Raw genomic sequence first — 112,866 nt, forward strand, 5'->3', positions numbered from 1 at the left:
TGAGGGCTTGAGGGCTTGAGGGCTTGAGGGCTGGAGCGGGTGCGAGCCGGTGCTTCGCCGGATGGCCTCGATGCCCACGATGCCCGGTACGTGAATCAGGGGTGGGGAATGTTCCGGTCGCGCAAGTGGCCGGGGCGGTAACCCGGCAGAGGATGCCGGCATGCGCGCTCCCGGTGCACGCTCGCGCTCACCGGCTTAGGGCACAAGCTCTGTGCTCGCCTTCCACCGACGCGCCTTCCGCACTGCACGGCGCCGCGAATGGCACCTCCGCACGCACACCGGCATCCTCCGCCTCGACGCTGCGCGCGAATCCATCCAGTTCGATGCTGCGCACGAATCCTCCCCTTTGCGGCAAAGGGGTCAAGGGACCTCTTGGGCAACACGAGCCAATCAACCCAGACCGTTCGGGCTGAGCCTGTCGAAGCCCCCACGCGAGAGCGTTGCATTGCGGTGCAGCGGCAGGTCGGGGCGGGCCCTTGCGTTGCGCGCCGTCATGCCCTTGGACAAGCTCAGGGCGAACGGAATGAGAGACCCGGGGCGGCAGACCCGGCGGTTCACGCCGGACGTCGAGGCGGGGGATGCCGGTGTGCGTGCGGAGGTGCCATTCGCGGCGCCGTGCAGTGCCCCAAGCACGTCGGTGGACAGCGAGCACGTATCTGGTGAGGCAAGCCGGTCAGCGCGAGCGTGCACCGGGAGCGCGCATGCCGGCGTCCCCCGCCGGGTTAGCGGCACAGTGTGAGCACCCCCTGTGTCCTTCACAAGCGCGGCTTGAACAGCAACCCCAGCCCCACCCGAGCGCAACCGCAACCGCAACCGCAACCGCAACCGCAACTGCAACTGCAACTGCAACTGCAACTGCAACTGCAACTGCAACTGCAACTGCAACCGTACCGATCTTTACGCCGTTTTGATACCGCCCCCGCCAGTCTCTACACCGTCTTGACGCCCCCATTCCGACACTGCCAGGCATCGTCTTTCCGATCACTGGAGTGAGAAATGGACCTCGTCTGGCTCGCCGCCATCGCCGCCCTGTGGGCCGGCATGGTGGCGCTGGTGTATGCGCTGGCCGCCATGGAGCGGCCGAACGGGGGCCGGCCATGATGTCGCTCGCCGCCCTCTATGGCCTGGCCGGGACGCTCGCGGCCCTGCTGCTGGCGTACCTGGTGTACGCCCTGATCCGCGCGGAGGACTTCTGATGAACGCCTCCGCCTGGACCCTCCTGGTCGTCTTCCTCGGTCTGCTGCTGATCCTCGCCTGGCCACTGGGGCGCTGGCTGGCTGCGCTGTGCGAAGGCCGCATGCCGCGCTGGATCGCCCGCATCGAGGCGCCGCTCTACCGCCTGGCCGGCGTCGAGCCCAATGCCTCGATGGGCTGGATGACCTACGCCCTCGCCCTGCTCGCCTTCAATGCCCTCGGCGCGCTGGCCGTCTACGGCCTGCAGCGTCTTCAAGCCCTGCTGCCGCTCAACCCCGCGGGCCTGCCGGCCGTGTCAGGCGACTCGGCCTTCAACACCGCGCTCAGCTTCGCCACCAACACCAACTGGCAGGGCTATGCGGGCGAAAGCACCATGAGTTACCTCACGCAGATGCTGGCGCTGACAGTGCAGAACTTCCTCTCCGCCGCCACCGGCATCGCGGTGGCCTTCGCGCTGATCCGCGGCTTCGCGGCACGCGGCGAGGCGGGCCGGCGCAGCGCCCGCTTCGGCGCCATCGGCAATGCCTGGGCCGACCTCACACGCTTGACGCTGTGGCTGCTGCTACCACTGTCCTTCGTGCTGGCCATCGTCTTCGTGAGCCAGGGCACGATCCAGAACTTCGACGGCTACAAGACCGTCACCACGGTCGAGGCCACCGTCTACCAGGAGCCGCAGAACGGCCCCGACGGCCAGCCGCTGAAGGACGCCGCCGGCAACCCCGTCACCCAGGAAGCCACCACGCAGACGCAGACCCTGCCCATGGGCCCGGTCGCCTCGCAGGAGGCGATCAAGATTCTGGGCACCAACGGCGGCGGCTACTTCAATGCCAACTCGGCCCACCCCTTCGAGAACCCGACGGCGCTGACCAACCTGCTGCAGATGCTGGCGATCTTCAGCATCCCGGCCGCGCTCTGCCTCGCATTCGGCCAGGTGGTGGGCGACCGGCGCCAGGGCTGGGCCATCCTGGGCGCGATGACGGCGATCTTCGTCGTGGGCGTCGTCGTCGCCACCGGCGCCGAGCAGGCCGGCAACCCGCTGCTGGCCGCGCTGGGCGTGGACCCGACGGCCGGCAACTGGGAGGGCAAGGACCTGCGCTTCGGCATCGCCGCCTCGGCCCTGTTCGCGGTGGTGACCACGGCCGCCTCCTGCGGCGCGGTGATCGCCATGCACGACTCGCTCACGCCGATGGGCGGGCTGGTCACGCTGGTCATGATGCAACTGGGCGAGGTGGTGTTCGGCGGCGTGGGCTCGGGCCTGTACGGCATGCTGGTCTTCGCCATCCTGGCGGTGTTCATCGCCGGGCTCATGATCGGCCGCACGCCGGAGTACCTCGGCAAGAAGATCGAGGTCTACGAGATGAAGCTGATCGCCATCGCCATCCTGGTGACGCCCATCCTGGTGCTGCTGGGCACGGCCGTGGCGGTGAGCGTGGAGGCCGGCCGCGCCGGCATCGCCAACCCGGGGGCGCATGGCTTCTCGGAGATCCTCTACGCCTTCACGTCGGCCGCCAACAACAACGGCAGCGCCTTCGCCGGCCTGTCGGCCAACACGCCCTTCTACAACACGATGCTGGGCGTGGCCACCTGGCTGGGCCGCTTCGCGGTGATGGTGCCGGTGCTGGCCATTGCCGGCGCGCTGGCCGCCAAGCAGCGCCTGCCGGTGACGGCCGGCACGCTGCCCACCCACGGGCCGCTGTTCGTCGTGCTGCTGATCGGCACGGTGCTGCTGGTCGGCCTGCTCAACTACGTGCCGGCGCTGGCCCTGGGCCCCATCGTCGAGCACCTGATGCTCTGGAAGTGAGGCGCGCGCCATGAACAACAACAACACGCTTTCCCTGCTCGACGGTGCGCTGGTGCGCCCCGCCCTCGTCGCGTCCTTCACCAAGCTGAGCCCCCGCGTGCAGTGGCGCAACCCGGTGATGTTCGTCGTCTACGTCGGCAGCATCCTGACCACGCTGCTTTGGGTGCACAGCCTCAACTACCCCGGCGACACCGGCATGCGGCCGGGCTTCGTGCTCGCGGTGTCACTGTGGCTGTGGTTCACCGTGCTCTTCGCCAACTTCGCCGAGGCGCTGGCCGAAGGCCGCAGCAAGGCGCAGGCCGCCTCGCTGCGCAGCCTGCGCAAGGACAGCTGGGCCAAGAAGCTCGAAGGCGCGCCGCGCGAGATGGCGCGGCTGGCCGAGCAACTGGCCCGCGTGCGCGCCGAAGGCGCGGCGCCCGAGCCGGCCACGGCCGATTCCACCAGCGCCATCTGGCGCCCTGAACGCGCGACCAACCTCCGCCGTGGCGACGTGGTGCTGGTCGAGGTCGGCGACATGATTCCGCTGGACGGCGAGGTCATCGAAGGCGTGGCCTCGGTGGACGAATCGGCCATCACCGGTGAATCGGCACCGGTGGTGCGCGAGTCGGGCGGCGACTTCTCGTCGGTGACCGGCGGCACCCGCGTGCTGTCGGACTGGCTGGTGGTGCGCATCGGCGTGAATCCGGGCGAATCCTTCCTGGACCGCATGATCGGCATGGTCGAAGGCGCCAAGCGAGCGCGCACGCCCAACGAGATCGCGCTGACCATCCTGCTCGTGGCGCTGACGCTGGTCTTTTTGATGGTGACGGTGACGCTGCTGCCCTACTCGCTGTTCAGCGTGCAGGCGGCAGGCACGGGCACGGTGGTGTCGATCACCGCGCTGGTGGCGCTGCTGGTGTGCCTGATCCCGACCACCATCGGCGGCCTGCTGTCGGCCGTGGGCGTGGCGGGCATGAGCCGCATGATGCAGGCCAATGTGATCGCCACCTCGGGCCGCGCCGTCGAGGCCGCGGGCGACGTGGATGTGCTGCTGCTCGACAAGACCGGCACCATCACCCACGGCAATCGCCAGGCCTCGGCCTTCCTGCCCGCGCCCGGCGTGAACAAGGCCCGCCTGGCCCATGCGGCGCAGCTGGCCTCGCTGGCCGACGAGACGCCCGAGGGCCGCAGCATCGTCGAGCTGGCCCGGCGCGAGGGCGTGGACGTGCCGCCGGTCGAGGGCGCCGTGTTCGTGCCCTTCACCGCCCAGACGCGCATGAGCGGCGCCGACCTGCCCGCCGCCGCGCTGGACCTCAGCGGCGACGCCGTGCCGCTGCGCAAGGGTGCCGTCGAGGCGGTGCGCCGCCATGTCGAAGCCCTGCGCGGCACGATGCCTGCCGAACTGCTGCGCGCCGCCGACGAGGTGGCCCGCCGCGGGAGCACGCCGCTGGCCGTGGCCGAGGGCGCCCGCGTGCTGGGCATCGTCGAACTCAAGGACATCGTCAAGACCGGCATCCGCGAGCGCTTCGCGCAACTGCGCCGCATGGGCATCCGCACGGTGATGATCACCGGCGACAACAAGCTCACGGCCGCCGCCATCGCGGCCGAGGCGGGCGTGGACGACTTCCTGGCCGAGGCCACGCCCGAGGACAAGCTCAAGCTGATCCGCCAGTACCAGTCCGACGGCCGGCTGGTGGCCATGACGGGCGACGGCACCAACGACGCGCCCGCCCTGGCCCAGGCCGACGTGGCGGTGGCCATGGGCAGCGGCACGCAGGCCGCCAAGGAGGCCGGCAACATGGTCGACCTGGACTCGAACCCCACCAAGCTGCTGGAGGTGGTGGAGACCGGCAAGGCCCTGCTGATGACGCGCGGCGCGCTCACCACCTTCAGCATCGCCAACGACGTGGCGAAGTACTTCGCCATCATCCCGGCAATCTTCGTGAGCACCTATCCGCAGCTCGCGGCGCTGAACGTGATGCGGCTGGAGAGCCCGTCCTCGGCCATCCTGAGCGCGGTGATCTTCAACGCGCTGATCATCGTCTTCCTCATCCCGCTGGCGCTCAAGGGCGTGCGCTACCGGCCCATCGGCGCGGCCGCGCTGCTGCGCCGCAACCTGGCCATCTACGGCCTGGGCGGGCTGCTGGTGCCCTTCGTCGGCATCAAGCTCATCGACCTGCTGCTGGCGGCAGTGGGCCTGGTCTGACCCCATGGAGACGATTCCCATGACGAAGCAAAACCTCGTGCGTCCCTGCCTGGTGCTGTTCACCGCCCTGAGCGTGATCACCGGCGTGGTCTACCCTGTGGCCGTGACCGGCGTGGCCGGCACGCTGTTCCCGAAGCAGGCCGCCGGCAGCCTGGTGGAACGCGACGGCAATGCCGTGGGCTCCGCGCTCATCGGCCAGAACTTCAGCGACCCCGGCCACTTCTGGGGTCGGCCCTCGGCCACCGCGCCGCAGCCCTACAACGGCAGCGGCTCCTCGGGCTCCAACCAGGGGCCGCTCAACCCGGCGTTGACCGATGCCGTGAAGGCCCGGGTCGAAGCCCTGCGCGCCGCCGACCCGGGCAACACGGCGCCGGTGCCGACCGACCTGGCGACGGCCTCGGCCAGCGGGCTCGATCCGCACATCAGCCCCGAGGCGGCGCGCTACCAGGCGGCACGGGTGGCGCGCGTGCGCGGCCTGAGCACCACCCAGGTTCAGCAGCTGATCGACGCGCAGGTACAGCGGCCGGCGCTGCCCTTCCTGGGCGAGCCGGTGGTCAACGTGCTGGCCCTCAACCTGGCGCTGGATGCCATGGCCCCTCGCTGACGCTTGCGCTGCTAACCTGCCGCCCCGATGACCGAGCGCGAACGCCCCGACCCCGATGCCTTGCTGGCGCAGATGCAGGCCGAGGATGGGCGCGCCCGACGGGGCCGGCTGCGCATCTACTTCGGCGCCAACGCCGGTGTGGGCAAGACCTGGTCCATGCTCAGCGCCGCCCAGCGCGAGCGCGCCGCGGGCCGCGACGTCGTGGTGGGCGTGGTCGAGACCCACGGCCGCGCCGAGACTGCCGCCCTGGTCCACGGCCTGGAGCAGTTGCCGCTGCGCGAGACACCCCATCGCGGCCATGTGCTGCGCGAGTTCGACCTCGACGCCGCCCTGGCCCGCCAACCGCAACTGCTGCTGGTGGACGAGCTGGCCCACAGCAACGCGCCGGGCTCGCGCCACGGCAAGCGCTGGCAGGACGTGCAGGAGCTGCTGGAGGCCGGCATCGAAGTCTGGACGGCCCTCAACGTGCAGCACCTGGAAAGCCTCAACGGCACCGTCGGCGCCATCACCGGCATCCGCGTGCACGAGACCGTGCCCGACGGCGTGCTGGACGAGGCCGACGAGGTGGTGCTGGTCGATGCCACGCCCGACGAGCTGCTGGCCCGGCTGGCCGCCGGCAAGGTGTATGTGCCGCAGCAGGCGCGGCAGGCGCAGCAGAACTTCTTCCGCAAGGGCAACCTCATCGCGCTGCGCGAGATCGCCCTGCGCCGCACGGCCGAGCATGTGGAGGACGACGTGCGCGGCTGGCGGGTGGAGCAGTCCGGCGCCCGCGCCGACGGCCAGACGCCGCCGGCCTGGAACACATCGGGCGCATTGCTGGCGGCCATCGGCCCCGGCGAGGCGGCGGCCCACACGGTGCGGGTGGCGGCGCGCATGGCCGGGCAGCTCAACGTGCGCTGGCATGCGGCCTATGTGGAGACGGCGCGGCTCGCCCGCCTGCCCGCCGCCCGGCGCGACCAGGTGCTGGCCGCCCTGCACCTGGCCGAGGAACTGGGCGCCGAGACCGCCGTGCTCACCGACGAGGACGTGGCCGGCGCGCTGGCGGCGCAGGCGCGCCGGCTGAACTGCGCCACGCTGATCCTCGGCCCCGCCGCCGGCAGCACCGATGCGCCCGCCTGGGACCGCTGGCTGGCCCGCATCCGCCGCCCGCTGGCCGAGCGCCTGGGCCGCCGCGCGCCCGACCTGGACCTGGTCTGCGTGGGCCGCGCCGACAGCGCGCGCCGCCTGGCTCGCTCGCCCGCCGGCCTGCGCCATGCGAGCACCGAGGACGAGCCCGCCCGTGCGGCAGGGCCGTGGAAAGGCCTGGCCTGCGCCGCCGCCGTCTGCGTGGGCGTGACGCTGCTGGCCACCCCGCTGTCGGGCGTGCTGGAGCTGTCGAACATCGTCATGCTCTACCTGCTGGGCGTGGTGGGCGTGGCCTGGCGCTTCGGCCGCACGCCGGCGGCCTTCGGCGCGCTGCTCAACGTGCTGGCCTTCGACTTCTTCTTCGTGCAGCCCACCTTCTCCTTCGCGGTGAGCGACGTGCAGTACGTGCTGACCTTCGCCGTCATGCTGGGCGTGGGCCTGCTGGTGGGCCAGCTCACGGCGGGGCTGCGCTTCCAGGCCGCCGTGTCGGCCAGCCGGGCGCTGCGCACGCAGTCGCTGTTCGAGCTCACGCGCGACCTGTCGGCCGCGCTGGAGCGCACGCAGGTCGCGGACATCGGCGCCGCCGCCGTGCAGCGCCACTTCGGCGGCGAGGCGATGGTGCTGACGGCCGACGCGCAGGACCGGCTGCAACCGCCCGCCGCCGCCCCCGCCGGCTTCGACTTCAGCGTGGCCGACTGGGCCTGGCAGCACGGCCAGAGCGCGGGCCTGGGCACCGGCACCCTGTCGGCCCAGCCCTGGCACTACGTGGCGCTCAAGGCGCCGATGCGCGTGCGCGGCGTGCTGGCCCTGCGGCCGGCCGAGCCACGCTGGCTGCTCGTGCCCGAGCAGGCCCAGCAGCTGGAGACGCTGGCCCGCCAGATCGCCATCGCCGTGGAGCGGGTGCACTACGTGGAGGTGGCGCAGCAGGCGGTCGTCGACATCGAATCCGAACGCCTGCGCAATGCACTCCTGGGTGCCCTGTCGCACGACGTGCGCACGCCGCTCACGGCGCTGATCGCGCTGGCGGAATCGCTGCAGCGCCTGCCCGGCGCCGATGCCTCGCCCGCCATCGGCGAGGCCACGCAGGCCATCGTGGCGCAGGCCCGGGCGCTAAGCGCGCTGGTCAACAACCTGCTGGACATGGCCCGCCTCGAAAGCGGCGCGGCCGGCGGGGCGGTGAGCTTGCGGCGCGACTGGCAGTCGGTGGAGGAAGTGGTGGGCAGCGCCATCCGCGCCACGCGCTCCGTGTTGCCCGCGGGCAGCGTGCGCACGGTGCTGCCCGCCGACCTGCCGCTGGTCGAGTTCGACGCCGTGCTGCTCGAGCGCGTACTGGTCAACCTGCTGGAGAACGCGGCCCGCTATGGCGCGCCGCCGGTGGTGATCTCGGCCCGCGCGCTGCCGCAGACGCTGCAGCTCACGGTGCGCGACCATGGCCCGGGGCTGCCGGCCTCGCTGCAGGGCCAGCCGGACGCGCTCTTCGAGAAGTTCACCCGGGGCCATGCCGAATCGGCCACGCCCGGCGTGGGCCTGGGCCTGGCCATCTGCAAGGCCATCGTGCAGGCCCACGGCGGACAGATCCATGCGGCCGATGCGGTGCCGGACGAGGTGGGCGGGGGCGCAGAATTCACCGTCGTGCTGCCGCGGCGCGACCCACCCGCCGCGCCCGCCTGAACCCTTGCGCCATGCCAGTCGCCGCCCCACTGCCTTCCACCCCAAGCCCCACTGCCGTCGTCATTGAGGACGAGCCGCAGATCCGCCGCTTCGTGCGCGGCGCGCTGGAGGCCGAAGGCTGGCAGGTGCACGAGGCCGGCGACCTGCGCGAGGGCCTGGCCATGGCCGGCACCCGCCAGCCCGACCTGCTGGTGCTGGACCTGGGCCTGCCCGACGGCGACGGCGTCACGCTGATCCGCGACGTGCGCGGCTGGTCGGGCGTGCCGATCATCGTGCTATCGGCCCGCAGCGACGAGGCCGACAAGATCGCCGCGTTGGACGCCGGCGCCGACGACTACCTCACCAAACCCTTCGGCACCGGCGAGCTGCTGGCGCGCGTGCGGGCCAACCTGCGCCGGCCCCGCGCAGTGGGCGAGGCGCAGGCCGACCCGGTGTTCCGCTTCGGCGAGGGCGAAGGTGCGGTCGAGGTCGACCGCCTGGCCCGCCAGGTGCGCCGCGACGGGCAATTGCTGCACCTGACGCCCACCGAATACCGCCTGCTGTGCACGCTGATCGCCAATGCCGGCCGCGTACTGACCCACCGTCAGCTGCTGCGTGAGGTCTGGGGCCCATCGCACGCCGAGCAGAGCCACTACCTGCGTGTCTACATGGGCCATCTGCGGCAGAAGCTGGAGCTGGACCCGGCCCAGCCGCGGCACCTGTTGACGGAGACCGGCGTGGGCTACCGGCTGGTGCTGCAGCCGGGCTGAACCCACCGCCGCCCGGGCGGTCGTGGGACAGGCCGCACGTGGGATATCGGCGGGTGCGGTCAAGAGCGCAGCGGCGCGCGGGCTATCATGGCGGGCTTGGGTGCGAGGCGCAGACGGGCGCCACGCAGGAGTCGCGAAGGTCGGGCCGCCTCGCGGATTGCTCCTGGAGATCCGTCCCATGCATCGGACCGTCGCCCCCCACGCCCTTCCGCGCGCGCAGCGCATCGCCCAACGCGCCTTCGCGGCCTTCGAACGTTTCCTCCACATCGAAGCCGTCAGCGGCATCGTGCTGCTGGCCGCCGCCGCCTTCGCCCTGCTGTGGGCCAACTCGGCATGGCGGGACAGCTACGACGCGCTGTGGCACCTGCCCGTAGGCCTGACCGTCGGCGCCTGGTCCGCGGCGCCCTCGCTGCACTTCTGGATCAACGACGGCCTGATGACGCTGTTCTTCCTGGTCGTCGGCATGGAGATCCGCCGCGAGATCCACGAAGGCGCGCTCTCCAACCTGCGACAGGCGCTGCTGCCCATCGGCGCCGCGCTCGGCGGCGTGGCCGTTCCGGCGCTGCTGTATCTGGCGCTCAACCACGACCCCGTGCGGCAATCCGGCTGGGCCGTGCCCACGGCCACCGACATCGCCTTCGCCGTCGGCGTGCTCGCGCTGCTGGGGCGCGGCATCCCAGGCAACGTGCGCGTCTTCCTGCTGGCCCTGGCCATCATCGACGACGTGATCGCGGTGCTGATCATCGCCCTCTTCTACTCGGGCGGTCTGGCGCCGGCCGGCTTCGCGGTGGCGGCCGTCGGCGTGCTGATGGTGCTGGGCCTGCAGCGCATCGGTGCCGGCTCGGCCTGGGCCTATGTGCTGCCGGGCGCAGTGCTCTGGGGCGGCATCCTGATGACGGGCGCGCACCCGACCCTGGCCGGCGTGGTGCTGGGCCTGATGACGCCGGTGCGCCCCGGCCGTCTGGGCCTGCCGGCCCAGGAGTTGATCGACGAGGCGGCCACGCACCTGCGCAGCGCGGCACAGGACGCACGCGTGGGCGCTGCACCGGCAGCCCTGCTGCATCCGCGGCGCCAGCTGCTGTTGGCCCAGCGCGAGCTGGTGCCGCCGGTCTCGCGTGTGCAGATGGCGCTGCATCCCTGGGTCGCCTTCGGCGTGATGCCCATCTTCGCGCTGGCCAACGCCGGCGTGCACCTGGGCGGTGGCGGCGGCGATGCCGGCGCGGCGGTCTGGGTGATGACGGGCGTGATGGTGGCCCTGGTGGCCGGCAAGCCGCTGGGCATCGTCGGCGCGAGCTGGCTCATGGTGCGCAGCGGTCTGTGCCGGCTGCCGCCGGGCGTGGACTGGGGCGGCATCTGGCTGGTGGGCCTGCTGGCCGGCATCGGCTTCACCATGTCCATCTTCATCGCCATGCTGGCCTTCGCCGACCCCGACCTGCTGGCGGCGGCCAAGCTGGGCGTCCTGGGCGCTTCGGTGGTGGCGGCCGTGCTGGGGTTGGGCTGGGGCGCGGTGTATCGTCGCCGCGCAGCGCGGACGGACGCCGTGCCGCACGACCTTTCCCACCCCTCCCTGGCCGACGACCGCCCATGATGACCACCCTGCCCGGCCCCGACGGCCACGAACGCTGCCGCTGGTGCGCCGCCACACCGCAGTACGGCGCCTACCACGACGACGAATGGGGCTACCCCGTGGCCGACGACCGGCGCCTCTTCGAGAAGCTGTGCCTCGAAGGCTTCCAGTCCGGCCTGAGCTGGCTGACCATCCTGAACAAGCGCGAGAACTTCCGCGCCGCCTTCCACGGCTTCGACATCGCGCGCGTGGCCGCCTTCGGCGAGTCGGATGTCGAGCGGCTGCTGCAGGACGCAGGCATCGTGCGCCACCGCGGCAAGATCGAAGCGGCCATCCACAACGCCCGCTGCGCGCAGGAACTCATCGCCCGCGAAGGCTCGCTGGCCGCCTATGTGTGGCGACACGAGGTGCCGGCCGACCGCGGCGACGGCGTGACGGTGCGCGCCACTTCGCCCGCCTCCATCGCCATGTCCAAGGACCTCAAGAAGCGCGGCTGGAAGTTCGTCGGCCCCACCACGGTGTATGCCTTCATGCAGGCGATGGGACTGGTCAACGACCATGCGACGGGCTGCGCCTTCCGCGAGAAGGCGGTGCAGGCACGGGCGCGCTTCCAGCCGCCAACGGGCGGCGGCTGAACGGCCACAGCTGAACGGCTGCGGCTGCGCGCCGTAGCGACGTTGCGTCGCCCTGCCCCGCCTGCCGGCGCGTGGTTCGATGAGGCGCTCAGTCGGCGGGCGGCGCGACCCCCAGGGCCTTGAGCCGCCGATAGAGGGTGCGTTCGCTCAGGCCCAGCTGCTGGGCCAGGGCCTTGCGGCTGAGGCCGCGGTCGGCGGCCAGGCGCTGCAGTTCGGCGTCGCTCGGGCCGGAGGTCCAGGGCGCGGCCGTGACGGCGGCTGTCGTCGATGCCGCACCGGTCTGGGTGGCGGCGAGGAGCGCATCCGGCAGGTGCTCCTCGCGCACCTCGCCGCCATCGGCCAGCAGCTTGGCGCGTTCGATCACGTTGCGCAATTCGCGCACGTTGCCGGGCCAAGCGTAGCGCGCCAGCCGCGTCATGGCGGCCGCGTCGATGCGCCAGACGTTCGGGGCCGACTCCTGCTGCAGCAGGGTCTGCACCAGCACCGGCAGGTCCTCCACCCGCTCGCGCAGCGGCGGCAGGTGGATGGGAAAGGCGCTCAGACGGAAGTACAGGTCCTTGCGGAAGCGGCCGGCCTGCATCATGGCCTCCAACGGCAGATGGGTCGCGGCCACCAGGCGCACGTCCGCCCGCTGCATCTGCACGGCGCCCACGCGGCGGAAGGTGCCGCTTTCCAGCAGGCGGAGCAACTTGACCTGCAGCGCCAGCGGCACGTCGCCGATCTCGTCGAGGAAGAGCGTGCCGCCCTCGGCCGTCTCGACCAGTCCGGCCTTGCGCGCATGGGCGCCCGTGAAGGCGCCCTTCTCGTAGCCGAAGAGTTCGCTTTCGAACAGCGTCTCGGTCAGGCCCGAGCAGTCCACGATGACGAACGGTCCCTGCGCGCGGTCGCTCGTCTCGTGCACGGCCCGGGCGAAGAGTTCCTTGCCCGTGCCCGATTCGCCCTGCAGCAGCACGGGTAGCCGCGAGGGCGCCACCCGCTGAACGGCCGAAAGGGCCTTGTTGAAGGCGACCGAATGGCCGATGAGCCGCGCACGGCTGGCCTGCGGCGAGGCATGGCGCAGCGTGGTCAGCCGCTCCACATAGGCGGCGATGGTGCCGTCGGCGGCCAGGATGGGCCGAAGCTCCACATCCACATGCTCCGGGCCGCGCGGCGTGTGATGCACATGGAGCACGCGGTCGGGCGCGCGGGTGTCGCGGGCATGCTTCATGGGGCAGTGCTCGCCGGACTGGTCGCAGGGGGCGTCGTAGCCGTGCGAGACGCGGTAGCACTTCTGCCCGAGGAAGGGGCGCGCCTTGACGCCGAACTGCCGGCGATAGGCCGCGTTGCCCGCCAGGATGGTGTAGTCCGGGTCCATCACGATGGTCGGCACGGCGTCGTGCTCCAGGTAGTTGACCAGGCTGTCGATGGCGGGAGCGGCAATCGGGGACGACGGGGGCATGGGGCACTCCTTGCGCAAGACTGCCATTCTGGCAGTGCCAGGATGGCAGCTCAACTGCCATGACAGGCGCAGCCGCGCCATCGCGCCGTGTCACCCCGCGCCAGAAATTCTTTTATCTCAACCACTTGCGCGTTTTCCTCGACGGGCGGCCGCCGCGGCATGGATATTGGATTGATCCATGGCAAACCATCTGCCAAGGAGACGCCATGCCATCCGCTGCCACCCTGCACATCGAACACTTCTTCGACCCGGACACCTGGACGCTGAGCTATCTGGTGCTCGATCCCGCCACGCACCAATGTGCCCTGGTGGACAGCGTGCTCGACTACGACCCCAAGTCGGGCCGCACCTCCCACGCGCCCGCCGACCGCCTCATCGCCAGGGTGCGCGAGCTGGGCGCCACGGTGGCCTGGATCCTGGAAACGCATGTGCATGCCGACCACCTCACGGCCGCGCCCTACCTGCAGCAGCAGCTGGGTGGGCGCATCGGCATCGGCAACCGCATCACGCGCGTGCAGCAGGTCTTCGGCGCGCTGTTCAACGCGGGCGAAGGCTTCGCCAGCGACGGGCGGCAGTTCGACCACCTGTTCGAGGATGGCGAGGCCTTCCAGGTGGGCAAGCTGCAGGTGGAGGCGATGCACACGCCGGGCCACACGCCCGCCTGCATGACCTACGTCGTGCGCTCCGGCCCCGGCGAGGACGCCGACTTCGCGGCGTTCGTGGGCGACACGCTGTTCATGCCCGACTACGGCACGGCCCGCTGCGACTTTCCGGGCGGGGATGCGCACACGCTGTTCCGCTCCATCCGCCGCGTGCTGGCCCTGCCGCCGCGCACACGGCTGTACATGTGCCACGACTACCAGCCCGGCGGCCGCCCGCTGCAGTGGGTGAGCACGGTGGCCGAGCAGCGCGCGCACAACGTCCATGTGCACGACGGCATCGACGAGGACCACTTCGTCGCCATGCGCCAGGCGCGGGACGCGACGCTGGCCATGCCGGTGCTGATCCTGCCGTCGGTGCAGGTCAACATGCGCGCCGGCCACCTGCCCGAGCCGGAGACCGATGGCCGGCGTTACCTGAAGATCCCGGTCGATGCCCTCTGAGCACCGCCCCCCGGACGCCCCCACCAGGAGACACGCCATGGACATCAGGACCCTGAACGCCGACATCGCCGTCGGCCCGCAGATCACGCCCGCCGACGTCGCTGCGCTGGCCGCCGCGGGCTATCGCGCGATCCTCTGCAACCGCCCGGACGGCGAAGGTGCCGACCAGCCCGGCTTTGCCGAGGTCGCCCAGGCCGCGCAGGCCTGCGGCCTGCCGGTGCATCACCTGCCGGTCGAATCGGGCAAGGTGCGCGACGAGGACGCCCAGGCCTTCGGCGTGCTGCTGGCCAGCCTGCCCAAGCCGGTGTTCGCCTACTGCCGCACAGGCACGCGCTCGGCCACGCTGTGGGCGCTGTCGCAGGCCACGAAGCTGCCGCTGCCCGAGATCCTGCAGCGCGCCCGCTCGGCCGGCTACGACCTGCAGGCCGTGGTCCGCCGCGTGGCCAACGGCGGCCAGACGCCCGGCGATGCGGTCGATGCCACGCACGACATCGTCATCGTGGGCGGCGGCGCCGCCGGCGTGGCCGTGGCGGCCAGCCTGCTCGCCCGTCACCGCGACCTGGACATCGCCATCATCGACCCGGCCGAGGTGCACTACTACCAGCCCGGCTGGACCATGGTGGGCGCCGGCGTGTTCAAGCCCGAGGTGACGGCGCGCACCATGGCCTCGGTGCTGCCGCGGGGCGTGCGCTGGCTCAAGGGTGCCGTGGCGGCCTTCGAGCCCGAGCGCGACGCCGTGGTGCTCGACGGCTGCCGCGTCGTGCGCTACCGCCAACTGGTGGTCTGCCCGGGGCTCAAGCTCGACTGGCAGGCCATCCCCGGCCTGGCCGAGACGCTGGGCCGCCATGGCGTGACCTCCAACTACCGCTACGACCTGGCGCCCTACACCTGGGAGCTGGTGCAGCGGCTGCGCGGCGGCAAGGCCGTCTTCACCCAGCCGCCCATGCCCATCAAGTGCGCGGGCGCGCCGCAGAAGGCGATGTACCTGTCGGCCGACCACTGGCGGCGGCAGGGCGTGCTGGACCAGATCGACATCGAGTTCTGCAATGCGGGCGCCGTGCTCTTCGGCGTGGCCGACTATGTGCCCGCGCTCATGGAATACATCGCGGCCTATGGCGTGCACCTGAACTTCGGCCACCAGCTGGTGGCGGTGGACGGGCCGGCCCGGCGGGCCACCTTCATCCACACGCATGCGGACGGTCGCAAGGAAGCCGTGCTGAAGGACTTCGACCTGCTGCACGTGGTGCCGCCACAGACCGCCCCCGACTTCGTGCGCGTGAGCCCGCTGGCCGATGCGGCCGGCTGGGTGGACGTGGACCCGGCCACGCTGCGCCACAAGCGCCATGCCAACGTCTTCGCGCTGGGCGACTGCGCCAACACCACCAACGCCAAGACCGCTGCCGCGGCGCGCAAGCAGGCGCCGGTCGTGGCGCACAACCTGCTGGCCGCGCTGGGCCACGCCAGGGGCGAGGCGCGCTACGACGGCTACGGCTCATGTCCGCTCACCGTGGAGCGCGGCAAGATCGTGCTGGCCGAATTCGTCTACGGCGGCAAGGTGGCGCCGACCTTTCCCAAGTGGCTGATCGACGGCACGCGGCCGTCGACGCTGGCCTGGTACCTCAAGGACCGGGTGCTGCCGCCGATGTACTGGTCCGGCATGCTCAAGGGCCGCGAATGGCTGGCCGAGCCGGCCCTGACCGAATGAGGGTGGCGCCATGACCGCACTGCTCATCAGCCTGTCGATGGGCGCCGCCGTCGGCCTGGTGCTGGCCCTCAGCGGCGCAGGCGGCGGCATCCTGGCGGTGCCGCTGCTGGTCTTCGGCCTGCACCTGAGCATGGTGCAGGCGGCGCCGGTCGGCCTGATCGCGGTGGGGTTGGCCTCGGCCCTGGGCGCGGTGCTGGCGCTGCGCGAGGGCAAGGTGCGCTACCGCGCCGCGGCCATCATCGGCGTGACGGGCATGGCCTTCGCCCCGCTGGGCGTGATGCTGGCACACCGACTGCCCAATGCGCCGCTGATGGTGGGTTTCTCGCTGGTGCTGGCCTGGGTGGCGGTGCGCAGCATCCGGCAGTCGCTGGCGACCGTGCCGGCCGGGCCTTCCGTGCCGTCTGCGCTGCAGGTGTGCCGGCTCGATCCGGTGCGTGGGCGGCTGCGGCTGGTGTCACCCTGCGTGCTGGCGCTGGGCGCCACCGGCGCGCTCTCGGGCCTGCTCAGCGGCCTGCTCGGCGTGGGCGGCGGCTTCGTCATCGTGCCGATGCTGGGCGCCTTCTCCAATGTGCCGATCCGCGGCATCGTCGCCACCTCGCTGGCCGTGATCGCCCTGGTGTCGGTGGGCGGCGTGGCCGGCGCCGCCTCGCAGGGTGCCGTCGCCTGGGACGTGGCCCTGCCCTTCGCCGCTGGCGCCGTGCTCGCCTTGCTGGCCGGCCGCCGCCTGGGTGCGCGGCTGGCGGGCGCGCGGCTGCAGCAGGCCTTCGGCGCAACGGCCGGCGCAGTGGCGGTGCTGGTGCTGCTGCGCGGGCTGGGAGTGCTGGCGCTGTAGGGCGAGCCTGGCGTCGCACACGGCGAGCAGGTGGTCGACTACTTCGAATTCGCCTTCTTCGCAGGGCTTCGGCCCAGCGAACAGAGCGCGCTGCAGTGAGTGGACGTGAACCTGCGCGCTGGCACCATGCGCGTGCACCGTGCGCGCGTGCTGACCGAGGACAAGCCCCGCACCAAGACGCACCGCGAGCGACTGGTGGGACTCAACCACCGCGCCCTGGGCGTGCTGCTGCGACAGCAGGCCAGGACGCTCGCCGTGGGCGCGGAGTTGTTCCACAACCCATGCACTGGCTGCACTGGCTGCACGCCCTGCAGGCGGCGGGCGTGCGCTATTGCCCGCCCAAGGAATGCCGCGACACCAGTGTGACGCTGGCGCTGATGGCCGGCGCCAATCCGGTGTGGGTGGCCATGCAGCATGGCCACTCGGTGCAGGTGATGATGCGCGATTACGCGAAGTGGATTCCATCCGCCGACCGAGGCGCGAACCTGGCCGCGGTGAACGCCACGCTGGGCGCGGCGAACGAGGGCGCGAACGGCCTCGAATGAGCGATTTAGGGATGGTTTAGGGATGGTTTAGGGATGGCAGCCCATGAGGCCAACCCCGGAAATGAAAAAAGCCGTTGAAGATCAACGGCTTTTTATGCAAAGGACTTGGCGGAAACGGAGGGATTCGAACCCTCGATGAGGCTCTACACCCCATACTCCCTTAGCAGGGGAGCACCTTCGGCCACTCGGTCACGTTTCCAGTGCGCTAGGCAGACCATGATTATGCCATCAAATCTGCCCCGTTCGGCCCCGAACGGCGCGCGTTGCGCATTAATTTGCAGGCTGGTCCAGATCGAAGGCCTTGTGCAGCGCGCGCACGGCCAGTTCCATGTACTTCTCGTCGATCACGACCGAGGTCTTGATCTCGCTGGTGGAGATCATCTGGATGTTGATGCCCTCCTCGCTCAGCACGCGGAACATCTTGCTGGCCACGCCCACGTGGCTGCGCATGCCGATGCCGACGATGCTGACCTTGCAGATCTTGGTGTCGCCCACGATGTCGGCCGCGCCCAGCGTGGGCAGCACCTTGGTCTTGAGCAGGTCCACCGTGCGCGCGAACTCGGCGCGGTTCACGGTGAAGCTGAAGTCGGTCTTGCCGTCCTTCGAGAGGTTCTGGATGATCACATCCACCTCGATATTGGCGTCGGCCACGGCGCCCAGGATGTGGTACGCAATGCCCGGCTTGTCGGGCACGCCCAGGACGGAGATCTTGGCTTCGTCGCGGCTGAAAGCGATGCCGGACACGACGGCTTGTTCCATGGTTTCGTCTTCCTCGAAGGTGATCAGAGTGCCCGACACGGCCTCTTCATTGATGTCGATGTCCCAGGGCGTGAAGCTGGAGAGCACACGCAGCGGCACGCGGTACTTGCCGGCGAATTCCACCGAGCGGATCTGCAGCACCTTGGAGCCCAGGCTGGCCATCTCCAGCATCTCCTCGAAGCTGATCTTGGCCAGGCGGCGCGCATCGGGCTCGACCCGCGGGTCGGTGGTGTACACACCATCGACGTCGGTGTAGATCAGGCACTCGTCGGCCTTCATCGCAGCGGCGATGGCCACGGCCGAGGTGTCGCTGCCGCCGCGCCCCAGCGTGGTGATGTTGCCCAGCTCGTCCACGCCCTGGAAACCGGTGATGACCACCACGCGTCCAGCGTCGAGGTCGGCGCGCACACGCTCGTCGTCGATGCGCTCGATGCGGGCCTTGGTGTAGCTGCTGTCGGTCTGCACGCCCACCTGCCAGCCGGTGTAGCTCACGGCCTCCACGCCTTCGCTCTGCAACGCAATGGCCAGCAAGGCCGACGAGGCCTGCTCGCCGGTCGCGGCCAGCATGTCCAGCTCGCGGTTGTAGGGCGTGGTGGGCTTGGCCGGGGCCAGCTCCTTGGCCAGGCCCAGCAGGCGGTTGGTCTCGCCGCTCATGGCGCTGGGGACCACCACCATGCGATGGCCCGCGCGCGCCCATTTGGCGACGCGCTTGGCGACATTGCGGATGCGCTCGGTCGAGCCCATCGACGTGCCGCCGTACTTGTGAACGATCAATGCCATGGGTGAGATGTCGGAAGAAAAGTGAGTCGCCTGGTCGGCGTCGCCCGGGATGGCGGGCCTTCAGAGCGGCCTGCGCGGTGGCGGCCCGGATGCCATTCAGCGCGGGGGCTTCGGCAAGGGCGCGCCATTGTACCAACGCAGGGTGTCGCCTTCGCGCACCACCTGGCCGCTGCCGGCCTTGAGATGGATACGGTGGCCACGCGTGGTGCAGTCGGCGATCTGGTCCAACAGCTCGTCGATCTGCCGCGCCGCCGGCGCCCGGCCTGCGGCCTGCGCCAGCCAGGCCCGCAGTGCATTGGCCTGGCGGCTTCGCGGCAGCGCCTGCAGCGCGCGGATGCGGGGCGGCGTGCCCGTCTGGTCCAGGTCGGCACGGGCGATGTCGGCCAGCAGTTCCTGCGCCTGGGCCGCGTGGCGCGCACTGCGGGCAAAGGTTTCACGGAACTGCGGGAAGACGGCGGCCAGCGCGGGCAGCACCTGCTGGCGGATGCGGTTGCGCGTGTAGCGCGCATCGGCATTGGTGGGATCGTCGACCCACGCTTCGCCGTGGGCGCGCAACCAGGCGCGCAAGGTGTCGGCCGGCAGGTCCAGAAAGGGCCGGTGCCAACGCAGGCCCGCACGCTCGGCCGTCCGAGGCATGGCGGCCAGGCCCGGCAGACCGGCACCGCGCGACAGGGCCAGGATCAGCGTCTCAACCTGATCGTCGGCATGGTGACCCAGCACGATGTCCTGCACAGCGCGGGGCCGGTCGCCGGTCGTGGCAGGTTCCACGGCCTTGGCCTCGCCCGACGCGCTCCGGACGAAGTCACCGTCCGCGCCGGCCAGCTCGGCCAGCGCCCGGTAGCGACCCAGCCGCGCCGCCTCTTCCGGGCTCTCGCCGGCCTGCGCTCGCGCGTCGATCCGGCCCACCCGCAGCGGCACCTGCCAACGTTCGCAAAGCGCGGCGCAGTGGCGCTCGAAAGTATCGGCCGCCGCCTGCAGCCCGTGATTGACATGCAGCGCCACCACCTGGCCTGGCCAACGACGCGCACAGGCGACCAGCAACGCCGTCGAGTCGGCACCGCCGCTCAAGGCGACGCCCAGCGGCAGGCGCGGCGTGAGCGCGGCGATGGCTGCCTCGACGTCACCCGGGGGAACCCCTGCCACCTCTGGCGCTCCAACCGCGCTCATGGCCGCCGCATTCCCGCGCCGGCCGCACCCGGACCGAGGAGTTGCCGAATGTGGAAGTTGGGACGACTGTGGTGGGCGATGCGCAAGGAGCTGCTGCTGGCCTGGGCCGTCCTGCGCGACGTGCGCTCGCCGTGGGGCGCCAAGCTGGCCGTGCTCGCTGCGGCGGCGTACCTGATCAGCCCCCTGGACCTGATCACGGATGCCGTGCCGTTGCTGGGCTGGCTGGACGACGGCATCGTGGTGTTCCTGCTGTTGCGGCTGTCGCAGAAGCTGCTGCCGCCCGGCCTGGGCGAAGCGCTCAAAGCGCGCGGTGCAGCACGTCGGCGGTGAAACGCGCCCCCGCGTGCATGCGAAGCGGAGCCACACTGCTCCGCGCGGACTCGGAACTCAGCGCCCGGCGTCAACCTTCGTGTCGGCGAAGCGCCCGTAGCTCTGAATGCGCTCATAGCGACGGTCCAGCAGTTCGCGCGGCTTGAGGTCCACCACCTGGCGCACCGCCTCGGTCAGGGCGCGCTTGAGGAAGGACGCCATCTGCCGATGGTCGCGATGCGCCCCGCCCACCGGTTCGTTGACGATCTTGTCGACCAGGCCCAGCGCCTTGAGACGGTGCGCCGTGATACCCAGCGCGTCCGCCGCGTCCTGCGCCCGGTCGGCGGTCTTCCAGAGGATGGAGGCGCAACCTTCTGGGCTGATCACCGAATACACCGAGTACTGCAGCATCAGCACCTGGTCCGCCACCGAGATGGCCAGGGCGCCGCCGGAGCCGCCCTCGCCGATGATGGTGGTGAAGATCGGCACTTCGAGCTGCGCCATTTCGAAGATGTTGCGGCCGATGGCCTCGGACTGGCCGCGCTCCTCGGCATCGATGCCGGGATACGCACCCGGCGTGTCGACGAAGGTGAAGACCGGCAGCTTGAACTTCTCGGCCGTCTTCATCAGGCGCAGCGCCTTGCGGTAGCCCTCGGGCTTGCTCATGCCGAAGTTGCGCGCGGTGCGCTCCTTGGTGTCGCGGCCCTTCTGGTGGCCGAGCACCATGCAGGGCATGCCGTTGAACCGCGCCAGGCCGCCGACGATGGACAGGTCGTCCGAGAAATGTCGGTCGCCGTGCAACTCCACGAAGTCGGTGAACAGCTCGTTCACGTAGTCCAGCGTGTAGGGCCGCTCGGGGTGGCGCGCGATCTTGGTGATCTGCCAGGGCGTGAGGCTGCTGTAGATCTCCTTGGTCAGCTGCTGGCTCTTCTTGCCGAGCTGGTCGATCTCTTCCGAGATGTCGACCGCCGATTCGCTCTGCACATAGCGCAGTTCTTCGATCTTGCTTTCGAGTTCGGCAATGGGTTGCTCGAAGTCGAGGAAGCTACGTTTTGCCAAGATCTACTCCTGTGAAGTCAATAGGCCACGGGCAGGGGCTCGAGCGAGCGCCAAATGTACCAAGTGGCCACACTGCAATAAGGGGCCCAGGCGACGGCCACTTCGCGCGCATCGCTGCGGCTGACGGGGTCGCCCGAGAAGTACTGCTGGCTGATGCCGGCGATGAGGCTGGCGTCGTCCAGCGGCAGGATGTTGGGGCGCAGCAGGTGGAAGATGAGGAACATCTCCGCCGTCCACCGGCCGATGCCGCGGATGGCCACGAGCTCCGCGATGATCATTTCGTCGGCCATGTCCTTCCAGGCGTCGACGTGCACCGTGCCGCCGTCGAAGTGCAGCGCCAGGTCGACCAGGTACTCCACCTTGCGCGCCGAGAGGCCCGCCGCACGCATGTCGTCCACCTTCAGCTTGAGCACGTTCGCGGGCGTCATGCGGCGCGGCAGCTTCTCGAAGCGCTCCCACACCGATTGCGCCGCCTTCACCGAGATCTGCTGGCCCACGATGCTGCGCGCCAGCGTGGTGAAGGCGTCGCCACGCGACTGAAGGCGTGCATCGCCGAATTGCGGGATCAGCCGGCGCATCACGCGGTCCTTCTTGACCAGGTGGCGGCAGGCCTCCTCCCAATAGTCGGGCGTGATGAATTCCGGATCCTGCGGGCGCGGTGCAGCCATGGCCAGCGTTGCCGTCGTGTCCACCGATTACTGGGCCGCAGCCCAGGTGGTGCCTGTAGGACCGTCCTTGAGCACGACGCCCTGGGCGAGCAGGTCGTTGCGGATGCGGTCGGCCTCGGCGAAGTTCTTCGCGGCCTTGGCCGCGGCGCGCTCTGCGATGCGCGCCTGGATGGCCGCGTCGTCGAGCCCCGCACCGGCCTGCAGGTAGGCCCGCGGCTCGGTCTGCAGCAGGCCCAGCGTGCCGGCCAGCGCCTTGAGCAGGCCGGCCGTCTGTGCGGAACGGGTGCGGTTGGCCTCGGCGGCGAGCTCAAAGAGCACGGCGACCGCCTCGGGCGTGCCGAAGTCCTCGTCCATGGCGGCCTTGAAGCGCGCGGCACGGGGGTCTTGCCAATCGATCTCTGCCACCTCCACCGGCGGAACGCCGTCGAGTGCCGTATAGAGGCGGCGCAGCGCGTTGCGCGCATCGTCCAGGTGCACGTCGCTGTAATTCAGGTCGCTTCGATAGTGCGCGCGCACGATGAAGAAACGCAGCGTCTCGGCGTCGTACTTCTTCAGCACGTCGCGGATCGTGAAGAAGTTGCCCAGGCTCTTGGACATCTTCTCGTTGTCGATGTTGATGAAGCCGTTGTGCATCCACTTCATCGCGAAGGTCTTGCCCGTGGCGCCTTCGCTCTGCGCGATCTCGTTTTCGTGGTGCGGGAACTGCAGGTCGGCACCGCCGCCATGGATGTCGAAGGTCTCGCCAAGCAGGTCGCAGGCCATGGCCGAGCATTCGATGTGCCACCCGGGACGGCCGGTGCCGAAGGGGCTCTCCCACTTGGCCTCGGCGGGCTCGGTCGGCTTGGCACTCTTCCAGAGCACGGGGTCGAGCGGGTCTTCCTTGCCCTCGGCCACGGCCACGCGGTTGCCGGCATGCAGCTCGTCGAGCGACTTGCCCGACAGCTTGCCGTAGCCCGGGAACTTGCGCACCGCGTAGTTCACGTCGCCATCGGCCGAGCGATAGGCCAGGCCCTTGCGCTCCAGTGTCTCGATCATCGACAGCATCTGGGGGATGTAGTCGGTGGCGCGCGGGTCGTGCGTGGGCCGCTCGACGCCCAGCGCGTCGGTGTCCTCGTACATGGCGTCGATCATGCGGCCAGTGAGCGCCTTGAGCGTCTCCCCGTTCTCCACCGCGCGGCGGATGATCTTGTCGTCGATGTCGGTGATGTTGCGCACGTAGGTCACGCGCCAGCCGCGGGCCTTGAACCAGCGCTGCACTACGTCGAAGGCGATCATCGAACGGGCATGACCCACGTGGCAGAAGTCGTAGACCGTGATGCCGCACACGTACATCCGTACATGGCCCGCCTCCAGCGGCGAAAACTCCTCCAGTGCACGCGTGAGCGTGTTGTAGATACGCAGGGTCATGGAAATCGGAATGGGCGCCGTTGAAAGGTGGCGCCGGCCTGGGGGGTCGATCATGCGCCGCCGCGGGCGCACTGCCAAGGGCTTCGGACAACCCGTGGCTACAATCCGGCAAGTATAAACGGCCCCTGCGCAGCGCCTTTTTCCGAGGGGGCTGCCGCATCCAACCACGCCGGGGCGCACTCGCGGTCCGGCCTCACTCGCTCCATGACGCACGCCGCATCCCCCGTCGCCCGTTCCCTGCTCCGCGCTGCCCTGGCCTGCCTGTTGGTCGCAGGGGCCGGCATGGCCTTGGCCGACGACTACGCCGACGTCAACGCGCTGCTGCGCGCGGGCAAGGCCGCAGAGGCGCTCGACAAGGCCGACCGCTACATCGCCGGCAATCCGCGCGACCCGCAGATGCGCTTCCTGCGCGGGGTGATCCTCAGCGAACAAGGCAAGCCGCAGGACGCGGCCGACACCTTCGTCAAGCTGACGCAGGACTATCCCGAACTGCCCGAGCCCTACAACAACTTGGCCGTCATCTACGCCGCCCAGGGCCAGCTCGACAAGGCGCGCGACGCGCTCGACAACGCCCTGCGCCTCAACCCCAACTACGCCGTCGCGCACGAAAACCTGGGCGACGTCTATGTGCGCCTGGCTGCGCGCCAGTACAACCGCGCGCAGTCCTTCGCATCGACCAGTTCCAGCGTCGCGCCCAAGCTGGCGCTGGTGCGCCAGCTGGTGGACAGCACCGGCAATGCCGCCAACGGCAAACTGCCCGCGGCCACGCCCGAGCAGCGGCGCATCGCCCGCTGATGCACCATCGGCGCCCGGCCGGAACCGCCGGGCCCACGGTCGCTCCTATCCCTTTCCGTGACCTCGCAGGGAGTTTTTGCGTGATGTTTTCCCGTTCCACCCTCTTCACCCGCCGCTGGCTGCTGGCCCTGGCTGCGGCCGCCACCGTGCCCACTGCTGCCTGGAGCCAGGCCGCTGCGCCGCGCGTCAAGCTGGCCACCAGCGCCGGCGATGTCGTGCTGCAGCTCGATGCGGCCAAGGCACCCAAGACCGTCGCCAACTTCCTGCAGTACGTGCAGGAGAAGCATTACGACGGCACCGTGTTCCACCGCGTCATCGACGGCTTCATGATCCAGGGCGGCGGCTTCACCCCCGACCTGCGCCAGAAGCCCACGCGTGCACCGATCGCGCTGGAGGCCGACAACGGCCTGAAGAACGACCGCGGCACCATCGCCATGGCCCGCACCAGCGACCCGAACTCGGCCACGGCCCAGTTCTTCATCAACGTGAAGAACAACGACATGCTCAACGCGCCCAATCCTGACGGCCATGGCTACGCCGTGTTCGGCAAGGTCGTGTCGGGCATGGACGTGGTCGACAAGATCCGCGCCGTACCCACCGGCGCCCAGGGCCCGATGCGCGACGTGCCGGTCGAGCCCGTCATCATCCGCAGCGCCACGGTGCTGAAGTAAGCCCGCCCCGCGAGCGCCCTCCCCTTTCTCCAGGAGCCCCCATGAGCAATCCCAAAGTCGAACTCTCCATCAAGGACCACGGTCCCATCGTCATCGAGCTGGACGCCGAGAAGGCGCCCAAGACGGTCGAGAACTTCCTGGCCTACGTCACCCAGGGCCACTACGACAACACCATCTTCCATCGCATCATCGACGGCTTCATGATCCAGGGCGGCGGCTTCGAGCCCGGCATGAAGCAGAAGCCCACCGGCGCCGAGATCACCAACGAGGCCAACAACGGCCTGAAGAACGACATGTACACCGTGGCCATGGCCCGCACCAGCGCGCCCCATTCGGCCACCGCGCAGTTCTTCATCAACGTCGCCAAGAACGACTTCCTCAACCACACCGCGCCGTCGCAGCAGGGCTGGGGCTATGCCGTGTTCGGCAAGGTCGTCTCGGGCACCGAGATCGTCGACAAGCTGCGCAAGGTGAAGACGGGCCGCCGCGGCTTCCATGACGACGTGCCCGCGGACGACGTGGTGATCGAAAAGGCCACCGTCCTGGCCGAGTGACCGCAAGGCGGCATGCACGCAACCGGCCTGTACGTGGAATCGCTCGCCTGCATGACGGCTGAGCGGCCACGCGCCTGATCGATGACCGCGCAGGCCGCCTTCACCGAATTCCTCGCGCCGCCCGAGTGGCGCACGGTCGACCTGCTGTCCGACCTGCACCTGCATCCTGCCGAGCCGGAGACCCTCCTGGCCTGGCGGCAGTACCTGCAGACCTCGCCGGCCGACGCCCTGTTCATCCTGGGCGACCTCTTCGAAGTCTGGGTGGGCGACGATGCCGCCTCCGAGCCCGGTTTCGAGGCCGACTGCGCCGCCTGGCTCAAGGAAGCGGCGGCGCGCCGGCCGATCTTCTTCATGGCCGGCAACCGAGACTTTCTGCTCGGCCAGGGCTTTGCCGCCCAGGCCGGCATCCAGCGTGTGCCCGATCCGCTGGTGCTGGTGCTGCATGGCCGGCGCTGGCTGCTCAGCCACGGCGACCTGCTCTGCCTGGAGGACCACGAATACCTGGCCTTCCGTGCGCAGGTGCGCAGCCCCGAGTGGCAACAGGACTTTCTCGCGCGGCCCCTGCAGGAGCGCCGCGCCCTTGCCCGCCACATGCGCACGCAGAGCGAATCGCGCAAGGCCGATCCGCGCGCCGTCTGGGCGGACGTCGATGCCGATGCGGCCGTCGCCTGGCTGCGCAGTGCACGCGCCCAGACCTTGGTCCACGGCCATACCCACAAGCCGGGACGACACGACCTGAGCGACGGCATGGAGCGCCTGGTCCTGAGTGACTGGGACGTGGCCGCCTCACCTCCTCGCGCCCAGGTGTTGTGCCTGACGGCGGCCGGCGCGCAGCGCGTCGATCTGCGCTGAGACCTCCATCGATGCTGGGACGCTGGCTGCGCGGACTGCGCCCCCCTCCCGAGATTCCCGAAGCCGACTGGCGGCGCGTCCTGGATGCCCTGCCCTTCCTCGCCAGCCGCCGCATGGACGAGCGCGAGCGGCTGCGCGAGCTCAGCGCCCGCTTCCTGCAGCAGAAGGAATTCCACGGGGCGCTGGGCTTCACGATCACCGACGAGGTCGCGCTGCTTATCGCCGCGCAGGCCGTGCTGCCGCTGCTTCATCTGCCGGGCGACCTGGGCTGGTACGACGATTTCGTCGGCATCGTCGTCGTGCCCTCCGAGGTGTCCACGCGTCGCACCCTGGTGGACGAGGCGGGCGTGGTGCACGAGTACGACGAGGCCATCATCGGCGAGGCGCGCGAGCACGGCCCCGTCATGCTGAGCTGGCCGCATGTGGCCGAAGGCGCCGCCGGCACGCAGGCCGGCCCCATCCTGAACGTGGTGATCCACGAGTTCGCCCACAAGATCGACATGCGCGACGGGCAGGTGGACGGCTGCCCGCCACTGCCGATCGGCTTCATGGGCAGTACGACGGCGCTGCAGGCCCGCGAACGCTGGCTGGCCGCGCTGCAACCGGCCTACGACCGCTTCCGAGAGCAGGCCATCGTGGCCGAGCGCTTCGGGGGAGAGCCGCCCTGGCTCGACGACTACGCAGCCTCGTCCCTGGCGGAGTTCTTCGCCGTCGCCTGCGAGGCCTACTTCGTGGACCGGGCGCGCTTCATCCAGGAGTTCAGCGGCCTGGCGTCCGCCTTCGACGCGTTCTTCCTCGCCAACGACCGTCAACGCTGAACGCGAGAGGTCCATGGGGGCCGCCCGCAGGTTGCCCCCGGTGTCGCGCCCATCTCGAAGGGCAGCGTCGCCGCGGCGCTGCAGCCCTAGGAAAAAAGCGGCGCACCGTCGCCGGCACGCCGCTCTCGATGAGGCACTGCCCCGCGATCAGCCCTTGCGCAACAGCGGCTTGAGCGCGCTTTGCAGGCGACGCGCGGTCGTCGGCTCATGCGCCGAAGCCAGCACGCGCGCGGCGTCCTGGGCCCAGGTCTCGGTCGGGCCAGGCTCGTTGCGCTTGGTCAGCAGCTTGAGCTGCAGCGCGCGGCGCGCGTCCAGTTGCTCCGGCGGCGTGGGCACTTCGGCGGCCATCTCCAGGCGAAGCAGGGCCTCGGCCGGCTCGCCCGAAGGCGCGGCCGACAGCGACTGCACCCACTGGTTGCGCACCGAAGGCGTGACACGGCCCAGCTCCTGCGCTGGCGGCACGGCGGCGCCGTCGCGCTTGCTCCAGGCGTCCAGCAGTTGCGTCACGGCCTCGCCGTGCGCCTGGCTCGCCAGCTTGCGCAGCGCCGCCTGGGCATGCTCCATGGCGTCGCGCTGGGCGCGGAAAGCGGTATCGCCCAGACGGGGACCGCGGTCCTCGCGCGGCGGACGATCACCGCGCATGTCGCCGGGACGTCCAGCGCGGTCCCGGCCGAAACGGTCGCCATTGCGGTCGCCGCCTCGCGGGCCGCCGCGGCTGTCGCGGGAATCACGGCGGTCGCCGAAGCGACCGGCGGGTGCGGCGGCCGGGCGTGCCGCGCCGGGACGGTCGTCGCCGCGCACGGCCACGACCGGGCGGGGTGCAGCCTTGGGTGCCGCAGCCGGTGCGGGTGCCGCACCCTCGCCGCCTTCGGCGGCGGGTGCGCCCTCCTGGGCGGCAGCGTCCGTCGGCGCGGCAGCGGATTCGGCAGGAGCCGAAGCGGCAGCGTCGGCGCCGGCCACAGGTGCTGCAGCGCCGCCCGGATCCCCGGCTTCACGACGGCCGCGCAAAGCATCTTCCAGCGCGGTCATGGCGGCGCGGATCTTCTGGGCATCGCCGGTGGCATTGGCTGCCTCCAGCGCCTTCGAAGCCTCGAGCACCGCACGGTCGTGTTCGCCCATGGCTTCGGTCTGGCGCTCGCGCTCGGCGCTCTTGCGCTGGAAGGCGTCGTCGATGGGCTTGCGGAAGGCATCCCAGAGCTTCTGCTCCTGGCGACGCTCCAGCGGCACGGCCTGCGCCTCGGCCTGCCAGCGCTGCTGCAACGCCTTGACGGCGTCGATGCGCAGCTGCGGCGCAGCGCCGAGTTCGGTGGCCTCGGCAATCATCTGTTGACGGCGCTCGATGCTCGCCTTCTGCGAAGCCTCGAGCGGGCCACGGGCCTCGGTCATGGCCGCGCCCCACAGCGGCTGCAGCTCGGCGAACACCTTCTCGCTGACATGGCCGCCATCGCGCCAACGGTCGGAGAACTGGTGCAAGGCGCGGTTGCGGGCCTTGAGGTCGGCATCGCTGGCGTGCTCGGCCGTCCAGGCGCGCAACTCTTCGATCAGCGCAAGACGCTGGGCGCGGTGTTCGGCAGCTTCGGCGCGCACCTTCTCCAGCCAGGCCTCGACCACCTTGTGGGCCTTGTTGCAGGCCTCGTCGAAACGACGCCACAGCCCGTGGTTGGGCACGCCGCCCTGGTCGGCCTGCTTCCATTGCTCGCGCAGGGCGCGCAGTTGCTCCTGCATCTTGCGACCGCCCAGCGCCTGACCCTCGGGACGATTGAGCAGGCCTTCGGCCTTTGCCACCAGTTCTTCGCGAACCTTGTCCGCGCCCCAGCGCTGCCAGCCTTCGAGTTCGCCGGCGGCGACGAGCGCGGCATGCACGCGTGCTTCCAGGGCATTGCCCACCAGCTTGCCGTGCTCCTTGAGCACGGCGCGCAGCGCATTGGCTGCGGCCTGGCTGCTCTTGCCCTGGCCCTGGGCCGTGGCCTCCTCCAGCTTGGCCAGCGAGGCTTCGACGGCAGCTTCGGCAGCCGCGCGCTGTGCCGGATCCACCTTGGGGGCAGGCGGTGCCGCGGCCGGGGCCGGCGCGTTCTCGGGCGGCAGGCCGCGCGCGGCGCGCAGTTCGTCGGCCCAGACGGGGACGGGAGGCAGCGGCGCCTGGGCATCGGCCGCAGCGGCCACGGCCTGGGCCAGCGCGCTGTGGAAGGCCTCGGACACGACCTGCAGTTGCGACCGCGATGCGTCGAGCTGCGGCGCGAAGCGCGCATCCAGGCTGGCCCAGTTCGGGTCCTGCGCAATCTCGTCGGCCTGGGTCGTCCAGTGGGCGACGTCGCCACGCAGGCCCTCCTCGGCGGCCTGGGCGTCCTGCCACCCCTTGGTGGAAAGCACCTCGAAGCGCTGCGCCAGCAACACGGCGGCTTCGCGATGGACCTGGGCGCGGTGCTGCAGGTCTTCCACGCCCTTCACGCGTTCGGCCAGGTTGGCCTTGAGGCCGGCGAGCGGTTCACGCGACAGCGGTGCGCCGGCCTTGGCGGCGTCGCGCTGCCAGGCCATGGCGTCGGCGATGTTCAGCCGGGGCTGGTCGAGCAGCGAGCGGGCCTTTTCGGCCCATTCGGCGGCAATCACCTCCTGGCCCTTGGCGCGCTTGATCTCGTCCAGGCGCTCGCGCAGGGCGCGGGCGGCGCCCTTGTCGCGGCCGCTGAGTTCCTTGAAGACTTCCTGCATCAACTCGGGCGAGGGATTGCCCGCGAGCCAGTCGCGCACGCGCTGCGCCCGTTCGCCGGAGGTGGCGGCGGTGAAGACGCCCCCGGTGAGCTGGTCGAGGGTGGGGAGATCGTGTTTGGTCGTGGCTTGAGTCACTGCGCCAGAGTCGTTGAAAGAGATCGGAGGGGGTGGGCCGGCGCGAAGCCGGTCATCCAAGCAAAGGCGCCGGCAAGGCCGGCGCATCCCGCATTGTCGCCCAGGAGCGCGTGCGTCTGGAATACCGCAGAAAGCGGTTGAGGAATCCTTCTCAGGGCATGTCCAGCGCCAAGGCCGTGCCGGGCCTCCAGTCGGCGCCGTCCGCACGCGTACGAACCGCCCCCAGGAAGATCCGGTCGCCGGGCAACTGCCGCTGGAGCAGGTAGTCGCGCACGGCCGCGGCCCGGGCGATGGCCAGCTCGCGGATGGACTGCTCGTCGACGGCGATGGTCGGCAGCAGCAGCTTCTCCATCTCGGCGACCGACTGCGACTTGGCCATGCCGATGAGATTGCGGGGCTTGGGAATGTCGGCCCGCTTGTAGACGGCCTCCAGCAGCGCCGGGTATTCGGCGTCGGTGACCGGGCCGACCTCGGCCGGGTCGGTGCCGCCGCGTACCGCTGCGCGGCGCTTCTCGGCCAGGGCCATGCGGCGCAGGCGCTCGCGCTGCAGCGCGTCGCGTTCACGCTCCAGGCTGGCCTGCCCGACGAGGGTGAGGCGCAGGCCGTCGCGCTGGCCGAGCGCCTTCTCGACCTTGTCCAGGCTCTGCTTCGCCGCGTCGGACAGCGCGTCGCTGCCCAAGGCGAAGGGCACGACGCTCGATTCGCTGCTGCCACCGCCCAGGCCGCCCGTGAGCAGGCTGAACGGAGAGGTCACCGCCTTGGCGATCAGATTGAGGATGCCCTTCCAGATCAGCGGCCCGATGCTGAATTGCGGATCGTTGAGCGAGCCCGACAGCGGCAGGTCGACGTCGATGACGCCGTTGCGATCGGCGAGCAAGGCGACGGCCAGGCGCACCGGCAGGCTGTTGGGCGCATCCTTGACCTCGTCGCCGAAGGCCAACTGGTTGAGCACCAGCTTGTTGGTGGCGGTGAGGCGCCCGTCCGGCGCCACCTGATAGTGCACGTCCACGCTCATCTTGCCGCGCTCGATGCCATGGCCGGCATAGCGGATCGAATAAGGGGACAGCGGCGCCAGCTCCAGGTCGCGCACCTTTGCCGCAATGTCCAGTTCCAGCGGCTTGGCCAGCGGATTGAGCTTGCCCAGGATCTCGAGCGAAGCGGTCTGCTGCGCCTTGCCGCGAAGCTCCAGATCGGCCAGGGCCGGCCGACCGCCGTCGGCCGGTTCGGAGGAGAAGGCACTGAGTCGGCCTGTCAGCTCCGTGAGGTCGGCCGAGTAATTCGGCTGCACGAACAGGTCGGAGAAGTCCACGCGCGCATTGACCACGCTGATCGGGCCGAAATGGATGATGGGCGCAAGTCCTGGCGCGGCCTCTTCCCGCGCAGTGGCCGGCGCTGGCGCCGGTGCGGGGGCCGTTTCGCCGGCATTGGTGGTGGCGCTGGCACCACCCCCCGCGGACGCGGTGCGCGGTGCCGGCCGCTCGGCCGCGGCCCGCTCGCTTTCCTGCTGGCCCTGACGGGTGATGGCCTGCAGGTTCAGGCGCCCCGAGGGCTGCACGATGATCCGTGCGAACGCGTCCGTGAGCGTGGTCTCGCGCACGTCGAGCCGCAGGGCCGCGCGGGGACGCAGATCGAGTTCGAAACCGCGCAGGGCCAGCGTCTTCCAGCGCAGCAGCCGCTCGCCCCGCGCCGCGCCCGTCGCAGGGCTGTCTGCGGCGGTCAGCGCCATGCTGTCCACCCGCAGGTCGTCGACCGACAGGTCGCCGCTGAGCTTTGCCTGCACGCCCGCTGGCTGGACGGCCACCGCCAGCGTTCCCCGGTAGGCGGCGAAGGCACGCCGCACGTCCACATTGAGCGACTGCCCGTAGTAGGGCTGGAAGGCATGCACCGGCAGGCCCGTGGCCTCCAGCCGGCCGGACAGCGCCACCGGGACCATCGCCAGGCTGCCCTTGAAGTCGAAGCGGCCCGGCTCCGACCGGGTGCCTGCCGAGATGCGGCCGGCCAGCTCCACGGGCGACGCCGCGGCAGACGGGGGATCGAGGTCGCGGGCCCGAAGGCGCAGGCTGGCAAGCTTCACCTCCACAGGCGCGCCGGCCTGGGCGCGGTCGGCGAATTCCACGTCACCGCCGTCGACGGACAGGGCGGCGATCCGGACCTTCCACGGGGGCGGCGGCTCGCCCTGCACCTGGCGGGGCTGCGCCACCGGCGCGGTCGATGCGTCGGGCGTGCGCAGCCAGCGCTGGTACATCCAGCGCTGCTCCGCGTCCCGCTCCACCCGGACGCGCGGCTCCGTGGCCGTCAGGCTGCCCACGCTGAGCGTGCGCGCCTTCAGATCGGCCTGCGCATCGCGCACCTCGAAGTGGCCGACCGCAGCCAGGGCCGTCTTGCCTTCGGTCAGCGACAGGCTGTCGAGCGTGGCGCGCTCGGCGGTGAGCAGCAGCGCCTGCGGCGACCACTGCAGTCCCAGCCGGCCGCCCAGGCGTCCGTCCACGGCCGGATTGAGCGTCGAGGCCAGGTAGGGTGCGGCCAGGGACAGCGGGACGTCGCTGGCCTCCAGTTGGGCCTTCACCGCACTCGGGCTGCCCTGCCCTTCGAAGCGCAGCCGACCTTGCGCCACGGCCATCTCGCCCGAGAAGCGGGCCGGCTGCGCCATGGGCCATGCCGCGTCGTCCACCGCGATGCCCAGGCCGGTCACATCGATGGCCGCCGCCGGCCGCACGGAATCGTCGCGCCAGGCCACGCGGCCTTCTCGCACCCCCACGTGATCGACCCGCACCTGCCAGGCACCGGGCGCGGCAGCGTCCTTCGATGGCGCAGAGGTCGGCGGCGAGGCCGTGCGAGCGGCCTGCGCGGTGGCGGGCGCCGGCGTCCGGCCGTCGGTGAGCAGCAGGTTGATGCGACCCTGCGCGTCGCGGCGTGCCGCCAGCGTGGGCGCATCGACCTCCACGGACGCCAGATGCACCTGCCGCTCCAGCGGACGCACATCCGCCAACTGGACCTTCAGCGCATCGAGCCTGAGCAGTTCGCCACCCTGCGCATCCACGGCCTTCACGTCCTTGACCTGGACCGTGCCGGACAGCTTGAGCGAGGCATGGTCGGCCCGCTCGAAGTCCGCACGCAGGTCCACGTCCACGACGCCCGACTGCAACGCGACCGGCAGGCCGGGCGGTGCATAGGCCAGGTAGGGCGCCAGATCGAGGCCGGCGATGTGCAACTGCGCGGCCGTCTTGTGCGTGGCGGCGAAGGGTTGGGACGATGCGGAAGAGTCGAAGCGGCTGCCATTGAGCGTGAATGCCAGCCGGGGCTCGACGTCCACCTCGCGTTTCGATGCCAGGCTGCTGAGGAAGGGCACCTGCACCTCCAGACCCTCGACCACGTGCTGGCGCTTCGCCATCTGGTCGTCCAGCGCAATGCGCCCGTCGTGGATCGCCAGGTTGTAGAGCACGAAGCGGGCGGGCTCGCCCGCGGGCTTGGGCTCGGCGGGGCCGCTCAGCCGGCGCAGGATGTCGTCGATGTCCAGCGTGCCGTCCGCGCGCCGCGTCAACCGCAGCGCGGGCTGCTCGATGCGCAGCGCATCGACCACCGGCGCGAGGCGCAGGAGCGACTGAAGTTCGGCATCGGCATACAGGCGCTTCGCCGTGAACAGCGGCGGCGCGGCATCGACACCAGCAATCGCCAGGTCCGACAGCGACAGCTCCAGCGTCCAGGGCCGGAACTGCACGGCTTCCACGGTGACGCTACGGCCCAGCGCTGCCGATGCCTGCTTCTGGATCTGCCATTTCAGGAGCGGCGGCACGGCGGCCCAGAGCAGCAGCCACAGGAGCAGCAGGCCGGCGACGGCGACGCCCAGCCGCCTCAACCAAAGGCCGTACTTCGTTCCGGAGAAATTCATGGGCGGAGTGTGCCGCAACGCGTACTCGCCCTGCGACGAGAGGCGGGGCGCCCGCCGCGTGGGGCACCCCTTGGGGGCCTCGGCGAACCCCACAACGAAAAAGCCCGGTGGCTGCTTGCACAGGCCACCGGGCTCGACGGAGGGCCCCAGGCCGCATCCGTCTTTTGGCGCGGGAAGAAGAAGGTTCCCGACGCACTGGCAGCAAGGGATTGCCGCCGAGGGGCCGGGCCACTCATCAGGACTGCGTCCTTCAGGAGAAGCGCCGGCGGAGCGTCTGCGATGCAGACGGCTGCAGATTAGGCCTGCCGACCGGGCGTGGCAAATGAAGTCGAGCGATGAGGCTGCGTGCGGCCATAGACAAACTTTTCAGCACCTATTTAGCATAAAGAATAGATTCGATATTCTTGACCGTGTATTTGACGGTTCCTAGAATGCGCGCTGCCCGGGCTCCCGCAGTCCTACTCCCCGGGCTCTCTTCCGGACTTCCCAGGTCCGGCCTCTCTGGCGAAGTCAGGACGCCCGTGCACCTTGTATCCCTGCACGGACCTGTTCTCCGCCGCATCACGCGATCGTTCGAGGCAGTCGGCACCCTGGTGCACGACTCGCAGCCTTGGAGCTCGCAGAGAAAGGAAAGTAGCGAATGAATCAGGTCTTGCGGGCTGGCATGCAGGGGTTGCGAACCTTTGCCAGCGACGTAGCCGATGGTTTCTTCGAGATCGTCCACAACGGCTTCGCGCTGATCGGGCTCGCGCTCGTGTTCGTCGTCGTCGCACTGGCCGCCCGCCCCGACCTGCAACAGGTCGGCGAGGAGCGTTTGGCTGCCTGGGTGGAATCTCGCAAGCCGGCACCGGCCCCCACCGATCCGGCACCCAACGCCGTGGAGCGAGCCACCGCGGCGCGCCCCGAAGAACTGCCCCGCCCCCAGGCGGCCGTGGCCTACTGGCTCAGCCGCAAATACAAGGTGGCGGCCGAGCCCCTGAGCGTGCTGGTGGCCGAGGCCTACGACATCGGCCGGCAGACCAAGCTCGATCCGACGCTGATCCTGGCCATCATGGCCGTCGAATCGAGCTTCAACCCCTTCGCCCAGAGCCCCGTCGGCGCACAGGGCCTGATGCAGGTGATGACCCGCGTCCATGGCGACAAGTACGAGCCGGCCGGTGGCACGCTCGCGGCCTTCGACCCCATCACCAACCTGCGCGTCGGCGTCAAGGTGCTGCAGGAATGCATCGCCCGCGCCGGCTCGCTGGAAGGCGGCCTGCGCTATTACGTCGGTGCCGCGAACCTGGGTGACGACGGCGGCTACACCGTGAAGGTGATGGCCGAGCACGACCGCCTGCGCCAGGTGGCCAACGGCCGCAACGTGCCGATCTTCACCCCCTCGGCACCGGCCGCCACCACGCCGCCGCCAGCCGCGATGCCGACGCAGCCCACGCAACGGACCCAGCCGATCCCGGTCATGGCCCCGGCGGGAGAGCCCAAGCCCGCGACGCGGCCGCCCGCCACGGTCGCCCTGCTGGAACAACCCGCCTCCTGACCGCTGCCGCCCGGCACCCCTCCCAGGCGCCTTTGATCAGGCGCCTTTTTCTTTCTTGGGCGCGGCGCGCTGCGGTTCCCCTGGGACGAGGGAGGGACGAAGGCCTCGGCTACACTCCGCCGGTGCGCGACTGGCGATAGGCGCGGCCCCTCCTCGCGAGGCGAGCCGGCTGACGTGGATGACCACTGGGAAGCGCACCGCCCGCGGCTGGCGCCGGGGCGATCAGCCGTTCGCCTGGGCAGCCCTTGCCGGATCCGACGCCGCAAGGTCCCTCTTCTTCGAAGGACTGCCATGTACCAACGCAATATCCTGGTCCAAGAGACCGATCCCGAGCTGTACGCCGCCATCGTCGCCGAGACGCAGCGCCAGGAAGACCACATCGAGCTGATCGCCAGCGAGAACTACGCCTCGCCGGCCGTGATGGCCGCGCAGGGCTCGCAGCTCACCAACAAGTACGCCGAAGGCTACCCGGGCAAGCGCTACTACGGCGGCTGCGAATATGTCGACGTGGCCGAGCAGCTGGCCATCGACCGCATCAAGCAACTCTTCGGCGCCGACGCCGCCAACGTACAGCCGCACTGCGGCGCCTCCGCCAATGAGGCCGTGTTCCTGGCCTTCCTCAAGCCTGGCGACACCATCATGGGCATGAGCCTGGCCGAAGGCGGCCACCTCACCCACGGCATGCCGCTGAACATGTCGGGCAAGTGGTTCAACGTCGTCTCGTACGGCCTGAACGACAAGGAAGAGATCGACTACGACGCGATGGAGCGCAAGGCCCACGAGTCCAAGCCCAAGCTGATCGTGGCCGGTGCCTCGGCCTACAGCCTGCGCATCGACTTCGAACGTTTCGCCAAGGTGGCCAAGGATGTCGGCGCCATCTTCATGGTCGACATGGCCCACTACGCCGGCCTGATCGCCGCGGGCGTGTACCCCAACCCGGTGCCCCATGCCGACGTGGTGACCTCCACCACCCACAAGAGCCTGCGCGGCCCGCGCGGCGGCTTCATCCTGATGAAGGCCGAGCACGAGAAGGCGATCAACAGCGCCATCTTCCCCGGCCTGCAGGGCGGCCCGCTGATGCATGTCATCGCCGCCAAGGCCGTCGCCTTCAAGGAAGCGCTGACCCCGGAGTTCAAGGCCTACCAGCAGCAGGTGGTGAAGAACGCGCAGATCGTGGCCGAGACGCTGACCTCGCGCGGCCTTCGCATCGTGAGCGGCCGTACCGAGAGCCACGTCATGCTGGTCGACCTGCGCGCCAAGGGCATCACCGGCAAGGAAGCCGAGGCCGTGCTGGGCAGCGCCCACATGACCATCAACAAGAACGCGATCCCCAACGATCCCGAGAAGCCCTTCGTGACCAGCGGCGTGCGTGTCGGCACCCCGGCCATGACTACCCGCGGCTTCAAGGACGAGGAGGCCCGCGCCACGGCCCACCTGATCGCCGACGTGCTGGACAACCCGCGCGACGCCGCCAACATCGAGGCCGTGCGCGCCAAGGTGGCCGCGCTGACCAGCCGCTTCCCGGTCTACCGCTGAGACAGGCCAGGCCGCATGAAATGCCCCTTCTGCGGCCACGCCGAGACGCAGGTCGTCGAGACCCGCATCTCGGAAGACGGTGACTTCGTCCGCCGCCGCCGCCAGTGCGGCGGCTGCGAGAAGCGCTTCACCACCTACGAGCGGCCGGACGTCAACTTCCCGGCGGTCGTCAAGAAGGACGGCAGCCGCGCCGACTACGACCCGGCCAAGGTGCGTGCCTCGATGATGCTCGCCCTGCGCAAGCGGCCCGTGGGCGTGCAGCAGATCGACGAGGCGCTCATGCGCATCGAGCAGACGTTGCTGTCGGGCGGGCTGCGCGAGATCGAGTCGAGCAAGCTCGGCGAACTGGTCATGCACGAGCTGCAGCGGCTGGACAAGGTCGCCTACGTGCGCTTCGCCTCGGTGTACCGCAGCTTCGAGGACGTCGAAGAGTTCCGCCGGCTTTTGCGGGACATCTGACCGGCGCCCGCCCCTGGGGCGACAGCATGCCGACGCATGTCCGCATGCGTCGGCTCACCTTCCTTTCCGGACTCTCCCTGCCCGTCCGCTGATCGCCCCAGGCGGCGCTCCCGTCGTGCATCGGTGCCTGGCGCATGGATGCGTCCCTAACATCCCGCGCTCGAACGGGAACGAGGGGGGCGCACCATGCGAGGAAGGAACGCGCGATCGGCGCGGATGCGGGGCTTTTCGCTGGTAGAGGGGCTGATCTGCCTGGCCGTCATGCTGACGGCCGCCACGGTGGCCATGCCCAACGTGGCGCGCTGGCTGCGCGACTGGCAGAGCAGCCGCGCCGGCCAGGCCCTGCGCGAGAGCCTCGACCTCGCGCGCATCCACGCCCTGCGTTCCTCCGGCCGGGCCACGGTCTGCGTCAGCGCCGACGGCAACGGCTGCCTCGCCTCCTCGGACTGGAGCGCCGGCTGGATCGTCTTCGGCGACCGTGACGGCGATGGCGTGCGCGGCACCGACGAGCCGCTGCTGCACGTCCAGCCGCGCCTGCCCGGGCTGCTGCGCATCGCGCCGGCCAGCGGCAGCATCCAGCGCCTCGTGTTCCTGCCCAACGGCCTGCTGAACAGCACGCCGACCAGCCTCGCGATCACCTCGGCCCATCCCGAAGTGCCGGTGCGCAAGCTGGTGCTCAACCGCATCGGCCGTGCGCGGGTGACGACCGGATCGTGAGGGTGGCCGCCATCGCGCCTCGCCGCCGCGCTCCGGGCTTTTCGCTGCTCGAAGTGCTCGTCGCGCTGATGCTGCTGGCCGGTGCGGCCCTGGGTGGGGCGCGGCTGGCCGCACGCACCTACCAGCAACTTCAGGCCACCCAGCAACGGGCGGCCGCCCTCCTCCTCGCGCAGGACCATGCCGAACGCGCCCGCATGAATCCCAGGGGGCTGCAGGAGGGGCGCTATGCGCTCGGCCTCGATCAGCCACCGCCTGCAGCCGCCGCACCCGCGGCCGACCTGGCCGACGCCGCCGAGGCCGCGCGGCGGGTCGCAGCCCTGGACCAGCGCAACCTGCTCACGGCGGCGGCCGCCCAACTGCCCCAGGCTCGTGCGCAGGTGAAGACCACCCTGGACAGCGGCGTCCAGGTGCTGCAGGTCTGGCTGGTCTGGTGGAACGCCGGCGCGGCAGCCGGGGACGGACTGGGTGCCGCCAACCAGGCCGACTGCCCGGCCGAACTTGGAAAGCCTGCCCCGGAGCAGGCCTGCCTCTTCCAGCGCTTCGCCCTCTGATGCCATCGCAACACCATCGGCACGCGCGACACCGGCAGGCGGGCACCAGCCTCGTCGAGTTGCTGCTGTCCTCGGCCATCGGCCTTGCCCTCGTGCTTCTGGCAGTCCAGGTCTACGTGAGCACCGGCCAGCCGGTACGCCGCGTCGCGGCGCAGGTGCAACTCCACAGCGACGGCGCGATGACCCTGCAACTGCTGGCACAGCAGGTGCGGCTGGCCGGGTTGTCGGAGCTCGACGACCAGGGCACGCCGCATTTCCAGGGCCTTGCCGTGCGAGGCTGCGCAGGCGCCTTTGCCGAGACGGGTGCCACCTTCGACGCACTGGCCTGCAAGGCGTCCACCGGGGACGCGCGGCCGCACGCCTTCGCGATCCGGCATCAGGCGGACGCCCATGTCACGGTGCCCGTGGGCACCGACCAGCCGTCCAACTGCGTGCTGGAGGGCATCGCCGCCTGGGCCACGTCCAGCGCGGACGGCGCCCTGCGCTACGCGCTGGCCGACCAGCGCTACTTCATCGAGCCCGACGAGGACGGCGTGCCCACGCTGTACTGTCGCGGCATGCGCGACGCGGGCGTGATGGGCAGCAAGCAGGCCCTCGCCAGCCAGGTCGAGGACATGCGCGTGCTCTACGCCGTGACCCGCCTTCCCGACGGCAGCGAACCGCAGCCGGCGCAGGTCACGGCCTATGTGCGAGCCGACGACGCTGCGCTGGGCGCCACCGCCGAGCGCTGGCGGCGCGTGATCGGCATGAGCCTGTGCATCGTCGTGCGCAGTGCCTTGCCGGTGGCAGGCGCCCAGCAGACGCCCGAGTCCTACCTCGATTGCGACGGCCAGCCGCAGCAGGCCCTGGACGGACGGCTGCGGCGCAGCTTTCGCACCACGGTCTTCTTCCATGCCCTGCGGCCGGCACTGGACGCGGGAACCTCCCCATGAAGCGCCGCAGTCGCCAGGCACCCCGCGCGCGACATCTGGCCGAGCGAGGGCAGGCTTTCGTCGTCCTGATGCTGCTCCTGCCTGCGCTGACAGCGGCCACCGCCCTGGCGGTGCGGAGCGCCATCACCGCCGCCCGGCAGTTGCAGGCCCAGCAGACCAGTGCGCAGGCCCAGGAGGCCGCCAGCCTCGCCCTGCGCCAATGCGAAGCGCTGGTCATGGCGGCACTCGCCCCCGATGCGGCCGATCCGCGAACCGTCGCCGTGACCGCCGCCCAGGCCGAGCAGACCTGGAACCGGCTGTCTGCCTGGCGCCCCGGCGCCTCGGGCCTGCGCACCGCCACCGTCGCCGGACCCGATGGCCGCAGCCTGGGCGCGGGGCAATGCCTGTTCCAGAGGCTCGCGGACGGCGCGCAGGGCCTGCGCTTCGTGGTCACGGCACGGGGTCTCTCGGCCGATGCGCAGGTCTCGGCGCAGACCGGCATGCTGCTCGACGGTGCCGAGGCCTGGCAGCAGGCGGTGCTGCGCAAGACCGCCGACCCTTGCCAGGGCGCGGGCGCGCCGTCCGCCCCGACCTGCGCACCCCCAGGCTGGACGCGCCGCTGGCGCACGTTGATCACCCCTCCCGCTGCCAACCCCGGATGAACCGTTCTTCCCCGCGCCGGCCGCCCACCGGCTTCTCGCTGATCGAACTGCTGGCGGCGCTGACCATCGCCACGCTGCTGGCCGCCATCGCGCTGCCGGCCTACCAGGAGCACGTGCGACGCACCCATCGCGCGGCGGCCCAATTGGCCCTCATGGAGGCCGAGCATCATCTGCATCGCTACCACGCCGCCCGCCTGAGCTTTGCGGGCGCGGCACTGCCGGACGCCCTGACCCGCGTGCCCGCCACCGGCGCTGCCGTCTATCGCCTGACGCTGGCGCTCGACGCCAGCCAGCCGCAGCGCTTCACGCTGGCCGCCACGCCCACGGGCGCCATGCAGGGCGACCGCTGCGGCACGCTGTCCGTCGACCAGACCGGCCGTCGCACGATCAGCAACAATGCCGCGGACATCCTGCCGAGCGACTGCTTCAAAGCCTCATGAGCGACCTCCCCGTCCTGCCGCCCCTGCCCGACCACGACCTCGCCTGGATGGCCAGGGCGCTGGAACTGGCCCGGGGCGCCATCGGCCTGTCCGATCCCAACCCCCGCGTCGGCTGCGTGATCGTGGCCGAGGACGGCACGGTGCTGGGACAGGGCCACACCCAGCAGGCCGGCGGCCCCCATGCCGAAGTGATGGCGCTGCGCGATGCCCAGGCGCGCGGCCATGCCGTGAAGGGTGCCACCGCCTATGTGACGCTCGAGCCCTGCAGCCACCACGGCCGCACGCCGCCCTGCTGCGATGCGCTGGTGGCGGCCGGCGTGGGCCGCGTCGTCGCGGCGCTGCAGGACCCGAACCCCCAGGTGGCCGGCCGCGGCATGGCGCGCCTGCGTGCGGCCGGCATCGACGCCCGCCTGCTCGACGGCGCCAGCGAGCCGGCCCAGGGCGCGCGCGCCCTCAACATCGGCTTCTTCAGCCGCATGGTGCGCGCCAGGCCCTGGGTCCGCCTCAAGATCGCCGCCTCGCTGGACGGCAAGACCGCCCTGCCCGACGGCACCAGCCAATGGATCACCGGCGAGGCCGCCCGCGCCGACGGCCACCGCTGGCGGGCCCGCGCCGCCGCCCTGCTCACCGGCGCTGGCACCGTGCTGGACGACGACCCCCGGCTGGATGTGCGCGGCCTGACCATCGCCCGCCAGCCCACGCTGGTGGTGGTGGACAGCCGTCTGCAGACCCCGCTGGACGCCCGGCTGTTCGCGGCCGAACGGCCGGTCTGGTTCTACGCGGCAGCGCCCGAGGACGCACGGGCCGATGCGCTGCAGGCGCGCGGCGCCCACCTGACGCGCATGGCCGACGCCCAGGGCAAGGTCGACCTCGCCGCGATGCTGGCCGACCTGGCGCGGCGCGAGATCAACGAGCTGCATGTGGAAGCCGGCCACAAGCTCGCCGGCTCGCTGCTGCGGGCCGGGCTGGTCGACGAGCTGCTGGTCTACCTCGCGCCCAAGCTCATCGGCGAGGGGTTGGACATGTTCCACCGGCCCACGCCCACCAGCCCGCTGGCCTCGCTGGCGGACGCGCCGGCGTGGGTCTTCCACAACGTGCAGCGCATCGGCGAGGACCTGCGCATCGTCGCCCGTCCAGCCGGCCGCGACGCGTTTTGACCCAGCGCGCGGTTCGCGCCTCGCCAGTCTGCGAAAATGGCGCGCTATGTTCACCGGCATCATCACCGGCATGGGGCGCATCGCCGCCGTCCATGACCTCGGAAGCTCCTCTCTTCACGGCAAGCGGCTGGACATCGAGGCGCCTGCCGGCTATCTGGACGACGTCGGCCTCGGCGACAGCATCGCCCTCAACGGCGCCTGCATGACGGTCACCTCGCTCGACCCGGCCGCCTCGCGCTTCACCATCGACATCTCGGCCGAATCGCTGGCCAAGACGGCCGGCCTCGGCGAGGCGGGCACGGCCCTCAACCTCGAGAAGGCCCTGCGTCCGCAGGACCGGCTCGGCGGCCACATCGTCTCGGGCCACGTGGACGGCATCGGCCGCGTCAGCCGCTTCGAGTCGCAGGGCGAGAGCTGGAACCTGCGCATCCTGGCGCCCGCCGCGCTCGGCCGCTTCATGGCCTACAAGGGCTCGGTCACGGTCAACGGCGTGAGCCTCACGGTCAACACCGTCGAGGACCATGCCGAGGGCTGCGAGATCGGCATCAACCTCATCCCCCACACCGTCGAACACACCACGCTGGGCCTGCTCAAGGCCGGCAGCCAGGTCAACCTTGAGATCGACACCGTGGCCCGTTACGTGGAGCGCATGCTGCAGGCCGGCACCGCAGTCTCCGGTCTACCCTCCCTCGCACCATGAGCGCTTCCATCAGTTCCCTGCCCACCGCGGCCGTCACGCCCGCGCCCATCTCGCCGGTCGAGGAGATCGTCGAGGAGATCCGCGCCGGCCGCATGGTCATCCTCGTCGACGAGGAAGATCGCGAGAACGAGGGCGACATCGTCATCGCCGCCGACCACATCACGCCCGAGAGCATCAACTTCATGGCCCGCCATGCGCGCGGCCTGATCTGCCTGACGCTGTCGCGCGAGATGTGCGAGCGCCTGAACCTGCCGCCCATGGTGGCGCGCAACGGCGCCAAGCATTCCACCGCCTTCACCGTCTCCATCGAGGCAGCCGAGGGCGTGACCACCGGCATCTCCGCCGCCGACCGGGCGCGCACCGTGCAGGCCGCCGTAGCGCCCGACGCCCGCGCCAGCGACCTCGTGCAGCCGGGCCACATCTTCCCGCTGCAGGCCGTCGATGGCGGCGTGCTCATGCGCGCCGGCCACACCGAAGCCGGCTCCGACCTCGCCCGCATGGCCGGCTGCTCGCCTGCCTCGGTCATCTGCGAGGTGATGAACGACGACGGCACCATGGCCCGCCTGCCCGACCTGCAGCGCTTCGCCGCCGAGCATGGTCTGAAGATCGGCACCATCGCCGCGCTGATCGAATACCGCAGCCGCCACGAGTCGCTGGTGCAGCGCGTGGGCAGCCGCGAGGTGCAGACGGCGCACGGCCCCTTCCAGCTGCATGCCTTCCGCGACCAGCCCAGCGGCGGCTTCCACCTGGCCCTGGTGCGTGGCGAATGGCAGCCCGACGAGCCGGTGCCGGTGCGCGTGCACGAGCCGCTGTCGGTGCTCGACCTGATCGAGCTGCACCGCCCCATGCACACCTGGAGCCTCGATGCGGCGCTCGCCCACATCGCCGGTGCCGGCAAGGGTGTGGCGGTGCTGCTGAACTGCGGCGAAAGCGCCAGCGACCTGCTGGCCCAGTTCGAAGGCACGGCGCGCCCCGCCCAGGCGCCCGAGCGCGGCCGCATGGACCTGCGCAGCTACGGCGTGGGCGTGCAGATCCTGCGCGAATGCGGCATCCAGAAGATGCTGCTGATGGGCAAGCCCCGCCGCATGCCCAGCCTGGTGGCCGGCTACGGCGTCGAAATCGCCGGCTACGTGACCAAATGACCCGGGGCGGCCATGGCCGCTCCAACCCCATAAAAAAAGAATCCTCATGCTCAACGCCAACAAGGGAGCGGTCGGCCCGCTCGACGGACGCGGCCTTCGCATCGGCATCGTCCAGGCCCGCTTCAACGAAGACATCACCAACGCGCTGGCCGAGGCCTGCCTGGCCGAGCTGACCCGGCTGAACGTGCAACCCGCCGACATCGAGCATGTGCTCGTGCCCGGCGCGCTCGAAGTGCCGCTGGCCCTGCAGGCCATGGCGCAGCACGGCGGCTTCGATGCGCTGGTGGCGCTGGGCTGCATCATCCGCGGCGAGACCTACCACTTCGAGCTGGTGGCCAACGAATCCGGCGCCGGCGTCACCCGCGTGGGCCTGGACCATCGCCTGCCCATCGCCAACGCCATCCTCACGACCGAGGACATGCCGCAGGCCGTCGCCCGCCAGACCGACAAGGGCCGCGATGCGGCCACTGTGGCAGTGGAGATGGCCCGGCTGGTGCAGCGCATCGGAGGCCAGGCATGAGCAGCACCCAACCGCCCGAAGACGCCCCGCTGACCGGCACCGAACTGCCGGCTGAAGGCGAGGTCCGCCCGGTGGCTCCGGCGGCCGGCGCCAAGCCCGGCACCAAGTCCAACGGCGTGCGCAAGGCTTCGGCCAAGTCGGCTCGCACGCGGGCCCGCGAATTCGCCGTGCAGGCGCTCTACCAGCACCTGGTGGGCCGCAACGACGCTTCGGCCATCGACGCCTTCACCCGCGACCTCTCGGGCTTCCACAAGGCCGATTCGGCCCATTACGACGCCCTGCTGCACGGTTGCGTGAACGAGGCCGCCGAGTTGGACGCGCTGATCGTGCCGCTGCTGGACCGCAAGCTCGAAGAGATCTCGCCCATCGAGCATGCCGTGATGTGGATCGGCGCCTACGAATTCCGCCATTGCGCGGACGTGCCCTGGCGCGTGGTCATCAACGAATGCATCGAGCTCGCCAAGGAGTTCGGCGGCACCGACGGCCACAAGTACGTCAACGGCGTGCTGGGTGGCCTGGCGCCGCAGCTTCGCGCGCCCGAGGTCGAAGCCGACCGCGCCTCCGGCAAGGCGCGATGAGCGTCGCCCCGCCCCTGCGCATCGCCCGCCGGGCCGAGCGCATCGAGCCCTTCTTCGTCATGGAAGTGGCCAAGGCCGCCAGCGCACTGGCGCGCGAGGCCGCCACCGGCAGCCAGCCGATGCTCTACCTGAACATCGGCGAGCCCGACTTCACCGCACCGCCGCTGGTGCAGGAAGCCGCGGCCCGCGCCGTCTCGGCCGGCCGCACGCAATACACGCCCGCCGTCGGCATCGACGCGCTGCGCGAGCGCATCAGCGGCTGGTATGCACAGCGCTTCGGCCTCGACGTGCCGGCGCGACGCATCGTGGTCACGGCCGGTGCCTCGGCCGCGCTGCAGCTGGCCTGCCTGGCGCTGATCGAGGCCGGCGACGAGATCCTCATGCCGGACCCGAGCTACCCGTGCAACCGGCATTTCGTGAGCGCCGCAGAGGGGCGCGCGGTGTTGCTGCCGACCACGGCGGAAGGCCGCTTCCAGCTCACGGCCGAGCAGGTGGAGGGCGCCTGGAACGAACGCACGCGCGGCGTGCTGCTGGCCTCGCCTTCCAACCCGACCGGCACCTCGATCCCGCTGGACGAACTGCGCCGCATCCACGAAGTGGTCAAGGCCCACGACGGCATCACACTGGTGGACGAGATCTACCTGGGCCTGAGCTACGGCGCCGCCCTGGGCGACGCGGCGGAGGCCGATGCCCGCTTCGGCCACAGCGCACTCGCCATCGACGACAACGTCATCAGCATCAACAGCTTCAGCAAGTACTTCAGCATGACCGGCTGGCGCCTGGGCTGGCTGGTGGTGCCCGAGGCGTTGGTGCCGGTGGTCGAGCGGCTGGCGCAGAACCTGTTCATCTGCGCCAGCGCCATCGCCCAGCAGGCGGCGCTGGCCTGCTTCGAGCCCGAGAGCATCGCCGAGTACGAACGCCGTCGGGCCGAGTTCAAGGCCCGCCGCGACTGGTTCATTCCGCAGCTCGAATCGCTGGGCCTGCCGGTGCCGGTGGTGCCCGACGGCGCCTTCTATGCGTGGGCCGACTGCAGCGAATTCGCGCGCCATCTCGGCATTTCCGGCCCCGAGACAAGCTGGGACTTCACCTTCGAGCTGATGAAGCGTGCCCACGTCACCGTTGCGCCGGGCCGCGACTTCGGCACCGACCAGACGGGCCGCTTCATCCGCTTTTCCACCGCCAACGCCTTGCCCCAGCTCGAAGAGGCGGTCGCCCGCCTGCGCGCACTCGTCCGATGAACCGCTTCACCCACGACATCCGCGTCTATTGGGAAGACACCGACGCAGGCGGCATCGTCTTCTACGCCAATTACCTCAAGTTCATGGAGCGCGCCCGCACCGAGTGGCTGCGTGCCATGGGCGTGCAGCAGCAGCTGCTCCGCGACGAGACCGGTGGCATGTTCGTCGTCACCGAGACCCAGGTGCGCTACCACCGTCCGGCACGGCTCGACGACCTGCTGTGCGTCTCGGCCGAGCTCAAGCACATGGGCCAGGCGTCCATCACGCTCTCACAGCAGGTCGTGCTGGCCGCCGACCCCGCGTACAAGCTGGCCGAAGGCACCATCCGCATTGGCTGGGTCGAGGCGGCGACGCTGCGCCCGCTGCGCATGCCGGCCACGTTGCTGGGAACCCTCGAACGCCATCGCGCTCCATCCAACGCATAACCACACCGAAGAACATGAACCAGGATATGTCCATCGTTTCCCTCATCCTGCAGGCGAGCATCGTCGTGCAGTTCGTGATGGCGCTGCTGGCCTGCGTCTCGGTGGCCAGTTGGGCCGCCATCATCCGCAAGTTCTTCGCCCTGCGACGCATGCGTGCGCTCAACGACGAGTTCGAGCGCGAGTTCTGGTCGGGCTCCAGCCTGAACGAGCTCTACGCCGCTGCCGCGCAGAACGCCAAGCTGGCCGGCCCCATGGAGCGCATCTTCGCCTCGGGCATGCGCGAGTACCAGAAGCTGCGCGAGCGCCGCATCGGCGACGCCAGCACGCTGCTGGACGGCACCCGCCGCGCCATGCGCGCCAGCTTCCAGCGCGAGATGGACGCGGCCGAATCCAACCTGTCCTTCCTGGCCACCGTCGGTTCGGTCAGCCCCTACGTGGGCCTGTTCGGCACGGTGTGGGGGATCATGCATGCCTTCACGGGCCTGTCGACCATGACGCAGGTGACGCTCTCCACCGTGGCCCCCGGCATTGCCGAGGCGCTGGTGGCGACGGCCATCGGCCTGTTCGCTGCCATCCCGGCGGTGGTGGGCTACAACCGCTTCGCCCGCGACATCGACAAGGTCGCGATCGCGCTGGAGACCTTCACGGAGGAGTTCTCCAACATCCTGCAGCGCAACCTGTCCACCGCGCCCGCCGCCGCCACCGCGGCCGGCCACTGAACCGCCAGGAGAGCCAAGCATGCCCGCCGTCGCCTCCCGCGGCCGAGGTCGCCGCACGATCAACGAGATCAACATGGTCCCGTTCATCGACGTGATGCTGGTGCTGCTGATCATCTTCATGGTCACGGCGCCGCTGATCACGCCCAGCGTCATCAACCTGCCCACGGTCGACAAGGCCAACCGCCAGCCCGACAAGCCCCTGGAGGTCACGATCAAGAGCGACGACGTGATCGAGTTCAAGAAGGACCCGAGCTCCGGCTCCTCTGGCCTGCAGGTGCCCATGAACCAGATCGGCCAGGCCGTGAAGGCCGCCCAGAACGGCGACGACCAGCGCCCGGTGGTCATCAGCGCCGACAAGTCGGTCAAATACGAGACGGTGGTGAAGGCCATGAACCAGCTCAAGCGCGCTGGCATCGAACGTGTGGGCCTGTCGGTGCAGGCCACCGGCAGCGGCCGCTGAGCGGCCCCGCGAGGACCCCGCCCCGATGTCCCTGGCTTCCGAACGCTCAGAGTTCAATCCCCCCCCGCAGCGCGGCACGGTGCGCGCCGTGGTGCTGGCCCTGCTGGCCCATGCGCTGCTGATCGCTGCCCTGACCTGGGGCGTGCGCTGGAAGCGCGAAGGCGACGACGAGCCGGTCGAGGCCGAGATCTGGTCGGCCACCGTGCAGCAGGCGCGGCAGAACGTGACGCCCACGCCACCGCCGCCGCCTGCCCCGGCGCCCACGCCCGCTCCGCCGCCTCCACCGCCCCCTCCCCCGCCGCCTGCCCCTGCGGTGGCGCCGACACCACCGCCCCCCAAGGCGCCGGACATCGCCCTGGAGCGCGAACGCAAGCAGCGCGAGCAACAGGCCCAGCGCGAGGAAGAAGAGCGCCAGGCCGAGAAGAAGCGCCAGCAGGAAGCCCAGCGCAAGGCCGAGCAGGACCGCAAGGAGCAGGAAGCCCGCAAGCGCGAACAGGAAGAAGACCGCCGCCAGAAGGAACAGCAGCGTCTGGCCGATCAGAAGAAGCAGGAACAGGCCGAGAAGGCTGCGGCCGACAAGGCAGCGGCGCAAAAGGCCGCTGCGGCGGAAAAGGCGGCTGCCGACAAGCGCGCCAAGGAGGCCGCCGCCGCCCGCGCCGCCGCGCTGGAGAAGGAACGGCAGGACAACATCCGCCGCATGCTGGGCCAGGCCAACGGCGGCGCCGACCAGTCGAGCGGACCGCGCTCGGGCAAGGGCAATGGCAGCGGCGGTGTGTCCGCCGGTTACCTGGGTCGCGTGGCCGCGCTGATCAAGCGCAACGTGGTCTTCGATCCCAACTCGGTGCCGGGCAACCCGGCGGTGGAAATCCAGATCCAGACCTCGCCGGACGGCACCATCGTCGGCACGCCACGGGTCACCAAGTCCAGCGGCAACCCGTCCTGGGACGATGCCGCGGTGCGTGCCGTCCAACGCGCCGAGGTCATGCCGCGCGACACGGATGGGCGTGTGCCTTCGCCCTTCCCGATCATCGTGATGCGCCCCAAGGACTTCTGATTCCGCGCGCTCGCCCGTTCAGCGGCGAGCGCGGCGCGACGGCTTCGTCGTCGCCGCTTCCTCCCGCTCCCAGGCCCTCTCCTGCCGCAGCCATTCGCGCAGCGCGCCGGGCGCTTCCAGGGCTTGCAGCAGCTGCCGCAATCCCTTCTGAGCCGCGACGAGCGACTGCTTGCGTGCGCGCAGGTCCGCCTCGAAACGAGCCGCGGTGAGCGTGGGATGCGGCGGCAGCCCGAACGCTGCCGCCAGCCGCTGCTGCTCGGCACGCCACTGCGTTTGCAGGTCGGCCAACTGGCTTTCAAGCAGGCGGTTGTAGCGGGCGATGGCCTCATCGTTCATCTGGGCCAGGCGACTGGATTCCGCACTCGCCAGCGCCTGCTGGATCTCCAGCAGTTCGAGCAGCTGGCCTGCCTCGTAGGCGCGGTTGGCGCGCTGCATGAGCCCCGTCTTGCGCTCGCGCTCGGCCGGGTCGGGCTCGCGGTCGGGATGCAGCTGACTGGCCAGGCGGCGGTAGACCTCGCGCAGCGGTACGGCCGTGTCGCGCGCTTCGGCCAGGGCCACACGCTCCTTGGCCTGGCGCGTGCGGCCGGCCCGGTGCGCGGCGCGGGCGGCCTCGGCCTGCTCGGCGGCGGCACGGGCCTGGGCTTCGGCGCGGTCGGCGAGCGTGGCGGGGTCGTCGTCGGGCGGGGCACCGGCGTCTGCCGTTGCGCCGCCCCCGTCGTCGGACGGGCGCGCGCGACGGTCGCGCTCCACATCATCTGACCCGCCCTCGGCTGCCTCGGGCGCGTAGTAGGCCCGCAAGCGCTGCATCGCCGCGCGCCGCGTCGCGTCCCCGGTCTCTCCGAGTTCACCCGCCAGTTGCGCGATCAGTCCATGCAGCCGCATGCGCTCGGGATGCGACAGGCGCTCGCCGCCGGAGGCCAGCGCATCGAGGCGCTCGACCAGTTCGGCCCGCAGCGCGTCGTAGGCCTCGTGCAGCGGCGCCACGTCGCGTGCGTACTGCACGCCCAAGCGCTCCGACAGCGCCTGCCACTCCGCCAGCCGCGCGCGGGCGGCCTCGATGTCGGCCAGCAACTGCGCGAAGGCCGCGCGCGGCGAGGCAGCCGGCGCGGCCTCGGGTTTCGCCAGGTCCTGGCGGCGTGCGACGTCTCCGCCCGCCATCAGCGCCTATCCGCCAAGCGGTCGGTCTCGCGGATCAGCGCGTCGAGGATGCCGGACTCGGAATAGGCATGCCCCGCGCCTTCGATCAGGTGAAAGTTCGCGTTGGGCCAGGCCTGGTGCAGCGACCAGGCGTAGCGCATCGGGCAGGGCATGTCGTAGCGGCCATGGACGATGGCACCGGGAATGCCCTTCAGCCGGTGCGCATCGCGCAGCAGCTGGCCTTCCTCCAGCCAGGCGCCGTGCACGAAGTAGTGGTTCTCGATGCGCGCGAAGGCCAGGGCGAAATGCGGGTCGCGGAAGGGCTCGCTGAAGGCGGCATCGGGCAGCAGCGTGATGGTCTCGCCTTCCCAGATCGTCCAGGCCTGGGCGCAGGCCAGCTTGGCGGCCTCGTCATCGCCAGTCAGACGGCGGCGGTAGGCCGCGATCATGTCGTGCCGTTCCTCGGCCGGAATGGGTGCCTGGAAGCCCTCCCACTTGTCCGGGAACATCTCGGAGACGCCGAACTGGTAGTACCACTGCAGCTCGGCTCGCGTGACGGTGTAAACGCCGCGCAGCACCAGCGCGCTTACCCGCTGCGGATGGGTCTCGGCATAGGCCAGCGCCAGCGTCGAGCCCCAGGAGCCGCCGAAGACCTGCCAGCGCGGCACGCAGGCAATCTTCTCGCGCAGTCGCTCGATGTCGGCGACCAGGTGCCAGGTGGTGTTGGCCTCCAGGCTGGCATGCGGCGTCGATTGGCCGCAGCCCCGCTGGTCGAAAAGCAGCACGTCGTAGCGCGCCGGATCGAAGAGCCGGCGCTGCGCGGGCGAGATGCCCCCACCCGGCCCGCCATGCAGGAAGACCACCGGCGTGGCGCCGGGCGTGCCGCAGCGCTCCCAATAGATGCGGTGGCCCTCGCCGACGTCGAGCATGCCCGTGGCGTAGGGTTCGATGGCGGGATACAGCGTGCGCAATGCAGTACTCATGGTGAATGCGTTCAGGCCGATTCGTAGACGATGGCCGCCTGACCCGCCTCCGCCTGCGCCATCCAGCTGGCCAGCGCCGCATCCACCGGGAAGAAGCGCGCCGACTCGCCCAGTTGCAGCTCCACCTGCGCACCCGCGCGCTTGAGCGCGAGCCGCACCGGCAGGCCGCGGTGCACCTCGCCCTGCTCCGTCGCCTCCACCCGCGCCGGATGGTCGCGCACGATGCGGGCGATGTCCGGCAGCTTGCCGTTGACGGCCACGCGCAGGTACTTGCCGAAGCGGCAGCGGGCGGTGGCCAGGTCCCACACCTGCTGCACGTTGAAGCGCGGCTCGAAGCCGCCGCGGCCCGGCTGCAGGCGGCCGCTGACGATCACCAGTTCGTCTTCCTTGAGCAGGTTGCGCGCCGCGTCCAGCACGGCCTCGTCGGCCACGGCCTCGATGGTGGCGGTCTTGTCGTCGAGCGCGAAGATGGCCAAGCGTCCGCGCTGGCCGCTGATGACGCGCAGGCCGCTGACGATGCCGGCGATCATCTGCGGCTCGCGGCTGTCGATCAGCTCGTCGATTTGCCGGCGCGCGAACTGGCGCACCTCGCGCGAGACTTCGTCGAACAGGTGGCCCGACAGGTAGAAGCCGATGGCGGTCTTCTCGTGCGTCAGCCGTTCCTTCACGCCCCAGGGCGTGACCTCGGCCAGCGGCGGCGCCTCGGTGCTGCAGCCGGGGCCGTCGTCCATCATGTCGAACAAGCCGCCCTGGTTGGCATTGGCTTCCTGCGCGGCGGCATAGTCGAAGGCCCGGTCCAGCGAGGCCACGAGCGCCGCGCGGTCCGCATGCAGGGTGTCGAAGGCGCCGGCCTTGATCAGGGCCTCGACGGTGCGCTTGTTCATGCGCTGGCGGTCCACCCGGGCGCAGAAGTCGAACAGGCTCTGGAAGGGGCCGCCCTCCTCGCGCGCCCGCACGATGGCCTCGATGGCCAGCTGGCCGGTGCCCTTGACGGCGCCCAGGCCGTAGCGGATCACCTTGTCGCTCACCGGCTCGAAGCGGTAGCGGCCGCGGTTGACGTCCGGCGGCTCGAAGCTGATGCCGAAGTTCTTGACCGCGTCCTCGAACAGCACCTTCAGCTTGTCGGTGTTGTCCATTTCCACCGTCATGTTGGCGCAGTAGAACTCGGCGGTGAAGTGGACCTTGAGCCAGCCCGTGTGGTACGCCAGCAGCGAGTAGGCGGCCGCGTGCGACTTGTTGAAGCCGTAGCCCGCGAACTTCTCCATCAGGTCGAAGATCTCGTCGGCCTTCTCCTGCGGAATGCCGTGGGTGGCGAGTGCACCGGCGCGGAACTTCTCGCGGTGCTCGGCCATTTCCTCGGCCTTCTTCTTGCCCATGGCCCGGCGCAGCAGGTCGGCGCCGCCGAGCGAATAGCCGCCCAGGATCTGCGCCGTCTGCATCACCTGCTCCTGATAGACCATGATCCCGTAGGTCTCGGAGAGCATCTCGGCCACGGCCGGGTGCGGGTACTCCACCTCTTCGCGGCCGTGCTTGCGGGCCACGAAGCTGGGGATCAGGTCCATCGGGCCCGGGCGGTACAGCGCGTTCAGGGCGATCAGGTCTTCCAGCCGCGTCGGCCGCGCGTCGCGCAGCATGCCCTGCATGCCGCGGGATTCGAACTGGAACACGGCCTCGGTCTTGCCCTCCTGGAACAACCGGTAGGTGGGCTTGTCGTCCAGCGGAATGTTCTCGTAGGCGAAGTCTTCCCGGCCCTTGTGCCGCTGCACGATGAACTCCCGCGCGATCTCCAGGATGGTGAGCGTGGCCAGTCCCAGAAAGTCGAACTTCACCAGGCCGATGGCCTCCACGTCGTCCTTGTCGTACTGGCTCACGGCCGACTCGCTGCCCGGCTGCTGGTAGAGCGGGCAGAAGTCGGTGAGCTTGCCCGGCGCGATCAGCACGCCGCCGGCGTGCATGCCGATGTTGCGCGTCATGCCTTCGAGCTTCTGCGCCATCTCGACGACGGTCTTGACCTCTTCTTCCTTCTCGATGCGCTCGGCCAGCTGCGGCTCGGCGGCGATGGCGTACTTTTCCTTGTCGGCCTCGGAGAGGTCCTTGGGCGGGTACTGCAGCGTGACCGGCTTGCCCGGCTTGTTGGGAATGAGCTTGCTGATGCCGTCGCAGAAGTTGTAGCTCATGTCCATCACGCGGCCCACGTCGCGGATGGCGGCGCGGGCGGCCATGGTGCCGAAGGTGGCGATCTGGCTCACGGCGTTGCGGCCGTACTTCTGCTTCACGTACTCGATGACGCGGTCGCGGTTGCCCTGGCAGAAGTCGATGTCGAAGTCGGGCATGGACACCCGCTCCGGATTCAGGAAGCGCTCGAACAGCAGGTTGTATTCGAGCGGGTCCAGGTCGGTGATCTTCAGCGCATAAGCCACCAGCGAGCCGGCGCCGGAGCCCCGGCCGGGGCCCACCGGGCAGCCGTTGTTCTTGGCCCAGTTGATGAAGTCGCCCACGATCAGGAAGTAGCCCGGGAAGCCCATCTTGAGGATGGTGCCGATCTCGAACTCCAGCCGCTCGACGTAGCGCGGGCGCTGCTTGTCGCGCTTGGCCACGTCGGGGTACAGGTGCACCAGGCGCTCTTCCAGGCCCTCGAAGGAGGCCAGGCGGAAGAACTCCTCCATCGGCACGCCGCCGGGCGTCGGAAAGTCCGGCAGCCGCGGCTTGCCCAGCACCAGCGTCAGGTTGCAGCGGCGGGCGATCTCCACCGTGTTGGCGATGGCGCTGGGGATGTCGTCGAAGAGCGCACACATCTGCTCGGCGCTCTTGAAGTACTGCTCCCGGGTGAAGCGGCGCACGCGGCGCTGGTTGCCCAGGATCTCGCCTTCGGAGATGCAGACGCGGGCCTCGTGGGCCTCGAACTCGTCGGGCTCCAGGAACTGCACCGGGTGCGTGGCGACCACCGGCAGCGACAGGCGCGCGGCGAGCTTGACGGCGGCCACGACGTGCGGCTCGTCCTCGGGCCGGCCGGCGCGCTGCAGTTCCAGGTAGAAGCGGTGTGGGAACAGGCCGGCCAGGCGCAACGCCACTTCGCGCGCGCGCTCGTCGTTGCCGGCAGCCAGTGGCGCGCCCAGCGGGCCGGCCTGGGCGCCAGAGAGCAGGATCAGCCCGCCGTTGAGCTCCTCGAGCCAGGCCCACTTGGCCTTGGCCTGGCCTTCGCCCCGGCCCACGTTCTGGGTCCAGCCGCGGGCCAGCAATTCGCACAGGTTGAGGTAGCCCTCGCGGCTTTGCACCAGCAGCACGACGCGCGAGGGCGGCGCGTCGGCGTCCAGGCCTTCCATGGCCACTTCGCAGCCCAGGAGCGGCTTCACGCCCTTGCCGCGGGCCTGCTTGTAGAACTTGACGCCGCCGAAGAGGTTGTTGAGGTCGGTGATGGCCAGGGCGGGCTGGCCGTCCTTGGCGGCTGCCTTGACGACTTCGTCGATGCGGGTGGTGCCGTCGACGACGGAGAACTCGGTGTGCAGGCGCAGATGAACGAACATTGGCCCGATTGTAAAAAGCCCCGCGGCCGCGCAAGGTTGCCGGTGATCGGAGCGGCCTCGCCCTGCGTAGGGAAGGGGTCACCCGCCTTCCACCTGCACCCTGCCGCGCCACCCATGACCGAACCCCGAGGCTTCAAGGGCAACAAGGCCGCCCTGCCCGTCAAGCCCTGCGCCGTCTGCGGCCGGCCGATGAGCTGGCGCAAGGCCTGGGCGCGCAACTGGGAAGAAGTGCGTTATTGCTCCGAGGCCTGCCGGCGCCGCCGCGCAGAGGCGCCGAAATGACGCTGCGCCACCTGGTGCTGGTGCTGGGCGACCAGCTCGACCCGGAGGCGAGCGGCTTCGACGGCTTTGACACCGCGCAGGACGCGGTCTGGATGGCGGAGGTGGACGACGAGGCTAGCCATGTCTGGTCGATCCAGCCCCGCATCGCCATCTTCCTGGCCGCCATGCGGCATTTCGCCCAGGCGCTGGTGCAGGCGGGCCGCACCGTGCACTACACGCGCCTGGACGGCAAGGGCAACCGCGGCAGCCTGGCAGTCGAACTGGAACTGGCCATCCGCACGCATCGGCCGCAGGGCCTCGTGATGACGGCGCCCGGCGAACACCGGGTGCTCAAGGCGCTGCAGGCCGTGGCCGCCGCCGAGGGCGTGCCCCTGGATATCCGCGAGGACCGGCACTTCTTCTGCACCGTGCGCGAGTTCGCCGCACACGCGCGCGGCCGGCGGCAGTTGCGCATGGAGTTCTTCTACCGCGAGCAGCGCCGCCGACACGGCGTGCTGATGGACGGCGACGAGCCCGTCGGCGGCCAGTGGAACTACGACGCCGACAACCGTGCCGCCTTCGGCAAGGCCGGTCCGGGGCGGGTGCCGGAAGCGCCGGCTTTCAGACCGGACCCACTCACCCAGGACGTCCTCGACATGGTGGCCGCTCGCTTTGCCGACCGGCCCGGGAACCTGGCGAACTTCGCCTGGCCCGTCACCCGCGCCCAGGCCCTGGAGGCGCTGGACGATTTCGTCCGCCACCGCTTGGTCGACTTCGGCCATTGGCAAGACGCCATGTGGCCGGGCGAGCCGTGGCTGTGGCATTCGCGCCTGTCGGCCGCGATGAACCTCAAGCTGCTGCACCCGCGCGAGGTGGTGGCGGCCGCTGAAAAGGCGTACCGGGCCGGCCATGTCCCGCTGGCCAGCGCCGAGGGCTTCATCCGCCAGATCCTGGGCTGGCGCGAGTACGTGCGCGGCATCTACTGGACGCGCATGCCACGCTACCTGGAACTCAACGCGCTCGGCGCCAGGGAACCGTTGCCCGGCTTCTACTGGACCGGTGACACGCCCATGGCCTGCCTGGCCGACGCCATCGGGCAGACGCTGGAACATGGCTACGCCCACCACATCCAGCGCCTCATGGTCACCGGGCTCTATGCGCTGCTGCTGGGCGTGGAGCCGCAGCAGGTCCACGCCTGGTACCTCGCGGTCTATGTCGATGCGGTGGAATGGGTGGAACTGCCCAACACGCTGGGCATGAGCCAGTTCGGCGACGGCGGCCTGATGGGCAGCAAGCCCTACGTGGCCACCGGCCGCTACATCGAGCGCATGAGCGCCGGCAGCCTGTGCGGCCGCTGCCGCTTCAAGCCGGCCGAGCGACTGGGCGACGATGCCTGCCCCTTCACGACGCTGTACTGGGACTTCCTGGCCCGGCACGAAGAGCGGCTGGCGTCCAATCCGCGCATGACCCTGCAATTGCGCAACCTGCAGCGCCTGGACGCGGATGAACGCCGGCGCATTGCCGAACGTTCGGCCGCCATCCGGCGCGGCGAGGTCGGCGCGTGATGCACACCCCCTCTCCGCCCATGCCCACCGTGCTCCCCCGAAGGCCGCCCGCCATGCCCCAGACCCTGCTCGTCACCGGCGCCACCGGCTTCGTCGGCCGCCATCTCGTCCGCCGGCTGCTGGCGGACGGCCATGCCGTCATCGCGCTCTCCCGCGACGCCGCGCGCGCCGGCCGGACCCTGGGGCCGCAGGTGCGGGTGGTCGGCCAGCTGTCCGACATCGCGGCCGACACCCCCATCGATGCCTGCATCCACTTGGCCGGCGCGCGGGTCATCGGCCCGCCCTGGACCCAGGCCCGGCGCGAAGAACTGATGCGCAGCCGCGCCGCGCCAGCCGCCCAGTTGCTGGCACTGATGCACCGGCTGGCGCGCCCGCCGCGCGCCCTGCTGGTGGCGTCGGCCATCGGCTGGTACGGCAAGGTGGAAACGGGCGCCGATCTGCCCTGCGATGAAAGCACGCCGCCGCAGCCCGGCCAGTTCCAGTCGGACCTGTGCATGGCCATCGAACGCGATGCGCAACTGGCCGAAGCGCTGGGCGTGCGCGTGGCGCGGCTGCGTTTTGGCGTGGTGTTGGGTGCCGACGGCGGCGCCTATCCGCCGCAGGCCCTGGCGGCACGCCTGGGCCTGGGCGCGGTGCTGGGCGACGGCCGGCAACCCTCGCCCTGGGTGCATGTGGACGATGTGGTGGGCCTGGCCTGTTTCGCCCTGGCGCAAGAGACGATGGCAGGGCCGGTCAATGCCGTGGCGCCGCAGACGCCCACGCAGTCCGAGTTCGTCCATGCGCTGGCGGCGTCCTACGGGCGGAAGGTGCGCCTGCGCGTTCCGGGGGTGGCCGTGCGCCTGGCCATGGGGGAGATGTCCGACCTGCTGCTGGCCGGCCGGAATGTGGTGCCCGCTGTGGCACAGCAGGCCGGCTATGCCTTTGTCCATCCTTCGCTGGACGCGGCCCTGGCCGCCTTGGCGGCCGAGTCGCGACGCGCCGCGGGCAGCGCCCGCTGACGCCGGAGGCTCACCAGTAGCCCAGCACCTTCCACCACAGCAGCCCCACAGTCGCGAAGACCGCCAGTTCCACCACGGCCATCACCAGCCCCACGAACCACCATCGACCCATGCCCACGTAGCCGCTGCCGAAGACGATGGGCGAGGTGCCGGTGGCGTAGTGGGTGAGGGTCATCATGATGCAGGAGGCCGCCGCCATCATGAGCAGGAAGGGCACGAGGTAGGCGCCCGGCACCAGGTGCGCGCCCACGGTCAGGAAGGCCAGCAGCATGGCACTGATGTGCGCCGTCGTGCTGGCAAAAAGGTAGTGCGAGAACAGGAAGACCAGCACCAGCACCGCCGCCGCAGGCAGCCAGCCCATGCCGCTGGACTCGATGCCGCTGCGCAGGCCCGCCGAGAACCAGCCGATCACGCCGGCCTTGTTGAGCTCGCCCGCCAGCATCACCAGGGCGCCGAACCACACCAGCGTGTCCCAGGCGCTCTTCTCGGTCAGCACGTCCTCCCAGTCCAGCGTGCCGGTGATCAGCAGCATGAACAGGCCGAGCAGCGCCACCACCGTCGCATCCAGGCTGAAGGCCTTGCCCAGCAGCAGGGCCGGCACGTCGGCCCACAGCACCAGCAGCAGCGCGAAGGTGCCCAGCATGACCCACTCGCGACCCTGCAGCGGGCCCATGCGGGCCAGTTCGGCGCGCGCGAAGGTCACGGCATCGGGCGTGCGCGTCACCTCGGGCCGGGCCAGCACGTAGATCACCAGGGGCATCAGCGCCATGCACACCAGGCCGGGCAACAGCATGGCCAGCGCCCAGGTGCCCCAGCTCAGGTGGAAGGACTGGTTCGTCACCTTCGCCACGTAGTCGACCACCAGCGGATTGGGCGCCGTGGCCGTGACGAACATGGCCGAGCTGATGGGATTGGCGTGGTAGTTGACCAGCGCCAGATAGGTGCCGACCTTGCCCTGCGTCTTCTGCTCCGGATCGGAGCCGAAGGCATGGGCGATGGACTTCATGATCGGGTGCACGATGCCGCCGCCCCGGGCGGTGTTGCTGGGCGTGAACGGCGCCAGGATCAGCTCGCAGGCCGCCAGGCCGTAGCCGATGCCCAGGGTGCGCCGCCCGAGCAGCGAGATGAACCAGAAGCCGATGCGCGCGCCCAGCCCGGTCTTCTTGAGGCCACGCGAGATCATCACCGAGACCACGATCAGCCAGATCAGCGGATTGCCGAAGCTGGCGAGCGCATCGGTGATCGCCCCCTTGGAAGAGGTGGCGGTGACCTGCGACAGCGCCACCACCATGATGGCCATCATCGCCATCACGCCGATGGGCATGACCTTGAGGATGATCGCCACGATGGTGGTCAGGAAGATGGCCACCAGCGCCCAGGCCTTGGGCGTGAGGCCGTCGGGCGTGGGCACGAGCAGCAGGCCGATCAGCACGGCGGTGGCAATGGTGGCCGGCACGATGCGGAAGGGCACCGCGCGGCGAAAGTGGTCGAGCATGCTGGAAATCATGGCCATGGCCGGGTCGTCGGGAACGTGCCCATCGTGCAGGCGCGCTGCCCGGCAGGCCTTGACTCATGTCAACCGAAGCCGGATGTGCCCGATCACGCGCGGACGCCTTCCTACAATCCGCGCCGTGTCCGAATCCGTGCTCAACATCTCCGCCTATCTCTTCGTGCCCATCGACGACCGCGACACGCTGCGGCCGCACCTGCTGGAGCGCTGCCGCGCGCTGGGCCTGATGGGCACCATCCTGCTGGCCGAGGAAGGCATCAACCTCTTCCTGGCCGGCGCACCCGAGGCAGTGCGCGGTTTCGTGGCCGAGCTGCGTGCCGACCCGCGCTTCGCGCCGCTGGCGCCCAAGGAGAGCTGGTCCGCCCAGCAGCCCTTCCGCCGCATGCTGGTGAAGAACAAGCGCGAGATCATCCGCATGGACCATCCGGCCATCCGCCCTTCGGCCGGCCGAGCGCCGGCGGTGGATGCGCCGACGCTGCGGCGCTGGCTGGACCAGGGGCACGACGACGCCGGCAAGCCGGTCGTGATGCTGGACACCCGCAATGCCTTCGAGGTGGACTACGGCACCTTCGAGGACGCCATCGACTGGCGCATCGGCAAGTTCAGCGAGTTTCCCGCGGCGGTGCAGGCGCACCGCGATCAGCTGGAGGGCAAGACGGTGGTGAGCTTCTGCACCGGCGGCATCCGCTGCGAGAAGGCCGCCATCTACATGCACGAGTTGGGGCTGACCAATGTGCTGCAGCTCGAGGGCGGCATCCTCAAGTACTTCGAGGAAGTGGGCGGCGCCCACTACCGCGGCGACTGCTTCGTCTTCGACGGACGCGAGGCCCTGGCGCCGGACCTGAGCGCACGCTCGGCGCATGCAAGCGCCCGGGCCTTCGAGGACCCGGATCTGTCGGTCAAGCAGGGCTGAGGGGGCGCGGTCGGCGCGCCAGCCTCGGCAGCTCACAGCGAAGGCGAAGGCCAAGGCGAAATGCTGCTTCGGGCCAGGAAACCCTTGGTCCGTTCAGGCTGAGCTTGTCGAAGCCCGCTCCGAAAGCGCTTCGACAAGCTCAGCGCGAACGGTAGTAGGCGCCCCATCACGCCTCAGCGCGAACGGCTGGACACAGGCGCCACGGCTCACGCCTTCGAATTCCCTTCCGGCTCCGCCGCACTCGTCTGCGACTGCGTCTTGAAGGGATGGTCGGGCAGCGGGATGAATTCGGTCTCGCCGGGCACATGGCCCATGCGCTGCGCCTCCCAGTCCGCGCCGGCCTGCAGGATGCGCTCGCGGCGGCTGGAGACGAAGTTCCAGCTCATGAAGCGCGGCCCGTCCAGCGGCGCGCCGCCCACCACCACCAGGCGGCGGGCGCCATCGGCGGTGATGCGCACCGGGGGGCGCTCGCCGGCCGCGGCGTCCTCGTCGGGCAACACGCCCATGGTGTGCTGCGGCAGGGGCTCGCCGTCCAGCATGACGTCGCCATCGACGGCGTAGACGGCCATCTGCGGCGCCAGCGGCGGCAGCGAGAAGGCGCCGCCCGCGGGCAGCGCGATGTCCAGGTAGAGCGTGGGCATCAAGGTGGGCACCGGCGAACGCAGGCCGAAGGCCTCGCCGACCAGCACGCGCACCGGCACGCCCTCCACCTCGGTCGCCGGGATGTCCGCGGCGGCCGTGTGCGAGAAGCTGGGTTCGACCTCCTCGTGCTCGCGCGGCAGCGCGCACCACAGCTGCAGGCCATGGTTGACGTAGGTCTCGGTCTTGAGCGCCTCGGGCTTGCGCTCGGAATGCACGATGCCGCGGCCCGCGGTCATCCAGTTGATGGCACCGGGGCGGATCTCCTGTTCGGTGCCCAGGCTGTCGCGGTGCATCATCGCGCCCTCGAACAGGTAGGTCACCGTCGCCAGGCCGATGTGCGGATGGGGCCGCACATCGTGCTGGTCCTGCGGCGTCTCGGTGGCCGGACCGAAATGGTCGAAGAAGACAAAGGGGCCGACCGCGCGGCGTTGCGCGGCCGGCAGCACGCGGCGAACCTGGAAGCCGCCGCCCAGGTCCTTGGCATGCGGATGGAGCGTGAGAAGGTCGGACATGGCGGCTCTCCGGTTCGGTTGGCGTGGATGAGGGACGAAAGAAGGATCAGGCCAGCAGCTTCAGCGCGCCTTGCAGGCGCTCGCCGAAGGCGCGGGCGGTCTGCAGGTCGCCGGCCGGGACCTCGGCGGGGCTCGCATCCGCGGGCGAGGTGGTCATCAGGCCACCGAAGCCGCCCACGTAGTTGAGCGAGTCGCGCGTCGATTCCTTCTTGTTGCTCGGCACGATGCCCAGGCCGGTCCACAGACCGCCGTGCTGCATGGCCAGTTGCCAGAAGTAGGCGATGGTGGCGAACTTGTCGCCGTTCATGGTGGCGCTGTTGGTGAAGCCGGCGAAGAGCTTGTCCTTCCAGCCCTGGACGAACCAGACCTTGGACGAGGCGTCGGCGAACTTCTTGAACTGCCAGCTGGGCGCGCCCATGTAGGTCGGCGCACCGAAGACGATCAGCTTGGCCTCGGCGAGCGTTTCCCAGCCGCCTTCGGGCAGGTTGCCGTCGGCGTCGATGGCGATCACGGCGGCGTTGGCGCCTTCGGCGACGGCCTGGGCGACGCGCTGGGTGTGGCCGTAGCCGGAGTGGTAGACGATGGCGATGTCGGTCATGGGAGTTCCTGGTTCAGAAAGCAAAGGGACAAAAGCCGGGCCGGGCATCAGCGCCGCGGCCCGGGAGGCATTACTTCTTGTCGATGCTGAAGCGGCCCGGGCCGAAGGCGAAGAAGGCCAGGAAGCCGCCAGCGATGGCGAAGTTCTTGAAGAAGTTGGTCTGCTGGGCCATCACCATTTCGGGCGGCACCTTCCAGAAGGCGTGGCCCAGGAAGGCGGTGGCGACGGTGAACACGGCCAGGATGATGGCCATCAGGCGCGTCTTGAAGCCGACCAGGAACAGCAGGCAGACCAGCAGTTCGACCACCACGGCGATGGCCGCGGCCACCTCGGGCATGGGCACGCCGATCTTGCCGAAGTAGCCGACGGTGCCGGCAAAGCCGGTGAGCTTGCCCCAGCCCGCGGGCAGGAACAGCATCGAGATGAACAGGCGGCCGACCAGGGCGGCAGCGTCCTGGGTCGGGGTGGTGTTGGAGGTCTGGGTGATGGCCATGGAAGTAGCTCCTTGCGTTGAAAAAAATCAGTGGGACGGATTGGAAACAATGAGCGGTGCCGCCGCCTGACCCGCGGCACCCCCGAGGGTATCGGCGGCGAAGCGGCCCGCACAGGGCGGGCCGCTTCATCCGGGCGTTACGGCGCCAGGTCGAACACCAGCACCTCGGCGTCCTGGCCGCCCTTGAGGCTCAGCTGCGACTCGGCCGCGATCATCGCCGCATCGCCGCCCTGCAGGCGCTGGCCGTTGACTTCCAGCGCGCCGCGGATCAGGTGCACGTAGGCCTTGCGGGCCGGGTCGAGCTTCAGCTCGGCCGACTCGTCGCCGTCGAACAGGCCGGCATAGAGCCGCGCGTCGGCATGCATGCTCACCGACGCGGCCTCGCCCTCGGGCGCCGCCACCAGGGCGAGCTTGCCGCGCTTGTCGGCCACGTCGACCGCCTTCTGCTCGTAGCCCGGCGGAATGCCGCGCACATTGGGCTCGATCCAGATCTGCAGGAAGTGCGTGGTCTGGTCGGCCTTGTGGTTGAACTCGCTGTGCATCACGCCCCGGCCTGCGCTCATGCGCTGCACGTCGCCGGGCGGGATGGATTCGACGTTGCCCATGCTGTCCTTGTGGGCCAGTTCGCCGTCGAGCACGTAGCTGATGATCTCCATGTCGCGGTGGCCATGGGTGCCGAAGCCGGCGCCGGCGGCCACGCGGTCCTCGTTGATCACCCGCAGGTTGCCCCAGCCCATGAAGGCGGGGTCGTAGTAGCCGGCGAACGAGAAGCTGTGAAAGGACTTGAGCCAGCCATGGTCGGCATAGCCACGTTCCTGGGACTTGCGGATCTGCAGCATGATGTTGAACTCCTTCGAATGGGGTTGGGCGGTGGCGCCAGCTGCGCCGGCCTTCCCCGGTAGGCGGCACCGAACTGCGCCGCGATGGAATGAACTTTAGGCCTGCGGACCCCGCTTGAAACCGCAGTGCATTGAAGACGTCGTTCAAATTTTTTGAATGACAATCCGCCCATGCCCACCGCACGCGAAGTCCTCACGCCCGACGCCCTGGCCATGCTGCAGACCGTGGTCGACCGCGGCAGCTTTGCCGCCGCCGCCCGCAGCCTGGGCTTGGTGCCCTCGGCCCTCACCTACCGCGTGCGGCAGATCGAGGACGCGCTGGACGTGCTGCTGTTCGACCGCAGCGCCCGCCAGGCCAAACTGACGGAAGCTGGCCGCGAACTGCTGCGCGACGCCGCACGACTGCTGGGCGAGATCGACGCCGTGGCCAACCGCGTGCGCCGCATCGCCACCGGCTGGGAGCCGCAGCTGACCATCGCCATCGACAGCGTGATCGCCCGCGACCCGCTCTACGACCTGGTCGGCGCCTTCTATGCCCTGTCGCCGCCCACGCGGCTGAAGCTGCGCGACGAGACGCTGCTGGGCACCATCGAGGCGCTGACCAGCGGCCAGGCCGATCTGGCCATCGGCTCGGTGCTGGACGCCGATGGCCTGGGCTTCACCGGCACCGGCATCCGCAGCTGCGTGCTGGGCCAGCTCTCCTTCGTGTACGCGGTGGCGCCGAACCATCCGCTGGCGCGCACGAGCATGCCCGTCACCGAGGCCATGATGCGCCAGCACCGTGCCGTCGCCGCGGCCGATTCGGCCCGGCTCTCGCAGGGCATGAACGTCAACCTGTTGGCCGGCCAGGACGTGCTCACCGTGCCCACCATGCAGGCCAAGCTGCATGCCCAGCTGCATGGGCTGGGCGCCGGCTTCCTGCCCGAGCCGATGGCGCGGCCCTATGTGGAGGCCGGCCATCTGGTCGCCCTGCCCACCGAGCGCCAGTCGCCCACCACCCACATGCATGCGGCCTGGCGTGTGCGCAGTGCCGCACAGCCCGGGCTGGCGCTGCAGTGGTGGCTCGGGCAGTTCGAACATGCGGGCACCCGCGAGGCACTGCTGACGCAGCACCGCGGCCGCTGATCGCCAGGGCGCCCGCCGCCGTCCCGCCGTACCGGGACAAACCCGGGCGCCCTGCGCTGGCGCAGCATGGGGCGTCATCGGTGCGGTTAGAGTCGGACGACCATCCCGCTGTCCGCACCACCTGCCGCCATGCCCCTCACCGCCGCCGACCGCCCCGATTCCTCAACCCGCCGCATTGCCATCGTGGGCGCCGGCATCGCCGGCCTCGCGGCGGCGCGTACGCTGGCGCAGGCCGGCCTGGAGGTGGCGGTGTTCGAGCAGGCGTCTACGCCCGGCGGGCGGCTGGCTGGCCTGGACAGCCGCACCGGCAGCTTCGACACCGGCGCCCAGTACTTCACCGTCCGCGACGCGCGCTTCCGCTTGGCGCTGGACGCCACGGCCGCGCCGTGCCGCCGCTGGAGCGCCAACGCCGTGCGCGTGCTCGATGCCCTGGGCCGCGTGGTCGAAGCCTCGCTGCCGGGCCTGGAACCCCACTGGGTCGGCCTGCCCCGCATGGATGCCCTGGCCGCCCACTGGGCCGCGCCGCTGGGCGATGCCCTGCACCTGGGCACCACCGTCTCGCAACTGGAGGCCGACACGCTGCAGCCCGGCCGCTGGCAGCTGCGCACACAGGGCGACGGCGACGACCATGCCGTGCATGCCGGCTTCGACGCCGTGCTGCTGGCCGTGCCGGCGGGCGCGGCGCGCAGCCTTCTGCAGCCTGTGGCACCGGCCCTGGCCGCGCCGCTGGCGCCGGTGCGCATCGCGCCCTGCTGGTCGCTGCACATCGCCTTCGCGCAGGCCAGCCAGCCCGGCCTGCCGCACCTGGGCCCGCAGTGGAACTGCGCCCGCTCCACCCACCACCGCGTGGCCTGGCTGGCGCGCGAGTCGTCCAAGCCCGGCCGCGGCAGCATCGAGCGCTGGACGGTCCAGGCCAGCGCCGAATGGTCGGCCGAACACATCGGCGACGACCCGGCCCGCGTGCAGGCCAAGCTGCTGCGCGCCTTCGCCGAGATCACCGGCATCCGCGTCGAGCCCTCCTTCGCCCAGGCCCGCCTGTGGACCGAGGCCAAGACCGAGACGCCGCTCGGCCGCAGCCACCTCTGGAACGCCGCCTCGGGCATCGGGATTGCGGGCGACTGGTGCATCGGCCACCGGGTCGAGGATGCCTTCGTCTCGGGGCTGGAGCTGGCGCTGGCCGTGATCTGAGAACGTGGCCGGCTACATCGGCCGCTTCGCGCCGTCGCCCACCGGGCCGCTGCATGCGGGCTCGCTGGTGGCGGCGCTGGCCAGCTGGCTCGATGCCCGCGCGGCCGGCGGCCGCTGGCTGGTGCGCATCGAGGACGCGGACACCGAACGCTGCCTGCCCGGCATGGGCGAGCACATCCTGCAGCAGCTGGCCGCCTGTGGCCTGATTCCGGACGAGGCGCCGGTCTGGCAGACGGCGCGTGCCGGTCGTTATCAGGCCGCGCTGGCGCGTCTGATCGACGCCGAACTGGCCTATCCCTGCGGCTGCACCCGCCGCGAGATCGACGCGACGCTGGCCGCCCAGGGCATCGGCCATGACCGCCATGGCGAGCGCGTCTATCCCGGCACCTGCCGCCACGGCCTGAACGGCAAGCCGGCGCGGGCTTGGCGCTTCGCCACCTGGCGCGCGTCCGCGCCCCTCGTCGACTGGACCGACCGCCGCCTGGGCGCACAGCGCCAGGATGTGCTGCACGAGGTCGGCGACTTCGTGCTGCGCCGCGCAGACGGCCCCTGGGCCTACCAGCTCGCGGTCGTCGTGGACGATGCCGAGCAGGGCATCACCGACGTGGTCCGTGGCGCCGACCTGACCGACAACACGCCACGCCAGATCCTGCTGCAGCGCGCGCTGGGCCTGCCCACGCCGCGCTACCTGCACACGCCGCTGGTGCTGGGTGCCAATGGCGAGAAGCTGTCCAAGCAGAACGGGGCCGCCGCCATCGACAGCGGCACGCCGGCAGCCGCGCGCTCGGCACTGGATGCCGCCGCGCAGACCCTGGGGCTGCCCGCGGCGCGATTGGAAGACGGACTCCAACAGGCCCTGGCCAGCTGGGTCGCGCCGTGGGCCGCTCTCTACAATCCCGCCCCGTGACCGCCGACGAAACGAACGACTCCCCCGCTGCCCCGCCCGACGCCGGCGACACCGAACATCCCCACCGCCGCATCCGAAGCTTCGTGCGGCGCGCCGGCCGCACCACCGATGCCCAGGCCCGCGCCTATGCGGACTTCGGCCCGCAGTACCTGATTCCCTACCGCCCCGCCCCGCTGGACTTCGCGCAGGCCTTCGGCCGCGAGGCCCCCACCGTGCTGGAGATCGGCTTCGGCATGGGCGAGGCCACCGCGCACATCGCACGCGTGCGGCCGGATGACAACTTTATCTGCTGCGAGGTGCACGAGCCCGGCGTGGGCGCGCTGCTCAAGCGCGCCGGCGAGCAGGGCCTGGCCAACATCCGCATCGTGGCGCACGACGCCGTGGAGGTGCTGCAGCACATGATCCCGCCCGGCAGCCTGGCCGGCGTGCACGTGTTCTTTCCCGACCCCTGGCACAAGAAGCGCCACCACAAGCGCCGGCTGATCCAGCCGCCATTCGTGCGCCAGCTGGCCGAGCACATCGCCACCGGCGGCTACCTGCATTGCGCGACCGACTGGCAGCCCTATGCCGAGCAGATGGTCGAGGTGCTGTCCGGCGAGCCGCTGCTGGCCAACACCGCCGCGCCGGACGCCGGCGGCTTCGCGTCCAAGCCGGACTACCGGCCGCTCACGAAGTTCGAGAACCGGGGCATCAAGCTGGGCCACGGCGTCTGGGACGTGGTGTTCAGGAAGATCTGACGCCCCCCACGCCGCTTCCCTGGCGGCAAAGCGCGGAACGTTCTAAACGGACCGGCCGGGCCCCATCAGGACGTCGCGCCATGCCTGTGCACGATGTCACGCACCTGCGCCGGCTCGAACGCCACATCCCAGCACCACAGGCCGAAGCCGCCCTTGGCGTTGACGGCCTCAACCCACAGTTTCAGCGCATCGCGCTTGGCCACGTTCTGAGGCGAGTCTTCGCCCTTGATCTCCAGCACCAGCGTCTTGCCGTTGGCCAGGCGCACGATGAAGTCGGGCAGGAAGCGGCGGCGTGATCCGCCCCACAGGTAGAAGATCTGGAAACCCAGGTGATCGTTCTTGGCATACGCCGAGACGAGATCGCTGCAATCGAAGATGTTCGCGGCGTAGATTTCCCAAGAACTGTCGCCGACTACGTGGCTAATCTGAGACCGCTTGGTCGGCTGGTTGCCCTTGGTCGTGTACCAAGTGCGCATGGCGCGGGTCGAGCCAATCGGCTGCTCGGGGTCGAACACCGGCTCGATGCTAGCCACGTTCTGCTGCTCCACATGCTTAACCAGATGCTGCACGACGAGGTCGGCGTTCAGCGCGATCAGGATGCGACGACGCAGGCCGTCGCTATGGAACAGGCTGGGGATGTCCAGCTTGTTCGCGGCCGGGCTGACGAACTGCTCGACGAGGCGGATCAGCTGGAAGACCAGGTACTCCCGGTTGCCCTTGAAGCGCCCGCTCATCTGGTCGAAGGCCTTGCGTGCAGCCTGGAAGATGATGCGCTGGGCGCGGAAGTCCTCGGGCAGCTTCTCCAGGTCGATGCTTGTCGTGTTGCCCAGGTCAGTAGCCCCGCCTACGGCCGGCGCCAGCTCGGCGCTGATGGGGGTGGCCGCCGGGTCTAGCCGCAGCGCCGGCACCGTGCTCCACGCCACGGCCAGCGTCGGCTTGACTACCACGTCCACGCGCAGCAGGTTGGGCCAACGCACCTCCAGCTCATTGCGTGAGGCCAGCGACTCGATCTGTGTGCTGGGCTTGGGCGGGGGTGGCGGCGGGCCACCATCGTCGGCATCGACGAACACGGACAGGGGCACGCCGAAGACGTTGACGTACTCGGGCACGAACAGGCCGTTCTCGTCGCGGTCATAGCCCACGCGGCGTAGGCCGCGGCCAATCACCTGCTCGCACAGCAGTTGGCTGGTGAACGCCCGCAGGCCCATGATGTGGGTGACGTTCTTCGCGTCCCAGCCCTCGGACAGCATCGCCACCGAGATGACACTCTGCAGCGCCTGGCCGGCCTGGCCTTGTTTGCCTACGCTGTCCACGATTGCGCGCAGCAGGTCTTCCTTGTCGAGCGCCAGCAGCCGCTCCTCGCGGTCCTTGGGCAGCTTCGCCGCCTTCACGATCTCGCGCAGACGGTTGACATATTCGGTCGCGCCCAGCAGGTAGTCCTTTACCGCGGCGTCGATTGGCGCGGCCTGGATCAAGGTCACCAGTTGGTCATCCGGCTGCTGCTCGTCGAAGCGCTTGCGCGCCTCGGGCTTCAGGCTGATGTGGCCCGCCAGCAGCTTGAGCTTTTCGCCATCCTTCTTCGCGGCATCGAGCTTGTCGACCAGGTCGTCCGGCAGCTGCAGCACCTTCAGCAACGACGACAGGCGTGCCTTGAACACGCTCTCGCCCGCCGCCTTCTCGCCGATCTCGGCCTTCTCCAGCACCTTGGAATCGACCCGCAACGTGCGCTCTGCCGCCTTCAGTTCGGTCCAGTGCGCGTCGCCGTGGTTCAGGTAGTGCTCAATGCGCGCGGCCGTCTCCACGCGGTTGCAGACGGTCAGCATCACCGGGGGTGAAGCGTGACCAGCCGCGCGCCAGTCCAGCAGCGCGGCGCGCCAGTCGGCGCCCAGCAGCGTGTAGGCGTCCTGCACCAGCTTGGGCAACGCCTCGTGCGGCTCGGCGCCGCGGCGGTTCAAGTCCTCCTGCACCTCGGGCTCGCGGTACAGGTGATAGAGCTTGGACCGATAGGTCTGCGCGTTCGGCAGCGCGTCATCGCGCACCACCACCCGCGGCGTCTTGACCAGGCCGGCTTCGATGGCATCGTTCAGGCCGAAGTCGCTGACCACCCAGGTGAACAGGCCTTCTTCGGCGTTGGCCTTGCCCGTAGGCGCGAACGGGGTGGCCGACAGATCGAAGCAGCGCTGGATGCGGCGCGTCTTGTGGATGCGGTCCAGCCCTTCGATCCAGCGCGTGGCCTCGTCCAGGTCGATGCCCAGTTCAGCGGCCTGTGCCTTGCTGATCTTGATGTCAGCCGGCTTGCGGTAAGCGTGGTGCGCTTCGTCGTTGATGACGACGATGTCCTTGAACTGCGCCAGCTTGCCTAGCACCCGCTTGGTGAAGACCTCATCGGGCTCCTTGCCCTTCTTCACCACCGATCGGTCGGGCTCCTTCAGCGGCATCAGCGTGTGCCAATTCTCCACCAGGATCTCGGCCTGGTTGAGCTTGCTGCGCAGCGCATCCGATGGGCAGGTGGCGAACTCGTCGTAGGCATTGCCCGGCTCGCCCGGGTACAGCACCTTCAGCCGGCCCTTGACGGTCAGGCCCGGCGCCACGATGAAGATGGCGCGCGAGAAGTCCTTGTGGCGCTTCGGGTAGATGACTGCGTTGAGCACCTGCCAGGTGATAAGCATCGCCATCACCGCGGTCTTGCCCGAGCCGGTGGCCATCTTGTTGCACACGCGCTCGAATGGGCCACCGTCGCCCTGCAGGAATACACCCTGCCGGTACGAAGCCGCGGCCTCCACCCACCAGATCTGCGTCTCCACCGCCTCCAGCTGGCAGTAGTAGAAGGAATTGGCGCGTACGCCCGGCGTCTGATCGCGCCAATGCTCCAGCAGCTGGCGCGTCACCGCCGTCACGCCAGGGTAGTCATCGGCGCGCCAGACGTCGACGCGACTGCGGATCTCGTTGACCTGCTCTAGAACTTCCACGCGCCGCGTGTTGTTGCGGACGTCGTAGATCTCGTAGCTGGCCGGCCGGCGGCCCTCGATCAGCGCCAGCGTGCCATCGTTCTGCTGCTGCCAGTGGCGCTGCGGAACGATGAAGGGCGAGTTGATGATGATGTTGCCGGGGCGCTTCATGCAGCCCCCTTCGGCGCAGTGGACTGCGGCGGGCACAGTGCCCGCAGCTCCTCAAAGTCGCCGGTGGCCTTCGCAGCAATCTCCGCCCAAGCTCGCGCAAAGGCTGGACGCTGCAGGTTCGACACGATGCCGTCGCGCCAAAGCGCCCACGTCGCTTTTCGGATGCGCCCCTCCTGGTGCAGGAAAAGCTGCTGGTTGCAGAGGTCGAAGTAACGGTAGAACGCAGGTAGTGCCTGGGCCACGTCCTGCGGGCTCATGTCAGCGCCCAGCAGAGCATCTAGCGGCAGTTCCTTGGCGATATCGCGGTACTCGTCTACGAGCCCGTCCTCGAAGCTGGTCACGCTCTGTGTCTTGAGCAGCCTGAGCTGCCAGAACGCGGCCACCGCACCGACACCCGCAACGCCACTGCCAATACCGCCGATCAGGCTGGCCCAGTCCAGCCACTCCTTGCTGGGCACCATCAGACGGCCCCCTTCACCAAGGGCAGGATTTTCAAAGACTCGATGCCCCGGTCATCAACGATCTTCACCGCTGCCTTGGCATGCTTGCCGGCCTCGAAGGGCAGTGACACGGTGCCGTGGAACTGGTCAAGCATCGACTCGTCCAGCTCGGCGCGGATCGTCTTCTTGAGCTTCTTCCAGCCCTCGTCCTTGCCGGCCATGGGGAAGAACACCTGATGTGGGAACAGGCTGCGCCCGTCGTAGTCGGTGTCCAGGCTCCACATGGCGATCTTGCCCTTGCCGCCAGAGATCAGCTCGCCTTTGACGGTGTCGAAGTAGTCGAAGCCCATCACCTCTACCTGCCACAACCCGTTTGGCAGCGGGTCCACCTTCACGTCGGGCTGGCCCATCAGCCAGAAGCTCTGGTTGCTGCTGCGGGCCTTCTTCAAGTCCTCGGTCAGCAGGTCGGTGTTCATCTGCGCCTTCAGCGCAGTGATGCCCTTGAGCGCGTCGATGTCCTTGGCCGCTTCCGGATCGAAAGTGAACGCGCAGAACACGATCATCTTCGGCCGCGGGAACAGCTCGCCGGCCTCGTTCAGCGCGTGCTCGACCTGGCGCTGCTCCAGCGCGCCGTGCTCGGGGCCGAAGCTCACCACCACCCGCTCGCCCGTTTCGGCCAGCGTGCCGGTGGCATGCAGGCAGGTGGTGCCTGCCATCACCTCCAGCTCGGCGAATTCCAGCTTCTGGCCGCCCTTGCCGCGGATGCCGGTCTTCAGCAGCTCATCGCGCCACTGCTGCTGGCGGTTGCTCTCGCCGCTGCGCGCGATGCTGGTCTGGTAGGCCTGGTCCTCGGTGGGCGTGGCCGATGCGCCGCCCTCGGCGGCCTCCAGGCTCAGCACCGTCGGGAAAGGCACGGCCTCGACCGTGAACGGGCCAGTGATGCGCAGCTTGGTCTTGCTCTTCTCCGGCTGGTCGTAGAGAGACTCGTTCTTTGTGTTGGCCGCGATGGAGCGGTCCATCTCTGCCTGCATGCGTTGGCGAGCAGCGTGAAAAGCATCGAAAGGCTCGCGCAGCGCGGGCTGCCACCCTGGCGGCAGGACGCCTTCGCCCCCTGGGAACGGCACTTCCCATTCGTGCAGTGTCACACCCGCCGCGCCGAGCTGGAGCTTCTGCCCCTTGCGCACGCCTTCAGTCACAGCAAGCGGTTCCAGCGGAGCGTGCTTCTCGATCGCGACATTCAGCGCAGCCAGAGCCTCTTCGACGGCTGGATGCAGGCGCTCGTAGATCGTGTCGAGGTCTGCGTTGTTTGCGATGTCTCCCAACTTGATGTGCGGCACTTCCCGATTGATGAACCCGCCCTTTAGCCCTTCGTAGGGGTACCTCAACTCGTAGTAGTCAAAGCTGGCGGTCATCAGCCGTTGTTTGGCCAGGGTGACCGCAACGCGCGACGTGTCGCAAGTTATCCAGCGTCGCCCCCACTTCTCTGCCACGAACGCAGTCGTCCCGGACCCGCATGTCGGATCAAACACCAGATCGCCAGGGTCCGTCGTCATCAACATGCACCGTTCGACGACTCGTGCAACGGTCTGAACGACATAGACCCGGGGATCGGTTGAAGAGCCGCCCGTTGCGGTGTCCGACCAGTTATTTCCTATCGGCACCACTGGAAAGTCGTCTACGAATCGCTTGTACTTCAGGACGGAACCAGAAGAGACCAGGCGGCGCGCATAACCAAGTCGCCGAATCCCATCCACCGTTGTCTTCCAGTTGTTTGTCGCGCCGGGAAAGTGTTCGCGCCCTTGGAATGGAACCTCGACTGTAGTGAACTGTCGGAAGCCCTGGGAAACCATTGAGTCATGGCGAAAAACGGCGCCAGCTTTACTAGCCAATTCGATATCTGAACGCTCTGCGCTCGTCATCGTCCGCTCGCCCCCGTCGGGCATTCTCAACCAGACGTACTCTCCGCCACCCTCTACGAGCGCGCTCTTCTCCGCGAAAATTTGATGGAATTTGTCCTTCGCGAGCGCCTTGTCTTTCGCGTACCAAACTAAGTAGTCGCTGACGCCTGACAAGAGCTCACTGGTTTGACCGCTAGTTTTGACGAAGGTGATAACGGAAATGAAGTTTTCGGGACCGAAGACCTCGTCGCAAATATTTCGGACGAGGTGCAAATTCTCGTCGGATATCTGAACAAACACGCTACCCGAATCTTTAAGTAGTTCCTTGGAAAGGAGTAGCCGGTCACGGAGATATGAAAGGTAGGAGTGCAGACCCAATTCCCACGTATCCCGAAACGCTTTGATCATTTCGGGTTCTTGGGTCAGGTCGGCGTCGCTCTTGTCCTTGACGTCGCGCTTGCCCACGAAGGGTTGGAAGTTGCTGCCGTACTTGATGCCGTAGGGTGGGTCGATGTAGACCATCTGCACCTGCCCGGCCATGCCTTCCTTGACCAGCAGGCTGTTCATCACCTGCAGGCTGTCGCCACTGACCAGGCGGTTGGCCCAGCCCTTGTCGTGGCGGTAGAAGTCCACCGCGTCACGCAGCGGCAGGTTCTCGAACGGCGCCTCGAACAGGCTGGCCTGGCGCAGCTTGGCCTCATCGGCCGGCTTCGCGTTCTTCTCGCCCGGGCCTCCTTTGCGCACCGCCGAGAGAATGCTCATCGGGTCGATGCGCTCGTGCACGTGCAGGCTGACGGTGTCCACCTCGAAGCTGGTGCGCTCGGCTTTGCCGGCCCACTGCAGGTAAGGTGCGCCACGGCGCTGGATCTCTTCCAGCGCGGCCTTCATCGCAGCCGGCTCGCCGGACGCCAGCGCGTCAGCCACCTGGGTCTCCAACTCTGCACGGCTGGAGTCGAAGTTCAGCACCGGGTCCAGGTGCGGGTTGTACGCCCACTCCTTCTTCGGCTGCTGCGGGTCGCTGGCTTCGTTGACGAGACCGACCTCGGGGTTGTTCTTGCGCCGGTCGGCGTGGCGGTAGCTGATGACTTGGGCGGGCTCATCTGCCGCCGCGCGCGAAGTGGATCTGCCCTTGGGCTTCGTAGCGGAAGCGGCCTTGACCGCGGGTTCCTCAGCGGGCGATTCACCCGTCTGCAACTCGAAGTCGTCGGCGTCCGGCGCTGCGCCTGCAGCACGTCCGGTAGTACCACCCCGACCAGGCCCCTTTACCAGCAGGCCGGCGGTCGCCAAGCGATCGTGAGTGGCGTCGAACTCGGCCTCGGTGACTCTGTCTCCAGCCGCGAGTGCAGCCTGCACCCATTTCGCGCGCAGTTGGCCGTTGGGCACCTTGCTGCCATCCACAGGCAGCAGGGTGAGCAGAATGCCTTCAAGGCGGTCAAGGCGGGGATCTGCCATCTCAGTCACTTTGTTGATTTTCTGCGTTGGTGTTTGACGCATTAGGTTACCAGTCAGGAATGGGTAGCGACCGGATCAGGAACTCCCCCGAAATGAGCGGCAGCGGGTCGATGTGCGGGCTGCGAACCATCACCGCGAAGAATCTGCCACCCGACAGTAGTCAAACTTGCGCCGTTGCAGGCGGCCTACCGCCCTCACCGTCGTGCACCACTGCAGCGCTTACGGCCCGCCGTCGCGCCCCAACGGCCCCTCTCTGGCTTGTTCTGAAGCGTTCTGGGCCTCCCTGCCGTGCCGTTCGGAGGGCTCCTGTCGTCTGCCGGACAGACGGCGCCCGCCGCGCAGGCCTACAGTGCCGTCTCCCCCACGACAACGACGGAGACGACCATGGCCCACAGGGCGACTTTCGTGCGCATGCAGGACAGCACGCGCGAGGACTGGCAGGCCATCAGTGGCGAGTTCATGCACTTCGCCAGCGGGCTGCCAGAGCGGGTCATGGCGCACCTGAAGCTGCTCGAGGGCGACTACGGCGGCTTTCCGGTGGATCGCTACACCCACAGCCTGCAGACCGCCACCCGCGCCCTGCGTGACGGCCGGGACGAGGAATACGTGGTCTGCGCCCTGCTGCACGACATCGGCGACACCCTGGGCGCCTTCAACCATCCGGACATCGCCGCGGCCATCCTGCAGCCCTTCGTCAGCGAAGAGAACCACTGGATGGTGAAGCACCACGGCATCTTCCAGGGCCATTACTTCTTCCATCACATCGGGCTGGACCGCGACCTGCGCGAGCAGTTCCGCACGCATCCGCACTTCGAGCGCACGGCGGAGTTCTGCGAGCTCTACGACAACCCGGCCTTCGATCCCAAGGGCGAGACGCTGCCCATCGCCGAATTCGAACCCATGCTGCGGCGGCTGATGGCCCAGCCGCGGCAGAGCATCTACAAGAAGGCCCTGACGACAGAAACGGCTTGAATTTCGCGCTCTGCCGCCACAGCCCGTCCCCGCGACCATCCGAACCTGCCGCCCGTGCGGCGCCCAAGGAGACACCCATGAATGCCACCACCCAAGCCGAACTCAGCGAAGTCCGCCGCCTCGTCTCCGACGAGGAATGGCAGCTGCGCGTGGACCTCGCCGCCTGCTACCGCCTCGTGGCGCTCTACGGCTGGAGCGACCTGGTCTTCACCCACATCAGCGCGCGCATCCCGGGGCCGGACCATCACTTCCTGATCAACCCCTACGGGATGATGTTCGACGAGATCACGGCCTCCAGCCTGGTCAAGGTCGACATGGACTGCAACAAGCTGATCGACTCGCCGTACCCGGTCAACCCGGCCGGCTTCGTGATCCACAGCTGCATCCACGAGGCCCGCCACGACGTGCAATGCGTGCTGCACACCCACAGCCGCGCCGGCGTGGCCGTCAGCGCCCAGAAGTGCGGCGTGCTGCCCATCAGCCAGCAGAGCACCTTCGTGCTGGCCTCGCTGGCCTATCACAGCTACGAAGGCGTGGCCGTGCGCGACGACGAAAAGCCGCGCCTGCAGCAGGACCTGGGCCGCAACAACTACATGCTGCTGCGCAACCACGGTCTGCTCACCGTCGGCAAGACCGTGGCCGACGCCTTCCTGCACATGTACACCTTCGAGAACGCCTGCCGCATCCAGATCGACGCGCAGGCCGGCGGGGAGCTCGTGCATGTCAACCCGCAGATCATGGACGGCATCAGCCAGGTGATGAAGAAGGTCACCACGGGCCAGGGTGCCAACATCGCCTGGCCGGCGCTGCTGCGCAAGCTGGACCGCGAGAGCCCGGGCTACAAGGACTGAAGCCCCGGCACCAGCCGGCCCAGGGCCCGCGGCAGGTCGGCCTCGCTGCCGGCCGCCGCCACATGCCGCTCGCCGAAGACGCGGCTGGCGCCGGCCACATCCTCGCGCCGCGGCACCAGGCAGGCCACGCCCAGCCCGGCGGCCCGCGCGCGCCGCAGCGCATGCTGCGCGTCCGCCACCAGGTGGCGGTCATCCAGGGTGTCGATGTCGTGCGGCTCGGCATCGCCCAGCACCAGCATCCAGCGCCGGTCGACCGGCTGGGCACGCAGCTGGGCAAGCCCTTGGCGCAAGACCGCTCCCAGCCGTGTCGAACGCGCGGCCGCCAACGCGTCGAGCCGGGCGGCACTGCGGGCGTCCCAGGCCTCACCGAAGTCCAGCACCCGTCGCACGGCCACGCGATGGCGCCCGTCGGAATCGAACCCCTGCACCGCCACCCGCCAGCCCACGGCCGTGAGCGCCTGGGCCAGCGCAACGGCCTGGCGCTTCTGTATGGCCAGTGCGATGCCGGCGCCGGGCACCAAGCTGGCACTGGAGGCCGACGTGTCGACCAGCAGCAGCACCGCCGCACGCACGGGCGCCCGCATTCTTCGCAGCCAGGTCCGTGACGGATCCCAGGGCCGGCCCACGCGCCGCGCCACGATGGCGCGGACGGCCTCGCCCATGGCGAGTTCGTCGCCGGATGCGGCCGGCTGCCACCGCGGCGCCGGGCCTTCCAGCGCCCTGCGCAGCCTGCGAAGGAGGGCCGTGTCCACGCCGCCAGCGACCTGACCGGTCGCGCTGCCGGCCGGCGACACGAGCCGCTGCGGTGCCATCAGCCACACCGAGCACCAGTCGCGGCGCACCAGGCCGATGCGCGCGTCCCATTCCGGATGGCGGTGCAGCTCGTCCTGCATGCCCGGCCCGGCCGGCGCCATCGCCCGCACGCCCTGGGCGTCGGTCGCCGACGGCACGGGAGAGAGCCGCTGCCGCTCGGCCTGCGGCTCGCCCGCCTCGCGCCAGAGCCAGCGGTTGTCGTCACGGTAGTCCGGCCCCGGCCGGTAGCTGCGAGGGTTGAAGGCCGTGCGCATCTGACCGAGGTCATGGCCCAGCTCGGAGGCCAGCCGGTGCATGGCGCGGGGGTCGGGCTGGGCCAGCACCTGCTGCGCCGCATCCCGCCAGAAGCACCGCCTCGCCTTGTGGATCCACGGATGCGGATCGCCGTAGCCCGCATCCGCCAGGGCCCGCGCCAGGCGCAGCAACAGCGCCTCGAAGCCGTCGCCCAGGTCCGGCGTGGCCGCATGCTGGCTCGCCCACAGCCGGGCCAGGCCCGGCAACTCCCGTGCGGCCAGCGCCTCGGCGCGGGCGTCCTCCAGCACGCCGGTGATAGCCTGCGTGATCGGCGCCGTACCGGCGCGCTCAAAGCTGGCACGCGAGAAGACACGGTGGGCCGCGGCATGGCTCACGGCAGCCTGCTGCCACAGCAGCCGCGCGCTGCCTGTCAGAGGCGTTGGCGCGGCCGGCAGCCACAGTCCCTCGGGTCGCAGGCATGGCCACCCACCGGGCCCGACACCGCCGTCCGGATCCTCCGCGCGGAGAGGCAGCACCGGCAGCGCGATGTCCCACAGCATGCGGATCCAGAGGCCGAGGGGGCGCAGGGCCGCCGCGTCGGCCGCGGTCATGCCGTCGGCAGCAGGGTCAGAAGGTGGCATCGACGGCCGCCACCAGCGCCTGCTGCAGCATGTCGTCATCGGCCAGCGGCACCACCAGCGCGCTCAGCGCCGCCGCACGGGGGGCGAGGCCCTGGCGCACCAGTTGGGCGGCCCGCACCAGCATGCGGGTGGACGCGCCCTCCTCCAGGCCCTGGCCCGCCAGCCGCCGCGTGCGCCGGCCCAGCGCCACCAGCGACGAGGCCAGTTCCACCGCCACGCCGCCTTCGCGCATCAGCACCGCCACCTCGTCCTCCGCCTCGGGATAGTCGAAGGCCAGGCCGCAGAAGCGCTGGCGCGTGGCCGGCTTGAGTTCCCGGCTGCCGCCCGGGTTGTAGCTGGCCAGCAGCATGAAGTCGGGGTGGGCATGGATCAGCGCACTGGCTCGGTCCAGCGGCAGGGTGCGCCGGTCGTCGGTCAGCGGATGGATCGCGACCAGGGCATCGGGCCGGGCCTCGACGATCTCGTCCAGGTAACACAGCGCGCCATGGCGCGCGGCCAGGGCCAGCGGCCCGTCCTGCCAGGCCGTGCCCTGGGCATCGAGCAGCCAGCGGCCCAGCAGGTCGCCCGCCGTGGTGTCCTCGTTGCAGGCCACCGTGACCAGCGGGCGGCCGAGCCGCCACGCCATGTGCTGCACGAAGCGCGTCTTGCCGCAGCCGGTGGGCCCCTTGAGCAGCAGCGGCAGCCGCCGCGACCAGGCGGCCTCGAACTGCACGCATTCGTCGTCGCGCGGCCGGTAGTAGGGCTCGCTGCCGATCCGCCATGCCGCGAGCGGGTCGGCCACGGCCGGGCCGGTGTCGGTGCGCATGGCGTCGGCGCGCATCAGCGGTGCGCGCTGACGGTGGCCTCGTTCGGAATGCCGTCGATGGGGGCCTCGGCGGTTCCGACGGTGCTGCGGGTGAAGGCCTCCACGCGCTCGCGCATACCCTGCGGATCGGCGATCCAGTCGCTGTAGAAGCCGTAGGGGCAGTCCGCCACGCCCTTGTCGCCCTCGCCCGAGTTGATGACCCCGGTGTAGCCGCGGTGCAGCAGCTTGAACAGGTGGTTCTCGCTCTGGCCGTGGCGGCGGAAGTCGCGGATCAGGCCCTTGGACAGCGCCGCGTACTGCACGCCCATCTCCTCCTCGCCGCACTCGCCCAGCGTGCGGCCATCGAAGCCAACCAGCGCCGAATGCCCGAAGTACGAATACACCCCATCGAAGCCCGCCGCATTGGCCACGGCCACGTACACGTTGTTGGCGAAGGCCATGGCCTTGCTGATGAGGATCTGCTGCTCCTTGGCTGGGTACATGTAGCCCTGGCAGCGCACGATCAGCTCGGCGCCCTTCATGGCGCAGTCGCGCCAGATCTCGGGATAGTTGCCGTCGTCGCAGATGATGAGGCTGATCTTCAGGCCCTTGGGGCCTTCGCTGACGTAGGTGCAGTTGCCCGGGTACCAGCCCTCGATGGGCACCCAGGGCATGATCTTGCGGTACTTCTGCACGATCTCGCCCTGGTCGTTCATGAGGATCAGCGTGTTGTAGGGCGCCTTGTTGGGGTGCTCCTCGTGGCGCTCGCCGGTGAGCGAGAACACGCCCCAGACCTTCGCCTTGCGGCAGGCCTCGGCGAAGATCTCGGTCTCGAAGCCGGGGACGCTGGCCGCGTTCTCGTACATCTCGGCGGCGTCGTACATGATCCCGTGGGTGCTGTACTCGGGGAACACCACCAGGTCCAGCCCGGGCAGGCCGGCCTTCAGGCCCACCACCATGTCGGCGATCTGCCTGGCATTGGCCACGACCTCGGCGCGCGTGTGCAGGCGCGGCATCTTGTAGTTGACGACCGCGACACCGACGGTGTCGTGGCTGCTGGAAATGTCGCCGTGGATCATGGCGGTGGTCTCCTGGGAGGCTGCAAGAAGGATGGGGCGCCGTCGATCAGTGGCTGATCATCCAGGGCCGCTTCGATGGAAAGGCCTTCGCCCCGTTGGCGGCGGTGACGGTGGCCTTGGCCGTGCGCCCGGGGCTGCAGCAGCCGCAGCCGGCCGGATGCCGCAACCGCTGGTAGTCGCGCGAGCTGCGGGGCTCGTGCCGTGCGCGCTCGTTGACATCCATGGCCCGCCGGGTGGCGCTCTCCAGCAGCCCCAGCCGTGGGGCGCTGGCGAACACGCGCGGCGACGCCGCGCCGCACACCGGGCAGGCGGCCGGCTCGTTGCGCGCGCCCAGGCTGCGCAGGGCCTCGAAGCCGCCGCAGTCGGCACAGGCGTAGTCGTAGGTCGGCATGGTCGGCTCCGTCCCTCAGCTCAGGTCCGGCGACAGCGGCATGTCGATGCTGCCGTCGAGGAACTTCACCGGACCGGCGGCCGAGGGATTGATGTCGAAGTCGAAGATCTGCGTGGGTAGCCACAGCGTGGCGCAGGCATTGGGCACGTCGACCACGCCGCTGATGTGGCCCTGCACCGGCGCCGTGCCCAGGATCGAATAGGCCTGCGCGCCCGAGTAGCCGAACTTCTTCAGGTACTCGATGGCGTTGAGGCAGGCCTGGCGGTAGGCCACGTTCACGTCCAGGTAGTACTGCTTGCCGCTCTCGTCGACGCTGATGCCTTCGAAGATCACATAGTCGTTGTAGGTCGGCACGATCGGGCTGGGCTTGAAGATCGGGTTCTTGATGCCGTACTTGGCCATGCCGTCCTTGATGACGCTGACCTTCATGTGCACCCAGCCAGCCATCTCGATGGCACCGCAGAAGGTGATCTCGCCGTCGCCCTGGCTGAAGTGCAGGTCGCCCACCGACAGTCCGGCCCCTTCCACGTAGACCGGGAAGAAGATCTTCGAGCCGCGCGACAGGTCCTTGATGTCGCAGTTGCCGCCATGCTCGCGCGGCGGCACGGTGCGCGCGCCGGTCGCGGCGGCCTTGGCCTTGGCCTCGCCCGTGAGCTTGCCCATGTGCGCCGTGCCGGCGAAGGGCGGGTTGGCCAGGCCGCTGGTGGCCGGGTCGGAGTCGATCAGCGCCTGCTCGCGCGCGTTCCAGGTCTCCAGCATCTTCGGGTCGGGCAGGCAGCCGATGAGACCCGGGTGGATGAGGCCCGCATACTTGACGCCGGGCACGTGGCGCGAGGTGGTGAACATGCCGTGGAAGTCCCAGATGGACTTCTGCGCCTGCGGGAAATGCTCGGTCAGGAAGCCGCCGCCGTTCTTCTTGCTGAAGAAGCCGTTGAAGCCCCAGAGGCTGTCGTCCTTGGCGCCGATGTCGAGCAGCTCCACCACCAGCAGGTCGCCAGGCGCGGCGCCCTTCACGCCCACCGGGCCGCTCAGGTAGTGCACCGTGGTCAGGTCGATGTCGCGCACGTCGTCGGCGCTGTCGTCGTTCTTGATGAAGCCGCCGGTCCAGTCGTAGGTCTCCAGCACGAAGTCGTCGCCCGGATTCACCCAGCAGGCCATCGGGATGTCCGGGTGCCAGCGGTTGTGCACCATCTCGTTGGACGGCGCGGGCTGCGACAGGTCGACCTTGATGAGGGTTTCGGGCATGGAAAGGGCTCCTGGTTGAAGTGCGGGAAGAAAGAACGAAGGGAGGGAGTCAGACCGACAGGTAGGCCTTGATGTGGGCCTCGTCGGTCTTGTCGCGCGGCGTCTCGTGCACCAGCCGGCCGCCTTCGATCACGAACAGCCGGTCGGCCACGTCCATGGCGAAGCTCAGCACCTGCTCCGAGACGACGATGGTGATGCCCTTGAGCTTGCGGATCTCGTTGAGCGCGCGGGCGATGTCCTTGATGATCGAAGGCTGGATGCCCTCGGTGGGCTCGTCCAGCAGCAGCACCTTGGGCTCGGTGACCAGCGCACGGGCGATGGCCAGTTGCTGCTGCTGCCCGCCGGACAGGTTGCCGCCCTTGCGCCGCTTCATGTCGAAGAGCACGGGAAAGAGCGCATAGATCTCGTCGGGAATGCGCCGCGTGCGGCTGTTCTCCAGCCCGGTCTGGATGTTCTCTTCCACCGTCAGGGTGGGAAAGATCATGCGGCCCTGCGGCACGTAGGCGATGCCCTTGGCCACCCGGCGGAAGCTCTCGTCCCGGGTCACCTCCTGCCCCGCCACCTCGATGCGGCCGCTGCGCGTCGGCAGCACGCCCATCAGCGCCTTGAACAGCGTCGTCTTGCCCATGCCGTTGCGGCCCATGATGGCCACCGTCTCGTTGGCCATGCCCTCGAAGGAGACGCCATGCAGCGCTTCGCTCTGGCCATAGGCCACATGCAGGTCTTCGACCTTCAGCATCACGTTGCTCATTTCAATGCCCCAAATACACGTCGATGACTTTGGGATCGGCCTGCACCTTGTCCATCGGCCCCTCGGCGAGGATCTTTCCCTGATGCATCACGGTGACCTTGTGCGCGATCTGCTTGACGAAGTCCATGTCGTGCTCGATGACGATCACGGCGCGGTTCTGGCAGATGCGCTTGAGCAGCTCGGCCGTGAGTTCACGCTCGCGCGAACTCATGCCGGCGATGGGCTCGTCCAGCATCAGCAGCTCCGGGTCCTGCATCAGCAACATGCCGATCTCCAGCCACTGCTTCTGGCCATGGCTGAGCAGGCCGGCCTCGGCGTCCAGGCGGTCGGCCAGGCCGATCTCCTCGGCCACCCCCTGCACGCGGGCCTTCACCTCGTCGGTGCAGCGGAAGGCCAGCGCGCCGAAGACCGAGCGGCCGGCGGGGTAGGACACCTCCAGGTTCTTGAAGACCGACAGGTTCTCGTAGATCGAAGGCGTCTGGAACTTGCGGCCGATGCCCAGCCGCACGCGGCGGTACTCGGCCATGCCGCTGAACTCGGTGTTCTTGAACTTGATCGAGCCGCTGGAGGCCTTGGTGCGGCCGCAGATCAGGTCCAGCAGCGTGGTCTTGCCAGCGCCGTTGGGGCCGATGATCACGCGCAGTTCGTTGCGGTCGATATAGAGGGTCAGCGCATCGATGGCCTTGAAGCCGTCAAAGGAGACGCTCAGGTCCTCGACCGCGAGGGCGAAGTCGGTGTTGCTCATGGTGGGCTCGTTGCGTCGATGGATCAGGCGCCCTGGCTGCGCATGGCGCCGGCCAGCTCGGGTGCGGGCGCCTCGGGCACGGGCGGCACCTCCGGGTAGGCGGCCTGCGCCGCGGCCAGGCGCCCCGCCTGTGTGCGGCGCTGGGCCTGGCGCCGCTGCCACGCGGGCTTGATGCGGTCTTCCCAGAGGCCGGCGAGCCCCATGGGAAAGGCCATGGTCACGCCGATGAACAGCGCGGCCATCAGGAACAGCCACAGGTCCGGGAAGCTCTCGGAGAACAGCGTCTTGCCCGCATTGACCAGCAAGGTGCCGTAGACGGCGCCCACCAGGCTCATGCGCCCGCCGACGGCAGCGAAGATCACCATCTCGATGGAGGGCACGATGCCCACGAAGCTGGGCGACATGAAGCCCACCTGCAGCGCGAACATGGCACCGCCGATGCCCGACAGCGCCGCCGCCAGGCAGAAGGTGAAGACCTTGAAATTGGCCACGTCGTAGCCCGAGAAGCGGACCCGGTCCTCCTTGTCGCGCATGGCCAGCAGCAGCGTGCCCAGCTTGCTGGTCTGCACGAAGCGGCACAGCACGATGCTCGCGATCAGCAGGGCCACGCAGACGAAGTAGAGGATGTACTTGGCACTGTCGGTGCGCGTGTCCCAGCCCGCCAGCGTCTTGAGGTCGGTCATGCCGTTGACGCCACCGGTGTAGCCCTGCTGGCCGATGATGAGCACGGTGAGGATCAGCGCCACGGCCTGCGTGATGATCGCGAAGTACACGCCGCCCACGCGCCGCTTGAACATCGCGAAGCTGATCAGCCAGGCCAGGGCCATGGGCACCAGCACCACCGCCAGCAGGGCCAGCGGCAGGCTCTTGAAGGGCAGCCAGAGAAGGGGCAGCTCGGTGATCTGGTTCCAGTCCATGAAGTCCGGGATGCCGGGGGTGGACTGGATCTTGGTGCTGACCGGGTCCGAGGCCTCCAGCTTGAGGAACATCGCCATGGCATAGCCGCCCAGGCCGAAGAACACGCCCTGCCCCAGGCTCAGCACGCCGCCATAGCCCCAGACCATCACCAGGCCAACGGCCACGAAGGCATAGCAGAGGTACTTGCCCACCAGGTTGAGGCGGAAGATGTCCAGCGACAGCGGCAGCACCACCGCCAGCAGCAGCGTGAGCAGCAGCAGGCTGCCCAGCTGGTAGCGCACGATCAGGGCCTTGAGGGATTGCATGGGTCGGTCCAGTTCAAGAAACGAAGGTGGGCCATGTCACCGGCGCACTTTGGAGGCGAACAGGCCCTGGGGCCGCAGCATCAGGATCAGCACGATCAGCGACAGCGTGAGCACCTTGGCCATCGAGCCCGTCATGAAGAACTCCGAGATCGACTGCGTCTGTGCGATGCCGAAGGCCGACACGACCGTACCCAGCAGGCTCGCCGCACCGCCGAAGGTCACGACCAGGAAAGAGTCCACGATGTAGAGCTGCCCCGAGGTCGGCCCGGTCGAGCCGATGGTGGTGAAGGCGGCGCCCGCGATGCCGGCGATGCCGCAGCCGATGGCGAAGGTCAGGCGGTCGGTCTTCTTCGTGTCGATGCCGGTGGCGTTGGCCATGGTGCGGTTGGCCACGGTGGCCCGCACCCGCAGGCCCCAGCGGCTCCGGTGCAGGGCGATCAGCACGCCCGCCGTCACGATCAGCGTGAGGCTGAGCACGAACAGGCCGTTGATCGGGATGTCCAGCCCTTCCGAGGGCGACCACGAGCCCATCAGCCATTCGGGCAGCGTGGGGCTGACCTCCTTGGGGTTGATGAAGCTGCGGAAGCATTGCTGCAGGCCCAGGCTCACGCCCCAGGTGGCCAGCAGGGTGTCGAGCGGCCGGCTGTAGAGATGGCGGATGAGTGCCCATTCCATCAGCCAGCCGAAGACGAAGGCCACGCAGAAGGCCAGCACGATGGCCACCGGGAAGTAGTAGGCCATCGCCCCGGGCGCCTGCTTCTCGGTGAAGGTGGCGGCCATGTAGACGGTGTAGGCGCCGATGGCCATGAACTCGCCATGCGCCATGTTGATGACGCCCATCTGGCCGAAGATGATGGCCAGCCCCAGCCCCATCAGCAGCAGCACCGCGAAGAGCGAAAGCCCCGCGAAGCCCTGCATGAGGCCGATGTTGAGCATGTCGGAAAGAGTCATGGATCAGCTTTCGGAACACGAGCCAACGCGAGCGCAAGCCGCGGCTCTGTCGCGGCGAGCGCAGCGTGGCCCGTTCGGGGACACCCACGGAACCGGCTTTGCCGGGCCGTCGGGTGTGCCCCCTTGAGGGGGGGGATGGGCTCGCCGCGAGGCGGGCCCAACGGGGGGGTTATTGGTAACCCTTGGGAAACGGATCGGGCTTGATCAGCTCGGGCGACTCCGCCACCACCTTGAAGGTGGCATCCGGCTGTCCCTGCGCGATGCGCGACTTGCTCCAGAGGTGGTGGTTGGGGTCCAGCTTCACGTAGCCCTCGGGCGCCGTCTTGAGCTCGATGCCCGGCGAGGCGGCCACCACCTTGTCGACGTCGAAGCTGCCGGCCTTCTCGACCGCGGCCTTCCACAGCCAGGGGCCGAGGTAGCCCGCCTGCGTCACGTCGCCGATCACGGCGTCCTTGCCGTACTTGGCCTTGAAGGCCTCCACGAACTTCTTGTTGTTCGGGTTGTCCAGCGTCTGGAAGTACTTCATCGACGAGTAGAAGCCGGCGAAGTTCTCGCCGCCCACGCCGGTCATCTCGTCCTCGGTGACCGACAGCGTCAGCAGGAACTGCTTGTCGCCCGTGATACCCGCGGCCTTGAGCTGCTTGTAGAAGGCCACGTTGGAGCCGCCCACGACGGCCGCGAAGATGCAGTCCGGCTTGGCGACCTTGATCTTGTTGATCAGGGAGTTGAAGTTGGTGTGGCCCAGGGGGTAGTACTCCTCGCCCACCACCTTGCCCAGCTTGCCCACGGACTCGATGTGCTTGCGCGCGATCTTCATCGAGGTGCGCGGCCAGATGTAGTCGGAGCCGACCAGGAAGAAGGTCTTGGCCTTCTTCTCCTTGGCGCCCCAGTCCAGGCCCCAGATGATCTGCTGCGTGGCCTCCTGGCCGGTGTAGATCACGTTCTTGCTCTGCTCCAGGCCTTCGTAGAAGGTGGGGTAGTACAGCAGGCCGTTCTCCTTCTCGAACACCGGCAGCACGGCCTTGCGCGAGGCGCTGGTCCAGCAGCCGAAGACGCAGGCCACGCGGTCGTTGACCAGCAGCTTCTTGCTCTTCTCGGCGAAGGTGGGCCAGTCGGAGGCGCCGTCCTCCTTGATGACCTTGATCTTGCGACCCAGGATGCCGCCCATGGCGTTGATCTGGTCGATGGCCAGCTGCTCGGCCTGGATGGAGCCGGTCTCCGAGATGGCCATGGTGCCGCTGGAGGAATGCAGCTGGCCCACCGTGACCTCGGTGTCGGTCACCGCGAGCCTGGTGGTGTTGACCTTGGCGGTGGGCGCGGCCTGGCCGAAGGCCAGCCCGCCCAGGCCCAGGGCCGGCAGCGCCGCGGCGCCCTGCAGCAGGCGACGGCGCTGCGTGAAGGCGGAGGGATCGGAAGGATGGTCGGAACGGGACATCGAAGGCTCCAGGAAGGTCGAGGAAGAAAGCCGGGACACGCACCGCCGGGGTGCATCTGTCGGTGCCGTCTGACACCTTGGCCGCCACTTTAGGAAGCCGGATGCGCAGGCCGAATACGTCATTCAACGTAGCGCCGGCCTGCGGCAGGCCGGGCAGACTCGCGTCCGCACGCCATGGGGCGCACCGGGGCGTGCGCCATGGCGGAGCGCTTCTTGCTATGCCGCAGGCTTCGCGCTGCCGCTGCCATCCCCTCCATGGACACCTCGACCGGCCAGAAGATCTTCCGCATCCGCCGCGACTACAACACCTGGGTCTCCAACGAGACGCTGGAGGACTACGCCCTGCGCTACACGCCGCGCAGCTTCCGCAAGTGGTCGGAGTTCCGGGTGGGCAATGCCGCCTTCGGCGCCACCTCCTTCCTGGCGCTGGAGGCCATCGGGGGTTCCATCGCGTTGTCGTATGGCTTCTCGAACGCGATGTGGGCGATCCTGGTCGTCGGCTTCATCATCTTTGCGACCGGCCTGCCGATCTCGTACTACGCCGCCCGCTATGGCGTGGACATGGACCTGCTCACCCGCGGGGCCGGCTTCGGCTACCTGGGCTCGACGCTGACCTCGCTGATCTACGCCTGCTTCACCTTCATCTTCTTCGCGCTGGAGGCCGCCATCCTGGCCCTGGCACTGCAGATGTACCTGGACTGGCCGCTGCCGGTGCTCTACCTGCTCTCTTCGCTGGTGATCATCCCGCTGGTGATGCGGGGCGTGACCATGATCTCGGGCCTGCAGCTGTGGACGCAGCCGGTGTGGATCGTGCTGTTCTTCCTGCCCTTCCTGGCCGTGCTGGCCAGGAGTCCGCAACTGTATGCCGACTTCACCACGCTGGTGGGCCGCGTCTCCGGCGGCAGCGGCTTCGAGCCGCTGATGTTCGGCGCGGGCGCGACGGTGGTGTTCTCGCTGGTGGTGCAGATCGGCGAGCAGGTGGACTACCTGCGCTTCCTGCCCGAGAAGACGGCCGAGAACCGCGTGCGCTGGTGGACGGCGGTGCTGGTGGCCGGCCCGGGCTGGATCGTGCCCGGCATGCTCAAGATGATGGGCGGCGCCTTCCTGGCCTTCGTGGTGCTGCAGCACGAGATTCCCTCGGAGCATGCGGTCGAGCCCACGCGCATGTACCTGGCGGGCTTCGGCTACGTGTTTGCGCACCCCGAGGTGGTGCTCGCGGTGACCACGCTGTTCGTGATCGTGTCGCAGCTCAAGATCAACCTCACCAACGCCTATGCCGGCTCGCTGGCCTGGTCCAACTTCTTCGCGCGCCTGACGCACAGCCATCCGGGCCGCGTGGTGTGGCTGGTCTTCAACGTGCTCATCGCCGTGCTGCTGATGACGCTGGGCGTCTTCGGGGCGCTGGAGAGCGTGCTGGGCCTCTACAGCAACGTGGCCATCGCCTGGGTGGGGGCGCTGGTCGCGGACCTCGTCATCAACAAGCCGCTGGGCTTCAGCCCGCGCGTGATCGAGTTCAAGCGGGCGCACCTGTACGACCTCAATCCGGTCGGGCTGATCTCCACGGTGGTTGCCGCAACCCTGGCCATCGCCGCCTACGCCGGACTGATGGGGGCCTGGGTCGAGGCGTTCTCGCCCTTCATCGCGCTGGTGGCGGCGCTGCTGCTGTCGCCGCTGATCGCCTGGCGCACGCGCGGGCGCTACTACCTCGCGCGCACCGACGTGCAGCACTGGGCCCCCGGCGAGACGGTGTGCTGCTCGGTCTGCGACAACCGCTTCGAGTCGGAGGACATGGCCTGGTGCCCGGCCTACGGCGCGCCCATTTGCTCGCTGTGCTGCACGCTGGAGTCGCGCTGCCACGACCGCTGCAAGACGGACTCGCGGGCAGCCGAGCAGATCAGCCGCTGGCTGCGCCGGTGGCTGCCGCTGGGCCTGGGCACGCGGTTGAACTTCCGGGTGGCGCACTACCTGGTGGTGGCGGCCTCGCTGGTGGCGCTGCTGGCCGCCGTCATGGGCGTCGTCTATGCGCAGGAGCTGATCGCCGGCAGCAGCCCGGCGCTGCTGCGGCTGCCCTTCCTCAAGGTCTTCGCCCTGCTCTCGCTGGTGGCCCTGGTGGCGGCCTGGTGGGTGGTGCTGGGCAGCGAGAGCCGGCACATGGCGCAGGAGGAGTCCAACCGGCACAACCACCTGCTCACGCAGGAGATCGAGGCCCACCGCCGCACCGATGCCGCGCTGCAGGCCGCCAAGGAGGCCGCGGAGGCCGCCAACCAGGCCAAGACCCGCTACGTGGCCGGCATGACGCACGAGCTGCGCACGCCGCTCAACAGCATCCTGGGCTACTCGCAGATCCTGCTCAAGGGCGGTGGCAGCAGCGCCGCGCCGCCGCGCGAGGCCGTCTCGACCATCCACAAGAGCGGCGAGCACATGCTGGGCCTGATAGACGGCCTGCTGGACCTGGCCCGCATCGAGGCCGGCCGGCTGCAGCTGGAGCCGGCCCCACTGGCGCTGCCCGAGTTCCTGCGCGAGATCGTCGACATGGTGCGCCCGCAGGCCGAGAACAAGGGCCTGGCCTTCATCTATTCCCCCAGCGGCGAGCTGCCGCGCTGGGTGCTGGCCGATGCCAAGCGGCTGAGGCAGATCCTCATCAACCTGCTGGCCAACGCGGTGCGCTTCACCGAGCGCGGCACCGTCGCGCTGCAGGTGGACGGGCGGCGCGAGGTGCTGCGCTTCGACGTGGTCGACACCGGCATCGGCGTGGCGCCGCAGGACCGGCAACGCATCTTCCTGCCCTTCGAGCGTGGCGCCGCCGGGCGCCGCACGGGCGAGCCCGGCACCGGGCTGGGGCTGACCATCACCGGCCTGCTCACCTCGCTGATGGGCGGCGAGCTCACCCTGGCCGACAGCAGCCCCGGCGGCAGCACCTTCAGCGTGCGGCTCTACCTGAGGCGCGTGGCCGACCCCGGCCCGCAGGTGGAGACACGGCGCCCGGTGTCGGGCTACTTCGGCCCGCGCCGCACCCTGCTGGTGGTGGACGACCAGCCGGTGCAGCGCCAGATGCTGGCCGGCATGCTGCTGCCGCTGGGCTTCGAGGTGCGCGAGGCCGCCAGCGGCACCGAGTGCCTGGAGAGCCTGCGCGTGCAGCCGCCCGCCGCCATCCTCATGGACCTCAGCATGGACGAGATGGATGGCTGGGAGGCCGCCCGCCGCGTGCGCGCCGCCGGCTTCACCGACGTGCCGATCCTCATCGTCTCGGCCAACGTGTTCGAGAACCAGGCCGGGCGCCTGCACGAAGCCGGCTGCCAGGGTTTCGTGGGCAAGCCCGTGATCGAGTCGCACCTGTTGGCGGCCCTGGAACGGCACCTGGGGCTGGCGTGGCTGTCGCAGGCCCCCGCGCCCGCCCTGCCGCCCGCCACCCAGGCGCTCCACCCCTTGCTCCCGCTGCCGGACGAGAGCCGCGAACGGCTGCTGCACCTGGCGCGCCTGGGCCATGTGCGCGGCATCCAGCAGTTGCTCGATAGGCTCGGCAGCGAACAGCCGGCACTGGCCGGCACCTGCAGCCACCTGCGCGCCATGGTGGGCCGCTTCGAACTCCAGCGCCTGCGCGACGCACTCGCCGGCGACGCCTCCGCCACCGATGCCTGAATCCACATCCGCCACCTCCGAACGTCCCGTCGTGCTGGTCGTGGACGATGCGCCCGCCAGCCTGGGCTTGCTGTGCGACGCACTCGAATCGGCCGGCTACACCGTGCTGGTGGCCGGCGACGGCCAGATGGCGCTGGAGCAGCTGGAGCTCGTCGTCCCCGACGCCATCCTGCTGGACGCACTCATGCCCGGCCTCTCCGGCTTCGAGACCTGTCGCCGCGTCAAGGCCGACGCCACCCTGGCGCACATTCCCGTGATCTTCATGACCGGCCTGTCCGAGACGCCGCATGTGGTGGAAGGCTTCGACGCGGGCGGCGTCGACTACGTGGTCAAGCCCGTGCGGGTGCAGGAGGTGGTGGCGCGGCTGCACACGCACACCCGCAACGCGCGCATCGCCCGGCTGGCCCGCGAGGCGGTGGATGTCGCCGGCATGGCCACGGTGGTGGTGGACACGCAGGGCCGCATCGCCTGGCGCTCGCCGCAGGCCGCCGACTGGCTGGCCCGCCTGGGCGCCGAAGCGACGCCGGGCCTGCTGCCCCCGTCGCTGGGACCGGCCCTGCAGCCCGGCGCGGTCGTGCAGGTGTTGGCCGGCACGCTGCGCCTGTCGGTGCGCAACCTCGGCAGTGCCAACCTGGGCGAAACCCTGCTGCTGCTGGCCCAGGAACGCGGCGCGCCCACCGACCGCCTCGCGGAGGCCGCCCTCACGCCCCGGGAGACCGAGGTGCTGTCCTGGCTGGCCAAGGGCAAGACCAACCGCGACATCGCCGAGATCCTGGGCATGAGCCCGCGCACGGTCAACAAGCACCTGGAGCACATCTTCGAGAAGCTGGGCGTGGAGACCCGCGCCGCGGCGGCGGCCCTGGCCAGTGGGCAACTGGCCTGACGCCGCCGGAGGCCACTCAGCAGGGGCGGCTTCGGGCGCATTCGCGGGCGCACGACCAGCACACCCAGGTCTTTTGACCTTTGTTGACAATTGGCGCATGCATCGCCGCCAAGCCCTGCGCCGTCTCGCCGCCCTTCCCCTCGCCACCGGCCTCGCCGGCTGCGCCGAGATCCAGAAACCCGCTGAAGCCCTGGCCGAATCGCTGGCCGCCGATGCCCGCATCGAGGCGCTGATCCTGCGCATGACCATCGAGGAGAAGGTCGGCCAGCTCAGCCTGTATGCGCCTGCCGCGGACGAGATCCTCGGCAATCCCCAGACGGGGCAGGTCAGTCTGCGCCAGCAGCTCGACGACATCCGCGCCGGCCGCGTGATGGGCCTGTTCAACGGCGAAGGCATCGCCGGCAAACGGCGCGCGCAGGAGGTGGCCGTGCGCGAATCGCGCCTGGGCATTCCGCTGCTCTTCGGCGTGGACATCATCCATGGCTTCCGCACCGTGTTCCCGGTGCCGCTGGCCGAGGCGGCGAGCTGGGATCCGTCCCTGTCTGAGCGCACCGCCCGCGCCGCCGCGCGCGAGGGCACGGCCGACGGCTTCCGCTGGACCTTCGCGCCCATGATCGACATCGCCCGCGACGCCCGCTGGGGTCGCGGGGTCGAGGGCTATGGCGAGGACGTGCTGCTCACCCGCCGCTTCGCTGCCGCCCGCGTGCGCGGCTTCCAGACCGCGGACCTGTCGCGCGCCGACGCCATGCTGGCCACGCCCAAGCACTTCGCCGGCTATGGCGCGGCCGAGGGCGGGCTGGACTATGCGGCCGTCGACCTGTCGGAGCGCACGCTGCGCGACGTCTACCTGCCGCCCTTCAAGGCCGCCATCGACGCTGGCGCGCTGTCGGTGATGGCCGCCTTCAACGAGATCGGCGGCGTGCCCTCCAACGCCAACCCCTGGCTGCTGACACAGGTGCTGCGGCGCGAATGGGGCTTCGAGGGCTTCGTGGTCTCGGACTACACCGCCGACGAGGAACTGATCGCCCATGGCTTTGCGGCCGACGAGCGCGAGGCCGCCCGCCGCGCCTTCCTGGCCGGCACGGATGTGAGCATGCAGAGCGGCCTGTACATGCGCCACCTGCCCGAGCTGGTGCGCAACGGCGACGTGCCCATGGGCCGGCTCGACCAGGCCGTGCGGCGCGTGCTGCGCGTCAAGCAGCGGCTGGGCCTGTTCGAGCAGCCCTTCCGCGGCCTGCAGGAGGACGCGCCCGGCGCGCCGCCGCGCTTCGACGGCAGCGCCCACCGCCGGCTGGCGCGCGAGGCGGCGCAGCGTTCCATCGTGCTGCTGAAGAACAGCGGCGACCTGCTGCCGCTGCCCAGGTCGGGCAGGCGCATCGCGCTGATCGGGCCCTTTGCGGATGCGCAGTCACTCTTCGGGCCGTGGCGCCCCTTTCCGGGCCAGCTGCCGCCGGTGGGCATCGAGGACGCGATCCGCGCGCAACTGGCCGATCCGTCGCTGCTGAGCGTCGTGCGCGGCAGCGACGTGGAATCGCCACTCGATGGTGGCATCGCGCAGGCCGTGGCGGCGGCGCGCCAGGCCGACGTGGTGGTCATGACGCTGGGCGAGAGCGACCAGATGTCGGGCGAATCGCGCTCGCGCACCGACATCGAGGTGCCGCAGGCCCAGCAGCAATTGGCCGAGGCTGTGGCGGCCACGGGCAAGCCGGTGGTCGTGCTGCTGCGCAATGGCCGCGCGCTCGCCCTGCGCGGCGCGGTGCGCAACGCGCAGGCGCTGCTGGTCACCTGGTTCCTGGGCACCGAGACGGGGCCGGCCATCGCCGACATCCTGTTCGGCGACGTGTCGCCCTCGGGCCGGCTGCCGGTGAGCTTTCCGCAGACGCCGGGGCAGGTGCCCTTCTACTACGCGCACAAGCGCACCGGCCGGCCCGATGCGCAGGGCGGGCCCGGGCGCTTCCGCACCCGCTACCTGGACGCGACCAACGAGCCGCTCTACGCCTTCGGGCACGGGCTGGGCTACTCGGCCGTGCGCTACGGCGCACTGGAAGTCAGCCCCGGCCGCATGGCGCCCGACCAGCCGCTGCGTGTGATGGCCAGCGTGACCAATGCCGGCACCCGGGCCGTCGACGAGACGGTGCAGCTCTACATCGGCGCCCGCGCCGCCAGCTTCACGCGGCCCGTGCGCGAGCTCAAGGCCTTCCACCGCGTGCGCATCGAGGCCGGGCAGACCGTGCAGGTGCACTTCCTGCTCACCCGCGAGGACCTGCTCTTCACCGGCGCCGACATGCGGCCCACGGTGGACACCGGCGAGTTCGACCTGTGGGTGGGGCCCTCGGCTATCGCGGGGCTGCACGCCACCTTCATGCTCGTGCCGGGCTGAGCGGATGTCACGGCCTTCCTGCCCCCCATACGGTGGAAGGCCAAGACGACGTCCGCACATGCCCATGTCCCCCTGACAGGGCCCGTCGGCCCTCTCCCACAGGGTGCACGGCGCTCACCGCGCAAGGTTCTTTCATGCGTCGGCACGTCGCCGACCCCAGAAGGAGCACACCATGGCCAGAAGCAGCATCCTGGGCAGCGCGGACAGCACCCTGCCCCACGACGACGACACCACCCTGCTAGGCCCGAGCGACAACTCGGACAGCGGCAGCGACACGGTGGGCGAGGACGCCTTCCTCGCGCGCCCCGAAGACAGCCCCGGCGGGCCCATGCTGGAGCCGCTCGGCGGCGCCACGGATGCGTCCGGCACCGGCGAGCGCGCGGACGTCGAGGGCACGGTGACGCCCGATGCCGACATCCTGCCCGACCGCATCGTTGGCCCCAACGACGGCATGACGGAGGACGACGTGCGCGTCGCTGTCGGAGAAATGGTCGATGACGACGCGGAAGACGAAGGCGAAGACGACGACGTCTGACCCGCCCGCTGAACCGCGGCGCCCCGCCAGCGCATGAACGAAGGGCGGTCCGACTTGCGTCGGACCGCCCTTCCTGTTTGCCGTGCACGCGCCAGACGCGCGAGCTACGCCAACGTGCTCAATCGGCCTGGATGCCCAGTTCCTTGACCACGCGCGTGAAACGCTCCAGGTCGGCCGCGGTCGTCTTGGCCAGCACGTCCGGCGCGCCACCCACCGGGATGGTGCCCAGCGTCTTCATCTTGGCGGCCACGTCGGGCATCTTGATGATGTCGTTGAATTGCGCGTTCAGCGTCTTCACGATCTCGGGCGGCAGGCCCTTGGGACCGTACAGGCCGTTCCAGGCCGTGACCTCGACGTTCTTGTAGCCCAGTTCGGCCAGCGTCGGCACGTCCGGCGCCAGCGGGCTGCGCTGGGCCTGGGCGACGGCAAACAGGCGCATCTTGCCGTCGGCGAGGTAGGGCGCGATGGGGCCGTAGGTGATCCACGTCAGGGGCACATGGCCGCCCGCGATGTCGGTCAGGGCTGGGGCGACGCCGCGGTACGGGACGTGGCGGAAGTTGGCGCCGGTGCTCTTGTTGAACATCTCGCCCAGCACATGCATGGGCGAGCCGCTGCCGGGGCTGGCATAGGCCAGCTCGCTCTTCTTGGACTCGTCCATCGCCTCCTTCAGCGACTTGGCCTTGGTGCCCGGACCTGCGGCGATGAACAGCGGCTGCGCGCCGGTCTGGATGATGGGCGTGAAGCCGTTCAGCACGTCATAGCCGGCCTGGGGCGTGGTCTTGAGCACCAGCTGCGCCATGGCGAAGGTGTTGGGTGCCATCAGCAAGGTGTAGCCGTCGGGCTGGGCCTTGCCCACGAAGGCGCTGCCGATCACGCCACTGGCGCCGGGCTTGTTGTCCACCAGCACCGGCTGGCCCAGGCGCGGGGCCAGCTTCTCGGCGAAGACGCGCGCCAGTGCGTCGGTGTCGCCGCCCGCCGGATAGGCGACGACGATGGTGATCGGCTTGGACGGCCAGTTGCCCTGCGCCAGTGCGGCGCTGGCGGCACCGACCAGTCCCAGGCCCAGCATCAGGGAGCGGAGGAGTTTCGTGGGAAAGGACATGATTGATTAATAGGTGAAACGACGATTCTTTTCTGAAATACGACCGCGAGATTAAGGGCTGCCAAAGGCTTTGCTATGCGGGTTGTTCCCAGGTAAGAGGGCTTGATTGATTCACTAATGAATCAACGATCTATTACAGGAACATTTTATGCAGGAAGCATGCCCAAGCAAAACGCCCCGGCGCATGGGGCGGCGGGGCGTCATCGGGGAGTTTGGGCAGACCTTGGTGCGTCCGGCCTGGCATCCGCACCGCGCGGGTGCGCGCGCCTCAATACGTCTTGTAGGGCAGGAACTTGCCCGACAGCACCACGTTCACGCGGTCGCCCTTGGGATCGGGCTCGCGCACGATGTCCATCTTGAAGTCGATGGCGCTCATGATCCCGTCGCCGAATTCCTCGTGGATCAGCTCCTTGATGGTGGTGCCGTAGACGTTGACGATCTCGTACCAGCGGTAGATCAGCGGATCGGTGGGCACGGCCGTGGGCAGCGAGCCCTTGTAGGGCACCACCTGCAGCCACTTCTGCTCGTCGGCGCTGAGGCCGAAGATCTCGCCGATGGTGGCGGCCTGGGCGGCGTCCAGCGTCATCTGGCCCAGGCAGGCGGCCGTGACCCATTCCTTGGACAGGCCCACCTGCTCGGCCACGGAGGCCCAGGTGATGCCCTTGGACACCTTGGTGGCGATGATCTTCTCGGTGACGTCGTTGCGGTTCATGCGATGGCTCCTTGTGGGGGAAACGGGGGTTGGAAAAAAGAGGGATGCGTCACGCCGCATGCGCGCGGCTGACCAGGAAATCGACGATGTGGTTGCGCAGCTCGTAGTAGCCGGGCAACCGGTGCAGGCCGGCCCGGGTGCGCTCGCGCGGCAGCGCCACCTGCACCGACTCGGCGATGCCACCCGGCCGCCATTCGCCGCCCGGCAGTTCGACGCCGTTGCGCATCAGCAGGACGCGGTCCGCCAGCAGGATGGCTTCGTCCACGTCGTGGGTGATCATGAACACCGTCTGCTGCGTGCGCTGCACGATGGCGAGCAGCTCGTCCTGGATCGTGCCGCGCGTGAGTGCATCCAGCGCGCCGAAGGGCTCGTCCAGCAGCAGCATCTTGGGCTCGATGGCGAAGGCGCGGGCGATGCCCACGCGCTGCTTCATGCCGCCCGACAGCTGCGAGGGCTTCTTGTCCAGCGCGGCCGACAGGCCGACCAGGGCCACGTACTTCTCGACATGGGCCGCCACCTGCGCGCGGCTCCACTGCGGCCAGCGCGACTCGACGGCGAAGGCGATGTTGCGGCGCACGGTCAGCCAGGGCATGAGCGCATGACCCTGGAACACCACGCCGCGCTCCAGGCTGGGCCCGCGCACCTCGCGGCCGTCCATGAACACATGGCCCTCGCTGGCCTCGTCCAGCCCCGCCAGCACATTGAGGATGGTGGTCTTGCCGCAGCCGGAGTGGCCGATGATGCAGACGAACTCGCCCCGGGCCACGCCGAAGCCCACGTCGGCAAACACCGGGCGGCCGGGCTGGAAGACGCGGCCCAGGCCCTGCACCTGCAGGAAGTTGCCCGGCGCCGCCGCGATCGCGCCGGTCGCCGGCACCGGGCCGGACTGTGCGGAGGGCATGGACATGTCGGCGGCCTCACTCCACATAGGTCACCTTCTTCTGCAGCGCCGCGAAGCCCAGGTCCAGCAGCATGCCGACCACGCCGATCAGCAGGATGGCGAAGATCACATGGGTCAGCGACAGGTTGTTCCACTCGTTCCACAGGAAGTAGCCGATGCCCGTGCCGCCCACCAGCATCTCGGCCGCCACGATCACGAGCCAGGCGATGCCCATGCTGATGCGCATGCCGGTGAAGATGGTGGGCGCCGCCGCCGGCAGGATCACCCGCAGCGCCCGACGCAGGGGCCGTACCTCCAGCGTGCTGGCCACGTTGAGCCATTCGCGCTTGACCGAGGCTACGCCGAAGGCGGTGTTGATCAGCATCGGCCAGACCGAGCAGATAAAGATCACGAACACGCCCGACACCGACGAATCCTTGATGGTGTAGAGCGCGAGCGGCATCCACGCCAGCGGCGAGATCGGCTTGAGCACCTGGATGAACGGGTCCAGCGCCCGGCGCATGAGCGGCGACATGCCGATCAGAAAGCCCGCCGGCACCGCCACCACACAGGCCAGGGCAAAGCCCAGGCCCACGCGCAGCAGCGACCAGCCCAACTGGATGGCGATGCCCTTGTCGTTGGGGCCGTTGTCGTAGAAGGGGTTGGACAGCTCCTCGACGATGGTGCGGCCCAATTGCGCCGGCGTGGGAAAGCCGCTCGTCTTCTGCGTGCCGGCCGACGGGTCCTTGCCCATGAGCTTGAGGTAGTCGATCTGCTCCTGCGTGAGCCCGGCGGTGCTGCCGGCCGTGGCCACCGGCACGGTGGCCAGGTGCCAGCCGCCCAGCAGCAGCACGAGCAGCAGCAGCGACACGATGGCCGCCCGAACGGCGAGCGAGGGCGAAGTCCGGTTGCTGGACATGCGTGCCTCCGGCTCTAGGCCATCTTCGCGATGGCGAAGCTCTTGAGGTACTCCTCGGGCCTGGCGGGGTCGAACTCCTTGCCCATCACCTTGAAGCGCGGATACGCGCCCTCCGGCGCCTTCCAGCCGGCGGCGGCCATCTGCTTCTTGGCGTCGGTGAGCAGGAAGACCTTCTCCGCGATCTGGCGGTAGTCGATGTCGCCCTTCACGTAGCCCCAGCGCTTCATCTGCGTGAGCATCCACACGGCCATGCTCTGCCAGGGCACGGGGTCGAAGTTGGCGCGGTCGGGCACGTTCTTCACCGCGCCCAGCCCGTCGGCGTACTTGCCGGTGAGCACCTGCGCGATCACGGTCTCGGGCTGGTTGAGGTACTGCGTGGGCGCGATCACCTTGGCGATCAGCTCGCGGTCCTTCGGCTGGCTGGCCATGAAGGAGGCATTGATCACCGCGCGGTACAGCGCCGCGAAGGTGGCCGGGTTCTGCTGGATGAAGGCCTCGCTCACGCCGAAGGCGCAGCAGGGATGGCCGTCCCAGATCTCCTTCGACAGGATGTGGATGAAGCCCACCTCGTCGTACACCGCGCGCTGGTTGAACGGGTCCGGCCCCAGGAAGCCGTCGATGTTGCCGGCGCGCAGGTTGGCCACCATCTCGGGCGGCGGCGTCACGCGGATCTGCACGTCGGTGTCGGGGTTCACGCCATGCTCCGCCAGGTAGTAGCGCAGCAGGAAGTTGTGCATGCTGTACTCGAAGGGCACCGCGAACTTCATGCCCTTCCACTGCTTCGGGTCGCGCTTGTCCTTGTGCTTGACGTGCAGCGTGATGGCCTGGCCGTTGGTGTTCTGGATGGTGGCCACCTTCGTGGGCACCTGCGTGGAGCCCAGCCCCATGCTGATGGCCAGCGGCATGGGCGACAGGAAGTGGCTGGCGTCGTGCTCGCGGCTGAGCATCTTGTCGCGGATGAGGGCCCAGCCCGCCGTCTTGTTGAGCTGGACGTTGAGCCCTTCCTTTTTGTAGAAGCCCAGCGGGTCGGCCATGATCAGCGGCGTGGCGCAGGTGATGGCGATGAAGCCGATCTTGAGGTCCTTCTTCTCGGGCGGCCGCTGCTCCTGCGCCATGGCCTGCAGCGAGGCCACCGGCAGCAGCGAGGCGATGGCGGCGCGGGCCGTGCCGGCGCCCACCGCCTGCAGGAAGCGCCGCCGCAGCGGCTCGTGCGGAAACAGCGCCTTCACCAGGCTGGCCTCGACAAAGTCGCGCGAGGCGTCTTCCACCGACGCGGCGGCGGTCGCGTGGTCGCCCGGCGCGTGGTCCTGGCCGCAGGCGCAGCGCAGCATCAGCGGACGGTCGGCGTCGTAGGGGTCGGAGCGGCGGTCGTTGGCAGGCAGACGGGACATGCTTCACCTCGTTGATGGAATGTCCTCGCCTTGCAACGCGCGGGCCGGAACGGGCCAACACCGATGCGCCCTCGAAAAATCGCGCCCGCACCGTCGAGCCCCTGTAGGGCTGCCACTACACGGGCAGCCGGAATCAGGGCCGGGTGCCGCCCTGGGCCAGCCTTTCGGCGTAGAGCGCCAGCTCGACGTCGTTCTTGGTGCCGGTCTTCTCGAGCACGCGCGCCCGGTAGGTGCTGACCGTGTTGGGGGCCAGGCCCAGGCGCGCACCAATCTCGCTCACGCTGTGCCCCGTCGTGAGCAGGCGGAAGACCTGGTGCTCGCGGTGCGACAGCGCCTCGGTGGCGGCGCCCCCGCGGCCCACGGCGGCCGCGAGCGCCTCGGCCGTGGCCGCGGTCACGTGGATGCCACCGGCCGCCGCCTTGCGCACCGCCGCCACCATCTCGTCCGCATCGGCGCTCTTGTTGAGGTAGCCGGCCGCGCCCAGGCGGATGCAGCGCACGGCGTACTGCCGCTCCGGGTAGGTGGAGATCATCACCACCGGCAGCGTGGGCCAGTCGGCGCGCAGGGCCTGCAGCACGTCCAGCCCGTCCCGGTCGGGCAACGCGATGTCCAGCAGCACCAGGTCGATGCCGGCGCGGCCGCCCAGGGCGGCCACCTGCGCCAGCACCTCGGGCCCGGTCACGGCCTCGGCGGCGACCACGATCTCGGGCGCGCCGTTGGCCGGGTCGCCCAGCACCTGGCGCAGGCCTTCGCGCACGATGCGGTGGTCGTCGCCGATCAGCACACGCACGGCGGCGGGGCGGGAAGCGGTCGTCGGGGTAGTTGGCGTCATGGCGCCGGCATGCGAAGGTGCAGCGTGGTGCCCTGCCCCACCGTGCTGTGCACGTCCACCGTGCCGCCGAAATGCAGGGCGCGCTCCCGCATGCCGCGGATGCCGTAGGAGCCCGGCGCGTGGAAGGCCTGCGCGGGCGCACCGACGCCGTCGTCGCTCACCATCAGGTGCAGGCTGCCGCCGACGATGCGGATGTCGATGTCGACCCGGCTGGCGCGGGCATGGCGCACGACGTTGCTGAGCATCTCCTGGAAGATGCGGAACACGGCCGTCGCCGTGGGATCGGGCAGCTCCGGCGCATCGTCGATGGCCATGCGCCAGCCCAGGGCCAGCTCGGTCGACTGCACGAACTCGTTGGCCTGCCACTCGAGCGCCGCCCACAGGCCCTGGTGGTCGAGGATGCTGGGCCGCAGGTCGGTGATGATGCGGCCCACGTTGTCCACGGCCCGCTCGATGAGCTGGCTCATGTTGTCGCACTTGGCGCGCAGTTGCAGGCGCATGGCCTCGGCCTCGGCGGGCTCGCGCGCCTTCTGCTCGCCCAGGCGGCGGTTGACCCAGTCGACATCCATCTTCATGGCCACCAGCAGGCTGCCGAGTTCGTCGTGCACCTCGCGCGCAATGCGCGTGCGCTCCTCCTCGCGCACCGAGTCCATCCAGGCGGACAGCGCGCGTACCTGGCTGAGCGCGGCGCTCAGCTCGGCCGTGCGCTCGGCCACGCGACGCTCCAGCTCGTCGCGCGATTCGCGCATGGCCTGCGCGGCACGCTTTCGCTCGGTGATGTCCACGAAGGTGATGACGGCGCCGCGCACCGTGTCGCCGTCCACGATGGGATAGCTGGAGTATTCGACCGCGAAGCAGCTGCCGTCGCGGCGCCAGAACACCTCGCTGTCGATGCGGCACGGCAGGCCGCGGCGGAAGGCGTTGAAGATCGGGCAATCGGTGTCGGCATAGACCGAGCCGTCGGGGTGCGAATGGTGCGTGAGCTCATGCATGTTGCGGCCCAGCACCTCGGCGGCGTCATGGCCCAGCAGCTCGGCGCCGGCCCGGTTGATGAACATGCAGTGGCCGTCCAGGTCGATGCCGAAGATGCCCTCGCCGGTGGACTCCAGCAGCAGGCCCAGGCGCCGGTGCCAGGGCACCCCGTCGCCCAGGTCCATCGGAGAGAACGCGCCCGCGAAGGCGCCAGGATCGTGCACAGCCATGCACCATCCGCATGCAACCGCCGTGCCTGCAAGGTGCACGGCGTGCATCTCAGAGGCCGAGCGCTTCCAGCCCCGGATGGTCGTCGGGCCGGCGCCCCAGCGGCCAGTGGAAGCGCCGGTCGCTCTCGGCGATCGGCAGGTCGTTGATGCTGGCGAAGCGGCGTTGCATCAGGCCCTGTTCGTTGAACTCCCAGTTCTCGTTGCCGTAGCTGCGGAACCAGTGGCCCGAGTCGTCGCGCCATTCGTAGGCAAAGCGCACGGCGATGCGGTTGCCGCCGAAGGCCCAGAGGCCCTTGATCAGCCGGTAGTCCAACTCGCGCGCCCACTTGCGCTGCAGGAAGGCGCGCGCGGCCTCGCGGCCGACCGGGAACTCGGTGCGGTTGCGCCAGACGGTGTCCTCGGTGTAGACCTGGGCCACCCGGTCCGGGTCGCGGGAGTTCCAGGCGTCCTCGGCGCCGCGCACCTTCTGGGTGGCGGATTCGAGCGTGAAGGGCGGCAGGGGTGGGCGGGTGTCGGTCATCAGAGTCAGGCTCCTGTGGCGTCAAGGATGGAAGGTGGCCGCAGTAGACAGACCTGTCTACCAGGACGGTCGCACGATACTGCATGTAGACAGACCTGTCTACAATGGCGGCATGCCCTCCCCTGCCCCCCAGGATTCCGAGCTGCCTGCGCGCGACCGTATCCTCTCGACCGCCCACGACCTGTTCTACCGCGATGGCATCCGCGCCACCGGTGTCGACCGGCTGATCGCCGAGTCGGGCGTGGCCAAGCTCACCTTCTATCGGCACTTTCCGAGCAAGGATGCGCTGGTGCGTGCCTTCCTCGACCACCGGCATGCGCGATGGATGGCCTGGTTCATCGACGCGCTGGGCCGCCATGGAGCCAACGAGGCCGCGCACGGCAGCACACACCTCCTGCTGCTGGCCGACGTCCTGGACGAATGGTGCGCGCAGCCGGACTTCCGCGGCTGCGCCTTCATCAACACCGTGGTCGAACTGGCGCCGGCCCTGCCCGAGGCCGTGGCAGTGGCGCAGGTGCACAAGGCCGAGATGACGCAGGTGATCGCGCAACTGCTGCCGGAAGGGCCACTCCAGGGCCTGCTGGCCGATGCCGCGGCCCTGGCCTTCGACGGCGCCATCGTGCGGGCGCAGATGGCCACCGACGAAGCCGGACGGCAGGCGGCCGTCGCGACGCTGCGCGCCGTGCTGTCCGCACTGGTCGCGCGGCGCTGAGCGCCCTCAGAGCCCCAGCGCCTGGCGCAGTTCGGCTGAACCCAGGCGCGGCGGCGGCGCGGGCCAGCCGCCATCCATCAGCGCGACCATGCGCGCGTTGCGCGGCGCATCGAGGCCGTGGCCGCGGGCCAACCGGACCACGGCGCCGCACAGCGCATCGACCTCGGTCCGCCGGCCGAGCGCCACGTCGTCGGCCATGCTGGAGCGGGCCTTGGCGTCGACCTTGAGCATGGGCGCCGCCACGCGGCGGAACAGCCAGTCCGGCAGGCGCAGCAGCCCGGGCAACCGGCCGGGCGGCACGGCGGTCATCTGTGCGGGTTCGATGCCAGCGGCACGCAGCACCGCCAGCGCTTCGTCGATCAGCGCGGCGAAGCAGCGGCGGTAGCCGCGGTCCAGCAGCTCATCGCGCAGCGGCAGGCCCGAGAGCGCGTTGACGGGGTTGTTGAGGTTGAGCAGCAGCTTGCCCCACTGCACGCCGGCCATGTCGGCATGCAGGTCCAGCGGCAGACCGGCGGACTCGAACACCGGCACCCAGGCCCGCAGCGCCGCATCCTCCTGTGCTGCCAGCCGGCCCGGCGTGCCGCGGTGGTAGGCACCGGGCGCCAGCTCGGCGATGTTGTAGGGCACCATGCCCGGCAAGGCGCGCAGCGCAGGCGCGGCCGCCTGCACCACGCGGTCGTTGCCGATGCCGTTCTGAAGCGAGAGCACGGGCGTGCCGGCCGGCAGGCTCGCGGCCAGTTCGGCCGCCGCCTGCGCCGTGGCGCCGCCCTTGACCGTGAGCAGCACCAGCGACGGCCGCGAATCGGCGGGAACAGCCTCGGCCAGGCGCAACCGGGCTGCGACGACGACGCGGCGTGCGCCATCGCGATCGGTCAGCGTGAGGCCGTGGGCTGAGAGCGCCTCCATCACGCGCGGCCGGCCGATGAAGGTCACCGGTACGCCTGCGGCAGCCAGGCAACCGCCGACGTAGCAACCGACGGCGCCCGCGCCCATGACCAGCACCTCGCCCGGCACGGGCGGATGGGAAGCGAGCGGCACGTTCATTGAGCTTGAGCGAGCAATGCGGCTGCGCCGGCGCGGCCGCGGATCAGACCCGCTCCGCCACCCAGCCCTGCACCGAGGCCAGTGCCTTCGGCACGGCCGCGGCATCGGTGCCGCCGGCCATGGCCATGTCGGGCTTGCCGCCGCCCTTGCCGCCCACCTGCTGGGCGACGAAGTTGACCAGCTCGCCGGCCTTGGCCTTGGCCGTCAGGTCGGCGGTGACACCCGCGGCGATCTGCACCTTGGCGCCGTCGACGGCGGCCAGTACCACGATGGCGCTCTTGAGCTTGTTCTTGAGCTGGTCCATGGTGTCGCGCAGCGTCTTGGCGTCGGCACCGTCGAGCTTGGCGGCCAGCACCTTCACGCCCTTGACGTCCACCGCCGAGCCGGCCAGTTCGTCGCCCTGGCTGGAGGCCAGCTTGCCCTTGAGCGAACCGATCTCCTTCTCGAGCGCACGCACCTGGTCGAGCACCTGCGCCAGGCGCGGCTGCACCTCGGTGGCGGGCGTCTTGAGCGTGGCGGCCACGCTCTGCACGGTGCCTTCCAGGCCCTGCAGGTAGGCCAGCGCATTCAGGCCGGTGACGGCCTCGACGCGGCGCACGCCGGCGGCCACGCCCGATTCGCTGACGATCTTGAACAGGCCGATGTCGCCGGTGCGCTGCACATGGGTGCCGCCGCACAGCTCGCGACTGCTGCCGATGTCCAGCACGCGCACGGTCTCGCCGTACTTCTCGCCGAACAGCATCATGGCGCCGGTCTTCTGCGCTTCTTCCAGCGGCAGCACGCGGGCTTGCGTGGCGGCATTGGCCAGCACTTCGGCATTGACGCGCTGCTCGATCTCGGCGATCTGCACGGCGGTCACGGGCGCGTTGTGGGCGAAGTCGAAGCGGGTCTTGTCGGCATCGACCAGCGAGCCCTTCTGCTGCACGTGCGTGCCCAGCACTTCGCGCAGGGCCTTGTGCATCAGGTGGGTGACGCTGTGGTTGCGGGCGGTGGAGGCGCGGCGCTCGCCGTCGACGGCGGCCGTCACCGCATCGCCCACCTTGAGCGTGCCCTGCGTCTGCATGCCGTGGTGGCCGAACACGTCGGCCTTGATCTTCTGCGTGTCCTGCACGCCGAAGACGACGCCCTCGGCCGTGATCAGGCCCTGGTCGCCGACCTGGCCGCCGCTCTCGGCGTAGAAGGGCGTGGTGTCGAGCACCACGATGCCGGCCTGGCCGGTGGACAGCTGCTGCACGGCCGCGCCCTCGTGGTACAGCGCGACCACCTTGGCGGCCTCCTGCAGGTGCTCGTAGCCGGTGAAGACGTTGCCGGCGCCCGCGTACTCGACGGCGCGCTCCATCTTGAACTTGCCGGCAGCGCGGCCTGCGGCCTTCTGGCGCTCCATGGCGGCATCGAAGCCGGCCTCGTCGACCGTGACGTCGCGCTCGCGGCAGACGTCCTGTGTCAGGTCGAGAGGGAAGCCGTAGGTGTCGTGCAGCTTGAAGGCGACCTCGCCCGGCAGCGTCTTCTGACCGCCGGCCAGGGCCGTGTCCAGGATGTCCATGCCGTTGGCCAGCGTCTCGTAGAAGCGCTCTTCCTCGGCCTTGAGCGTGTCGGTGATGTGCTGGGCCTGGGCCTGCAGGCGCGGATAGGCCGCGCCCATCAGCGCGACCAGGTCGGCCACCAGCTTGTGGAAGAAGGGCTTCTTCTGGCCCAGCTTGTAGCCGTGGCGGATGGCGCGGCGGATGATGCGGCGCTGCACGTAGCCGCGGCCTTCGTTGCTGGGCACCACGCCGTCGCTCACCAGGAAGGAGGTGGCGCGGATGTGGTCGGCAATCACCTTGAGCGAGGGGTTGGCCAGGTCGGTGCAGCCGGTCTCGCGTGCGGCGGCCTTGATCAGCGCGTCGAAGAGGTCGATCTCGTAGTTGCTGTGCACGTGCTGCAGGATGGCCGCCAGGCGCTCCAGGCCCATGCCGGTGTCCACGCAGGGCGCGGGCAGCCTGACCACGCTGCCGTCTTCCTTCATGTCGAACTGCATGAACACGTGGTTCCAGATCTCGATGAAGCGGTCGCCGTCTTCCTCGGGGCTGCCCGGGGGGCCGCCGGGGATGTGCGCGCCGTGGTCGTAGAAGATCTCCGAGCAGGGACCGCAGGGGCCGGTGTCGGCCATCATCCAGAAGTTGTCGGACTTGTACTTGCCGCCCTTGTTGTCGCCGATGCGGATCACGCGCTCGGGCGGCAGGCCGATTTCCTTCGTCCAGATGTCGTAGGCCTCGTCGTCGTCGATGTAGACGGTGGCCAGCAGCTTCTCGGCCGGCAGCTTGAAGACCTGCGTCAGCAACTCCCAGCCCCACTTCAGCGACTCGCGCTTGAAATAGTCGCCGAAGCTCCAGTTGCCCAGCATCTCGAAGAAGGTGTGGTGGCGGGCGGTGTAGCCCACGTTCTCCAGGTCGTTGTGCTTGCCGCCGGCACGCAGGCAGGCCTGCACCGACGCGGCGCGGACGTAGGGCCGCTTGTCCTCGCCCAGGAACACGTCCTTGAACTGCACCATGCCCGAGTTGGTGAACATCAGCGTCGGGTCGTTGCCCGGCACCAGCGGGCTGGACGCGACCACGGTGTGGCCCTTGGATTCGAAGAAGTCGAGGAAGGTCTTGCGGATGTCCGCAACCGTGAAGGTGGGCTGGCTCATGTGGTGTGGTCGCTCTGTACCGCGGTGCGCCGCGGCTTGGGGGCGCCTGATGCAGGCCCCGATGGCCGGCCCAAGTGCCTGATTTCGCAGAACATTCGATTATAGGTTTGGGGGTATGGCCGACTCGCCCCGCAAGGGATAGCGGGCCAGCACCTCATGGTGCACCGGATGCGGGGGCAGCCAGGAGCGCACCAGCAGGAATTCGTCCACCGCCCAGTCGATGCCGCTGCCCTGCGGCGCTGCGGCCTCCCAGGCACGCCGCGCCAGGGTGATGTGGGGCGTCCAGGGCGGCGGCTGGGGAACCCAGGGGCGCAGCACCTCCGCCAGGTCGGCATGCAGCCGCATCAGGGCCGGGTGCGGCTCGGCCAGCAGCACCGCGACGCCGTTGTGCGTCCAGACGCGGGCACCGCCGAGATGCAGGTGCAGCGACGGGCCTTCGACGCCGGCCAGCGCCTGCCGGATGTCCGCGATCGCCACATCCGGCTGCGGGCCGAGCACCGCCATAGTCAGGTGCAGCCGGTGCGCCTTGGGCTGCCGGGCCGGCCTGGGCCAGTACCACTGCGCCCGGTGGCCGTCCAGGGCCTGCTGGACGGCCCACCCGGGCATCAGGAAGACGTACAGGATGGGTGGACGAGGATCGGTCATCGTGCGGTCAGCTGGATGGCAAGCGAATTGGGGCATCATCAGCCCGGGCTCGGGCGGTTCGTCACGATTTCCTACTGAAAGGAAACAGCAAAAGCCCTAGTGTGTCGGCTCGCCGGCACGGCGCCCGCCGAAGCCTGCAAGGAGAACCCATGCTGGATGTGCACACCAAACCGCACTGGACCCTGGACGACCTCGACTTCTCGCGCATCGACATCGACAAGGCGCGCGGCGACGACACCCTCTTCTACCTGGCCTGCTCGGCCTCCTTCATCGAGAGCGGCTCCGACCTCTACACCCGCAACCTGATCGACTATTTCGAGGGCGACGACGAGGTGGCCGGCTGGCTGCGCAGCCAGTGGGAGCCCGAAGAGCTGCAGCATGGCAGCGCCCTGCGCGCCTATGTCGAGCATGTGTGGCCCGACTTCGACTGGCAGCCTGCCTACGACGCCTTCCTGGCCGAATACGCCACCTACTGCAAGGTGGAGCTGCTGGCCCCCACGCGCGGCCTGGAGATGTCGGCCCGCTGCGTGGTCGAGACCGGCACCGCCACCTACTACAAGGCGCTGGCCCGCTTCACGCGCGAGCCGGTCTTCCACGACCTGGCCACGCGCATCGCGGCCGACGAGGTCAACCACTACAAGCATTTCTACCGCTACTACCGGCGCTACCGGGCGCAGGAACGGCTGGGCCGCATGCGCGTGTTCGGCACCGTGGCCCGCCGCACGCTGGAGCTCAAGAGCGAGGATGCCGACTGCGCCATCCGCCACATCGCGCCCGCCCGCGCGCCCAGCCAGGGCCATGATCCGCAGTACCTGCGCAAGGTCAGCCAGGACCTGAACCGCGTGATCCGCACGAACCTCGAGGTGGGCCCCACCCTCAAGATGCTGATGCGCCCGCTGGAGCTGCCACCCCGCGTGCAGGCGGCCATGCAGGTGCCGGTGGCCCAGTTCATGCAAAAGGTCTTCCTGCGCTGACCCTGCGCCCGAGCCGCGGGGCGGCGCCCCATAATCGCCGCCCCATGAAAGTCGCCGACATCGGTCCCTTCTTCGCCACGCTCCAGGCCGCCAATCCGGCGCCCGCCACCGAGCTGGAATACACCACCCCCTTCGAGCTGCTCGCCGCCGTGCTGCTGTCGGCCCAGGCCACCGACGTCGGCGTCAACAAGGCCACGCGCAAGCTCTACCCCGTGGCCAACACGCCGCAGGCCATTCTGGACCTGGGCCTCGAAGGCCTGGAGGTTTACATCAAGACCATCGGCCTGTACCGCAGCAAGGCCCGCCACCTGATGGAGACCTGCCGCATGCTGGTGGAGCAGCACGGCGGCGAGGTGCCGCGCAGCCGCGAGGCGCTGGAGGCGCTGCCGGGCGTGGGCCGCAAGACGGCCAACGTGGTGCTCAACGTGGCCTTCGGCGAGCCCACCATCGCGGTCGACACGCACATCTTCCGCGTCAGCAACCGCACCGGCCTGGCGCCGGGCAAGACGCCGCTGGCGGTGGAGCTCAAGCTGGGCAAGCGCGTGCCGGCCGAATACCGCCTACATGCCCACCACTGGCTGATCCTGCACGGCCGCTACGTCTGCGTGGCACGCAAGCCGCGCTGCTGGGAATGCGCCGTGGCGGCCTACTGCGACTTCAAGCCGAAGACGCCGGCGCCCGCCACGAAGTAGCCCGGCCGCTTGAAGATCCGACCGAGCCAGCGCGCCGCGTCCACATCGCCCCCAGCCCGACGACCGCCGCCATGACCCGCCACATCGTCCTCATCCACGGCGCCTGGCAAGGCGCCTGGGCCTTCGACGCCTGGCTGCCGCTGCTGCGCGAACGCGGCTGGCAACCGCATGCGGTGGACCTGCCGGGCAACGGCTGGCCGCCGCTGGGCGATGCGCCCGCCAGCCTCGACAGCTACACCGCCCATGTGGCGGGCGTGATCGACGCCCTGGGCGAGCCGGCCGTGGTGCTGGGCCACAGCGGTGGCGGCATCACCGCCTCGCAGGTGGCCGAGGCGCTGCCCGAGCGCGTGGCCGCCCTGGTCTACCTGGCCGGGATGATGCTGCCCTCGGGCGTAGGCTTCGGCGAACTGGTGCGGCAGGTGCATGCCGAACAGCCCGACCGCGACTTCTCCGGCATCACGCCCTGGCTGCAGTGGAACGCCGACCGCAGTGCCAGCCGCGTGCCCGCCGACGGCGCGCTGCGCTGCTTCGTCCACGACTGCGAGCCCGCTGCCGCCGCACAGGCCGCCGCGCTGCTGCGCCCGCAACCCGAAAGCGGACGCGCCATGATCAACCGGCTGAGCGCCGAACGCTTCGGCCGCGTGCCGCGCTTCTATGTGGAATGTCTGGACGACCGGTCCGTCTACCACCCATTGCAGGCGCGCATGCAGCAGCTCAGCCCCGGCGCCCACCGCCTCACCCTGCCCTGCGGCCATGTGCCGCAGCTGGCCGCCCCGCAGGCCCTGACCGACCTGCTGATGCCCGAACTCGAAGCCCTGCTGCCATGACCGACACCACGCCGACGACCTATCCGCCTCAGGGCCTCGCGCCCACGCACGAGCAGATCCTGCGCCACCTGCGCCGCTCCAACGACGTCGCGCGCCGCGCCATGGCGCTGGGCCACCATCCCTTCGGCGCGATCCTGGTCGGCCCGGACCAGGAGACGGTGCTGCTGGAGCAATGCAACATCGACACGGTCAACCATGCCGAGTCGACGCTGGCGCGCGTGGCGGCCACCAACTTCACGCCGGAGTTCCTGTGGAGCTGCACGCTCTACACCGCCGTGGAGCCCTGCTGCATGTGCGCCGGCACCGCCTACTGGGCCAACATCGGCCGCGTGGTGTTCGGCATGACCGAGCACCAGCTGCTCGAGGCCACGGGCGACCATGCCGAGAACCCGACGATGAGCGTGCCTTCGCGCTATGTCTTCGACCACTGCCAGAAGGCGGTCGAGCTGATCGGGCCGGTGCCGGAGATCGCGGCAGAGACGGTGGCGATGCAGAAGGCGTTCTGGGCGGGGCGCTGACGCCATTGGCTCAGCGCGCTGCCCACAGGGCGCATTGACCAAAGGCCACGGGGGTGGCCGGCCAGTCCGCCGCCGCGGCGATGCGTCGCCGGCCCTGGCCGATCAGATCGACCGCACGGATCACACCGGCATGGGTGATCCAGACTTCAGGCTGCCCCGCCTGCTGCCACGCGTCCCAGGCGGCGCCGACGCGGTTCAGGAAGCGGTGCACGCTCTCGCCGTGTAGGCCGGGTGGCGTCTCGCCGAAGTCGCGGGTCCATGCCTCCATGGCCTGCCGGCCGATGTCCGACCACAGGCGCCCCTCCCAGGCGCCGAAATCCATCTCCGCAAGACGGGGGTCGGTGCTCGGCACCAGGTCCGGACGCAGCGCATGGAGCGCAAGCGCCAGGTCCTGACAGCGACGGGCGGGCGAGCAGCGCAATGCCATACCCTGCGGCAGCCGCCGCGCCGCCTGCGCCGCGGCCTCCTGCGTGGCCACCGGGTCGGCCTCGACCTCGGTGACGCCGTAGCACAGGCCCGGCGCCACCCGCACGCGCGCATGCCGCATCAGCCACAGCGCGGGCAGCGCGCCCTCTGCATCGTTCACCACGGCCGCCATGCCAGCGCCAGGTAGATCGCCAGTTCGCACAGCTGCTGCGTAGCCCCCAGGCCGTCGCCCGTGAAGCCGCCGAGCCGGTGCCGCAGCAGGCGGAACATCCACGCCGTCGCGACTGCGCCCAGCAGCAGCGCGGCGAGCCCGTGCAGCAGGCCCTGGGCGGCCAGCAGCAACAGCGCGGCAGGCACGGACCAGGCCAGGCCCACCGTCAGCGCCCCAACGGGCAAGGCGTCGGCCAAAGGCTTGGACTTGGAGGTCGCGCTGTCGCCCACATGCGGCAGCGCGCGGATGATGAACAGGGGCGCCAGCCGCGACAGCACATGGGCCGCCAGCAGCGACGCCACGGCAGCCGCCGCGCCCTGCTCCGCCAGCGTGGCGAGCAGGGCCGCCTTGAGGCCCAGCGCCAGCACCAGCGCCAGCGCGCCGAAGCTGCCGATGCGCGAGTCCTTCATGATCTCCAGCGCGCGCTCGCGCTGCGACGAACCGCCCAGCCCATCGGCCGTATCGGCCAGCCCATCCTCATGGAAGCCGCCGGTGGTCCAGACCGTCACGGCCGTGGCCAGCATGGCGGCAGCCAGCGCGCCCATCGGACCCCGCAGGCCGGCGAGCCCCAGCGCGAACACCACGGCAGCGATCAGCCCGACCACCCAGCCGACGCCAGGAAAGTGCGCGGCGCTCGCCCGCAGCATCTGCGGGCTGTAGCCCACCCAGGCCGCCAGCCGGCCCGTGACCGGGATGCGCGTGAAGAACTGCAGCGCCAGCAGGAAGTGCCGCACGCCGTTCATGCGGGACTCATTCCGACTGGCGCGACACGCCGGCCGATTCGAAGCTGGCCATCTCGCCCAGGACGCGGCAGGCCGATTCGAGCAGCGGCCAGGCCAGCGCGGCGCCCGAGCCTTCGCCCAGGCGCAGGCCCAGGTCCAGCAAGGGCTGCAGGTTCAGCGCCTGCAGCAGGCGCGCATGTCCCGGCTCGGCCGAGCCGTGGGCCGCGACGCAGCGCTGCACCACCTGGGGCCGCAGGCCCTGCGCCACCAGCACGGCGGCACTGGCGATGAAGCCATCGACCACGATCACCCGCCGATCCTCGGCCGCCTGCAGCACGGCGCCCACCAGCGTGGCGATCTCGAAGCCACCGAAGGCGCACAGCGCAGCCAGCGGCCCCTGCGCATCCGCATGCAGCGCCAGCACCTGGCGCAGCACGGTGCGCTTGCGGGCCAGTCCTGCCGCATCGAGGCCGGTGCCGGGGCCGGTGCAGGCGTCGATGTCCGCACCCGTCAGCCGCGCCAGCAGCAGCGCGGCGGCCGAGCTGTTGCCGATGCCCATCTCCCCCAGCAGCAGCGCATTGCCGGGCAGGCCGCGCACCACCTCGCGGCCGTTGGCGAGGGCCTGGGCGCATTGCTGCGGGGTCATGGCGGGGCCCTGAGAGGCGTCCGCCGTGCCCGCGCCCAGGCGGCGCGACACAAGTCCAGGTGCCGCGTCGAAGGGCTGGCGTACGCCGCAGTCCACCACGGTGAGCGCCAGCCCGTGCTGACGGGCCAGCACGCTGACGGCCGCACCCCCGGCCAGGAAGTTGTGGACCATCTGCCAGGTCACATCGGCCGGATAGGCCGACACGCCCTGCTGCGCCAGGCCATGGTCTGCCGCGCAGACCAGCACCTGGGGCTGCTGCAGCGCGGGCGCAGCGCTGCCCAGGATCAGACCCAGGCGCAGCGCCAGGGCCTCCAGCCGGCCGAGGGCGCCCAGGGGCTTGGTCTTGTTGTCGATGGCCGCCTGCAGGCGTTCGGCCAGGGCGGCGTCGTGCAGGTCGGCGACGGGGGGCAGGTCGAGGTCCTGCGAGAGGGAGTCGGGAGAAAAGGTCATGTCGGTTTTGTGGAGGGCGACCGCCGCCAGTGGCTGCCGCCGGAACTCGGTGTTGCTCCCTCTCCCCTCGCGGAAGAGGGCTGGGGAGACGGCTGGGGAGGGGGGGTGACGGCGTTTGCACAGTGCAAGCTCGGCCCAGGCCCGCGCCCCCTCTCCCCAACCCCTCTCCCGCGAGGGGAGAGGGGCTCGTGCGTGTCGAGGGCTGCGAGGGTGCGCATGGTTCAGTGTGGGGTCGCGCAACGAGGAGTGCCGCGAAGGCTGCCCCGCCGGTTCACGGATCGATCAACCCGGCCAGCACGCCGGGTGCGAAGTGTCGGTCGATGTAGTCGGCCAATCCGTCGAAGGTGGCATCGAGCGTGGGCACCTGCGCGCCGAACAGCGCGCGCACCACGCCGGCATCCTCGAACAGGCCGTGCAGGTAGAGGCCCAGCACATTGCCCGCGGTGTTCTGCCAGCCCAGCTCATCGGCCAGCACGGGCCGGCCCTGCGCGGCCAGTTGCGGATGCGCGCCGGTCTGGCCATGGTGGATCTCGTAGCCTGCCAGCGGCACCTGCGCCAGCGCGGACCACGGACCGCTCACGGCCTCAAAGCGGGTGCGGCGCAGGCGCACGGTCTTCTCGCGCGCGAACACCGTGACCAGCGGCAGCAGGCCCAGGCCGGGCGCATTGCCGTCGATGCCATGCGGATCGACCAGCGCCTCGCCCAGCATCTGCAGGCCGCCGCAGATGCCCAGCACCCGGCCGCCCGCCGTGGCGTGCGCGGCGATGGCGCGGTCCAGGCCCTGGGCCCGCAGCCAGGCCAGGTCGCTGGCGGTGGCCTTGGAGCCGGGCAGCACGATCCAGTCGGCACCCGCCAGCGCCTCGGGCGTGCGCGCCCAGACGAGTCGCAGTCCCGGCACCTTCTTGAGCGGCTGGAATTCATCGAGATTGCTGATGCGCGGATAGGCGACGACGGCCACCGTGAGACCACCCGCCGAACGGTCGCCGCTGGGCCGGTCGTCGAACACGCCGTCTTCCTCGGGCAGGCCGTGCTGCCACCACATGGGCAGCGTGGCGACGGTGGGTACGCCGGTCAGGCCCTGCAGCTGCTCGGGCCCGGGTGCCAGCAGCGACGCGTCGCCGCGGAAGCGGTTGAGCACGAAGCCCGACAGGCGCGCACGATCAGCCTCGGGGATCAGCGCCCAGGTGCCGTAGAGATGGGCGAAGGCGCCGCCACGGTCGATGTCGGTGACCAGCAGGCAGCGCGCATCGGCATGGCAGGCCATGCGCAGGTTGACGATGTCGCTGGCCATCAGGTTGATCTCGGCGGGCGAGCCGGCGCCTTCGAGCACCACCACGTCGTGGTCGGCGGCCAGGCTGTCGAAGGCCTCGGCGATGCGCGGCCACACCATGGCACTGCGTTCGCGCCAGGGCGTGCGCGTCAGCGCCTCGTGCACCTCGCCCATCAGGATCACCTGGCTGGCGGTGTCGCGCTCGGGCTTGAGCAGCAGCGGGTTCATGCGCACGTCAGGCACGGCACGCGCGGCCAGGGCCTGGAAGTACTGGGCACTGCCGATCTCGCCGCCGTGGTCCGCGTCACTGCGGGCCGGCACCACGCGGGCGTTGTTGCTCATGTTCTGCGCCTTGAAGGGCGCCACCCGCAGGCCCTGCCGCGCATACCAGCGGCACAGCGCCGTCGCCAGCCAGCTCTTGCCGGCACCGCTGGTGGTGCCGAGGACCATCACGCAACGGGCGGCCATCAGCGGGGCGCGCCGTTCGAAGGGAATGTTCGGGGATGCAGTCGGTGGCGGGCGCAGGGCATCGAAAAATCATAGCTGCAGGCTGTTGCGCTACGACGGGCCCGCAACTGTTCCGG

The 112,866-nt window shown here is 69.8% G+C and carries 99 protein-coding genes, 1 tRNA gene and 1 riboswitch; of the genes, 55 read left to right on the forward strand and 45 right to left on the reverse strand.

The window, feature by feature from the left end; translation table 11 throughout:
• Window positions 1-1,097 precede the first annotated feature (1,097 nt).
• The 8 genes from kdpF (at window position 1,098) to L0984_RS02545 (ending at window position 11,531) form a co-directional block, all read left to right on the forward strand.
• The gene (gene kdpF / locus L0984_RS02510) at window positions 1,098-1,196 is read left to right on the forward strand and encodes a K(+)-transporting ATPase subunit F (protein WP_017757755.1); all 99 of its coding nucleotides are present in this window, start codon (window positions 1,098-1,100) and stop codon (window positions 1,194-1,196) included.
• On the forward strand, window positions 1,196-2,995 hold the full coding sequence (kdpA, locus tag L0984_RS02515; protein WP_234192184.1) for a potassium-transporting ATPase subunit KdpA: 1,800 nt from the start codon (window positions 1,196-1,198) through the stop codon (window positions 2,993-2,995). The genes kdpF and kdpA overlap by 1 nt, the downstream gene beginning before the upstream one ends.
• Window positions 2,996-3,005: 10 nt before the next feature.
• On the forward strand, window positions 3,006-5,180 hold the full coding sequence (gene kdpB, locus L0984_RS02520) for a potassium-transporting ATPase subunit KdpB (protein WP_234192185.1): 2,175 nt from the start codon (window positions 3,006-3,008) through the stop codon (window positions 5,178-5,180).
• A gap of 19 nt (window positions 5,181-5,199) precedes the next feature.
• On the forward strand, window positions 5,200-5,784 hold the full coding sequence (gene kdpC, locus L0984_RS02525) for a potassium-transporting ATPase subunit KdpC (protein ID WP_234192186.1): 585 nt from the start codon (window positions 5,200-5,202) through the stop codon (window positions 5,782-5,784).
• A 27-nt stretch (window positions 5,785-5,811) separates the two neighbouring features.
• Complete coding sequence (locus L0984_RS02530) at window positions 5,812-8,580, forward strand: DUF4118 domain-containing protein (RefSeq protein ID WP_234192187.1); 2,769 nt, start codon at window positions 5,812-5,814, stop codon at window positions 8,578-8,580.
• A gap of 11 nt (window positions 8,581-8,591) precedes the next feature.
• Complete coding sequence (gene kdpE / locus L0984_RS02535) at window positions 8,592-9,329, forward strand: two-component system response regulator KdpE (RefSeq protein ID WP_234192188.1); 738 nt, start codon at window positions 8,592-8,594, stop codon at window positions 9,327-9,329.
• A gap of 178 nt (window positions 9,330-9,507) precedes the next feature.
• Window positions 9,508-10,917 (forward strand): Na+/H+ antiporter NhaA, encoded by a 1,410-nt coding sequence (nhaA, locus tag L0984_RS02540; RefSeq protein WP_234192189.1) that lies wholly within the window; start codon window positions 9,508-9,510, stop codon window positions 10,915-10,917.
• Window positions 10,914-11,531 (forward strand): DNA-3-methyladenine glycosylase I, encoded by a 618-nt coding sequence (locus tag L0984_RS02545; RefSeq protein ID WP_234192190.1) that lies wholly within the window; start codon window positions 10,914-10,916, stop codon window positions 11,529-11,531. The genes nhaA and L0984_RS02545 overlap by 4 nt, the downstream gene beginning before the upstream one ends.
• A gap of 88 nt (window positions 11,532-11,619) precedes the next feature.
• On the opposite strand, the gene L0984_RS02550 is transcribed toward L0984_RS02545, so the two are convergent.
• A complete protein-coding gene (locus tag L0984_RS02550) occupies window positions 11,620-12,969 on the reverse strand; it encodes a sigma-54 interaction domain-containing protein (protein ID WP_234192191.1) in 1,350 nt (449 codons plus the stop codon).
• A 206-nt stretch (window positions 12,970-13,175) separates the two neighbouring features.
• Between L0984_RS02550 and L0984_RS02555 the strand changes: the two genes are divergently transcribed.
• From L0984_RS02555 to L0984_RS02570, 4 genes are all read left to right on the forward strand, one after another.
• Window positions 13,176-14,072: an MBL fold metallo-hydrolase gene (locus L0984_RS02555; RefSeq protein ID WP_234192192.1), complete on the forward strand. Its 897-nt coding sequence runs from the start codon at window positions 13,176-13,178 to the stop codon at window positions 14,070-14,072.
• A gap of 37 nt (window positions 14,073-14,109) precedes the next feature.
• Window positions 14,110-15,777, forward strand: coding sequence for a bifunctional protein tyrosine phosphatase family protein/NAD(P)/FAD-dependent oxidoreductase (locus tag L0984_RS02560; RefSeq protein ID WP_234192193.1), 1,668 nt, complete (start codon window positions 14,110-14,112; stop codon window positions 15,775-15,777).
• A gap of 10 nt (window positions 15,778-15,787) precedes the next feature.
• Window positions 15,788-16,609, forward strand: coding sequence for a sulfite exporter TauE/SafE family protein (locus L0984_RS02565; protein ID WP_234192194.1), 822 nt, complete (start codon window positions 15,788-15,790; stop codon window positions 16,607-16,609).
• Between the two features lie 281 nt (window positions 16,610-16,890).
• Complete coding sequence (locus L0984_RS02570) at window positions 16,891-17,154, forward strand: hypothetical protein (RefSeq protein WP_234192195.1); 264 nt, start codon at window positions 16,891-16,893, stop codon at window positions 17,152-17,154.
• Between the two features lie 106 nt (window positions 17,155-17,260).
• On the opposite strand, the gene L0984_RS02575 is transcribed toward L0984_RS02570, so the two are convergent.
• The 3 genes from L0984_RS02575 to tilS form a co-directional block, all read right to left on the reverse strand.
• Window positions 17,261-17,353 (reverse strand) — tRNA-Ser (locus L0984_RS02575).
• A gap of 71 nt (window positions 17,354-17,424) precedes the next feature.
• Complete coding sequence (locus tag L0984_RS02580) at window positions 17,425-18,693, reverse strand: aspartate kinase (RefSeq protein ID WP_234192196.1); 1,269 nt, start codon at window positions 18,691-18,693, stop codon at window positions 17,425-17,427.
• 96 nt (window positions 18,694-18,789) lie between these two features.
• Window positions 18,790-19,836: a tRNA lysidine(34) synthetase TilS gene (tilS, locus tag L0984_RS02585; protein WP_234192197.1), complete on the reverse strand. Its 1,047-nt coding sequence runs from the start codon at window positions 19,834-19,836 to the stop codon at window positions 18,790-18,792.
• Window positions 19,837-19,908: 72 nt separating this feature from the next.
• Between tilS and L0984_RS02590 the strand changes: the two genes are divergently transcribed.
• Window positions 19,909-20,190: a DUF1232 domain-containing protein gene (locus L0984_RS02590; RefSeq protein ID WP_234192198.1), complete on the forward strand. Its 282-nt coding sequence runs from the start codon at window positions 19,909-19,911 to the stop codon at window positions 20,188-20,190.
• 57 nt (window positions 20,191-20,247) lie between these two features.
• Here L0984_RS02590 and L0984_RS02595 read toward each other — a convergent pair whose 3' ends face one another.
• From L0984_RS02595 to cysS, 3 genes are read right to left on the reverse strand one after another with little or no spacing between them, the layout of a single operon-like run.
• Window positions 20,248-21,228: an acetyl-CoA carboxylase carboxyltransferase subunit alpha gene (locus tag L0984_RS02595; RefSeq protein ID WP_234192199.1), complete on the reverse strand. Its 981-nt coding sequence runs from the start codon at window positions 21,226-21,228 to the stop codon at window positions 20,248-20,250.
• 17 nt (window positions 21,229-21,245) lie between these two features.
• The gene (locus L0984_RS02600; protein WP_234192200.1) at window positions 21,246-21,896 is read right to left on the reverse strand and encodes a DNA-3-methyladenine glycosylase family protein; all 651 of its coding nucleotides are present in this window, start codon (window positions 21,894-21,896) and stop codon (window positions 21,246-21,248) included.
• A 27-nt stretch (window positions 21,897-21,923) separates the two neighbouring features.
• Window positions 21,924-23,303, reverse strand: a complete 1,380-nt coding sequence (gene cysS / locus L0984_RS02605; protein WP_234192201.1) for a cysteine--tRNA ligase — start codon at window positions 23,301-23,303, stop codon at window positions 21,924-21,926.
• A 282-nt stretch (window positions 23,304-23,585) separates the two neighbouring features.
• Between cysS and L0984_RS02610 the strand changes: the two genes are divergently transcribed.
• From L0984_RS02610 to L0984_RS02630, 5 genes are all read left to right on the forward strand, one after another.
• On the forward strand, window positions 23,586-24,098 hold the full coding sequence (locus L0984_RS02610; protein ID WP_234192202.1) for a tetratricopeptide repeat protein: 513 nt from the start codon (window positions 23,586-23,588) through the stop codon (window positions 24,096-24,098).
• 83 nt (window positions 24,099-24,181) lie between these two features.
• Complete coding sequence (locus L0984_RS02615; RefSeq protein ID WP_234192763.1) at window positions 24,182-24,769, forward strand: peptidylprolyl isomerase; 588 nt, start codon at window positions 24,182-24,184, stop codon at window positions 24,767-24,769.
• Between the two features lie 41 nt (window positions 24,770-24,810).
• A complete protein-coding gene (locus tag L0984_RS02620) occupies window positions 24,811-25,323 on the forward strand; it encodes a peptidylprolyl isomerase (protein ID WP_017758093.1) in 513 nt (170 codons plus the stop codon).
• Between the two features lie 81 nt (window positions 25,324-25,404).
• Window positions 25,405-26,175: a UDP-2,3-diacylglucosamine diphosphatase gene (locus L0984_RS02625; protein WP_234192203.1), complete on the forward strand. Its 771-nt coding sequence runs from the start codon at window positions 25,405-25,407 to the stop codon at window positions 26,173-26,175.
• 11 nt (window positions 26,176-26,186) lie between these two features.
• On the forward strand, window positions 26,187-26,993 hold the full coding sequence (locus tag L0984_RS02630; RefSeq protein WP_370645875.1) for a zinc-dependent peptidase: 807 nt from the start codon (window positions 26,187-26,189) through the stop codon (window positions 26,991-26,993).
• 147 nt (window positions 26,994-27,140) lie between these two features.
• Here the strand turns inward: L0984_RS02630 and L0984_RS02635 are convergent, their stop codons facing one another.
• Together L0984_RS02635 and L0984_RS02640 are read right to left on the reverse strand one after the other, a co-directional pair.
• A complete protein-coding gene (locus tag L0984_RS02635) occupies window positions 27,141-29,834 on the reverse strand; it encodes a DUF349 domain-containing protein (protein ID WP_234192204.1) in 2,694 nt (897 codons plus the stop codon).
• A 151-nt stretch (window positions 29,835-29,985) separates the two neighbouring features.
• Window positions 29,986-33,723, reverse strand: coding sequence for a DUF748 domain-containing protein (locus L0984_RS02640; RefSeq protein WP_234192205.1), 3,738 nt, complete (start codon window positions 33,721-33,723; stop codon window positions 29,986-29,988).
• 640 nt (window positions 33,724-34,363) lie between these two features.
• Here L0984_RS02640 and L0984_RS02645 point away from each other — a divergent pair.
• From L0984_RS02645 to tolA, 18 genes are all read left to right on the forward strand, one after another.
• Window positions 34,364-35,257 (forward strand): lytic transglycosylase domain-containing protein, encoded by an 894-nt coding sequence (locus L0984_RS02645; protein WP_017759790.1) that lies wholly within the window; start codon window positions 34,364-34,366, stop codon window positions 35,255-35,257.
• 116 nt (window positions 35,258-35,373) lie between these two features.
• Window positions 35,374-35,504: riboswitch (ZMP/ZTP riboswitch) on the forward strand.
• Between the two features lie 44 nt (window positions 35,505-35,548).
• A complete protein-coding gene (glyA, locus tag L0984_RS02650; protein ID WP_234192206.1) occupies window positions 35,549-36,793 on the forward strand; it encodes a serine hydroxymethyltransferase in 1,245 nt (414 codons plus the stop codon).
• Between the two features lie 15 nt (window positions 36,794-36,808).
• On the forward strand, window positions 36,809-37,252 hold the full coding sequence (gene nrdR / locus L0984_RS02655; protein WP_017759788.1) for a transcriptional regulator NrdR: 444 nt from the start codon (window positions 36,809-36,811) through the stop codon (window positions 37,250-37,252).
• Window positions 37,253-37,468: 216 nt separating this feature from the next.
• Complete coding sequence (locus tag L0984_RS02660; protein ID WP_234192207.1) at window positions 37,469-37,969, forward strand: GspH/FimT family pseudopilin; 501 nt, start codon at window positions 37,469-37,471, stop codon at window positions 37,967-37,969.
• Entirely contained in the window at window positions 37,966-38,520 is a 555-nt protein-coding gene (gene pilV / locus L0984_RS02665) for a type IV pilus modification protein PilV (protein WP_234192208.1), read from the forward strand. The genes L0984_RS02660 and pilV overlap by 4 nt, the downstream gene beginning before the upstream one ends.
• A complete protein-coding gene (locus tag L0984_RS02670) occupies window positions 38,520-39,452 on the forward strand; it encodes a PilW family protein (RefSeq protein WP_234192209.1) in 933 nt (310 codons plus the stop codon). The genes pilV and L0984_RS02670 overlap by 1 nt, the downstream gene beginning before the upstream one ends.
• A complete protein-coding gene (locus L0984_RS02675) occupies window positions 39,449-40,093 on the forward strand; it encodes a hypothetical protein (RefSeq protein ID WP_234192210.1) in 645 nt (214 codons plus the stop codon). Before L0984_RS02670 ends, L0984_RS02675 begins: the two co-directional genes overlap by 4 nt.
• Window positions 40,090-40,533, forward strand: a complete 444-nt coding sequence (locus L0984_RS02680; RefSeq protein ID WP_234192211.1) for a type IV pilin protein — start codon at window positions 40,090-40,092, stop codon at window positions 40,531-40,533. The genes L0984_RS02675 and L0984_RS02680 overlap by 4 nt, the downstream gene beginning before the upstream one ends.
• Complete coding sequence (ribD, locus tag L0984_RS02685; RefSeq protein WP_234192212.1) at window positions 40,530-41,690, forward strand: bifunctional diaminohydroxyphosphoribosylaminopyrimidine deaminase/5-amino-6-(5-phosphoribosylamino)uracil reductase RibD; 1,161 nt, start codon at window positions 40,530-40,532, stop codon at window positions 41,688-41,690. Before L0984_RS02680 ends, ribD begins: the two co-directional genes overlap by 4 nt.
• 46 nt (window positions 41,691-41,736) lie before the next feature.
• The gene (locus L0984_RS02690) at window positions 41,737-42,390 is read left to right on the forward strand and encodes a riboflavin synthase (protein WP_234192213.1); all 654 of its coding nucleotides are present in this window, start codon (window positions 41,737-41,739) and stop codon (window positions 42,388-42,390) included.
• A complete protein-coding gene (gene ribBA / locus L0984_RS02695; RefSeq protein WP_234192214.1) occupies window positions 42,387-43,532 on the forward strand; it encodes a bifunctional 3,4-dihydroxy-2-butanone-4-phosphate synthase/GTP cyclohydrolase II in 1,146 nt (381 codons plus the stop codon). Before L0984_RS02690 ends, ribBA begins: the two co-directional genes overlap by 4 nt.
• A 46-nt stretch (window positions 43,533-43,578) precedes the next feature.
• The gene (ribH, locus tag L0984_RS02700; protein WP_234192215.1) at window positions 43,579-44,052 is read left to right on the forward strand and encodes a 6,7-dimethyl-8-ribityllumazine synthase; all 474 of its coding nucleotides are present in this window, start codon (window positions 43,579-43,581) and stop codon (window positions 44,050-44,052) included.
• Complete coding sequence (gene nusB / locus L0984_RS02705; protein ID WP_234192216.1) at window positions 44,049-44,630, forward strand: transcription antitermination factor NusB; 582 nt, start codon at window positions 44,049-44,051, stop codon at window positions 44,628-44,630. Before ribH ends, nusB begins: the two co-directional genes overlap by 4 nt.
• 14 nt (window positions 44,631-44,644) lie before the next feature.
• Complete coding sequence (locus L0984_RS02710; RefSeq protein ID WP_234192765.1) at window positions 44,645-45,868, forward strand: pyridoxal phosphate-dependent aminotransferase; 1,224 nt, start codon at window positions 44,645-44,647, stop codon at window positions 45,866-45,868.
• Complete coding sequence (ybgC, locus tag L0984_RS02715) at window positions 45,865-46,293, forward strand: tol-pal system-associated acyl-CoA thioesterase (protein WP_234192217.1); 429 nt, start codon at window positions 45,865-45,867, stop codon at window positions 46,291-46,293. The genes L0984_RS02710 and ybgC overlap by 4 nt, the downstream gene beginning before the upstream one ends.
• A gap of 14 nt (window positions 46,294-46,307) precedes the next feature.
• Complete coding sequence (gene tolQ, locus L0984_RS02720) at window positions 46,308-47,012, forward strand: protein TolQ (protein WP_234192218.1); 705 nt, start codon at window positions 46,308-46,310, stop codon at window positions 47,010-47,012.
• A 19-nt stretch (window positions 47,013-47,031) separates the two neighbouring features.
• Window positions 47,032-47,472: an ExbD/TolR family protein gene (locus L0984_RS02725; RefSeq protein WP_234192219.1), complete on the forward strand. Its 441-nt coding sequence runs from the start codon at window positions 47,032-47,034 to the stop codon at window positions 47,470-47,472.
• Between the two features lie 25 nt (window positions 47,473-47,497).
• Complete coding sequence (gene tolA / locus L0984_RS02730) at window positions 47,498-48,526, forward strand: cell envelope integrity protein TolA (RefSeq protein ID WP_234192220.1); 1,029 nt, start codon at window positions 47,498-47,500, stop codon at window positions 48,524-48,526.
• A gap of 18 nt (window positions 48,527-48,544) precedes the next feature.
• Here tolA and L0984_RS02735 read toward each other — a convergent pair whose 3' ends face one another.
• From L0984_RS02735 to dnaE, 3 genes are read right to left on the reverse strand one after another with little or no spacing between them, the layout of a single operon-like run.
• Window positions 48,545-49,684 (reverse strand): J domain-containing protein, encoded by a 1,140-nt coding sequence (locus L0984_RS02735; RefSeq protein ID WP_234192221.1) that lies wholly within the window; start codon window positions 49,682-49,684, stop codon window positions 48,545-48,547.
• A complete protein-coding gene (gene pip / locus L0984_RS02740; protein ID WP_234192222.1) occupies window positions 49,684-50,646 on the reverse strand; it encodes a prolyl aminopeptidase in 963 nt (320 codons plus the stop codon). The genes L0984_RS02735 and pip overlap by 1 nt, the downstream gene beginning before the upstream one ends.
• Before the next feature lie 11 nt (window positions 50,647-50,657).
• On the reverse strand, window positions 50,658-54,170 hold the full coding sequence (gene dnaE, locus L0984_RS02745) for a DNA polymerase III subunit alpha (protein ID WP_234192223.1): 3,513 nt from the start codon (window positions 54,168-54,170) through the stop codon (window positions 50,658-50,660).
• A gap of 114 nt (window positions 54,171-54,284) precedes the next feature.
• Here dnaE and L0984_RS02750 point away from each other — a divergent pair, with 114 nt between their 5' ends.
• From L0984_RS02750 to L0984_RS02760, 3 genes are read left to right on the forward strand one after another with little or no spacing between them, the layout of a single operon-like run.
• Window positions 54,285-54,452, forward strand: a complete 168-nt coding sequence (locus tag L0984_RS02750; RefSeq protein ID WP_234192224.1) for a DUF2256 domain-containing protein — start codon at window positions 54,285-54,287, stop codon at window positions 54,450-54,452.
• Window positions 54,449-55,996: a cryptochrome/photolyase family protein gene (locus tag L0984_RS02755; protein WP_234192225.1), complete on the forward strand. Its 1,548-nt coding sequence runs from the start codon at window positions 54,449-54,451 to the stop codon at window positions 55,994-55,996. Before L0984_RS02750 ends, L0984_RS02755 begins: the two co-directional genes overlap by 4 nt.
• Before the next feature lie 53 nt (window positions 55,997-56,049).
• Window positions 56,050-56,994 (forward strand): TIGR01777 family oxidoreductase, encoded by a 945-nt coding sequence (locus L0984_RS02760; RefSeq protein ID WP_234192226.1) that lies wholly within the window; start codon window positions 56,050-56,052, stop codon window positions 56,992-56,994.
• 10 nt (window positions 56,995-57,004) lie between these two features.
• Here the strand turns inward: L0984_RS02760 and L0984_RS02765 are convergent, their stop codons facing one another.
• Entirely contained in the window at window positions 57,005-58,507 is a 1,503-nt protein-coding gene (locus L0984_RS02765; protein WP_234192227.1) for a DASS family sodium-coupled anion symporter, read from the reverse strand.
• Between the two features lie 76 nt (window positions 58,508-58,583).
• On the opposite strand from L0984_RS02765, the gene L0984_RS02770 reads away from it, so the two are divergent.
• Entirely contained in the window at window positions 58,584-59,417 is an 834-nt protein-coding gene (locus L0984_RS02770; protein WP_234192228.1) for a sulfurtransferase, read from the forward strand.
• Window positions 59,418-59,623: 206 nt separating this feature from the next.
• On the opposite strand, the gene L0984_RS02775 is transcribed toward L0984_RS02770, so the two are convergent.
• From L0984_RS02775 to L0984_RS02790, 4 genes are all read right to left on the reverse strand, one after another.
• A complete protein-coding gene (locus tag L0984_RS02775) occupies window positions 59,624-60,571 on the reverse strand; it encodes a pirin family protein (RefSeq protein WP_234192229.1) in 948 nt (315 codons plus the stop codon).
• Window positions 60,572-60,617: 46 nt separating this feature from the next.
• Window positions 60,618-61,169 (reverse strand): flavodoxin family protein, encoded by a 552-nt coding sequence (locus L0984_RS02780; protein WP_234192230.1) that lies wholly within the window; start codon window positions 61,167-61,169, stop codon window positions 60,618-60,620.
• A 70-nt stretch (window positions 61,170-61,239) separates the two neighbouring features.
• Window positions 61,240-61,662 (reverse strand): DoxX family protein, encoded by a 423-nt coding sequence (locus tag L0984_RS02785; RefSeq protein ID WP_234192231.1) that lies wholly within the window; start codon window positions 61,660-61,662, stop codon window positions 61,240-61,242.
• Between the two features lie 137 nt (window positions 61,663-61,799).
• A complete protein-coding gene (locus tag L0984_RS02790; RefSeq protein ID WP_234192232.1) occupies window positions 61,800-62,501 on the reverse strand; it encodes a pirin family protein in 702 nt (233 codons plus the stop codon).
• A gap of 171 nt (window positions 62,502-62,672) precedes the next feature.
• Here L0984_RS02790 and L0984_RS02795 point away from each other — a divergent pair, with 171 nt between their 5' ends.
• From L0984_RS02795 to trmB, 4 genes are all read left to right on the forward strand, one after another.
• Window positions 62,673-63,626, forward strand: a complete 954-nt coding sequence (locus L0984_RS02795) for a LysR family transcriptional regulator (protein WP_234192233.1) — start codon at window positions 62,673-62,675, stop codon at window positions 63,624-63,626.
• A 129-nt stretch (window positions 63,627-63,755) separates the two neighbouring features.
• Window positions 63,756-64,814, forward strand: a complete 1,059-nt coding sequence (locus L0984_RS02800; protein ID WP_234192234.1) for an NAD(P)/FAD-dependent oxidoreductase — start codon at window positions 63,756-63,758, stop codon at window positions 64,812-64,814.
• Window positions 64,815-64,818: 4 nt separating this feature from the next.
• Window positions 64,819-65,721, forward strand: a complete 903-nt coding sequence (gene gluQRS, locus L0984_RS02805; RefSeq protein WP_234192235.1) for a tRNA glutamyl-Q(34) synthetase GluQRS — start codon at window positions 64,819-64,821, stop codon at window positions 65,719-65,721.
• Window positions 65,718-66,458 carry a tRNA (guanosine(46)-N7)-methyltransferase TrmB gene (gene trmB, locus L0984_RS02810; RefSeq protein WP_234192236.1) on the forward strand — a complete coding sequence of 247 codons (741 nt, stop codon included), beginning with the start codon at window positions 65,718-65,720 and terminating at the stop codon, window positions 66,456-66,458. Before gluQRS ends, trmB begins: the two co-directional genes overlap by 4 nt.
• Before the next feature lie 65 nt (window positions 66,459-66,523).
• On the opposite strand, the gene L0984_RS02815 is transcribed toward trmB, so the two are convergent.
• From L0984_RS02815 to L0984_RS02825, 3 genes are read right to left on the reverse strand one after another with little or no spacing between them, the layout of a single operon-like run.
• Window positions 66,524-69,577 (reverse strand): DEAD/DEAH box helicase family protein, encoded by a 3,054-nt coding sequence (locus L0984_RS02815; protein WP_234192237.1) that lies wholly within the window; start codon window positions 69,575-69,577, stop codon window positions 66,524-66,526.
• Window positions 69,574-70,038, reverse strand: a complete 465-nt coding sequence (locus L0984_RS02820; RefSeq protein WP_234192238.1) for a hypothetical protein — start codon at window positions 70,036-70,038, stop codon at window positions 69,574-69,576. The genes L0984_RS02815 and L0984_RS02820 overlap by 4 nt, the downstream gene beginning before the upstream one ends.
• Window positions 70,038-73,367, reverse strand: coding sequence for a site-specific DNA-methyltransferase (locus L0984_RS02825; protein ID WP_234192239.1), 3,330 nt, complete (start codon window positions 73,365-73,367; stop codon window positions 70,038-70,040). Before L0984_RS02825 ends, L0984_RS02820 begins: the two co-directional genes overlap by 1 nt.
• 384 nt (window positions 73,368-73,751) lie before the next feature.
• On the opposite strand from L0984_RS02825, the gene L0984_RS02830 reads away from it, so the two are divergent.
• The gene (locus L0984_RS02830) at window positions 73,752-74,339 is read left to right on the forward strand and encodes an HD domain-containing protein (protein ID WP_234192240.1); all 588 of its coding nucleotides are present in this window, start codon (window positions 73,752-73,754) and stop codon (window positions 74,337-74,339) included.
• A gap of 77 nt (window positions 74,340-74,416) precedes the next feature.
• The gene (locus L0984_RS02835; protein WP_234192241.1) at window positions 74,417-75,190 is read left to right on the forward strand and encodes a class II aldolase/adducin family protein; all 774 of its coding nucleotides are present in this window, start codon (window positions 74,417-74,419) and stop codon (window positions 75,188-75,190) included.
• Here L0984_RS02835 and L0984_RS02840 read toward each other — a convergent pair.
• The 10 genes from L0984_RS02840 to urtA all read right to left on the reverse strand — a co-directional run bounded on the left by L0984_RS02840 (window position 75,178) and on the right by urtA (window position 85,482).
• A complete protein-coding gene (locus tag L0984_RS02840) occupies window positions 75,178-76,848 on the reverse strand; it encodes a hypothetical protein (protein ID WP_234192242.1) in 1,671 nt (556 codons plus the stop codon). The two genes, L0984_RS02835 and L0984_RS02840, sit on opposite strands and share 13 nt — an antisense overlap.
• 16 nt (window positions 76,849-76,864) lie before the next feature.
• A complete protein-coding gene (locus L0984_RS02845) occupies window positions 76,865-77,698 on the reverse strand; it encodes a CbbQ/NirQ/NorQ/GpvN family protein (protein WP_234192243.1) in 834 nt (277 codons plus the stop codon).
• Window positions 77,698-78,741, reverse strand: coding sequence for an aliphatic amidase (locus L0984_RS02850; protein ID WP_234192244.1), 1,044 nt, complete (start codon window positions 78,739-78,741; stop codon window positions 77,698-77,700). The genes L0984_RS02845 and L0984_RS02850 overlap by 1 nt, the downstream gene beginning before the upstream one ends.
• Before the next feature lie 46 nt (window positions 78,742-78,787).
• Window positions 78,788-79,132, reverse strand: coding sequence for an FmdB family zinc ribbon protein (locus L0984_RS02855; protein WP_234192245.1), 345 nt, complete (start codon window positions 79,130-79,132; stop codon window positions 78,788-78,790).
• 15 nt (window positions 79,133-79,147) lie between these two features.
• Window positions 79,148-80,377 (reverse strand): formamidase, encoded by a 1,230-nt coding sequence (fmdA, locus tag L0984_RS02860; protein WP_234192246.1) that lies wholly within the window; start codon window positions 80,375-80,377, stop codon window positions 79,148-79,150.
• Window positions 80,378-80,426: 49 nt separating this feature from the next.
• Complete coding sequence (gene urtE / locus L0984_RS02865; RefSeq protein ID WP_234192247.1) at window positions 80,427-81,116, reverse strand: urea ABC transporter ATP-binding subunit UrtE; 690 nt, start codon at window positions 81,114-81,116, stop codon at window positions 80,427-80,429.
• A 13-nt stretch (window positions 81,117-81,129) separates the two neighbouring features.
• On the reverse strand, window positions 81,130-81,873 hold the full coding sequence (gene urtD, locus L0984_RS02870; RefSeq protein WP_234192248.1) for an urea ABC transporter ATP-binding protein UrtD: 744 nt from the start codon (window positions 81,871-81,873) through the stop codon (window positions 81,130-81,132).
• Window positions 81,874-81,896: 23 nt separating this feature from the next.
• On the reverse strand, window positions 81,897-83,096 hold the full coding sequence (urtC, locus tag L0984_RS02875; protein ID WP_234192249.1) for an urea ABC transporter permease subunit UrtC: 1,200 nt from the start codon (window positions 83,094-83,096) through the stop codon (window positions 81,897-81,899).
• Window positions 83,097-83,132: 36 nt separating this feature from the next.
• The gene (urtB, locus tag L0984_RS02880) at window positions 83,133-84,047 is read right to left on the reverse strand and encodes an urea ABC transporter permease subunit UrtB (protein WP_234192250.1); all 915 of its coding nucleotides are present in this window, start codon (window positions 84,045-84,047) and stop codon (window positions 83,133-83,135) included.
• 169 nt (window positions 84,048-84,216) lie between these two features.
• Window positions 84,217-85,482, reverse strand: a complete 1,266-nt coding sequence (gene urtA / locus L0984_RS02885; protein WP_234192251.1) for an urea ABC transporter substrate-binding protein — start codon at window positions 85,480-85,482, stop codon at window positions 84,217-84,219.
• A 255-nt stretch (window positions 85,483-85,737) separates the two neighbouring features.
• Here urtA and L0984_RS02890 point away from each other — a divergent pair, with 255 nt between their 5' ends.
• From L0984_RS02890 to L0984_RS02905, 4 genes are all read left to right on the forward strand, one after another.
• Window positions 85,738-89,121, forward strand: a complete 3,384-nt coding sequence (locus L0984_RS02890; RefSeq protein WP_234192252.1) for a hybrid sensor histidine kinase/response regulator — start codon at window positions 85,738-85,740, stop codon at window positions 89,119-89,121.
• Window positions 89,114-90,004 carry a response regulator gene (locus L0984_RS02895; protein ID WP_234192253.1) on the forward strand — a complete coding sequence of 297 codons (891 nt, stop codon included), beginning with the start codon at window positions 89,114-89,116 and terminating at the stop codon, window positions 90,002-90,004. Before L0984_RS02890 ends, L0984_RS02895 begins: the two co-directional genes overlap by 8 nt.
• A 97-nt stretch (window positions 90,005-90,101) precedes the next feature.
• Window positions 90,102-92,384, forward strand: a complete 2,283-nt coding sequence (locus L0984_RS02900) for a glycoside hydrolase family 3 N-terminal domain-containing protein (protein ID WP_234192254.1) — start codon at window positions 90,102-90,104, stop codon at window positions 92,382-92,384.
• Between the two features lie 172 nt (window positions 92,385-92,556).
• Window positions 92,557-92,919, forward strand: coding sequence for a hypothetical protein (locus L0984_RS02905; RefSeq protein WP_234192255.1), 363 nt, complete (start codon window positions 92,557-92,559; stop codon window positions 92,917-92,919).
• A 118-nt stretch (window positions 92,920-93,037) separates the two neighbouring features.
• On the opposite strand, the gene L0984_RS02910 is transcribed toward L0984_RS02905, so the two are convergent.
• The 8 genes from L0984_RS02910 to L0984_RS02945 form a co-directional block, all read right to left on the reverse strand.
• On the reverse strand, window positions 93,038-93,988 hold the full coding sequence (locus L0984_RS02910) for a Bug family tripartite tricarboxylate transporter substrate binding protein (RefSeq protein WP_234192766.1): 951 nt from the start codon (window positions 93,986-93,988) through the stop codon (window positions 93,038-93,040).
• Window positions 93,989-94,289: 301 nt separating this feature from the next.
• Window positions 94,290-94,733 (reverse strand): cyanase, encoded by a 444-nt coding sequence (gene cynS / locus L0984_RS02915; RefSeq protein WP_234192256.1) that lies wholly within the window; start codon window positions 94,731-94,733, stop codon window positions 94,290-94,292.
• A 49-nt stretch (window positions 94,734-94,782) separates the two neighbouring features.
• Complete coding sequence (locus L0984_RS02920; protein ID WP_234192767.1) at window positions 94,783-95,634, reverse strand: ABC transporter ATP-binding protein; 852 nt, start codon at window positions 95,632-95,634, stop codon at window positions 94,783-94,785.
• 16 nt (window positions 95,635-95,650) lie between these two features.
• The gene (ntrB, locus tag L0984_RS02925) at window positions 95,651-96,532 is read right to left on the reverse strand and encodes a nitrate ABC transporter permease (protein WP_234192257.1); all 882 of its coding nucleotides are present in this window, start codon (window positions 96,530-96,532) and stop codon (window positions 95,651-95,653) included.
• A 14-nt stretch (window positions 96,533-96,546) separates the two neighbouring features.
• The gene (locus tag L0984_RS02930) at window positions 96,547-97,923 is read right to left on the reverse strand and encodes a CmpA/NrtA family ABC transporter substrate-binding protein (protein ID WP_234192258.1); all 1,377 of its coding nucleotides are present in this window, start codon (window positions 97,921-97,923) and stop codon (window positions 96,547-96,549) included.
• Between the two features lie 133 nt (window positions 97,924-98,056).
• Window positions 98,057-98,755 carry a response regulator transcription factor gene (locus tag L0984_RS02935; RefSeq protein WP_234192259.1) on the reverse strand — a complete coding sequence of 233 codons (699 nt, stop codon included), beginning with the start codon at window positions 98,753-98,755 and terminating at the stop codon, window positions 98,057-98,059.
• Entirely contained in the window at window positions 98,752-99,912 is a 1,161-nt protein-coding gene (locus L0984_RS02940; RefSeq protein ID WP_234192768.1) for a sensor histidine kinase, read from the reverse strand. The genes L0984_RS02935 and L0984_RS02940 overlap by 4 nt, the downstream gene beginning before the upstream one ends.
• 94 nt (window positions 99,913-100,006) lie before the next feature.
• Entirely contained in the window at window positions 100,007-100,477 is a 471-nt protein-coding gene (locus L0984_RS02945) for a nuclear transport factor 2 family protein (RefSeq protein ID WP_234192260.1), read from the reverse strand.
• 112 nt (window positions 100,478-100,589) lie between these two features.
• Between L0984_RS02945 and L0984_RS02950 the strand changes: the two genes are divergently transcribed.
• Window positions 100,590-101,189 (forward strand): TetR/AcrR family transcriptional regulator, encoded by a 600-nt coding sequence (locus L0984_RS02950; protein ID WP_234192261.1) that lies wholly within the window; start codon window positions 100,590-100,592, stop codon window positions 101,187-101,189.
• A 6-nt stretch (window positions 101,190-101,195) separates the two neighbouring features.
• On the opposite strand, the gene L0984_RS02955 is transcribed toward L0984_RS02950, so the two are convergent.
• The 3 genes from L0984_RS02955 to L0984_RS02965 form a co-directional block, all read right to left on the reverse strand.
• Window positions 101,196-102,233, reverse strand: coding sequence for a 2-dehydropantoate 2-reductase (locus tag L0984_RS02955; RefSeq protein WP_234192262.1), 1,038 nt, complete (start codon window positions 102,231-102,233; stop codon window positions 101,196-101,198).
• 43 nt (window positions 102,234-102,276) lie between these two features.
• The gene (gene alaS / locus L0984_RS02960) at window positions 102,277-104,901 is read right to left on the reverse strand and encodes an alanine--tRNA ligase (RefSeq protein WP_234192263.1); all 2,625 of its coding nucleotides are present in this window, start codon (window positions 104,899-104,901) and stop codon (window positions 102,277-102,279) included.
• Window positions 104,902-105,000: 99 nt separating this feature from the next.
• Entirely contained in the window at window positions 105,001-105,546 is a 546-nt protein-coding gene (locus L0984_RS02965) for a 2'-5' RNA ligase family protein (protein ID WP_234192264.1), read from the reverse strand.
• A 149-nt stretch (window positions 105,547-105,695) separates the two neighbouring features.
• Here L0984_RS02965 and L0984_RS02970 point away from each other — a divergent pair, with 149 nt between their 5' ends.
• From L0984_RS02970 to L0984_RS02985, 4 genes are all read left to right on the forward strand, one after another.
• On the forward strand, window positions 105,696-106,520 hold the full coding sequence (locus tag L0984_RS02970) for a ferritin-like domain-containing protein (RefSeq protein WP_234192265.1): 825 nt from the start codon (window positions 105,696-105,698) through the stop codon (window positions 106,518-106,520).
• Window positions 106,521-106,564: 44 nt separating this feature from the next.
• Window positions 106,565-107,212 (forward strand): endonuclease III, encoded by a 648-nt coding sequence (gene nth / locus L0984_RS02975; RefSeq protein ID WP_234192266.1) that lies wholly within the window; start codon window positions 106,565-106,567, stop codon window positions 107,210-107,212.
• A gap of 71 nt (window positions 107,213-107,283) precedes the next feature.
• The gene (locus L0984_RS02980; RefSeq protein ID WP_234192267.1) at window positions 107,284-108,039 is read left to right on the forward strand and encodes an alpha/beta fold hydrolase; all 756 of its coding nucleotides are present in this window, start codon (window positions 107,284-107,286) and stop codon (window positions 108,037-108,039) included.
• Entirely contained in the window at window positions 108,036-108,557 is a 522-nt protein-coding gene (locus tag L0984_RS02985) for a nucleoside deaminase (protein ID WP_234192268.1), read from the forward strand. Before L0984_RS02980 ends, L0984_RS02985 begins: the two co-directional genes overlap by 4 nt.
• Before the next feature lie 10 nt (window positions 108,558-108,567).
• On the opposite strand, the gene L0984_RS02990 is transcribed toward L0984_RS02985, so the two are convergent.
• From L0984_RS02990 to L0984_RS03005, 4 genes are all read right to left on the reverse strand, one after another.
• Window positions 108,568-109,155 (reverse strand): histidine phosphatase family protein, encoded by a 588-nt coding sequence (locus L0984_RS02990; protein WP_234192269.1) that lies wholly within the window; start codon window positions 109,153-109,155, stop codon window positions 108,568-108,570.
• Complete coding sequence (locus L0984_RS02995) at window positions 109,140-109,937, reverse strand: adenosylcobinamide-GDP ribazoletransferase (RefSeq protein WP_234192270.1); 798 nt, start codon at window positions 109,935-109,937, stop codon at window positions 109,140-109,142. Before L0984_RS02995 ends, L0984_RS02990 begins: the two co-directional genes overlap by 16 nt.
• A 7-nt stretch (window positions 109,938-109,944) precedes the next feature.
• Complete coding sequence (gene cobT / locus L0984_RS03000; RefSeq protein WP_234192271.1) at window positions 109,945-111,012, reverse strand: nicotinate-nucleotide--dimethylbenzimidazole phosphoribosyltransferase; 1,068 nt, start codon at window positions 111,010-111,012, stop codon at window positions 109,945-109,947.
• A gap of 271 nt (window positions 111,013-111,283) precedes the next feature.
• The gene (locus L0984_RS03005; RefSeq protein WP_234192272.1) at window positions 111,284-112,750 is read right to left on the reverse strand and encodes a cobyric acid synthase; all 1,467 of its coding nucleotides are present in this window, start codon (window positions 112,748-112,750) and stop codon (window positions 111,284-111,286) included.
• Window positions 112,751-112,866: the final 116 nt, after the last annotated feature.

The organism is Pseudacidovorax sp. NFM-22, from assembly GCF_021401245.1.
In the GTDB taxonomy this organism is placed as follows: domain Bacteria; phylum Pseudomonadota; class Gammaproteobacteria; order Burkholderiales; family Burkholderiaceae_C; genus Xenophilus.

Coding starts and splice junctions, on each gene's coding strand:
- pip (WP_234192222.1), bottom strand. CDS start 50,646: ATGAGTACTGCATTGCGCACGCTGTATCCCGCCATCGAACCCTACGCC.
- tolA (WP_234192220.1), top strand. CDS start 47,498: ATGTCCCTGGCTTCCGAACGCTCAGAGTTCAATCCCCCCCCGCAGCGC.
- kdpC (WP_234192186.1), top strand. CDS start 5,200: ATGACGAAGCAAAACCTCGTGCGTCCCTGCCTGGTGCTGTTCACCGCC.
- L0984_RS02625 (WP_234192203.1), top strand. CDS start 25,405: ATGACCGCGCAGGCCGCCTTCACCGAATTCCTCGCGCCGCCCGAGTGG.
- fmdA (WP_234192246.1), bottom strand. CDS start 80,377: ATGCCCGAAACCCTCATCAAGGTCGACCTGTCGCAGCCCGCGCCGTCC.
- L0984_RS02780 (WP_234192230.1), bottom strand. CDS start 61,169: ATGACCGACATCGCCATCGTCTACCACTCCGGCTACGGCCACACCCAG.
- L0984_RS02755 (WP_234192225.1), top strand. CDS start 54,449: ATGACGCTGCGCCACCTGGTGCTGGTGCTGGGCGACCAGCTCGACCCG.
- L0984_RS02945 (WP_234192260.1), bottom strand. CDS start 100,477: ATGACCGACACCCGCCCACCCCTGCCGCCCTTCACGCTCGAATCCGCC.
- urtD (WP_234192248.1), bottom strand. CDS start 81,873: ATGAGCAACACCGACTTCGCCCTCGCGGTCGAGGACCTGAGCGTCTCC.
- L0984_RS02765 (WP_234192227.1), bottom strand. CDS start 58,507: ATGGCCATGATTTCCAGCATGCTCGACCACTTTCGCCGCGCGGTGCCC.
- kdpE (WP_234192188.1), top strand. CDS start 8,592: ATGCCAGTCGCCGCCCCACTGCCTTCCACCCCAAGCCCCACTGCCGTC.
- L0984_RS02580 (WP_234192196.1), bottom strand. CDS start 18,693: ATGGCATTGATCGTTCACAAGTACGGCGGCACGTCGATGGGCTCGACC.
- L0984_RS02935 (WP_234192259.1), bottom strand. CDS start 98,755: ATGACGCCAACTACCCCGACGACCGCTTCCCGCCCCGCCGCCGTGCGT.
- L0984_RS02900 (WP_234192254.1), top strand. CDS start 90,102: ATGCATCGCCGCCAAGCCCTGCGCCGTCTCGCCGCCCTTCCCCTCGCC.
- L0984_RS02760 (WP_234192226.1), top strand. CDS start 56,050: ATGCCCCAGACCCTGCTCGTCACCGGCGCCACCGGCTTCGTCGGCCGC.
- L0984_RS02830 (WP_234192240.1), top strand. CDS start 73,752: ATGGCCCACAGGGCGACTTTCGTGCGCATGCAGGACAGCACGCGCGAG.
- L0984_RS02630 (WP_370645875.1), top strand. CDS start 26,187: ATGCTGGGACGCTGGCTGCGCGGACTGCGCCCCCCTCCCGAGATTCCC.
- kdpA (WP_234192184.1), top strand. CDS start 1,196: ATGAACGCCTCCGCCTGGACCCTCCTGGTCGTCTTCCTCGGTCTGCTG.
- L0984_RS02530 (WP_234192187.1), top strand. CDS start 5,812: ATGACCGAGCGCGAACGCCCCGACCCCGATGCCTTGCTGGCGCAGATG.
- L0984_RS02660 (WP_234192207.1), top strand. CDS start 37,469: ATGCGGGGCTTTTCGCTGGTAGAGGGGCTGATCTGCCTGGCCGTCATG.
- L0984_RS02825 (WP_234192239.1), bottom strand. CDS start 73,367: ATGGCAGATCCCCGCCTTGACCGCCTTGAAGGCATTCTGCTCACCCTG.
- L0984_RS02560 (WP_234192193.1), top strand. CDS start 14,110: ATGGACATCAGGACCCTGAACGCCGACATCGCCGTCGGCCCGCAGATC.
- L0984_RS02600 (WP_234192200.1), bottom strand. CDS start 21,896: ATGGCTGCACCGCGCCCGCAGGATCCGGAATTCATCACGCCCGACTAT.
- L0984_RS02840 (WP_234192242.1), bottom strand. CDS start 76,848: ATGACCGCGGCCGACGCGGCGGCCCTGCGCCCCCTCGGCCTCTGGATC.
- L0984_RS02940 (WP_234192768.1), bottom strand. CDS start 99,912: ATGGACCTGGGCGACGGGGTGCCCTGGCACCGGCGCCTGGGCCTGCTG.
- L0984_RS02910 (WP_234192766.1), bottom strand. CDS start 93,988: ATGCTGGGCCTGGGACTGGTCGGTGCCGCCAGCGCCGCACTGGCGCAG.
- L0984_RS02795 (WP_234192233.1), top strand. CDS start 62,673: ATGCCCACCGCACGCGAAGTCCTCACGCCCGACGCCCTGGCCATGCTG.
- L0984_RS02850 (WP_234192244.1), bottom strand. CDS start 78,741: ATGATCCACGGCGACATTTCCAGCAGCCACGACACCGTCGGTGTCGCG.
- L0984_RS02890 (WP_234192252.1), top strand. CDS start 85,738: ATGGACACCTCGACCGGCCAGAAGATCTTCCGCATCCGCCGCGACTAC.
- L0984_RS02980 (WP_234192267.1), top strand. CDS start 107,284: ATGACCCGCCACATCGTCCTCATCCACGGCGCCTGGCAAGGCGCCTGG.
- L0984_RS02620 (WP_017758093.1), top strand. CDS start 24,811: ATGAGCAATCCCAAAGTCGAACTCTCCATCAAGGACCACGGTCCCATC.
- L0984_RS02835 (WP_234192241.1), top strand. CDS start 74,417: ATGAATGCCACCACCCAAGCCGAACTCAGCGAAGTCCGCCGCCTCGTC.
- L0984_RS02790 (WP_234192232.1), bottom strand. CDS start 62,501: ATGCTGCAGATCCGCAAGTCCCAGGAACGTGGCTATGCCGACCATGGC.
- urtA (WP_234192251.1), bottom strand. CDS start 85,482: ATGTCCCGTTCCGACCATCCTTCCGATCCCTCCGCCTTCACGCAGCGC.
- L0984_RS02990 (WP_234192269.1), bottom strand. CDS start 109,155: ATGGCGGCCGTGGTGAACGATGCAGAGGGCGCGCTGCCCGCGCTGTGG.
- L0984_RS02640 (WP_234192205.1), bottom strand. CDS start 33,723: ATGAATTTCTCCGGAACGAAGTACGGCCTTTGGTTGAGGCGGCTGGGC.
- urtC (WP_234192249.1), bottom strand. CDS start 83,096: ATGCAATCCCTCAAGGCCCTGATCGTGCGCTACCAGCTGGGCAGCCTG.
- L0984_RS03005 (WP_234192272.1), bottom strand. CDS start 112,750: ATGGCCGCCCGTTGCGTGATGGTCCTCGGCACCACCAGCGGTGCCGGC.
- L0984_RS02950 (WP_234192261.1), top strand. CDS start 100,590: ATGCCCTCCCCTGCCCCCCAGGATTCCGAGCTGCCTGCGCGCGACCGT.
- ribBA (WP_234192214.1), top strand. CDS start 42,387: ATGAGCGCTTCCATCAGTTCCCTGCCCACCGCGGCCGTCACGCCCGCG.
- dnaE (WP_234192223.1), bottom strand. CDS start 54,170: ATGTTCGTTCATCTGCGCCTGCACACCGAGTTCTCCGTCGTCGACGGC.
- L0984_RS02855 (WP_234192245.1), bottom strand. CDS start 79,132: ATGCCGACCTACGACTACGCCTGTGCCGACTGCGGCGGCTTCGAGGCC.
- L0984_RS02955 (WP_234192262.1), bottom strand. CDS start 102,233: ATGAACGTGCCGCTCGCTTCCCATCCGCCCGTGCCGGGCGAGGTGCTG.
- L0984_RS02550 (WP_234192191.1), bottom strand. CDS start 12,969: ATGCCCCCGTCGTCCCCGATTGCCGCTCCCGCCATCGACAGCCTGGTC.
- L0984_RS02570 (WP_234192195.1), top strand. CDS start 16,891: ATGCACTGGCTGCACTGGCTGCACGCCCTGCAGGCGGCGGGCGTGCGC.
- ribH (WP_234192215.1), top strand. CDS start 43,579: ATGCTCAACGCCAACAAGGGAGCGGTCGGCCCGCTCGACGGACGCGGC.
- nusB (WP_234192216.1), top strand. CDS start 44,049: ATGAGCAGCACCCAACCGCCCGAAGACGCCCCGCTGACCGGCACCGAA.
- L0984_RS02970 (WP_234192265.1), top strand. CDS start 105,696: ATGCTGGATGTGCACACCAAACCGCACTGGACCCTGGACGACCTCGAC.
- L0984_RS02895 (WP_234192253.1), top strand. CDS start 89,114: ATGCCTGAATCCACATCCGCCACCTCCGAACGTCCCGTCGTGCTGGTC.
- L0984_RS02690 (WP_234192213.1), top strand. CDS start 41,737: ATGTTCACCGGCATCATCACCGGCATGGGGCGCATCGCCGCCGTCCAT.
- L0984_RS02800 (WP_234192234.1), top strand. CDS start 63,756: ATGCCCCTCACCGCCGCCGACCGCCCCGATTCCTCAACCCGCCGCATT.
- nth (WP_234192266.1), top strand. CDS start 106,565: ATGAAAGTCGCCGACATCGGTCCCTTCTTCGCCACGCTCCAGGCCGCC.
- ntrB (WP_234192257.1), bottom strand. CDS start 96,532: ATGTCCAGCAACCGGACTTCGCCCTCGCTCGCCGTTCGGGCGGCCATC.
- L0984_RS02785 (WP_234192231.1), bottom strand. CDS start 61,662: ATGGCCATCACCCAGACCTCCAACACCACCCCGACCCAGGACGCTGCC.
- L0984_RS02815 (WP_234192237.1), bottom strand. CDS start 69,577: ATGAAGCGCCCCGGCAACATCATCATCAACTCGCCCTTCATCGTTCCG.
- L0984_RS02920 (WP_234192767.1), bottom strand. CDS start 95,634: ATGCCCTCCGCACAGTCCGGCCCGGTGCCGGCGACCGGCGCGATCGCG.
- L0984_RS02820 (WP_234192238.1), bottom strand. CDS start 70,038: ATGGTGCCCAGCAAGGAGTGGCTGGACTGGGCCAGCCTGATCGGCGGT.
- L0984_RS02965 (WP_234192264.1), bottom strand. CDS start 105,546: ATGACCGATCCTCGTCCACCCATCCTGTACGTCTTCCTGATGCCCGGG.
- urtB (WP_234192250.1), bottom strand. CDS start 84,047: ATGACTCTTTCCGACATGCTCAACATCGGCCTCATGCAGGGCTTCGCG.
- L0984_RS02770 (WP_234192228.1), top strand. CDS start 58,584: ATGTGCCCGATCACGCGCGGACGCCTTCCTACAATCCGCGCCGTGTCC.
- L0984_RS02645 (WP_017759790.1), top strand. CDS start 34,364: ATGAATCAGGTCTTGCGGGCTGGCATGCAGGGGTTGCGAACCTTTGCC.
- L0984_RS02555 (WP_234192192.1), top strand. CDS start 13,176: ATGCCATCCGCTGCCACCCTGCACATCGAACACTTCTTCGACCCGGAC.
- L0984_RS02735 (WP_234192221.1), bottom strand. CDS start 49,684: ATGGCGGGCGGAGACGTCGCACGCCGCCAGGACCTGGCGAAACCCGAG.
- tolQ (WP_234192218.1), top strand. CDS start 46,308: ATGAACCAGGATATGTCCATCGTTTCCCTCATCCTGCAGGCGAGCATC.
- L0984_RS02930 (WP_234192258.1), bottom strand. CDS start 97,923: ATGTCCCGTCTGCCTGCCAACGACCGCCGCTCCGACCCCTACGACGCC.
- L0984_RS02670 (WP_234192209.1), top strand. CDS start 38,520: ATGCCATCGCAACACCATCGGCACGCGCGACACCGGCAGGCGGGCACC.
- cynS (WP_234192256.1), bottom strand. CDS start 94,733: ATGAACCGCAACGACGTCACCGAGAAGATCATCGCCACCAAGGTGTCC.
- ybgC (WP_234192217.1), top strand. CDS start 45,865: ATGAACCGCTTCACCCACGACATCCGCGTCTATTGGGAAGACACCGAC.
- nhaA (WP_234192189.1), top strand. CDS start 9,508: ATGCATCGGACCGTCGCCCCCCACGCCCTTCCGCGCGCGCAGCGCATC.
- L0984_RS02610 (WP_234192202.1), top strand. CDS start 23,586: ATGGCCTTGGCCGACGACTACGCCGACGTCAACGCGCTGCTGCGCGCG.
- L0984_RS02590 (WP_234192198.1), top strand. CDS start 19,909: ATGTGGAAGTTGGGACGACTGTGGTGGGCGATGCGCAAGGAGCTGCTG.
- L0984_RS02750 (WP_234192224.1), top strand. CDS start 54,285: ATGACCGAACCCCGAGGCTTCAAGGGCAACAAGGCCGCCCTGCCCGTC.
- L0984_RS02775 (WP_234192229.1), bottom strand. CDS start 60,571: ATGTCCGACCTTCTCACGCTCCATCCGCATGCCAAGGACCTGGGCGGC.
- L0984_RS02985 (WP_234192268.1), top strand. CDS start 108,036: ATGACCGACACCACGCCGACGACCTATCCGCCTCAGGGCCTCGCGCCC.
- glyA (WP_234192206.1), top strand. CDS start 35,549: ATGTACCAACGCAATATCCTGGTCCAAGAGACCGATCCCGAGCTGTAC.
- cysS (WP_234192201.1), bottom strand. CDS start 23,303: ATGACCCTGCGTATCTACAACACGCTCACGCGTGCACTGGAGGAGTTT.
- ribD (WP_234192212.1), top strand. CDS start 40,530: ATGAGCGACCTCCCCGTCCTGCCGCCCCTGCCCGACCACGACCTCGCC.
- alaS (WP_234192263.1), bottom strand. CDS start 104,901: ATGAGCCAGCCCACCTTCACGGTTGCGGACATCCGCAAGACCTTCCTC.
- L0984_RS02905 (WP_234192255.1), top strand. CDS start 92,557: ATGGCCAGAAGCAGCATCCTGGGCAGCGCGGACAGCACCCTGCCCCAC.
- nrdR (WP_017759788.1), top strand. CDS start 36,809: ATGAAATGCCCCTTCTGCGGCCACGCCGAGACGCAGGTCGTCGAGACC.
- L0984_RS02675 (WP_234192210.1), top strand. CDS start 39,449: ATGAAGCGCCGCAGTCGCCAGGCACCCCGCGCGCGACATCTGGCCGAG.
- L0984_RS02845 (WP_234192243.1), bottom strand. CDS start 77,698: ATGCGCGCCGACGCCATGCGCACCGACACCGGCCCGGCCGTGGCCGAC.
- L0984_RS02995 (WP_234192270.1), bottom strand. CDS start 109,937: ATGAACGGCGTGCGGCACTTCCTGCTGGCGCTGCAGTTCTTCACGCGC.
- L0984_RS02615 (WP_234192763.1), top strand. CDS start 24,182: ATGTTTTCCCGTTCCACCCTCTTCACCCGCCGCTGGCTGCTGGCCCTG.
- kdpB (WP_234192185.1), top strand. CDS start 3,006: ATGAACAACAACAACACGCTTTCCCTGCTCGACGGTGCGCTGGTGCGC.
- L0984_RS02545 (WP_234192190.1), top strand. CDS start 10,914: ATGATGACCACCCTGCCCGGCCCCGACGGCCACGAACGCTGCCGCTGG.
- urtE (WP_234192247.1), bottom strand. CDS start 81,116: ATGCTGAAGGTCGAAGACCTGCATGTGGCCTATGGCCAGAGCGAAGCG.
- cobT (WP_234192271.1), bottom strand. CDS start 111,012: ATGACCTTTTCTCCCGACTCCCTCTCGCAGGACCTCGACCTGCCCCCC.
- L0984_RS02565 (WP_234192194.1), top strand. CDS start 15,788: ATGACCGCACTGCTCATCAGCCTGTCGATGGGCGCCGCCGTCGGCCTG.
- kdpF (WP_017757755.1), top strand. CDS start 1,098: ATGATGTCGCTCGCCGCCCTCTATGGCCTGGCCGGGACGCTCGCGGCC.
- L0984_RS02680 (WP_234192211.1), top strand. CDS start 40,090: ATGAACCGTTCTTCCCCGCGCCGGCCGCCCACCGGCTTCTCGCTGATC.
- L0984_RS02725 (WP_234192219.1), top strand. CDS start 47,032: ATGCCCGCCGTCGCCTCCCGCGGCCGAGGTCGCCGCACGATCAACGAG.